The organism is Herbidospora sp. NBRC 101105 (assembly GCF_030269205.1).
Lineage (GTDB): Bacteria > Actinomycetota > Actinomycetes > Streptosporangiales > Streptosporangiaceae > Herbidospora > Herbidospora solisilvae.
Genome location: NZ_BSSX01000001.1, coordinates 57,672 through 173,014, shown reverse-complemented (window position 1 = coordinate 173,014; position 115,343 = coordinate 57,672). Strand labels below are relative to the sequence as shown.

The following is a 115,343-nucleotide window of genomic DNA, read 5'->3' as shown; positions in this document are numbered from 1 at the left end:
CGGCCCGGGGCGCCCAGGTCGCGGCCGTTCACGTTGAGCTGCACCGACCCCGCGTTGCCGAAGGTCAGGCGGGCCTTCTCCTTGACCCGGAAGCTGCGGCTGTCGCCGGTCGGGATCACGCCCATGAAGACGTTCTTGTTCTTGGCGTCGCGGACCTGGATCCAGGCCTCGCTGGTGGCGGTGATCTTCACGGTGACGTGGGTGGCCGCCTTGGCCGGGGCCGCCGGAGCGGCCGCCGGAGGCGCCGCCTTGGCCGCCGCCGGCGCCGAGTCGACCTTGACCGACTGCTTCTCGGGCGTCTTGATCGCGCTGCCCATGATGCGCCCGACGCCGAAGACGGCCACGATGGCGATCGCGACCGCCATCGCGAGCGTCCAGTTGGGCGTTCGGCGTTCGCGCAGCTTGATGCCCTTGTCGATCGGGTACATCGCGCCCACGCCGGGGCGCGGGCCGCCTGTGAGGGCGTCGTACTCGCGGACCAGGGCGTCGCCCTCCAGGCCCAGCTCGCGGGCCAGGGCCCGCAGGTGGCCCCGGGCGTAGAAGTCTCCGTTGCACGCGGAGAAGTCGTCGCGCTCGATCGCGGCGATGATCGCCTCGCGGATCCGGGTGCGCCGGCTCAGGTCGGCTACGGACAGCCCCCTGTGCTCGCGCGCATCCGAGATCGTTCCACCGATGGACATCTGCGGCCCCCCGCCCATCCCGACGCTGAGTAGTGAGTTACATTCAATCAGTAACATCACTATGTTGTAGCGCCGGGGTCACCACCCCGGAGATCTGCGAGCAATCCGGCGAGTTCGTCCGGCTTCACCATCACCTCACGGGCCTTGGAGCCCTCGCTCGGGCCGACGACGTTGCGCGATTCGAGCAGGTCCATCAGGCGGCCCGCCTTGGCGAACCCGACGCGCAGCTTGCGCTGCAACATCGAGGTCGAGCCGAACTGGGTCGTCACGATCAGCTCGGCGGCCTGGATCAGCAGGTCGAGGTCGTCGCCGATCTCCTCGTCGATCTCCTTCTTGGCGGTCGCCTGGGCGGCCACGTCCGAGCGGTATTCGACCTGCATCTGGGCCTTGCAGTGGCCGACGACCTCGGCGATCTCCTTCTCCGAGACGAACGCGTTCTGCAGGCGCATCGGCTTGCTGGCGCCCATCGGGAGGAACAGCGCGTCACCCTGGCCCACCAGCTTCTCGGCGCCGGGCTGGTCGAGGATGACCCGCGAGTCGGCGAGCGAGGAGGTGGCGAACGCCAGCCGCGAGGGCACGTTGGCCTTGATCAGGCCGGTGACGACGTCGACCGAGGGCCGCTGGGTGGCGATCACGAGGTGGATGCCGGCCGCGCGGGCGAGCTGGGTGATACGCACGATCGAGTCCTCGACGTCGCGGGGGGCGACCATCATCAGGTCGGCCAGCTCGTCGACGATCACCAGCAGGTAGGGGTAGGGCTGGTAGACCCGCTCGCTGCCTGGCGGGGCCACGAGGCTGCCGGCCCTGACGGCCTTGTTGAAGTCGTCGACGTGCCGGAAGCCGCTGGCGGCCAGGTCGTCGTAGCGGCGGTCCATCTCCCCCACGACCCATTCGAGGGCCTCGGCGGCCTTCTTCGGGTTGGTGATGATCGGGGTGATGAGGTGGGGGATGCCCTCGTACGCGGACAGCTCCACCCGCTTGGGGTCGACCAGGACCATCCGGACCTCGTCGGGGGTGGCCCGCATGAGCACCGAGGTGATCAGGCCGTTGATGCAGGTCGACTTGCCCGCGCCGGTGGCGCCCGCGATGAGGATGTGCGGCATCTTGGCCAGGTTGGCCACGATGGTGCGGCCCTCGACGTCCTTGCCGAGGCCGACGATCATCGGGTGGTGGTCGGCCTGGGCCACCTGCGAGCGCAGCACGTCGCCCAGCGACACCAGGTCCTTGTCGACGTTGGGGATCTCCACGCCGATCGCCGACTTGCCGGGGATCGGCGACAGGATGCGCACGTCGGCCGACTTGACGGCGTAGGCGATGTTCTTGGTGAGCGCGGTGACCTTCTCGACCTTCACCGAGGGGCCCAGCTCGATCTCGTAGCGGGTCACGGTCGGGCCACGCGTGAACCCGGTGACCTGGGCGTCGATGGCGAACTGCTCCAGCACGCTGGTCAGCGCGTTGACGACGGTCTTGTTGGCCTTGGTCTCGGCCTTCGGCGCGCTGCCGGGGCGGAGCATCTGGGTGTCGGGGAGCGTGTAGGGACCGGCCTGCGGCGAGAGCATGAGCTGCTCGACCTTGCGCGGCGCGGGGGTGGGCTCGGGCGGCAGCGTCTGCTGGGGCGCCGGCGGCTCGTCGGCCGGAGGCGGCAGCGGCACGTCGTCGACGAGGCCCGGCACGATCTCCGGCGAGTGGTCGGTCGGCTTCTCCCGCAGTATCGGCGTGTCGTAGGGCTTGACGTGCTCCCCCGGCTCGGGACGCGCCGGCTTCTTCTTCGGCTTCCTGTCGGAGGAGTTCTCGAAGGGCTTCTGGAACAGCAGCACCTTGATCTCACCCAGCCGCTCGGGCACCCGGTGGATCGGCGTCGCGGTGACCACCAGCGCGCCGAACCCGGCCAGCATCAGCAGCAGCGGGATCGTGATGAACGACGGCAGGATGCTGTCGGGCGGCGCGGCCACGATGAACCCGAGCATGCCCCCGGCGGCCGATACCTTCTCCATGCCGTCGTCGGCGGTGCCCGCCGGATAGGGGGTGCCGTGCGCGACGTGCACGATGCCGAGGATGCCGGCCGCCAGCGCGGTGAAGCCGATCAGCATGCGGCCCGTCTCGCCGTTCTGGTCGGGGTGGCGCAGCAGCCGCCAGGCGATCAGGCCCATGATCAGCGGCACCGACCAGAAGAGCGACCCGACCGTGCCCCGCACGACCGCGTCGACCACCGTGGCCACCGAGCCCTTGCTGGTCCGCCACGTCATCGCGGCCAGCACGATCGCGCCCGCCAGCACGGCCAGGCCGAGGCCGTCGCGCCGGTGGGCGGGGTCGAGGTCGCGGGCGCCGTTGCCGATGGCCCGCGCCGCGCCGCCGATCGCGTTCGCGATCAGGGTCCAGATGCCGACGACGAGCTTGCCGATCATCAGGAACACCCACGACAGCGGGTCGTTCCCGGTGCCGACCGGCCGCCTGGGCGGGGCCGGCTTCCGGCGGGGCGGTGGCGCCTTCTTCTTGACGGTCGGGCGGGGGGCGGGACGTGGCGTCTGCCGAGACGTCGGCCGCTTCCCACCGGAGGACGCACGGGTGGCCATGATGGTCACGGTATTGCGCAACCGCCACATAAACACGTAAGCGCGCCGCCCAACCGTGCATCGCCGTCGTGGGTCTCGAAGTTCCTTTCCGTTACGGCTTCGCGTGGCCGGCCATACGACCGGCTCTGGCCGCAGGCCCGCGCTGGTGCGCGCACGCGGGGATGTCCCCGTGGTGGAGCCCGAACCGCCGGCCCGGCGCAGGAGCTCAGGCCGCGGAGAGGCGCCGGCCCCCGTGAGGGCCGGCGCCTCCTGTTCCGTGTCGCCCGGTCAGGTCAGGGGACCGGGTGACGTGCTAGAGGTTGATCCGGCCCGCGCCCGCGCCGGAGGTCACGATGGACTTGACGCTGGAGGCGGTGTCGAGGGAGTAGGAGTACGGGATCGACGCGACGCTGCCGCCGGCCTGGCCCGTGCCCGAGTTGACGAAGTGGTTGTTGCGGGCCACCAGGGTGCCGGGGCCGGAGTCGCCCTCGCCCAGGTGGTAGGGGTCTTCGGTGTTCTCGAAGTAGTTGCCCTCGACGAGCACGCCCGCGCCCTCGGTCGAGGCCACGCCGTAGCTGGTCACGCCGCCGTAGTAGTTGTTGTAGACGTGGACCGGGTTGCCGAACCGGACGCGCGGGTGGCGCTGGCCGGTGCCGTCGAACCAGTTGTGGTGGTAGGTCACCCGCAGGTGGCCGCGGTCCTCGGAGCCGTTGCCGTCGTCGTGGCCGAGCAGCATCGACTTGTCGTGGTCGTAGATGCGGTTCCACGAGATCGTCACGTAGTCGCTGGCCCGCTTGACGTCGATGGCGCCGTCGTAGCCGTTGGACAGGGTGTTGTGGTCGATCCAGACCCGCGTGGAGTACTGGACGTTTATCGCATCGTCGTTCCAGTTCCGGAAGGTCAGGTTGCGGATGATCACGTTGGTGGCCTCCGCGACGTTCAGGCCGCAGCCCTGGATGACCGCCCCGGAGTTGCCGATGATCGTCTTGTTCGAGCCGACGCGGAGCATGCCGGAGCAGGAGATCGTCCCGGAGACCCGGATCACGGCCGCGTTGGTCCCGGACATCGCCGTGGTCAGCGCGCCCGAGCTGGTGACGGTGGTGGCCGAGGCGTTGCCGCCGCCGGTGGTGCCGCCGCCCTGGGTGGCCCAGCCGACCAGTCCGCCGGGCGGCGGGCCGACCGTCGGGGTGACCGTGGGGGTCGGGTTGGGGGTCGGGGTGACCGTCGGCGTGGGCTGCGGGCCGCTCGACGGGGTGAACGTCCAGTGCTTGGTCACCACGTTGTCGCAGGAGTTCTGCTGGATGACGGCGTTGGAGGCGGTGGAGTTGTCGCGTGTGTTCACGCACTTGCCGCCGTTGCCGTTGACGATCCGGGTGCCGCTGGAAGCGTCGGAGAACGTCCAGGTCTGCGAGGCGGACCCGTTGCAGGTCTGCTGGACGATCGCCTTGCCCGCCGAGCTGCTGTTGTCCTGGACGCCCAGGCACTTGCCGCTGTGCCCGGCGGTGATGCGGTAGCCGCCGTTCTGGGCGGTCAGGGTGAAACGCTGGTTGGTGGTGCCGGTGCAGGCGTACTGGATCAGCCCGGCGTTGTCGGCCGTGCTGAAGTTCAGCACGTCGAGGCAGAGGTTGCTGCCCCGGTTGACCACGGAGTACGTACCGGCGCCCGGGGCCGCGTGGGCGCTCGTGGTCAGCGGGACCACGACGCCGGCGACGGCCAGGACGGCGGCGCCGAAGACGGCGAGCAGCCGTCTTCTGACACTCAATCTGGACACGTGTGAAGCTCCCTTCTCAAGGTCGCTGCACAACATAAGCGCCTGTTTCATGTAGTGAAACGATGAGGTCAGATCGATCTTCGCGACATGGGCGTACACAAAAAAGGCCTTGAAAGTTTCATGTGGCGGAACGCTTTTCTATGTGTTGACACGCCGTTCTGTGTAGTGGAATCTCCAGGCATGTCTGCTCTCGATTGGTCGGTCCTGGCCGCCTACTTCGTCGTGATGATCGGCATCGGCGTCTGGTCCAAGGGCCGCGTCCACACCGTCGTCGACTTCTTCACCGCGCGCGGGCGCATTCCCTGGTGGCTCGCCGGGATCTCGCACCACATGTCCGGCTACAGCGCGATCATGTTCGTCGCGTTCGCGGCGGTCGCCTACAACTACGGCCTGGCCATGTACGTCTGGTGGGCCCTCACCATCGGCATCGGCGTCGGCATCGGGGCCTTCCTGTGGGCGGCGCGGTGGAACCGGCTGCGGGCCGCGCACGGCGTGGCCTCCCCGCTGGAATACCTGGCCCGGCGCTACAACCTGCCGGCCCAGCAGGTGCTCGCCTACAGCGGCGCGCTGCTCAAGGTGGTCGACATCGCGGCCAAGTGGGTGGCCATCGCGATCCTGCTGCGCGGGTTCGCGGGCATCCCGATCTTCTGGGGCATCCTGGTCACCGGGCTCGTCACGATGGTCTACATCACGGCCGGGGGCCTGTGGGCCGACGTGCTGACCGACTTCGGGCAGTTCGTCATCCAGGGCGTCGCCGGGATCGCGATGTTCTTCGCGGTGCTGAGCCACCTCGACGGGCTGCCCACGTTGTGGACGATGTGGGACCGGCTGCCCGAGGGCCACGGCGACCCGTTCGCCGGGCCGTACACGGTGACGTTCTTCCTGGCGCTGCTGTTCATCAAGACCTTCGAGTACAACGGCGGGATGTGGAACCTGGCGCAGCGCTACATGGCCGCGCCGAGCGGCAGCGAGGCGAAGCGGTCGGCGCTGCTGTCGAGCGCGCTCTGGCTGGTCTGGCCGCTGATCCTGTTCATCCCGATGTTCGCCGCGCCGCTCATCGTGCCGGGCCTGGCCAACGCCGAGGAGGCCTACGTGAAGCTGGCGCAGACCCTGCTGCCGCAGGGGGTCGTCGGCCTGGTGCTGGCGGGGTTCTTCTCCCACACGATGGCGATGGTCTCCTCCGACGCCAACGTGATCTCCTCGGTGATCACCCGCGACATCGCGCCCGTGCTGATGCCCCGGTTACGCCGCCTGGCCGACGCGGCGCAGCTCACCTTCGCCCGCGTGACCACCTTCGTGTTCGTGCTGATCAGCATGGTCATCGCGATCACCACCGAGGGCCAGGGGATGGTGCTGAAGATCGTGGTCGACCTGGTGGCGGCGACGATGGGCCCGATCTCGATCCCGCTGATGCTCGGCATGCTGCCCTGGTTCCGCCGCAGCGGCCCGCTGGCGGCCATCGTGTCGTGGGCGGCCGGCCTGTCGGTCTGGGCCTACGTGAAGTGGATCGCCGGCTCGACCGACCAGGCCGTGGTGGTCGGCGTGCCCCTGGTGACCTCTCTGGTCCTGTACGTCGCCGTCGGCCTCCTGCGGCCCGAGCGCACCCGCGACCGCGACGAACTGGTCGACTCCCTGAACGACGACCACGACCCCGCGCGTACCTGAGGAAGGAAGGCCCCCATGGCGCGGTGGGGGCCTTCGCACGTCTAGCGGTCGGACTCCAGGACGCCGCCGTTGGCGACGTCGGACTTCTCGATCTCCCAGTACACGATTCGCACCGCCTCGGGGCGGGCCTTCAGAATGTCGACGGCGGCCTCGGTGACGGCGGCGACGAAGTCCCTGCGCTGGTCCATGGTCCGGCCGGACAGCAGTTCCACGGTGATGTTGGGCATGACGTCCTCCCTAGGCGTTGCGTAAAATAAGACCATATTCCACTACATGGAACAACAGAAGAAGGTGCGCATGGATGTGGTCGTGGCAGGCGAACCGCTGGTCGAATTCTCCGCCGACCATCCGCTGACCGAGGCCGAGACCTTCCGCCTGTCCTTCTCCGGCGACGCCCTGAACGTGGCGGTCGCCGCGGCCGCCGCCGGGGCCCGCACCGCCCTGGTGTCCCGCCTGGGCGACGACGAGTTCGGCGAACGGCTGATCCGCTTCGCCGCCGGCCACGGCGTCGACACCCGCTGGCTGACCCCGGGCACCGGCCCGACGGGCGCCTACGTGGTGGGCGCCGACCCGTCGGGCGAACGTGCCTTCGCCTATCTGCGGCAGGGGTCGGCGGCCTCCCGCCTGACACCCGCCGACCTGGCCGACTCCCCCGCCGCCCTGGCCCGCGTGCTGGTGCTGAGCGGCATCACCGCCGCGTTGTCGGAGACCTGCGACCAGGCGGTCAGATCCGCCTCCGCGAACGCCACCGGCCAGGTCGTCTACGACGCGAACTTCCGGGCCCGCCTGACCGCCCCGGAAGCCGCCGCCGCGACCCTGCGCGCCGTCGCGCCCCACACCGCGATCGTGAAAATTTCATCCCCCGCCGACAGCGTGGCCCTCGTGGGCACCGCCGATCCGGTCGAGACGGTCCGCCGCGTGCGCGACCTGGGGGCCCCTTCTGTGGCCGTGACGATGGGGGCCGAGGGCGTGCTGCTGGCCGAGGGCGACCGGCTGCACGAGATCCCGGCGGTGCCCGCACGGCTGGTCGTCGACCAGACGGGGGCGGGCGACAACTTCACCGGCGCGATGGCGGCCTGGCTGGCCCGAGGGGCGTCGCTGCCGGACGCGGTGCGGGCGGGCACGGCGGCGGCGTCGCTCTCGCTGGCGGGCCGGGGCGGAACGGGCCGGGTCGCGGCGGCCGCCGAGATCGAAGACCTGCTGGGAGACCCGGTCAGCGGCGGGTGAGGGTCGTCGGGGCGCCGAGCGCCAGCGACACCTCGCGGGCCGCCGACACGATCTCGGGGGCCAGTTCCCGCAGCGCCTCGGGCTCCAGGTCCATCGCCAGCGTCGAGATGGAGATGCCGCCGAACACCTGGCCGGTGTGGTCGAAGACGGCCGCGCCGACGCAGCGGATGCCCGGCACGTTCTCCTCGTCGTCGACGGCGTAACCCGCCGCGCGGACGCCGACCAGGTGGGCGAGCAGTTCCTCCTCGCCCACGACGGTGTTGGGGGTCAGCTTGACCGGCTGGGTGCGGGCCACGATGGCGCGGACCTCGTCGTCGTCGAGCTGGGCCAGCACCGCCTTGCCGATGGCCGTCGAGTAGAGGCGCAGGCTCATGCCGACGCGCGAGGGCATCTGGTAGGGGCGGCGACCCTCCAGCTTCTCGACGTAGACGGCCTCGTCGCCGCTGCGGATGGCGAAGTGGGTGGTGAAGCCGGTGCGTTCGTGGAGGGCCCGCAGGGCCGTGGCGGCCTGGCGGGCCGGGTCGAAGCGGCTCATCACGCGCCCGGCCAGGGTGAGGATGCGGGGGCCCGGTTCGTAGCCGCCGTTGCCGTCGGTCCGGGCGAAGTCCCACTCCACCAGCGACTGGAGGATGCGGTGCACCGTCGACTTCGAGACGCCCGTGGCGGCCGCGATGTCGGTGATCCGGTGATGTTCGGCGATCGCCTCGAGGACCGCGAGCGCCTTGTCGATGGAACTGCCTTCCCTGACCACGCCCCGAGCCTACTAGCGGGCCAGCCAGCCGCCGTCCACGGCCAGAACGTGACCGTTGACGTAATTCGACGCGGGGCCGGCCAGGAACACGGCGGCCCCGGCGACGTCCTCGGGGGTGCCCCACCGCCCGGCGGGGATGCGTGCCCTGATCGCGGCCTCGCGTGAGGGGTCGGCCCGGAGGGGGGCGGTGTTGGCGGTGGCAACGTATCCGGGGGCGACGGCGTTGACCTGGACCCCGGCCGCCGCCCATTCGCAGGCCAGCGCCTTGGTGAGCCCGGCGACGCCGTGCTTGGCGGCGGTGTAGCCCGGGACGGTCACGCCGCCCTGGAACGACAACATCGAGGCCAGCATGACGATCTTGCCGCTGCCCCGGGCCAGCATGGGCGCCCCGAACGCCTGGCACAGCAGGAAGACGGCGTCGAGGTTCACCCCGAGCACCTCCCGCCAGTCCCGGTACGCGTGCCCCGCGGCCGGGGCCCGCCGGATGACGCCGGCGTTGTTGACCAGCACGTCCACCCGCGTGGAGGCGAGCAGTTCGGCGGCGGCCTCCGGGATCGCCTCGGGCGCGGACAGGTCGAGCACCCAGCGCCGGGCCGCGCGGCCGAGTGCCGCCACCTCGGCCTCCACCTCGTCGAGGTCGTCGTGGTGACCGTGCAGGACGAGATCGGCCCCGGCGCGGGCCAGCCCGACGGCGACGGCCCGGCCGATGCCGGTGCGCGCGCCGGTGACCAGGGCGGTCACGCCCTCCAGGGAGAAGGGGTTCACCGCAGGTCGCCGATCGCCACCGGCACCATGTCCTGGTAGTCCTGGTTCTCGCCGCCCATGGCCCAGACGAAGGCGTAGCCGCGGGTGCCGAAGCCGCAGTGCACCGACCACGGCGGCGAGACGACCGCCTCCCGATCGGCCACCACCAGGTTGCGCGTCTGCGCCGGCTCGCCCATCAGGTGGATCACGCGGTCGTCGGGACCGAGGTCGAAGTAGAGGTAGGCCTCGGTGCGGCGGTGGTGGGTGTGGCAGGGCATGGTGTTCCACATGCTGCCGGGGGCGAGCACCGTCACGCCCAGCACGAGCTGGCAGCTGCGGATCCCGCCCTCGTGGATGTGCTTGTGCACGACCCGCTCGTTGGCGCCCTCCCGGCCGCCGAGGGCGAGCCGTTCGGGGTCCGTCGACAGCGTGGTCGGGTGGCTCGTGTGGGCGGTGGTGGAGACCAGGTAGAAGGCGCCGCCCTCGAACGTCACGTCGCGAGCGCCCCGGCCGACGTAGAGGACGTCCCGGCCACCCAGCTCGAACGCCGAGCCGTCGACCGTCACCGTGCCGGGCGGGCCGACGTTGACCACGCCCAGCTCACGGCGTTCGAGGAAGGTCGCCGAACCCAGCGCCGACGGGTTCGGCAACGTCAGAGGCCCGGCGGCCGGGAGCGCGCCGCCGAGCACGAGCCGGTCCTCGTGGGAGTAGAGCAGCCGGACCACCCCCGGCCGGAACAGGCCGTCGGCCAGGAACCGCGCCCGGAGCTGCTCGGTCGTCATGCCGGGGATCTGGTCGGGGGCGGTGGCGTACCGGACGTCCATCTCTCAACCTTCCCGTAAGACGGAAGTGCGTACCGCTACATAGAACAGGCTAGCGCATGGGAAAGCGATACTCCGTCCACGACCGGAACTCCTCGCCCGGCCGGAGCACGACCGAGGGGAAGCCCGGCTGGTTGGGCGAATCGGGGAAGTGCTGGGTCTCCAGGCAGAGGCCGGCGTGGGGGCCGTAGGGCGTGAGCTCGGGTGAGAGCATGCCGCCGGCGTAGAACTGCACGCCCGGCTGGTCGGTGGCCACCTCCATGACCCGGTCGCCGCACTCGACCCGGATCAGCCCGCCGAGGTTGAGCACGTAGTTGTGGTCGTACACGCCGCCCATCCGCGCGCCGACGGCAGCGGGCGAGCGGAAGTCGAACGGGGTGCCCTCGACCGGGGCCAGCTCCCCCGTGGGGATCTTGTGCTCGTCGACCGGCGTGTAGGCGTCGGCGTCGATCGTCACCACGTGGCCGAGCACGTCGCCGCCCCCGGCCAGGTTGAAGTAGCTGTGGTTGGTCAGGTTGAGCACGGTCGGGGCGTCGGTGACGGCGGCGTAGTCGATGCGGAGGGCGCGGTCGGCCAGGGTGTAGGTGACCTGGACCGACAACGTGCCGGGGTAGCCCTCCTCGCCGTCGGGGCTCATGTGCCGCAGCACGATCGTGTCGGCCGCCGCCGAGGCCGACCAGACCCGTTTGTCGAACCCGCGCACGCCGCCGTGCAGGGCGGCCGTGCCGTTGTTGCGGGCCAGCCGGTAGGTCGTGCCGTCGAGGTCGAAGCGGCCGCCGGCGATGCGGTTGCCGTAGCGGCCGACGACCGCGCCGAAGTAGCGGCTGCGGGTCAGGTAGTCGCCGAGGGTGTCGCAGCCCAGCACGACGTCGACGCCGTCGACCTCCAGCGACTGGATCACGCAGCCGTAGGTGAGCACCGCGGCGGTCAGGCCGCCGCCGGTCAGGACATGCCGTTCGACCTTCTCGCCCTCAGGGGTCTGTCCGAAGTTCACGCCTCACCGGTCCCGTCGAGTCGCGGATGATCAGGTTGGTGGCCAGGGTGGCGAGCGCCGGAGTGGCCGTCTCCCCCGCGCCGACGAGCTGGAGCAGCAGGTCGACGGCGGTCCGCCCGGCGGCCTCGGCGGGCATGGCGACCGTGGTCAGCTTGGGCCGGCTGACGCGCCCGGCCACGATGTCGTCTATGCCGACCACGCTGACCCGGCCGGGCACCTCGACGCCGAGCGCGGTCAGGCCCTCGACCAGGCCGATCGCCATCAGGTCGTTGTAGGCCAGCACCCCCGTCACGTCGGCCGACGCGACCGCCTCGGCCAGCGCCAGGCCGCCGTGCTCGGTCGGGGAGTTGGGGCCGAAGACGGTCAGGTCGATGCCGGGCACCGCGTGGGCCGCGTCGGTGATCTCCCTGGACGTCCACGACCCGGCCGGGCCCGCCAGCAGGGCGATCCGGCGGTGGCCGAGCGACACCAGGTGGCCGATGGCCTCGCGGGCGCCGCTGCCGACGTCCATCAGCACGTTGGACATGCCCTTCATGCGCCGGTTGACCACGACGAACGGGACGTCCTCGCGCAGCTTCTCGATGACCCGGTTGGACAGACGCGGGGAGCACAGCAGCACACCGTCGACCTGTTTGGCCAGCGTCTGGATGAGCTCCTCCTCGACCTGCGGGTCCTCGTCGGTGTCAGCGACGAACACGTGGTAGTCGCGGGTCCGGGCGTGGGCCTGGGCGCCCTTGATCAAATGGGAGAAGAACGGGTTGGCGATGTCGGCCACGATCAGGCCGAGGTTGTGAGTGCGCCCCGTGGTCAGGGCGCGGGCGGCCCGGTTGGGCCGGTAGCCGAGATCCTCCGCCGCGGCCAGGACCCTGTTCCTGGTCTCGGTGTTGACCAGGTGCGGCGCCGAGAACGTGCGCGAGACGGTCGACACATGCACCCCGGACGCCTGCGCCACGTCACGGATCGTCGCTGCCACGGAGCTCCTCTCCTCCCTGTCTCCAGGGCAGGTCCCAGACGCGGACCACGGTCGCCCGCGTCCCGCTCTGCCGAGAATTAATGCAAACGGTTGCATCAGTGTCAAGGCGGAAAGGCCTTCTCCAAATTGACCCCTTGACGTTTCCGACGAGTGAAGGGAATGTTTCGTGCAACCGGTTGCAGTATCACGTGTCTCGCTCCCCCGGCCCCTCTTCTAAGGAGTCACGGCCATGCGTGTCGCACGGTCGCGCACCCCCTATGTCCTGATCGCCCCGGCGGTGATCGCGATGCTCGGGTTCCTCGTCTACCCGATGGGCAGCGTGATCTATTACAGCCTGCAGCACTACGACGTCACCCAGCCCTGGGACAACGGCTTCGCGGGCCTTGCGAACTTCCGCGTCCTGCTGTTCGAGGACCCGCTGTTCTGGCAGAGCCTCGGGTTCAGCGTGAAGTGGGTGGTCGTCGAGGTCGTGCTGCAGCTGCTCTTCGGGCTGGCGCTGGCCCTGATCGTCAATGAGACGTTCATCGGCCGCGCGATCTCGCGGGCCCTGGTGTTCTCGCCGTGGGCGGTGTCGGGGGTGCTCACGACCGGGATCTGGATCCTGCTCTACAACCCCTCGACCGGGATCTTCCGCTACCTCGCCGACATCGGCATCGGCGGCTACGACACCGCGCCGCTGGCCGACCCGTCGACGGTGTTCGCGGCCGCGGTGGTCGCCGAGTTGTGGCGCGGGGTGCCGTTCTTCGCGATCCTGCTGCTCGCCGACCTGCAAACGGTCTCAGGCGAGCTGTACGAGGCCGCGTCGGTCGACGGGGCCAGCCGGATCCGCCGGTTCGTGCACATCACGCTGCCGCACCTCAAGGACGCGATCATCCTGTCCACCCTGCTCCGCGCGGTGTGGGAGTTCAACAACGTCGACCTGCTCTACACGCTGACCGGCGGCGGTCCCGCCCACCAGACGACGACCCTGCCGCTCTACGTGGCCGCCAAGGCCGTCCAGTCGCACGACTTCGGCTACGGCTCGGCGCTGACCACGGCCGCGTTCCTGGTGCTGACCTTCTTCTCGATCGCCTATCTGAGGCTGAGCAAGTTCGGAGCCCGCTCGTGACCACGACCCTGATCCGGCCCGTCGCGCAAGCGGCGCCGCCGATCACCCGAAAACCCGCGAACCGGGTGAGCCGCTGGCAGATCTACCTGCCGCTGGGCCTCTACCTGCTGTTCACGCTGGTCCCCTTCTACTGGATGGTGGTCTTCGCGTTCCGGCCGCGCGGCTCGGACTCGCTGCTGCCGTGGCCCGTCACGCTCGACAACTTCGAGCACGTGTGGGCCGGCATGGGGTTCTCGGTCTTCTTCCAGAACTCGCTGCTGGTCGGCGTGGCCTCGCTGATCTCGACCACGGTGATCGCCCTGGCCGGCGGCTACGCCCTGGCCCGCTACGACTTCCGGGGCCGGCAGGCGTTCCTGGTCGGCATGCTCTGCACCCAGTTCATCCCGGGCGCGATGATGCTGATCCCGCTGTTCGAGATCTTCCGGACGCTCGGGCTGGTCAACTCGCTGTGGGCGCTGGTGATCGCCGAGACCGTCTTCCAGCTTCCGCTGTCGCTCATCCTGATCAGCGGGTTCGTCAAGAACATCCCGATCGAGCTGGAACAGGCGGCCTGGGTCGACGGCTGCTCGCGGCTGCGCGGCTTCTTCGCGGTCGTGCTGCCGATGTTGCGGCCCGCGCTCGTCGCGGTCGGGTCGTTCGCGTTCATCCACTCCTGGAACAACTTCCTCTTCGCGCTGATGTTCGTGAACGAGCAGGACAAGTTCACCCTGCCGGTCGGGCTGGCGTTCACGATCGGCGAGTTCAGCGCCGACTTCGGGGCGCTGGCGGCCGGCGGCGTGGTCGCGGCGGTGCCGGTCGTGCTCGTCTTCGCGGTCATCCAGCGCTATCTCGTGCAGGGCCTGTCGGCGGGGGCGGTGAAGGGCTGATGAGAGTTCTGGTCACGGGCAGCGCCGGCCGGTTCGGGCGCAGCGTGGTGACGGCGCTGGCCGACGCGGGCCACGAGGTGGTCGGCATCGACACGGTCGCGGGCACTCCCCCGCAGGCGCTGTGGTTGCCGGCCGACCTGACCGATCCCGGTGAGGCGTTCGGGGTGATGAGCCGGTTCCGGCCCGACGCCGTCGTCCACCTCGCCGCCGTCGCGACGCCGTTCTCGCGTACGGACGGGCTGACCTTCCGGGTCAACACGCAACTGGCCTTCAACGTGTGCGACGCGGCGACGGCGCTCGGGGTCGGCCGGGTGGTCGTGGCCTCCAGCCCGACCGTCATCGGCTACGGCGCGCCCGGAGGGTGGACGCCGTCCTACCTGCCGATCGACGAAGACCATCCGACCCGGCCGTGGAACGCCTACGCGGTGTCCAAGCTGGTGGCCGAGCAGGTCATGGCCTCGTTCGCGCGGTCGGGCGCCGACACCCGCTTCGCGGCGGTGCGGCCCTGTTTCGTGGTCGCGCCCGAGGAGTGGGAGGGCGCGCCGACGCAGTCGGGGCACACGATCAGGGAGCGGCTCGACCGGCCCGGCGTCGCCGGGGTGTCGCTGTTCAACTACGTCGACGCGCGCGACGCCGCAGGCCTGGTGCTGACCCTCGTCGACCGGATGCACGAGGTGCCCAGCGGCGAGGTGTTCTTCGCCGGGGCGTCCGACGCGCTGGCCAGGGAGCCGCTGGCCGACCTGCTCCCCCAGGTGATGCCGTCGACGGCCGGCCACGCCGCCGTGCTGACGGGCACCTCCCCCGCGTTCTCCGCGGCCAAGGCCGGGCGGCTGCTCGGCTGGCAGGCCAAGCGGAGCTGGCGTACCGAGATGGGAGACATCTGAATGGACCTCAGCGGGGTTCTCTTCTTCCCCGTCACCCCCTTCGACGCCGATGGCCGGGTGGCGGAGGGCGTGCTGGCCGAGCACCTGCGCGGCGGCCTGGCCCACGGACCGGGCGCGGTGTTCGCGGCCTGCGGCACCGGCGAGTTCTCCTCCCTGTCCGAGGAGGAGCACGCGCGGGTCGTCGCGGTCGCGGCCGAGCAGACGGCCGGGCGGGTGCCGCTCTTCGCCGGGGCCGGCGGGCCGCTCGGGGCCGCGCTCCGGCACGCCCGCACCGCGCGGGAGGCCGGGGCCGACGGGGTGCTGCTGCTGCCGCCCGCCGCCCGGGGCCCCCGCTACGCCGACTACGTGCGGGCGGTGGCGGCCGAGGGGGTGCCGGTCATCCTCTACGCCCGCGACCACCTGGTGCTCTCGCCCCAGGAGGTGCTCGACCTGGCCGCCGTCCCGGGCGTCGTCGGGCTGAAGGACGGCGTCGGGGACATCGACCGGATGCAGCGGATCGTGCGGGCGATGGACGGGCGCGACTTCACCTTCTTCAACGGGCTGCCGACGGCCGAGCTGACCATGCCGGCCTACCGGGCGATCGGGGTCGGCCTGTACTCCTCCGCGGTGTTCGCGTTCGCGCCGGAGATCGCGATGGCGTACCTCGCCGGGAACGAGCGGCTGCTCGGGGAGTTCTACGTGCCGCTCGTGGAGCTCAGGTCGAAGGTCGCCGGGTACGCCGTCTCGCTGGTCAAGGCCGGGGTGCGGCTGCGCGGGCTGGACGCCGGGCCGGTCCGGCCGCCGCTGGCCGACCTCGCGCCCGACCACCTGGCCGAGCTCGACCGCCTCATCAAGATCGGGCTTGAGCTGACATGACGCGGATCGCGGGCCTGCACACGCTCCCGCTGCGGGCGGACCTGCCCCGGCCGTGGGGGCCCGACGTGCCGTACAACCACGTGATCGCCTGCACGCTCGTCCTCGACGACGGGCGGACCGGCACCGGCTTCTCCTGGACCCCCTCGATCGGGGCGGCGGCGGTGACCGCCCTGCTCGACCACGACATCGCCGCGTTCGTGAAGGGGCTGCCGCCGCATCCCGAGGTCGTCTGGGACCACCTGTGGCGGCACCTGCGCGAAGCGGGCGGCGGCGGCGTCACGACCATCGCGATGGCGGCGGTGGACATCGCGTTGTGGGACCTGCGGGCGTCGGGCCAGGGGCTCGGGCTCGCCGACGCGATCGGCCGCCGCCGCGACACCGTGCCGGTCTACGCGAGCGGGGTGAACCGGCACCACCCGCTCGGCGAGCTCGTCGAGCAGGCCCGGCGCTGGATCGGCTACCCCGCCGTGAAGATCAAGGTGGGCCGCGACGACGACGTCGAGCGGGTGGCCGCCGTCCGGGAGGTGCTCGGGCCGGGCACCTCGCTGATGGTCGACGCCAACCAGCGCTGGGACCTCTTCCGGGCCCGGACGATGATCCGGGAGCTGGAGCCCTTCGGGCTCACCTGGGTCGAGGAGCCGCTGCCGGCCGACGACCTGCACGGGCTGCGGCGGCTGCGCGAGTCGGTGGACGTGCCGATCGCCGCCGGCGAGAGCCTCTCCACGGTCCACGAGTTCCGCGCCCTGCTGGAGGCGGTCGACGTCGTGCAGCCCAACGTCGTCAGGGTCGGCGGCGTCACCCCGCTGCTGCGCATCGCCGAACTGGCCCGCGTCCACGGCGTGCCCACCTTCCCGCACCTGCTGCCCGACCTGTCGGCGCAGCTCGCGCTGGCGCTCCCGCTGCCGTGCATGGTCGAGGACGTCGAGGACGCCTCCCTGGCCGCGCTCGGCCTGCTCGACGGGCCGCCGCCGGTCGAACTCGGCCCCGGCGGGGCCCGGGTCGGCGCCCACTTAGGTCATGGCCTGCGCTTCGTTTCCAGGCGGATTCCGAGCGCCTCGCTTCCCACCCTGGAGGGCCGATCATGAACGGCACCACCACACGAACCGTCCCGGTGGTCCTGGCCGGGGCCTACGGCCACGGCTGGTGGCACCTGGAGAACCTGCGGCGCCTGACCGGCGGCGGGCAGGTCCGGCTGGCGGGCGTCTGCGACGTACGGGAGATCGAGCCCGGCCTGCTGCGCGGGCTCGGCGACCCCGAGCAGTCGGCCGACCTCGGGCGGTTGATCGAACGGACCGGCGCCGAGGTGACCATCCTCGTCACGCCCATCCACACCCACCGCGACCTGGCGATCCGCGCGCTGGAGGCCGGGTCGCACCTGCTGCTGGAGAAGCCGCCCGCCGCGACCCTGGCCGGGTTCCACGAGATCGGGGCGGCCGTCCGGCGGACCGGCCTGGCCTGTCAGGTCGGGTTCCAGAGCCTCGGCTCGGCGGCGATACCCGCGATCCGCCGCCTGGCCGCCGAGGGCGTCATCGGCCGGGTGCGCGGCATCGGCGTCGCCGGCGCCTGGGAGCGCCCCTCGGCCTACTTCACCCGCTCGGCGTGGGCGGGCAGACGCCGCGCCGGGCGGGTCGACGTCATGGACGGCGCCCTCACCAACCCGTTCGCGCACGCCGTCGCGACCGCCCTGGCCGTGGCCGGGAAGGGCGCGGCCGACGACGTCGCCGGCATCGACGCGGAGTTGTTCCACGCCAACCCGATCGAGGCCGACGACACCTCCTGCCTGCGCATCCGCCTGTCGGACGGCCCGCCGATCACGATCGCGGTGACCCTCACGGCCGACCGCAGGCACGAGCCCTACGTGACCGTCCACGGCACCGAGGGGCGGATCACGCTGACGTACACCCTGGACCGGGTGCGGGTGGAGAGCCGGGCGCGCGGCGTGTCCACCACCACCTACGCCCGCGCCGACCTGCTGGAGAACCTCGTCTCCCACGTCCGCGACGGCGTGCCGCTGCTGGTGCCGCTGCACCGGACGGGCGCGTTCATGCGGGTGCTGGAGGAGATCCGGCTCGCGCCCGACCCGCTGCCGATCCCCGACGCCCACCAGGAGATCGAGCACGAGAACGGCGTCGTGGTCCGCCGCACCATCCCCGGCGTCGCCAACCTGACCGCGCGCAGCGCCGAGCACCTGGCGCTGTTCTCCGAGCTCGACGTGCCGTGGGCGGCCCCGCGCGCGGTGCTGAAGGCGGCCGGGCGGGTGGTCGCCGAGTACAACTGGCGGCCCGAACTGGCCACCACGCTCTCGCCCCGCCCCTACCTGCATCCGGTGCGGACGCTGGCGGGCGTCCCGGTGACCGAGGTCAACCCGGCCGACCACGTCCACCACCTGGGGGCCTCGATCGCGGTCGCCGACGTGTCGGGCCGCAACTTCTGGGGCGGCCGGACCTACGTCCGGGGCCGCGGCCCCACCTGGCTGAACAACCACGGCGTGCAGAACCACGTCGCGTTCACCCGCCGCGACGAGCACGGCTTCACCGAGACCCTGCGCTGGACCGGCGTCGACGGCCTGGACCTCATCGAGGAGACCCGCCGGGTCGAGGCCCGCCCGCTGCGCCGGGGCTGGGCCCTCGACGTGGAGTTCACGCTGGCCAACCTCACCCGCGAGCCGCTCACCATCGAGAGCTCGGCCACCAAGGGCCGCGCCGGCGCCGGGTACGGCGGCTTCTTCTGGCGGGCCCCCGGCGCGTCGGCCGACCGGACCGCGTTCACCGCGTGGGACGACGAGCCGCACGGCAGCCGCGCGCCGTGGCTGGCGATGTCGGCGGACGACTGGACGCTGATCTTCGTCCAGGACGCCGACCCGTGGTTCGTGCGCGTCGACGAGTATCCGGGCGCCGGACCGGCGCTGGCCTGGGAGGTCCCGCTCGTCGTCGAGCACGGGCTGACCCGCCGGATCGTCACCATCATCGCCGACGGCCGCCTCACCCCAGCCGAGGCCGCCGATCTGGTCACAGACATCGGGGACATCCAACGAGAAAGGTAGACACGATGGCCAGACGCCTGCTGTGTGCCCTGTTGATAGGCGCCGGTCTGACCATGACCGGATGCGGCGGCGACCCCGCCCCGTCCGGCGACGGCACGACCACCATCACCTTCTGGGACGACAACGGCGGCCCCGCCCGCACGCCGGTGTGGCAGCACATCATCGCCGAGTTCCAGAAGGCCAACCCGAAGATCAAGGTCGAGTACGTGGGCATCCCGATCGCCCAGGTCCAGCAGAAGTACGACACCGCCATCGCCGGCGGCGGCCTGCCCGACGTGGGCGGCGTGTCGACGGCAATGCTGGCCAACCTCGTGGCGCAGAAGGCGCTCGACCCGGTCGACCTGACCGGCCTGCCCCTGAACGAGCAGGTGGTGAACTCGGTCAAGTCGACGGTGCCCGACGGGAAGACGTACATGGTGCCGATGTCCACCAACATGGGGGTCTTCTGGTACCGCACCGACTGGTTCAAGGAGAAGGGCATCACCCCGCCCGAGACGTGGGACCAGTTCTTCGACGCGGTCGCCGCGCTCACCGACAAGCCGCAGAACCGCTACGGCTTCACCATCCGCGGCGGCGCGGGCTCGATCGCCCAGGCCATGGAGGTGCTGTACGGCCAGTCAGGCATCCCCGCGATGTTCGACGCGAACGGCGTCTCGACGGTGAACGACCCCAAAAACGTGGCCGCGCTGGAGCGGCTGGCCGGCCTGTTCAAGACCAGCACGCCCGAGGCCGACGCGACCAACGACTACGCCAAGATGGTCGCCCAGTTCGACGGCGGCTCGATCGCGGTCATGCAGCACAACCTGGGGTCCTACAACGACCACGTGAAAACGCTCGGCGCCGACAAGGTCGCCGCGCTGCCCGTCTTCCGCCCGGCCGACGGCGCCCCCCGCGCGGTGTTGTCGAACCCGATCGCCGGCATCGGCCTGTTCGCGAGCGGCGAGAAGAAGGACGCCGCGCTGGCGTTCGCCACGTTCGCCGCGAGCAAGGCGATGAACAGCTACTGGGCCGACAAGACGGGCGTGCTGCCCGCCAACACCGAGGTGAACTCCGAACCGTGGATCAAGGAACGCCAGCACGTCTCGGCGGCTCTGGACGTGCTGAACGACCCGGCCACGACGGTCGTGCAGATGCCCTACCACCTGCCGGAGTTCAACGCCATCACCAAGACCGACGCCGAGCCGAACTTCCAGAAGGTGCTCCTCGGGGAGCTCTCGGCCAAGGAGTTCCTCGACGGCATGGCGACCGCGCTGACCGAGGCCCAGGCCAAGTGGAAGCAGCGCAACGGCGGCTGACCCCGTTCTCCCGTACGTCTCCCGCCCCCTGACCTGGCGGGAGCCGTACGGGCTCTCTCTTTCCTTAGGAGACACCCGTATGCGCAGCATGCTCGTTTTCGCCCTGACGGCCGGCATTCTGGCCGGGCCCGGCCCCGATCCGGGCCGGCAGGTGCTGGGGCCCGGGGACGGCTGGGGCTCCCACGGCGCCGGCACCACCGGCGGTTCGGCGGCGCCCGCCGCGAACGTCCACACCGTCTCGACCCGCGACCAGCTCGTGGCGGCCCTTTCCGCGCCCAGCCCGAAGATCATCAAGATCAGGGGCACGATCGACGGCAACCTGCCCTGTTCGTCGTACACGACCGGCGGCTACTCCCTCGACGCCTACCTCCAGGCCTACGACCCCGCGACCTGGGGCCGCGTCGACCCCTCGGGACCGCTGGAGGAGGCCCGCGCGGCCTCGGCCGCCCGGCAGACCGCCCACATCAAGCTCAAGGTCGGCTCGAACACCACGATCGTCGGCGAGGGGAGGACCGCCCGCATCAAGGGCGTCAACCTGCACGTCGACAAGGCCGACAACGTCATCATCCGCAACATCACGTTCGAGGACGCCCACGACTGCTTCCCCCAGTGGGACCCGCTCGACGGCGCCGAGGGCAACTGGAACTCCCTCTACGACAACATCTCGCTGACCGGCTCGACCCACGTGTGGGTCGACCACAACACCTTCACCGACGGCGCCAACCCCGACAGCGCCCAGCCCGTCTATTTCGGCCGCCCGTGGCAGGTGCACGACGGCCAGCTCGACATCACCAGCGGCAGCGACCTGGTCACCGCGTCGTGGAACCGCTTCACCGGCCACGACAAGACGATGCTGATCGGCTCGACCAACAACCCGTCACAGGACCTCGGGAAACTGCGGGTGACCGTCCACCACAACCACTTCGAGAACACCCTCCAGCGGCTGCCCCGGGTCAGGTTCGGCCAGGTGCACGTCTACAACAACTACTACGAGGTGTACGACCCGGCGTCCTTCGTCTACGCGCTCGGCGTCGGCGTGCAGTCGCAGATCTACAGCGAGAACAACTTCTACCGCCTGGGCCGCGGCGTCGACCCGGCGAAGATCCTCTACAACTGGGGCGGCACCACGCTGACGGCCAGGGGCGACCTGCTGCGCGTCGGCGGCACGGTCACCCCGTTCGACCCGATCGCCGCCTACAACGCGGCCAACGACCCGGACCTGGGCGCCGACGCGGGCTGGACCCCGACGTTGCACACGGGCGTCGACCCGGCCTCGAAGGTGCACAAGGACGTGTCCCGGCACGCGGGCGCGGGCGAGATCGCCTAGACCGGCGGTTCCACGCCTCGACTTGCGGGAGGCGTGGAACCGTCACCGGCATGCCCTACCCGGCCGACAGAACCCCGTCGACCCGGCGCGGGACGCCCAGCGGGTTGTCCTCGCGCAGTTCGAGCGGCAGCAGCGCGTCGGGCAGATCCTGGTAGGCGACCGGGGTCTGCCAGCGCCGGATCGCCGTCGCGCCCACCGAGGTGTGCATCGGGGTGGTGCTGGCGGGCCACGGCCCGCCGTGGTGCATGGCCCACGTCACGGCGACGCCGGTCGGCCAGCCGTTCCAGATGACGCGGCCGGCCAGCCGGGCCAGCTCGGGCACCAGCGGGGCCGCCTCGACCGGGTCGGCCGAGTGGACGGTGGCGGTCAGCGAGCCGGGCAGGGCGCGGAGCACCTCGGGGAGGTCGGAGATCTCCTTGTACGTCACCACGATCGCCGACGGCCCGAACGTCTCCTCGGCGAACTCGGGCAGGCCCATCGAGAAGGTGGTCAGGTCGGCGGTGTGCACTCGCGGCGCGACGGCGCCCTCGGCCGGTCCGGCCAGACCGCGGGCCAGCTCGGTCAGGCGCCCGTCGAGCCGGGAGACGCCCGACTCGAAGCCCTCGCAGATGGCGGGGGTCAACATCGGGCCGCCGGTGGTGGCCGATACGGCGGCCGTGATGGCCTTCAGCAGTTCGGCGTCGTCGGGCACGAACAGCAGGCCCGGGTTGGTGCAGAACTGCCCGACCCCGAGGGTGAGGGAGGCGGCGAAGCCCTCGGCGAGGCGGACCGGGTCGGACAGGGCCGACGGCAGCACGACGACCGGGTTCACGCTGCCCAGCTCGCCGTAGAACGGGATCGGGTCGGGGCGCTCGTCGATCAGCGCCTGGATCGCCTTCCCGCCGCGCAGCGAGCCGGTGAACCCGACGGCCGACACGAGCGGGTGCTGCACGAGCTCCTTGCCGGCGTCGAACCCCTCGACCAGCCCGAGCAGGTCGGGGTCGGGCAGGGCGGCGCGGATCACCTCGGCGACCCGCCGCGACAACACCGGGTGCCCGGGGTGGGCCTTGACGACGACCGCGCAGCCCGCCGCCAGGGCGGAGGCGACGTCGCCGCCCGCGACCGAGAACGCGAAGGGGAAGTTGGAGGCGGCGAACACCCCGACCACACCCGGTACCGGCTGGAACATGCGCCGCACGTCGGGCCTGGGCGGGGTCGCCGACGGGTCGGCGTGGTCGATGATCGCCTCGACGTGCCCGCCGTCGCGCAGCACCCCGGCGAACAGCCGGAACTGGATCGCCGAGCGGGCGATCTCGCCGCGCAGCCGCACCTCGCCGAGCGAGGTCTCCTCGGCCGCGACCGGCCAGAGGTCGTCTTCGGCGGCCAGCAGCGCGTCGGCGACCCGGTCGAGCACGTCGGCCCGCTCGGCGGCCGGGCGGGTGCGCCAGACCTCCCCGGCACGGGCGGCTTCGTTGATCATCGAAATCCTCCGGTTTGTACTATGTAACATTTTTATACAGGGAGCCGGAAAAATCTTCGGGGCGGGTTGTCGATTTCGCGAACCTCCGGTCGTCGGATAGGCGAGGGTAGCGAAAAAACGATCAAGGAGATCCCCATGCCCCAGTACGCCGTCATCATCCACTCGCCCGCTCCGGCCGACCCGATGGACCTCACTCCCGACTACCTCGCCCTCCTCGAAGGCTACGGCCAGAAGGTGGCCGAACTGGGCGGCACCATCGTCACCGGCTTCGGCCTCCAGCCCAGCACCACCGCCACCTCGATCCGCGGCGACGTCGTCACCGACGGCCCGTTCACCGAGGCCAAGGAGGTCGTGGCCGGGTTCTTCATCCTGGAGGCCCCCGACCTCGACGTGGCCCTGGCCGTCGCCAAGGCCAACCCGGCGTGCATCGACGGCGGCGTGGAAGTCCGCCCGCTGTTCACGCCGCCCGCCGAGTGAACGGGTGAACGACGTCGAAGAGGCGGTCGCCGACGCGCACCGACGCGAGTGGGCCTTCGTGCTCGCCGCGACGGCGCGCGTCACCGGCGACCTCGACCTCGCCGAGGAATGCGTCCAGGACGCCTACATCGCCGCCCTGGACGCCTGGGCGCGCGACGGCGTCCCGAGGAAACCGGGCGCCTGGCTGACCCAGACGGCCAAACGCAAGGCGCTCGACCTGCTGCGCAGGGACAAGGTCTTCCGCGCGAAGATGCCCCTGCTCGTCGAACCGGACGCGGATATGAATGTGACGACCGACGAAACGGACGAGATCCCCGACGACCGGCTCCGCCTGATCTTCACCTGCTGCCACCCGGCGCTCGCCCGCGAGGCCCAGGTGGCGCTGACCCTGCGGCTGGTGTGCGGCGTCGCGACGCCCGACATCTCCCGCGCCTTCCTGGTGTCCGAACCCACCATGGCCGCCCGGCTCACCCGGGCCAAGAAGAAGATCGCCGCGGCCCGCATCCCCTACCGGGTGCCCGCCGCGGCCGACCTGCCCGAGCGGCTCGACGCCGTGTTGTCGGTGATCCACCTTCTCTACACGACCGGCCACACCGCCCCCTCGGGCGCCGACCTGGTCCGCGCCGACCTGGTCGAGCGTGCCGTCGCGCTGGCCCGCATGCTGCTGGCCCTCATGCCCGACGAGCCGGAGGTCCGCGGCCTGCTGGCGCTGCTGCTGCTCACCGACGCCCGGCGGGCGGCACGGACCGACGCCCGGGGAAGGCTGGTCGTCCTGGAGGACCAGGACCGCTCGTTGTGGGACCGGGCCGCCGTCGCCGAGGGCCGCGACCTCGCCGTGGCCGCCTTCCGCACCGGCCGGGTGGGACGGTACGCCGTCCAGGCGGCCATCGCCTCGCTGCACGCCGTCGCCCCGAGCACCGAGGCGACCGACTGGAGGCAGGTGGTCGGGCTGTACGACGTCCTGCTGAGAATCTGGCCCTCCCCCGTGGTGGCCCTGAACCGGGCGGTCGCGGTCGCCATGGTCGACGGCCCGGAGAAGGCGCTGGAGGAGGTCGACCTGCTCGCCACCGACGACCGGCTGGCCGGATACCACTACCTTCCGGCGGTCCGGGCCGACCTGCTGCGCCGCCTGTCGCGCTTCGGCCAGGCCGCCGACGCCTACCGCGCGGCCGTCGCGCTGGCCGACAACGACGCCGAAAGGGAATTCCTCGAAATCCGTCTCGCCGAGGTTGTCGATTCGGCGGAGGGGCGTTCGTCGGGAGGGTAGACGACACGAAGGAGACCCCCGATGAAGGCGACCCGCCGCGAATGGCTCGGCCTGACGGTCCTGGCCCTGCCGACCCTGCTGATGTCACTCGACGTCAGCGTGCTCTACCTGGCGCTCCCCCACCTCAGCCGCGACCTCGGGGTCAGCGGCACCGAGCAGCTCTGGATCCTGGACGTCTACTCGTTCATGCTCGCCGGGTTCCTGGTCACCATGGGCACCCTCGGCGACCGGATCGGCCGCCGGAGGCTGCTGCTGATCGGCGCGGCGGCCTTCGGGGTCTGCTCGGTGGCGGCGGCCTACGCGAGCAGCCCGGAGATGCTCATCGCGGCCCGCACGCTGCTCGGCGTGGCCGGGGCGACGCTGATGCCGTCGACGATGGCCCTGATCAGGAACATGTTCCGCGACCCGAAGGAGATGGCCGCCGCGATCGGCGTCTGGTTCTCCTGCTTCATGGGCGGCATGACCCTCGGCCCGCTCGTCGGCGGCGCGCTGCTCGACCACTTCTGGTGGGGGTCGGCGTTCCTGCTCGGCGTGCCGGTGATGGTGCTGCTGCTGGTGGTCGGCCCGGTCCTGCTGCCCGAACACCGCGCCCCGCAGGCCGGCCGCCTCGACCTGACCAGCGTCGCCCTGTCGCTGGCCGCGATCCTCCCGGTCGTCTTCGGCCTGAAGGAGATCGCCCGGACCGGCGTGAGCGCCGCCTCCCTCGCCGCGGTCGTCGCGGGGCTCCTCGCGGGGTTCGCCTTCGTCCGCCGACAGGGACGCCTCACCAGCCCGCTGCTCGACCTGAAACTCTTCCTCAACCGCTCGTTCGGCAGCGCGCTCGGCACCTCGCTCGCCCTGGGCGTGGTGATGGCCGGCATCACCCTCGTCACCTCGCTCTACCTGCAGAGCGTCGCGGGCCTGTCGCCGCTTGAGGCCGGGATGTGGATGATCCCGCAGGCCGTCGCGATGGCCGCCGGCATGACGATCGCGCCCCGCCTGGCGGCCCGCGTGCGGCCCGCCCACCTGATGACGGCCGGGCTGCTGGTGGCGGCCGCGGGCATGTTCGTCCAGACGCAGACCAGCGTGGCGACCGTGGTCGTCGGCCTGTCGCTGGCCGGGATCGGCATCGCCCCCACCATGGCCCTGACGATGAACCTGATCATGGCCTCGGCCCCGCCGGAGAAGGCCGGTTCGGCGGCGTCCCTGTCGGAGACCGGCGGCGAGTTCGGCGTCGCCATGGGCATCGCCACCCTGGGCAGCCTGGCCACCTACGTCTACCGCTCGTCGATCACCGTCTCCGACGAGCAGGCCCGCCAGGGCATCACCGAGGCCGCGCTCGCCGCGCAGCGCATCGGCGGGGCCGCCGGGGAGCAGGTGCTGGAGGCGGCCCGCGCGGCCTTCACCTCGGGCCTGGTCGTGGTGGCCGGGACGGGGACCGTGGTCTTCGCCGCCCTGGCCGTGCTGGTCGGCGTGGCCTTCCGGCACCTGCCCGCCATGAGCGCGCCGGCCGCCGAGGAGGAGCAGGCGCGGGAGCTCGTCAGCGTGTGACGAGCCCCTCCAGCTTGTCGAGCCAGCCCCGATGGACGCGCCCGAAAGGCTCCCGCCTCTCGGTGACCGCGTCCATCAGCCATTCGGCGGTGCGTTCGGCCTGCTCGACGACGTCGGGCGGGTAGCCGAACCGCACCTGGTGCTCCTGGAACTCGTCGGCGTCGTCGAGGAAGATGCGCCCGTCGGTCTTGCGGATCACGTCGAGGTCGAGGTCGACCATCGTGATGTCGACGTCGGAGACGACCGGGACGGTGGTCACGTCGACGTAGACCTCGGTCTGGTGGGGGTAGGCGTTGAACGAGGCCGTCCACCAGGCGTTCCGCGGGAACAGCATGACGAACGGGAAGTCGTAGACGAACTTCGGCTCGTGCCCCTTGCGGCCCACGATGCCCTTGCGGTGGCCGGTCCAGACGCCGTGCTCGTCTTCGCCGAGGAGGACGCCGGGGAAGTTCCAATGGAGGGATTCGTCGTACTTGCGGTAAACGATCGCCAGGTCCGTCACGCCATCCGACCCTAACGGAAGGTGCGACAGAATCGGAGGTATGCGTTTCGGCATTCTGGGCCCTCTCGACGTGCGCCGCGACGACGGCACCCCCGTCGAGCTCACCGGCCCGCGCGGACGCACCCTCCTCGCCACCCTCGCCCTCGACGCCGGCAAGGTCGTCCCCGCCTCCCGCCTCATCGACGTCCTCTACGGCGCCACGCCCCCCGCCGGGGCCGCCAACGCGCTCCAGGCCCAGGTCAGCCGGCTCCGCACCGCCTTGGGCGGCCACATCGCCCACACCCCCGCGGGCTACCGCCTCGACACCGACCCCGGCGACGTCGACGCCCTCCGCTTCGAGCGCCTGACGGCCGAACGCCGCTTCGCGGAGGCGCTGGCGCTCTGGCGCGGCCCGGCCCTCGACGGCCTGCCCGAGACGCTGCGCGGCGCCGCCGCCCGCCTGACCGAACTCCACCTGACCGCCTACCTGGGCCTGGTCGACACCGAGCCGGCCTCCCCCGCCCTGCTGACCGGGACCGGTTCCGTCCCGGGCCTGCCCGAGATGATCAGCCGCCACCCCCTGCACGAAGGGCTGCGGGCCCGCCACATCCGGCTCCTGGCCGCCGTGGGCCGCCCCGCCGAGGCGCTGGCCGCCTATGAGGAGGCCCGCCTCCTCCTCGACGAGGAACTCGGCACGATTCCGTCGGCGGAGCTGACGGCGGCCCACCTGTCGGTGCTGCGCGGTGACGACCCACCGGCGGCGCCGGGACCAGCGGCACGACCGGTCCGAGCGGCCCCCGGCCGCGACGCATCCGGCCGTTCCACCGCCGAGGAGCCGCGCCCGTCCCCACCTGGCGCGGCATCTCGTGACACCACGCCCGAGCGTGTCGGGGTGCCCGTGCAGTTCACCGCGCTGGTCGGCCGGGAGGCCGAGCTCGCCGCCATCCGCGAGACGATGTCCGCCGCCCGGCTGGTCACCCTGACCGGCCCCGGCGGCACCGGCAAGACGCGGCTGGCCGCCGAGGCGTGCGCCCATGCCCCCGGCCCCGTCTACTTCGTCGAGCTCGCCCCGCTGGCCGACGCCGCCGAGCTGCCGCAGGCCGTGCTCAGCACCCTCGGCCTGCGGGAGGGACGGCTGCTCAAGCAGGGCGCGCAGCCCGTCGCCGACCCGGTCGACCGCATCGTGGCCGGGATCGGCGACCGCCCGATGCTCATCGTGCTCGACAACTGCGAGCACCTCGTCGAGGCCGCCGCCGGGTTCGCCGGACGGCTGCTGGCCGCCTGCCCGGGGCTGCGCATCATGGCCACCAGCCGCGAGCCCCTCGCCATCGCCGCCGAGCGGCTCTGCCCGATCCCGCCGCTGGCCCTCCCGCCGTCGGGGGTCGATCCCGCCGACGCCCTCTCCTATCCCTCGGTACGCCTGTTCGCCGAGCGCGCCGCCGCCGTGCGACCGGGCTTCTGGGAGTCGGCCGACCCCGGCGAGCTCGACGCCGTCATCAGGATCTGCCGCGCCCTCGACGGGCTGCCGCTCGCGATCGAGCTCGCCGCGGCCCGGGTCCGCACCCTCCCCGTGACCGACATCGCCGACGCCACCGACCCGTTCGCGGTGCTGGCGCGCGGGAGCCGTACCGCCGAACCCCGGCACCGCACCCTGCGCGCCGTGATCGCCTGGAGCTGGGACCTGCTCGACGACGACGAACGCACCCTCGCCCGCCGCCTGACCGTCTTCCGGGGCGGCGCGACCCTCAAGGCGGCGCAGGAGGTCTGCGGGCTGCCCCGGCACGACGTGCTCGACCTGCTCGCGGGCCTGACCGACAAGTCGCTCATCGAGGTCGCCGGCACCCACTACCGGATGCTCGACACCATCCGGGCGTTCTGCGCCGAACAGCTCGCCGAAGCGGGTGAGGAGGAGCGGTTCCGGCAGGCCCACGCCGCCTGGTTCCGCGACTTCGCCCTCGCCGCCGACCCCCACCTGCGCACCGGCGACCAGCTCGAATGGCTGCGCCGCATGGACGCCGACCACGAGAACATGCTGGCCGCCCTCCGCCACGCCCCTCCGGCCGACGCGCTGCTGCTCTACTCCGGCCTGACCGGCTACTGGTGGCTGCGCGGCCTGCGCAGTGAGTCGATCGCCTCCGCCCTCGAACTCCTGGCCCGGCTCGGCCCGCGGCCCGAGATGTCCGAGGAGTTCGCGGTGTGCGTGCTGAGCGCCGTCGTCGGCGGCGTCGCCGACCCCGTGCTGCGCGCCCACCTCGACCGTGTCGGCGACTGGCTCGACGGCTTCCGGGCGCCGCACCGGCAGCCGCTGCTCTGGGTGCTCTGGTCACAGGCCGTCGGCCCGCCCGACCCGGCGGCGGCCGACGACCTGATCGCCGTCCAGGCCACCTTCGAGCTCGACCCGTGGACCCGCTCCCTGTCGCGGTTCGGCTGGGGCCTGCTGGCCCTGTTCGAGGGCGACCACATGCGGGCCGAGGAGAACCTCCTCCCGGCCCTGGCCGGGTTCACCACGATCGGCGACCGCTGGGGCATGTCGATGACGACGACCGGCCTGGCCGAGATCGCCGAGTGGACCGGCCGCCGCGCCGAGGCCCTCGACCTCATCGAGCGGTCCCTCGACCTCCTCCAGACGCTCGGCACCACCGTCGACATCGCCGAACTGCTGTGCCGCCGGGCCCAGAACCGGCTCGTGTTGTCCGAACGCTCGGACCCGGCCCAGTACGCCGCCATCCACGCCGACTTCACCCGCGCCGCCGACCTGGCCCGCGAGGCCGGCGCGGTCGAGATGATCGGCCGGGCCCGCATCGGCCTGGCCGACCTGGCCCGCCTCCACGGCTCCCTCGACGAGGCCCGCGAACTGGCCGAACAGGTCCTGGCCGAATGCGGCGGCGACTGGTTCAGCCTCGACGAGATCCGCGTCGCCGCCAACCTCACCCTGGGCTGGATCTCCTACGCCGAAGGCGACCCCGACCGCACCGAACACCACCACCGCCAGGCCCTGTCGTCGGTGTACGTCCAGCGCAACCGCCTCCAGGCCGCCCGGGTGACCGCGGGCCTGGCCGGCGCGGTCTTCCTCCGCGACGACCCGGCGGGCGCGGCGGCCCTCCTCGGCATCAGCACCGCTCTGCGCGAGGGCCTGCCCAGCGACGAACCCGACCCGATCCGCCTGGCCGCCCGCTGCCGCGCCGTCCTCGGCGAGGCCACCTACGCCGCCGCCCACGCGCGGGGCCTGGCGATGCCGAAGGACCGGCTCATCCCGGTCGTGCTGGAACTCGCCCCGCCCGGCTGAGCGGTCGTCAGCGACCGGTCAGCGTGCCGTCAGCGTTGTCAGCGGGTGGTCAGCCGCAGGTCAGCGGCCCGGCCCACCCTGATGTCATGACTTCCACCACCCCCGCCGCCGGGAAGAAGTGGGGCACGCTGGTCATCTCGTGCCTCGCCATGCTGCTGCTCGCCCTTGACGTCACCGTTCTCCACCTGGCCACGCCCAAGCTGGTCGAGGACATGACCCCGTCCGCGACCCAACTGCTCTGGATCCTGGACGTCTACGGCTTCGCCCTGGCCGGCCTGCTGATCACCTTCGGCAACATCGGCGACCGCATAGGACGCAAGAAGCTCCTGCTGATCGGCACGGTCGCGTTCGGCGCCGCCTCCGCGCTGACCGCCTACGCGCCCACCCCGGAGTTGCTGATCGCCGCACGGGCGCTGCTGGGCGTGGCCGGGGCGACCATCATGCCGTCGACCTTGTCGATCATCCGGAACGTCTTCACCGACCCGAAGGAGCGCACCGCCGCCGTCGGCATCTGGAGCAGCGTCTCGGCCCTCGGTTTCGCCATCGGCCCGGTGGTCGGCGGCGCCCTGCTCGACCACTTCTGGTGGGGCTCGGTGTTCCTGATCAACGTCCCCATCACGGTCGTGCTGGTCGTGGTCGGCGCCGTCGTCCTGCCGGAGTCGCGCAACCCGAACCCCGGCCGCCTCGACGTCGTCAGCGTCCCCCTGTCGATCGTCGGCGTCATCTCCTTCGTGTACGCCTTCAAGGTCGCCGCCCACGACGGCATCGCCGAGCCCGCCGTCTGGATCTCCGCCGCGCTCAGCCTGATCACCATGATCGTGTTCGTCCGCCGCCAGACCCGGCTGGCCGAGCCCCTGATCGACGTGCGGCTGTTCAAGGTGCGCGCGTTCTCCGGTGCCGTCGGCGCCAACGTCGCGGTCATCTTCGGCACGTTGTCGATCTCGGTGGCCTTCGCCCAGTACTTCCAGCTCGTGCGCGGCTGGTCTCCCCTGATCGCGGGCCTGGCGGGCCTGCCCGGCGGCATCGGCGCGGCCATCGCCGGCGGCCTGGCCGGCACCCTGATCATGGCGGTCGGCCGGGCCAAAACGGTCGCGCTGGGCCTGTTCCTGACCTCGGTCGGCTTCTTCCTCTACGGCCTGATCGACGTCGACACCAGCTACGGCTTCATGCTGCTCCCGATGATCATCGCCGGTCTCGGCATGGGCTTCACCTTCGCCGTGACCAACGACACGATCATCGCCTCGGTCCCCCGCGAACGCGCCGGAGCCGCCTCGGCGATCTCCGAGACCGCGACCGAGGTCGGCGGCGCGCTGGGCATCGCCGTTTTGGGCAGCGTCCTGGGCGGCCTCTACACCGGAAACCTGACCGTCCCGGCAGGGATCCCCGCCGAGGCGGCCGACGTGGCCGGCGAGTCCCTGGGCGGCGCCGTCCACGTGGCCTCCCAGCTCCCCGCCCCACTGGGCACCCAGCTCCTGGACGCCGCCCAGCGCACCTTCGTCGACTCGATGCACACGACCCTCGTGGTCGGCGCGGTCTCGATGATCGTCCTGGCCGGAGCGTGCCTGTGGGCCCTGCGCGGCACCCCGAAGGAGATCCCCGAGGTCATCCTCGACGACACCGGCCGCGTCGAGGAACCGGTCGCCTGACCCACCACCCGAGAACGGCCCTCCCACGGGGGAAGGGCCGTTTTCGTGTACGCCCAACTTTTTGAGATCTGGCCGAGTCGACTTGCCCATGGGGACCGGCCCTCGCTGAGTCACCTGCCCTCGCGGTCGGCCCGTTCGAATCGGACCGGCTACGGCTGAGCCACCTTGCCCTCTCCGGCCCAAGTCGGGCCAGAGTTCGGTCGTCGCGAGGTCGGGCGGTAGCGGCCGAGGAGCGCCGGTTGCGGGGCGAGGCGGGGCGGCGGGCGGTGCCGGGGTGGGCGGAGCCGTAACGGAGCAGAAGAAAGGCCCTTCCCGGGCGGGAAGGGCCTTGCGCGCGTCAGGCTTCGACGACCACCGGGATGATCATCGGCCGGCGGCGGTAGGTGTCGCTGACCCAGCGGCCGACCGTTCGGCGGACGACGCGGCGGATCTGCAGCACGTCGGCCACCCCGGCCGCGGCCGACTCCTGGAGCGCCTTCTCGATCTGGGGGATCACCGCGTCGAGCGAGTCGGGGTCGATGCCCGATCCGCGCGCGGTGATCTCGGGGCCGCCCGTGAGGCGGCCGGTGGTCGAGTCGACGACCACCACGATCGAGATGAAGCCCTCGTCGCCGAGGATGCGCCGGTCTTTCAGCGCCACCTCGGTGATGTCGCCGACCGAGGTGCCGTCGACGAAGACATAGCCGGCCGGGACCGCGCCGACCACCTTCGCCTGCCCGTCGACCAGGTCGACCACGACCCCGTCTTCGGCGATGACGACGTTCTCCTCGGGCACCCCCGTGAGCCGCGCGAGCCGCGCGTGCGCCCGCAGGTGCCGCCATTCACCGTGAACAGGCATGAAGTTCGACGGCTTGGTGGCGTTGAGGACGTAGAGCAGCTCCCCGGCGGCGGCGTGACCCGACACGTGGACCAGCGCGTTGCCCTTGTGGACGACCTTCGCGCCCCACCGGGTCAGCCCGTTGATGACCTTGTTGACGGCCGTCTCGTTGCCCGGGACCAGCGACGACGCCAGCAGCACCGTGTCGCCCTCGGCGATGCGGATCGGGTGGTCGCGGTTGGCCATGCGCGACAGCGCCGCCATCGGCTCACCCTGGGAACCGGTGCAGATGAGCACCACGTCTTCCGGCGGCCACTCCTCGATCTCGCGTGAGTCGACCAGGATCCCGGCCGGCACCTTGAGATAGCCGAGCTCACGCGCCACGCCCATGTTGCGCACCATCGACCGCCCGATCAGGGCGATCTTGCGGCCGTGTTTCTGGGCCGAGTCGACGACCTGCTGAACACGGTGGATGTGGGACGCGAAGCACGCCACGATGATGCGCTTGTCGGCCACCCGGATCACGTCGTCGATCACCGGCGCGATGTCACGCTCGCTGGTGACGAACCCGGGCACCTCGGCGTTGGTCGAGTCGGACATCAGCAGGTCGACGCCCTCGGCGCCGAGCCGGGCGAACCCGCCCAGGTCGGTCAGCCGGCCGTCCATCGGCAGCTGGTCCATCTTGAAGTCGCCGGTGTGCAGCACGATGCCGGCGTGGGTCCGCACGGCGACCGCGAGCGCGTCGGGGATCGAGTGGTTGACCGCGAAGAACTCGAGCTCGAACGGCCCGAACCGGCGCCGCTCCCCCTCGACGACCTCGACCGTGATCGGCTGGATGCGGTGCTCGGTGAGCTTGGCCTCGATCAGCCCGAGGGTCAGCTTCGCCCCGACGAGCGGGATGTCGCGCCGCTCGCGCAGCAGGTAGGGCACCGCGCCGATGTGGTCTTCATGGGCGTGGGTCAGCACGACGGCCTCGACCTGGTCGAGGCGGTCGCGGATGTATTCGAAGTCGGGCAGGATCAGGTCGACTCCGGGCTGGTCGACCTCGGGGAACAGCACCCCGCAGTCGACGATCAGCAGGCGGCCTTCGTGTTCGAAGACCGCCATGTTGCGGCCGATCTCCCCGAGCCCGCCCAGGGCGACGATCCGCAACCCTCCTTCGGGTAGCGGCGGAGGCGGGCCGAGTTCCGGATGGGGATGACTCATGCACGCACCCCGTGATCATGGGGTGTAGCCAGCAGCACTCAATCTCCTATGACCTTCAGGCCGCCCGCGACGAGGTCGGCGCGGAGCAGCGCGATCTGTTCAGGTGTTGCCTCGACCAGCGGCAGCCGGCTCGGACCGGCTTCCTGGCCGACAAGTCTCAGTGCGGCCTTCGCCATGATCGCCCCACCGGCCTGGTTCATGATCCCCGAGATGACGGGGGTCAGGCGCAGGTGGATCTCGCGGGCCCCCGCGACGTCACCCTGGCGATACCGCTTGATCATCTCCGCGAGGTCGGCCCCCGCGACGTGACCGATCACGCTCACGAACCCGGCCGCCCCGATCGACAACCACGGCAGGTTGACCGCGTCGTCGCCCGAGTAGAAGACCAGGTCGGTCGCGAGCATGACCTCGGACGTGGTGTGGAAGTCGGCCTTGGCGTCCTTCACCGCGACGATCCGCGGATGCTGGGCCAGCCGGATCAGCGTCTCACGCCCGATGGGGATGACCGACCGCCCGGGGATGTCGTAGAGCATCACCGGCAGCTCGGTCGCGTCGGCGATCGCCGTGAAATGGCGGTAGACCCCCTCCTGCGGCGGACGGCTGTAATAAGGCGTCACCGCCAGCAGCCCGTGGGCGCCGGCCCGCTCGGCCGCCTTCGCCGCCTTCACGCTGTGGGCGGTGTCGTAGGTGCCGACGCCCGCGACCACGAAGGCCCGGTCTCCGACGGCCTCGACCACGGCCCGGACGAGGAGCTCTTTCTCCTCGTCGGTGGTCGTGGGGCTCTCGCCCGTGGTTCCGCTCACGACGAGGCCGTCATTGCGCTGCTCGTCGACGAGGAAGCCGGCCAGGCGCTGCGCCGCGTCGTAGTCGACGGCTCCGTCGACGGTGAAAGGGGTCACCATCGCGGTCAGCATGCGGCCGAAGGGGGCGTCAGAGGTTCCAGTTGGCGATGCCATAGACCGAACGGTACCCGGATCCGCCCAAACGGTGGACCCCGCCACCCCGCCTGTGGATAACGGCGTGGGCCTCCGGGCACGAAAGAGGCCGCCGATATGTGCTCGGGGGTACACACATCAGCGGCCTCTATCCCTCAATCGAGCCGTCTTACGGCCGCGTTACAGACTCTTGGAACTTATTTTCCCGCGTTGACATGCAGCCATTTGGCTGCCTATCGTGCGATGGCGTGGACGACGAGGTTTTCCGGGCGCTGGCCGACCCCAGCCGCCGCCTGCTGCTCGACCGGCTCAACACCGCCAACGGCCAGACCCTGCGTCAGCTGTGTGACGGCCTGACGATGGCCCGGCAGTCGGTGAGCAAACATCTGGCCGTCCTGGAGTCGGCCGGACTGATCACCACGACCCGGCGCGGCCGCGAAAAACTCCACTACCTGAACGCCGAACCGATCAACGCCATCGCCGACCGCTGGCTCGGCCGATACACCAGGGCAAGGGCGAGCGCCCTGGCCGACCTCAAGACCGCATTGGAGCACCGGCCCATGACCACGACCGAGTTCGCCTACACGACCTACATCAAGACCACCCCCGAACGCCTCTGGGAGGCTCTGACCACGCCGGAGTTCACCCGCCGCTACTGGGGCGTGTCGCTGGAGTCGACATGGGAGGTCGGGGCGCCGGTGACGTGGGGCATGGGCGAGGTCCGCATGGACGACCCGACGCAGCAGGTGGTGCTGGAGTCCAAGCCCTACGAGCGGCTCTCCTACACCTGGCACACCCTGACCGACGAGTTCGCGGCGGCCGTCGACCTGACCGGGGAGAAACTGGCGGCATGGCGGGCCGAACCCCGATCGAAGGTGACGTTCAGCCTGGAGCCGATGGGCGAGCTGGTGAAGCTGACGGTGATCCACGACGACTTCATGGAGGGCTCGGCGATCCTGCCGGAGATCGGAAAGGGATGGCCGGCGATCCTGTCGAACCTGAAGACCTACCTGGAGACGGGCGAGACGTTGCCCACCCTGAGCTGAGTCTCCGACCCCGGGGTGCACGAAGAGCGAACGTCGTCCCGATTCAGCGCACCCGAGCCGAGTCCCCCTGGGATGCACGAAAGCCCAGCGCCGCCCCGAATCGGCGCACACCCTGCCCACCCCGAGCCGAGCCACCGGCCCAGCCCATGAAGGCCGAGCGTTGTCCCGAATGAACGTGGCAGAAGGTCCGAAAATCCGTCTCATCTACCCTTCTCGCGGCGGGAGCCCGCGCAGCAGGTCGCCCGGGGAGAGCGGCCCCACCGCGGTCAGCGGCAGGTCGCGCACGGGCGTCGATGGGGACGGCCACCAGCCAGGCCCGATCTCCGGGAGGAGACGGAGCCGGGCCCCGGGGTCGTCGAGCTGGGCCCACGAGGTGACGTACACATCCGCCAGCCCTTCATGTCCCCACGCCGTGGCCATCGTGCGGACGATCCCCAGGCCCCGGCCGTGTTCGTCGCCGGGCGACGGGCGTTTCTCGCGGGGCACCGTGACCCCGCCTCCAGAATCCGTCACTTCTATACGAATGGAGCGTTCCATCTTAATAACGCATACGCGGACAATACCGCCATTAGGGCTTCTGCTATAGCGAATGGCATTCGAGAAGAACTCGGAAACGACGACCTCGGCATCATGGACAAGCGGGTGCCCATCGAGGTAGCGGCGGACGAATAGCCTGGCCACGGCGGCCATCGAAGCTCGTCCAGGCAGGGACAAAGCATGACGATCCACGACAGGATCCTCCACAGGTCAAGAGTAAAGTTGGAATCACAACTGATGGCCATTACTCTGGGTTGTGCATCGGATACGGGAGGATCGGAATTAACGCTTTACAGTCCAAGGATGGATAAGTGGCCAACTCCGATCCGGTTTACCTGCGTGTTGTCGAAGACCTCCGCCGTCAGATAACGGAGGGCCTGTTGCAACCCGGAGCGCCGATTCCCTCACGGCACCAGATCACCCGGAAGTACGGCGTCGGCGAAACCGCCGCTCGCCACGCGCTTCGAGTGCTGGCCCAAGAAGGGTTGATCATCGGCCGCGTCGGGTCGGGCCATCGGGTCCGTCAACGGCCGGACCTGCTCCCGCTCCACCGTGCACAGGCCCACTTCTCGACCGACATGCACGCCGTCGGGCGCCGCCCGACGTGTGACGTCAAGACCGATTCCGCCGAGGCCAGGCCCGACATCGCCGTACGCCTGCGCATCGCCGCCCAATCCCCCGTCACGAGAACGCGCATCGTCTATCGCAGCGACGGCAAACCCGTGCAGCTCGCGGTGTCGTACGAACCCATCGTCTACAACGACGGCACCGACGACATCACCCAGGTCGCCCACCGCCTCGGCGGCAACGGCCTGAAGCTGACCGAGGTGACCGAACACGTGTACGCGCGGGTGCCTCAGCCCGTGGAAAGCGACGTCCTGGACCTTCCGGCCGGCGTTCACGTGCTTCACGTGGAACGCACTCACTGGGCCGGGGACAAACCCGTGGAGACCAGCGATGTGATCATTCCATGCGACCAGTTCCGGCTGGTTTACACCCTCCCTGCTCCTTACGGGGAGCAGACCAACCGCTGAGGCCCTCCCTCCAACGGGCTTCTCTGTTATCTGTACGAACGGGTCGCGGGAACCTTCCTTCTGGTGGGTTCCCGCGGCTTGTTGTATGCGGGGGTTGGGCGGTTCGGGGAGTCGGCATGTGCCGGCTTCGGGATGGCGGTTGTCGCCGGCCGCTTGATGTCCGAGGCGAGGTGCTATCTGTCCTGTCCTTGAGGTCACTCCGCTTCTGCTGGCCGCCCTCCTGGCGTAACTCGGCGCATGTTCTGACCTTGAAGCCAAGCTCCCCTCCTGTCACCGGACCACCGAGCGCAAGTCGGCACATGTCCCGACGTCGATGCCATGCTCCCCACCTGCCACCGGACCACCGAGCGCAAGTCGACGCATGTCCCGACGTCGATGCCATGCTCCCCACCTGCCACCGGACCACCGAACGCAAGTCGACGCATGTCCTGACCTTGCAATGAGGTTCCACGCTGGCTGCTCACCGTCAGAGGGCAGCTACCGCTCGAGCCTTCCCTCGGAACCTGTTCGCGAGATGGCGAATGGCCCGCTTGCGGGAGCCTTCGGAGGGCGACCAATTGCGGCTCAAGCACTGCGGCAGGCCGCCAACGATGGAGGCGAGCACCTACGCCAGTCTTTTCACATCGTTCAGAGCGCCTGTTCGTCGCATGCATGGCGAGGCTCTACCGAGCAAGTTCAACCCGACGGCAGTCCGACGCGCGCTCGTGCGCGTTCAAAGGGTTCTACTGGGCTTTCGGGCGAATCTACGCATTCCTCACTTGGGTGGATTCGCATGCGAAGTCGTAAGCTGCCCATCACTCAGCAGGACTGGAACGCTAAACTACGCGCGATGACCGAGAACTCCTGCGACGAACTCCGGCCTCGCTGCGCTCTGCAATACAAGCCAACGAAACTTCACTGTGACCGGCTCAGCCCTTCTGTCACGCATGCACGGAAACGCAGCCATCCAATGGCACGTACCGAGCCTTGGTAGGCAACCGTTCCGTGCCGGTACCTCACGCCTTCAAGCACCTACTCGATTCGTCTCGCCCGAGTTCTTGAACGACCAAACAACCCAGCCAGCTTAAGCCGACGTGCTGGGTGTGGCCGGTCGCCGGAGCCGCCCGATAGGCACCAGCGACCGGCCCCCTCGCCGCTCAAGCGAACCGATCGCGAACAGCGAGAGATCAATGGGGCATCGGGGCCCCTTTATCAGCGCCCAGCAAGCCCGGCAAACCGGGCGCAGGTCCGTGGGGTGGCCGGAGTCTCAGTGACGCGTTCGCATCCAGCCCGCCAACTTGGGCCAAACTCCTCTTCGATCAGATCACGAAGCCTTCGTCTCGAAACAAGACCGCACATCAGGCCAGACGTGAACTGAACCGGCGAATACCCACGCGAGGCGCCTACCTCGATGCCGCGCTCGCGCCGTACAGCCCGCGTCGCGGCGAAGCTGAGATTTGCCCTCCACCAGTTGTGCGCCGCGTTTTCCACTCCACCAGATTCAAGCTCAAAGAACTCGCAGCCACTGCAATCCACCGACCGGCAGACGAAGCACCGACGCCTCGAAATGGAGGTCAACCGGCCGCTGGAAGCTGCCGCGCGTTCCAGCGGCCGGCCCCTCACCACCTGGCAAGGCAAGGCAGGTGGTGAGTGCCTGTGGGACCTCGTCTTCAAGTACCGCCGAACAACTCGACGACACCAGAAAGCCCGCGCCGACGGCGCGAGAGGTGTGCCGGTCGCTGGAACTCTCCCTCGTTCGTTCCAGCGACCGGCCGCTCGCCGCTCCACTAGTGGGGGCGATGTGGGGCGGCGAGTGTATTGGGGGCGATTCGACGCAGGCGGTTGACCGCCTTGTCGAGGAGCTGGGAAGGCGCTTGCTGTGCCGTCGTTCAATCATCCGAAGCGGGCCGGGGAACCCAAGGCGGCGACCATTCTCTGTAGTCAAGCGGAACCCGTCGCTCGAGACCCAGCCACATCCCCACATAGCAGGATGGCGGTCAATTCAGCCCTGCGGAAAGCATCCACATGCTCTCAACGCCGGCGCACAACAGGCTCCCCGGCCTGGCAGCCAGGTCGTACAGGAACAACCAGAGAACAGCGCATACACGCCCAGACGGTAGCGACGCAGACATACTCTCGCGAACGAGGCAACAGGACATCCCGATGGGACAATTACATCCCAATCAGGGAAATCGCGTCACAACCATGCCTGGGACATAAACCACTTCCAGCCCCAAATCGGATGGACAAATGCGGGCACCGAAAGAACGTCGGTGGGTGATGGTAAAACGTGGCCCATGGGGTTGCGGGTCAAGGACATGGCGGCTGGCGATCAGCCTCGTGAGCGTTTGCTGGAGAAAGGAGGAAACGCCCTGGCCGATCGGGAATTACTGGCCATACTCCTCGGATCGGGCAGCCGCGGCATGAGTGCCGTCGAGCTCGCCTCGCGGGTGATCTCCCACTGCGGTGATCTCGGCGAACTCGCGCGTTCCGAGCCGCATCGGCTGCTCAGCGTTCCGGGGGTCGGGCCCGCCAAGGCCGCCCGCGTCGCCGCCGCCTTTCATCTTGTACGTCGCTCGCAAAGCGGCCCCGGTCCATTGCGCATCACCTCCTCGGCCGACCTGGCCGCCCTGGTGGCCCCGCTCCTGCGGGAGCAGACGAAGGAGCGCCTGGTCCTGGTGGTGTGCGACGCCGGCGGCGGGGTGGTGCGCCAGCTCGTGCTCACCGAGGGCGGCAGCGACCACACCTCACTGCCGGTCCGCGATGTGATCACGGCGGTGCTGACCTCGGGAGGGGCGGCGTTCGGGGTCGCACACAACCACCCCAGCGGCTCCACCGAGCCCAGCCCCGCCGACCTGGCCTCGACCGACCACTTGCGACACGCTTCCGACATCGTTGGCCTCACCTTCCTCGATCACCTTGTCGTCACCGACACCAAGTGGCGCCGCATTTCTTGATGGTCAATCTACCTATAGGTCTAGTCGCCGTCTATAGAGACTTAGTAAGTGTCTGGTTTCTGGGTATACGTACTGTTTGGTCTAGGATACGAAGATGCTCGACCGAGAGGGACCCGTGCCGGTCTACAAGCAGATAGCCGAGGAGCTCCGGCAGAAGATCGCCGACGGCGAGCTGAGCCCCGGCGACGCCATCCCCAGCGAGGCGGAACTCGAAGCCGAATACAACGTCGCCCGCATGACCGCCCGCCGGGTGGCCCGCGAACTGCGCGACCAGGGCCTCGCCTACACGATCCAGGGAGAGGGCACCTTCGTGGGCACGCCCGACACCCCGCGATCGGAGCTCCCCGTCTACCAGCAGATCGCCAAGCTCCTGGCGGAGAAGATCCGCTCAGGCGAGTTCCCCGCCAACCGCGCCCTGCCGAGCGAGAAGGTCCTTATGGCCGAACACGGCGTGGCCAAGGCGACCGTCCGCCAGGCGATCGCGACCTTGCGCAAACAGGGCTACGTGTTCACGGTCCCCTACCGGGGGACGTATGCGACGGCCCGCGAGAAGTGGCCCAAGTCGAAGCGCTCGACTCCGGCATCCCGCCAGAACGGTCTGTGACGAGGAGGCGCTTCGAGACGCCGCGCGGCCACCCGCCATCAGCCTGACACGCCTGGGCAGACGCATCCGCGCGTGCCCAGGCTGAGCGGATGGCGACGCCGCGCGGCCGGGCTGGTCGCCGCATGCACCGCCCGACGGCCAGGTGCGTGACCACGCCGGCTACCCGCTGAAGATGTGACCACACAGCCCGACCGGGTGAGTGGGTATCCAACCGCACCGCCTCACTGGCCAGAACGTGACCCGACCGCCTCACTGCCCGAGTCCGGGACCACACCGCCAACCGAACCAGCAAGCGACCGCACCGCCTCAGTGGACCAGAAACTGACCGCACCGCCTCATTGTGCGAAGACGTGACCCGACCGCCTCACTGCCCGAATGCGTGACCACACCGCCAACCGAACCAGTAAGCGACCGCACCGCCTCACTGGCCCAGAACGTGACCCGACCGCCTCACTGGCCCAGAACGTGACCCGACCGCCTCACTGCCCGAGTCCGTCACCACACCGCCAACCGAACCAGCAAGCAACCGCACCGCCTCAGTGGACCAGAAACTGACCACACCGCCGCACTGTGCGAAGACGTGACCACGCTGTCTGACGGAACGCATGGGTGACCGATTCAGGTGGGACTTCCCTTCTCCGGCGTCGGGTTCGAGCACGGCGTGAGGCGGCGCGGTACAGGACGGCATCGCCGCGCATGACGGCCAGTGTCAACTTGTCCGGCACCCCCGGCTCCCACCCGACGACGACCCCGACGGTCCTCACGTCGGGCGACACCGGTACGACCTCCTGGTCGACCTTGGCCTCGGGCAGCAACTGGTAGGTCCCGGCGCTGGTCATCGCCGACCTGTAGACGCAGTCGGTGTCATGGAACTCCGATGGCAACTCCCACCGCTTCGAGGTTGTGGGACAGCGCGTCGTCCAAGGGCGACGGCCGCGACCGCGCCGGGGACATCCAGCGCGCCCTCTCCGTATCGGCCACCACCGCAATGCCGATCAGCAGTGCAGTGGGCCGCAGATCGCCATGGTCAAGGCGATGTCACCGGCTTTCTCGTCGCCAAATCCGGCAGACGTATAACCGCCGAGACGTGGACGCGTCTTCGTCGGCGAATCCTCACGGCATACGTGAGTCAGCAGATAACACCATTCGTCTGCCCGTGAGGCCTGACCCGGAAAGTTTCAGGGCCACGCCACCCCGCACCTGCGCCGACACCCCGCCCCGTTGACAGCCGCGACCCCCCGGGTTAGCCATGAGATCCCAATGTTAGCGATAACAGATGGACCTCCCATGCTCCGAAGGTCGTTGCTCCCCCTCGTCGTCCTCATCGCCGCCCTCCTCCACCCCACCCCCGCCGACGCCGCCGGTCCCGCCCCGCACTACCTCATGACCGCGTTCACCAACGCCAGCGAGTCGAACATGTACGTCTACGACTCCAGCAACGCCACGAACTTCAACCTCATCAGGTCGAACGCCTACACACCCCCGTCAGGCCTGATCCGCGACCCCAGCGTCATCAAGCACACCGACGGCTACTACCACCTCGTCTACACGACCGGCTGGACCGGCAACACGATCGGGTTCGCCCGCAGCGCCGACGCCGTCACCTGGACGTTCCAGCGCAACGTCACCGTCGGGCTGAACGGCTCCACGGGCAGCACCTGGGCGCCCGAGTGGTTCCGCGACTCCGACGGCAGCGTGCACGTCGTCTTCTCGGCGTCCACGACCGGGACCGCGGGGCAGTTCCGGCCCTATCGGATCACGGCCACCAACTCCGCGTTGTCGGCGTGGTCGGCCCCGACCGCGCTCGGGATCCCGGCCAACTACATCGACAGTTTCCTGGTCAAGGTCGACGGGACGTACCACAACTTCCTGAAGAACGAGACGACCAAGTACATCGAGCATGCGACCGCCACGAGCCTGAACGGGCCCTGGACGTTCGTCGGCACGGGCAACTGGGCCGGGTGGGGGTCGGGGCTCGAAGGGCCCGCGCTCGTGCGGCTGCCCGACAACCGGTGGCGCATCTACTTCGACAACTACTCGGGCGGGCGGTACTACTACGCCGACAGCTCCAACCTGTCGAGCTTCTCGGGGCGGACCGAGCTCTCGGGGCTGTCCGGCACGGCGCGGCACTTCACCGTGATCCGGGAGGACTCCGGTGACACCACCGCGCTGCCGACGGGCAACCGGTCGTTGCGGGCCGGGTCCCTCTACGTGCGGCACCGCGACTACCAGGCCTATCTGGAGAACGTGAGCTCCACCAGCCCGCTGCTGCAGCGGCAGGACTCGACCTTCACGATCGGCGTGGGGCTGGCCCACTCCGGGTGCTACTCGTTCCAGGCGATCAACTTCCCCGGCTACTACCTGCGCCACTACAACATGCAGCTCGTCCTGCAGCGGAACGACGGGTCGGCGATCTTCCGGGGCGACGCCACCTTCTGCGCGCGGGGGGCGCTGCTGGAGTCGTACAACCTGCCTGGGAAGTTCCTCAACGGCAGCCTGCGTCTCGATCCGACCGGCACGGCCTTCACCGTGACCGCACCGCTCGCCTGAGAGGACCTCCGATGCGCCTGTTACGCCTGGTCGTCGTCGTGGCGACGCTGCTCCTGCTGACGCCGCTGCCGGCGCAGGCCAGTCCGGCCGTGCAGTACACCAACCCGATCGCGGCGCAGCGCGCCGACCCGCACATCTTCCGGCACACCGACGGCTACTACTACTTCACCGCCACGGTGCCCGAGTACGACCGCATCGTGCTGCGCCGCGCGACCACGATCTCGGGCCTGGCCACCGCGCCCGAGACCGTCATCTGGCGCAGGCACACCTCGGGCGAGATGGGCGCGCACATCTGGGCGCCCGAGATCCACTTCATCAACGGCCGCTGGTACGTCTACTTCGCCGCCGGCCGCGCCGACGACGTGTGGCGCATCCGCATGTACGTCCTGGAGAGCAGCGCGGCCAACCCCCTGACCGGCACGTGGACCGAGCGCGGGCGCATCGTCACCCCCTGGGACACCTTTTCGCTGGACGCCTCGACCTTCACGCACAACGGTGTCCGCTACCTGATCTGGGCGCAGCAGGAACCGGGCATCTCGACCAACTCCAACCTGTACATCGCCCGCATGGGCGCCAATCCGTGGCAGATCACGGGGGCCACCACCCGCCTGACGATCCCCACCCTGGCCTGGGAGACCAGGGGCTACCGGGTCGCCGAGGGGCCGTCGGTGATCCAGCGCAACGGGCGGTTGTTCATGACCTACTCGGCCAGCGCCACCGACGCGAACTACTGCCTCGGGCTGCTGACCGCCTCGGCGTCGGCCGATCCGCTCAACGCCGCGTCGTGGACCAAGAGCCCCAACCCGGTCTTCGCCTCCAGCGCCGCGACCAGCCAGTTCGGGCCCGGCCACAACTCCTTCACGGTCTCGGAGGACGGCCAGAGCGACCTGCTCGTCTACCACGACCGGTCGTACCAGAACATCTCGGGCGACCCGCTCAACGACCCGAACCGGCGGACGCGGGTCCAGAAGATCTACTGGCGGGCCGACGGCACGCCCGACTTCGGGCTTCCCGTCCCGGACGGCGCCACCCCGGTGCGGCTCATGTCCGGGAGTCTGGCCGTCCGTCACTGGGAGTACCGGGTCCGGCTCGAAGCCAACGTCACGCCGCTGGCCGACAGCCAGTTCCGGCAGGTCGCCGGGCTGACCGGATCGGGCACGGTGTCACTGGAGTCGACCAACTTCCCCGGCTACTTCCTGCGGCACCGCAACCACGAGGCCTGGGTCGAGCGCAACGACAACTCGGCCCTGTTCCGCTCGGACGCCTCGTTCCACCGCCGCACCGGGCTGACGGGCAGCGGCGTCTCGTACGAGTCGGTCAACTTCCCCGGCTACTACCTGCGCCACCGGTCGGGCCTGGTCTGGGTCGAGCAGAACGACGGCACCGCCGCCTTCCACGGCAGCGCCACCTTCACGCTCGAATAGCGCCGGCCCTGGTGCGCTGCGTGGCGGCCACGCAGACCAGGACCGCCATGGCCGCCACGATCGTCCAGGGGTCGAACGGCTCGCCGAGGAGCAGGACGGCCCAGGCCAGCGTCAGCAGCGGCTGCGCGAGCTGGGTCTGCCCGGCTCGCGCGATGCCGCCCCGGGCGAGGCCGGCGTACCAGGGGATGAAGCCCAGGTACATGGACACCAGGCTGGTGTAGAGGAATCCCGAGACCGACTCGGCCGTGAACACCGGCTCGGTCGTCAGGGCGAGCCACACGGTCAGCGGAACGGTCAGCGGGGCGGCCACGACGAGCGCGTAGGAGATGACGCGCCAGCCGGGGGTGGTCCGGGTCAGCCGGGCCCCCTCGGTGTAGCCGACGGCGGCGGAGGCGAGGGCCAGGACGAGCAGCAGGTCGGCCGTGGTCACGTGCCCGCCGCCGCGCGACAGGGTGAAGACGGTGATCGACAGCGCCCCCAGGGCGGACGCGGTCCAGAAGGCCGCCCGGGGGCGCTCGCCCGCGCGCAGCACGGCGAAGACCGCGGTGGCGGCCGGGAGCAGGCCGATGACCACCGCGGAGTGGGAGGTGGACGCGCCGCCGTACAGGGCCAGGCCGCTGAAGACGGGGAAGCCGAAGACCACGCCGAGGGCGATGACGGCGTACGACCCGAGGTCGCGGCGGGGCGGCAGCAGCGGGGCGCGGGCGGCCAGCAGGAAGACCACGGCCACGACCAGGGCGAGCACGGCACGGCCGATGGCGACCAGGAAGGGGTCGAGGCCGCGCATGGCGTACACGGTGGCCGGCATCGAGCCGGAGAAGGCGAGGACGCCGACGGCGGCGAGCGCCGTGCCGAGACGGGCCGGTGTGACAGCGCTACCAGGGCGATGAACTGACGCGCTACTCACTACCCGATCGGCGATGATAGCGCTACTCTGGTCTCTCATGAACGACGATAGCAGTATCGCTCGTCTCACCGACAGCCTGAAGGCCCAGGCGGCCTCGCTGCGGCCGGGCGACCGGCTTCCCTCCAGCCGGGAGATCGTCCGGGCCCACGGCGTCTCGCCCGTCACCGTCTCCAAGGCCGTGGCGCGGCTGGTCGCCGAAGGGGTGGTCACCACCCGGCCGGGCGCGGGCGCGTTCGTTGCCGCGCCGCCCCGTCCCCGGGAGACCGACCCCTCCTGGCAGACGGTCGCCCTGGGCGAGCGGGTCGTCGACGAGGCGCCGCTGACGTCGATCCTCCAGCAGCCCGCCGAGGGGGTCATCCCGCTGACGGGCGGTTACCTCAACCCGGTGCTGCGGCCGACCAAGGAGCTCGGCGCCGCCGCGATCAGGGCGGTGAAGCGGCCCGACGCCTGGTCGATGCCGCCGCGCGCGGGCGTGCCCGAGCTGCGCAGCTGGTTCGCCGGCGAGACGGAGACGACCCAGAACGACGTGCTGATCGTCAGCGGCGGGCAGGCCGCGCTGACCCACGCCTTCCGGGGGCTGGCCGCCCCAGGCGATCCGGTGCTGGTCGAGACGCCGACCTATCCGGGGGCGCTGGCGACCGCGCGGGCGGCGGGGCTGCGGGTGGTGCCGGTGCCGGCCGACGGCGGCGGGGTGCGGCCCGACCAGCTCGCGGAGGCGTTCGCGCGGACCAGGGCCAGGGTCTTCTACTGCCAGCCGACGCTGCAGAACCCGACCGGGGCGACGTTGTCACTGGAGCGGCGGCGGCAGGTGCTCGCCGTCGCGCGGGCGGCGGGCGCCTTCGTCGTCGAGGACGACTTCGCCCGCTATCTCACCACCACTCCCCCGCCGCCCCCGCTGGTGGCGCTCGACACGCACGGCACGGTCGTGCACGTGTTGTCGCTCAGCAAGATCACCGCGCCCAGCCTCCGGGTGGCCGGGCTCGTCGCCCGTGGACCGGCCGCCGCCCGGCTGCGGGCCGCGCAGATCGTCGAGTCGTTCTTCGTCGCCCGGCCGCTCCAGGAGACGGCGCTGGAGTTCGTGTCGGCCCCGGCCTGGCGGCGGCACCGGGCCGCCGTCGCCGGGGAGCTGGAGGAACGGCGGGCGATCCTGCTGGAGAGCCTGCGGCGGCACCTGCCCGGCGTGCGCGTGGAGCTGGTGCCGAAGGGAGGGCTGCACGTGTGGGTCCGCCTCCCGCCCGCCCTCGACGAGGCGGCGCTCGTCGAACGCGCCCAGCGGGCCGGTGTGCTGGTCAGCCCGGGGCGGATCTACCACGCCGCCGAGCCGCCGGGGCCCTGGTTGCGGCTCACCCACACGGCCGCGTCCCATCGGGCCGAACTGGCCGAGGGGGTCATTCGGCTCGCGACGGCTTACGGGGAACTCGCGGCTGACGCTCACGGCGCTTCTTCTGCTGGAAGGCCAGGTAGGCGAGGTAGCTGACGTGCATGGTGATCCCTCCAAGGAATGTTCAACACCGGCTAAAGCGTTTCGGGGGTGTCTGGTTATTCCCGGCTAGAGTGCCTCGGAAGGGGTGATCAACCTGTCCGGCCCGGCTGAACTGCTGCGCGACTTCGTCAACACCTACGACGTCGAGACCGATACCGACGACCTGACCTCTCCGCAGGTGTTGCGCGACTGGCTGGAGGCCCGCGGCCTCGAACCGGCCGCCGATCTCGTGCTCGCCAGAGAGCTGCGGGAAGGTCTCAGGGCCGGCCTGCGGCACAACCACGACGGGGTGGCGTACGCCGCCCCCGAACCCCTGGAGACGGCGCTGGCGGCGCTCTCGCTGCGCGTCACCGTCGACGGCGGGACGCCCCGGCTCGTGCCGGCCGACGGCGCGCCGCATCGCGGTCTCGCACAACTCGCCGCCATGATCGCTGCGGCGCACGCCGACGGGACGTGGCCACGCCTTAAGGTGTGCGTCGAGAGCACCTGCCAGGCCGCCTTCATCGACGCGTCGAAGAACCGGTCGCGGGCGTGGTGCTCGATGCGCGTGTGTGGAAATCGCACGAAAACTCGGACATATAGGGCACGACGTCAGGCTGAAGGTCCGGGGATGCCCGCCTGACCAGTACGGTGTCATAGGCACAGAAAGGAGCCGGCCAAATGGGTGTCAGACCTGCCCGTCTCGAAGATGTCGACGCGGTGACGAGCACCCAGATCAGGGCGTGGAAGCACGGCTACCGCGATTTCCTGCCCCCCGGCCCGCTACAGCAGATGACCGGCCCCGCCGCCGAGAAGATGTGGCGGCGCCAGTGGGACGAGGCGATCCTCTCGCCGCCCTCCCCGCGCCACCGGGTGCTCGTCGCCGTGGAACGTGTCGTCCCCGACACCGAAGAGTGGCACGCGCTGGGCCCCGGCGGGGTGCTCGCGGCGCTGCCGACGGCGGCCGAGCGGGCCAGCGACCGGGTCGTGGGGCTCGCCTCTCACGGGCCCGCCGAAGACCCTGATCTGCATCCCGGGTTCACGGCCGAGCTGCTCACGCTGCTGGTCGACCCCAACCACATCCGGCGCGGCCACGGCAGCCGACTGCTCAACGCGACCGTCGACCACCTGCGCGACGACGGCTACAGCTCCGTCGTGACCTGGGTGTTCGCCGAGAACTACGCGATGCTCGGGTTCCTCGAGTCGGCCGGGTGGGGCGAGGACATGGCCGAACGGGTGCTCGACATGGGCCGTCCGATCCGGATGGTCCGCATGACGACGGACATCTCACGCGCGTGACCACCATGGCTCAATGGGTCGCCGGCGCGCGGCCCCGCACTCTCCCCGCGGCCGTCGTCCCGGTCGCCGCCGGCACCGGCGTCGCGATCGGCGAGGGCGGCTTCGTCTGGTGGGCGGCGCTCGCCGCCCTGTTCGTCGCGCTGGTCCTGCAGATCGGTGTCAACTACGCCAACGACTACAGCGACGGCGTCAAGGGCACCGACGACGGCCGCGTCGGCCCGATGCGGCTCGTCGGCTCGAAGGCGGCCACGCCCAAGGCGGTGCTCACCGCCGCGCTCGGCTGCTTCGCCGCCGCCGCCGTGGTCGGCCTCGCCCTGGTCGTGGCGACGTCGGCCTGGTGGATGCTGGCCTTCGGGGCGCTGTCGATCCTGGCCGCCTGGTTCTACACCGGCGGCTCCCGCCCCTACGGCTACCGGGCGCTCGGCGAGTTGTCGGTGTTCTTCTTCTTCGGCCTGGTGGCGGTCATCGGCACCGCCTACGTCCAGGTCGGCTGGTCGTGGACGTCGGTGTGGGTGGCGGTGCCGGTCGGCCTGCTGGCCATGGCCCTGCTCGTGGTCAACAACCTGCGCGACCGCCAGACCGACGAACCGGCCGGCAAGCGCACCCTCGCGGTGGTCCTCGGCGACCGCCGCACCCGCTTCCTCTACGCGGCCTGCCTGCTGGTGCCGTTCGCCTGCCTGGTGCCGCTGGTGTTCTCCCACCCGTTCGCGGCGTTGGGGCTGCTGGCGCTCCCGCTGGCGGTCCGGCCGGTGCGCGAGGTCATGAACGGCCTCCAGGGCCGGGCGCTGATCGCCACGCTCCAGCAGACCGGCCGCCTGCAGATCGTCTTCGGGCTCCTCTTCGCCATCGGCCTCTCCGTCAACCTGGCCTGAGAAGCGGATTTTTCCGTTACGGCTCCGCCCACCCCGGCACCGACCACCGCACCGAGCGGGCCACCGCAACCGGCGCCAACCGGCCGCGCCGGCCCGGCCCTCGACGAGCGAAGGCCCACCCGCCCGGGGGTGCCATCATGCCCCGGGCGACCGACGTTTTCGCGGTGGGCGTCTAGAGATCGAGCAGCGCGTCCAGACCGACGGTCAGACCGGCGGGCAGGTCGCGGACCTTGCGGACGCCCAGCAGCACTCCTGGCGTGAACGACGCCCGGTTCATGGTGTCGTGGCGGATGGTGAGGATCTCGCCGTCGCCGCCCAGGATGACCTCCTGGTGGGCGATCAGCCCGGCCAGCCGGACCGCGTGGACGCGTACCCCGTCGACGTCGGCCCCACGGGCGCCGGGGAGCTCCTGGGAGGTCGCGTCGGGCATCGGGCCGAGCCCGGCCTCGGCGCGGGCGGCGGCGATCAGCTCGGCGGTCCGGCGGGCGGTGCCCGAGGGCGCGTCGGCCTTGTTCGGGTGGTGCAGCTCGACGATCTCGGCGGAGTCGAAGAAGCGGGCCGCCTGCCGGGCGAAGTGCATCATCAGCACGGCCGCGATGCCGAAGTTGGGGGCGATCAGGGCGTTGGTGCCGGGGTTGGCCGCCAGCAGGGCCCTGACCTCGTCGAGGCGGGCGGGGTCGAAGCCGGTCGTGCCGACGACCGGGTGCACCCCCCGCTCGATGCACCAGCGGAGGTTGCCCATCACCACGTCGGGGTGGGTGAAGTCGACCACCACCTCGGCCTCGGCGATCGGGTCGAGGGCGTCGTCCTTGTCGACGGCCGCCACCAGTTCCAGATCGTCGGCCGCGTGGACGGCCTTGCACACTTCCACCCCGACGCGGCCACGCGCGCCCAGCACACCTACTTTGATCACGTGCTAAGGCTAGCGGTCAGCCCACCGCGGCCGAGAAGTCCTTCCCGGCGAACGGGCCGATGACGGCCAGCGTGAGCGGCCGGGTCAGCACGTCGGAGGCGACCTCGGCGATGTCGGCCGCGGTCACGGCGTCGATGCGCTCCAGGACCTCGTCGACCGACATGAGCCGGTCGTAGACCAGCTCGCTCTTGCCGATCCGCGACATGCGCGAGCCGGTGTCCTCCAGGCCGAGCACGAGACCGCCGCGCATCTGGCCCTTGCCGCGCAGGATCTCCTCCTCGGTGAAGCCCTCGGTGACCACCCGCGCGATCTCGTCGCGGCAGATCTTGAGGACGTCGTCGATCTTGGAGGGGAGGCAGCCGACGTACACCCCGAACTGGCCGGTGTCGGCGTACTGCGAGGTGTAGCTGTAGGCGCTGTAGGCCAGGCCGCGCTTCTCCCGGATCTCCTGGAACAGGCGGGAGGACATGCCGCCGCCGAGCGCCGCGTTGAGCACCCCGAGGGCGAACCTCCGGTCGTCGGTGCGGCTGACGCCGGTCGTGCCCAGCACGAGGTTGGCCTGCTCGGTCGGCCGGTCGACCACCTTCACGCCGCGGTGGGCCGGCAGGCCCTCGCCGCCCACACGGGGCGGGATCGGCGCGGCGTCGCCGCCCAGGGCCCCCGCGCGCTCGTAGGCGCGGGCGACGAGCTCCACCACGTGTTCGTGGGAGACGTTGCCGGCCACCGAGACCACGGTGTGGGTGGGCAGGTAGAAGCGCTGGTAGTACTCGTCGATGCGGTCGCGCGTCAGGGCGTTGATCGTCTCCTCGTTGCCGAGGATCGGGCGCCCGATCGGGGTGTCGCCGTAGAGCTGCTCGGAGAACGCCTCGTGGACCACGTCGGAGGGGTCGTCGTCGTGCATGGCGATCTCCTCCAGGATCACGCCCCGCTCCGACTCGACGTCGTCGGGGGTGATCAGGGACGAGGTGACCACGTCGGCCAGCACGTCGATCGCCAGCGGCAGGTCCTCGTCGAGGACCCGCGCGTAGTAGCAGGTGTACTCCTTGGCGGTGAACGCGTTGATCTCGCCGCCGATGCCCTCGATCGACGCGGAGATCTCCATCGCGTCGCGTGTGGGCGTGCCCTTGAACAGCAGGTGCTCAAGGAAGTGGGTGGCTCCGGTGTGCTCCGGGTCCTCGTCGCGCGAGCCGATGCCGACCCACGCGCCGACCGCGACGGAACGCACGGTCGGCATGGTCTCGGTCACCACGCGGAGCCCACCGGGCAGGACGGTGCGGCGGATGACCCCCGCACCGTCCTTTCCGTCGTACAGGGTCGTCGTGATCACGAGTTGCGGTCGTCCCGTCCGGAACGGCTGCGGGTGCGGCGGCGGCGGGGCTCCCCACCGTCGTCGCCACGGGCTTCGCCACGGGCCTCGGACTGCTCGGCGGCCGGGGCCTCCTCGGGCTCGCCGGCCTCGGCGCGGGCCGCCTTCTCGGCGGCCTCCTTCTCCACGACCTCGACCGGGACCAGGGAGAGCTTGCCGCGCGAGTCGATCTCGGCGATCTCCACCTGGATCTTCTCGCCGACGCCCATCACGTCTTCCACGTTCTCGATGCGCTTGCCGCCGTGCAGCTTGCGGATCTGGGAGACGTGGAGGAGGCCGTCCTTGCCGGGCATCAGGCTGATGAACGCGCCGAAGGCGGCGATCTTGACGACCGTGCCCAGGTAGCGCTCGCCGACCTCCGGCATGTGCGGGTTGGCGATGGCGTTGATCGCGCTCCGGGCCGCCTCGGCCGAGGGGCCGTCGGTGGCGCCGATGTAGATCGTGCCGTCGTCCTCGATGGTGATCTCGGCGCCCGTGTCGTCCTGGATCTGGTTGATCATCTTGCCCTTCGGGCCGATGACCTCGCCGATCTTGTCTACGGGGACCTTGATCGTGATGATGCGCGGCGCGGTCGGGTTCATCTCCGCCGGGGAGTCGATCGCCTCCTGCATCACGTCGAGGATGGCCAGGCGGGCGCCGCGCGCCTGCTTGAGCGCGGCGGCCAGGACCGAGGCGGGGATGCCGTCGAGCTTGGTGTCGAGCTGCAGGGCGGTGATGACGTCCTTGGTGCCGGCGACCTTGAAGTCCATGTCGCCCATGGCGTCTTCGGCGCCCAGGATGTCGGTCAGGGTGACGTAGGTGTCGCCCTCGCCGATCAGGCCCATCGCGATGCCGGCCACCATCTCCTTGAGCGGCACACCGGCGTCGAGCAGCGCCATCGTGGACGCGCAGACCGAGCCCATCGAGGTCGAGCCGTTGGAGCCCAGGGCCTCGGAGACCTGGCGGATGGCGTAGGGGAACTCCTCGCGGCTCGGGAGAACCGGGATGAGCGCCCGCTCGGCCAGCGCGCCGTGGCCGATCTCGCGGCGCTTGGGCGAGCCCACGCGGCCGGTCTCACCGGTCGAGTAGGGCGGGAAGTTGTAGTTGTGCATGTAGCGCTTGGTGCGCTCGGGGTTCAGCGTGTCGATCATCTGCTCCATGCGGAGCATGTTCAGCGTGGTGATGCCCAGGATCTGGGTCTCGCCGCGCTCGAACAGGGCCGAGCCGTGCACCCGCGGGATCACGTGGACCTCGGCGTTGAGCTGCCGGATGTCCTTGGTGCCGCGGCCGTCGATGCGGATGCCCTCGTTGATGACGCGCTCGCGCATCAGCTTCTTGGTCAGGCTGCGGTAGGCGGCCGACAGTTCCTTCTCGCGGCCCTCGAAGTCGGCCAGCAGCTTCTCACCGACCAGGCCCTTGACCCGGTCGATCTCGGCCTCGCGCTCCTGCTTGCCGGCGATGGTCAGCGCGGCGGCCAGCTCGGCGCGCACGGCGCCCTCGACGGCCTGCAGGGCGTCTTCCTGGTAGTCGAGGAAGATCGGGAACTCGGCGGTCTCCTTGGCGGCGACCTGGGCGAGCTTCGACTGGGCCTCGCACAGGACCTTGATGAACGGCTTGGCCGCCTCGAGGCCCTGGGCCACGGTCTCCTCGGTCGGCGCGACCGCGCCCTCGGCGACCAGCTTCAGCGTGTCCTTGGTCGACTCGGCCTCGACCATCATGATCGCGACGTCGCCGTCGGCGAGCACGCGGCCGGCCACCACCATGTCGAAGGTCGCGCCCTCAAGCTCGGTGTGGGTCGGGAACGCCACCCACTGGCCGCTGATCAGCGCGACCCGGACGCCGCCGATGGGGCCCGAGAAGGGCAGCCCGGCGAGCTGGGTCGAGAGGCTGGCGGCGTTGATCGCGACGACGTCGTAGAGGTGCTCGGGGTTGAGCGCCATGACGGTGGCGACGATCTGGATCTCGTTGCGCAGGCCCTTGACGAACGAGGGGCGCAGCGGCCGGTCGATCAGACGGCAGGTCAGGACCGCGTCTTCGGACGGGCGGCCCTCACGGCGGAAGAACGAGCCGGGGATGCGGCCCGCGGCGTACATGCGCTCTTCGACGTCGACCGTGAGGGGGAAGAAGTCGAGGTTCTCTTTGGGGTTCTTCGAGGCGGTGGTCGCGGACAGGACCATCGTCTCGTCGTCGAGGTAGACGACGGCGGACCCCGCCGCCTGGCGGGCGAGACGGCCGGTCTCGAACCGGATCGTCCGCGTGCCGAAGGAGCCGTTGTCGATGACGGCTTCCGTGCTGTGGACACCCTCCACGGGGGACCTCCTTTTTCGGGTCGGTCACCCCACGTCGCCGGCTCCCGGAGGTGCGGCGCCGGTCTTCGATCGAAGCGCCCGGTCGCGTCGACCGGGGGCCACTACCGAGGACCGGCCCTCTTTTTCCGCGGAATGACGCGGGGCACTGGTTTCACGGGTGGTGTGTGGTTTGTTCAGTTGTGGGGTTATACGGAAGGGAGCGGCATGAGTGATCGCCGCTCCCTTCCTGACGCGTTATCGGCGCAGACCCAGCCGCTCGATCAGCGAGCGGTAGCGCGTGATGTCCTTCGCCTGCAGGTACTTGAGCAGACGGCGGCGGCGGCCGACCAGCAGGAGCAGGCCGCGGCGGCTGTGGTGGTCGTGCTTGTGGGTCTTGAGGTGCTCGGTCAGGTCGCTGATGCGCTTGCTCAGCAGCGCGATCTGCACCTCGGGGGACCCGGTGTCGCCCTCGCTGGCGCCGTATTCGGCGACGATGGCCTTGGTCGTGGCGGTGTCGAGCGACACTGCTTCTCCTTTGTTCCATGGGCACGCGTAGCCATTGCGATCCCGCGAACGACCGTGCGTGCCTACAGTCGCCGTGACGAGAAGCCGGTGATTACTCAGCCGACATACAAGGCTACCACCGCCCGTTAACCAGCCGAGACGGTCAGTCTCCGGGCCTCGTCGACGTCGGCGCGCATCTGTTCGACCAGAGCGTCGACCGAGTCGAACTTCAGGGTGTCGCGCAGCCGGGCCAGGAAGTCGACCGAGACGTGGAGGCCGTAGAGGTCGAGATCGTCGCGGTCGAGGGCGTAGGCCTCGACGGTCCGGACGACGCCCTCGAAGGTCGGGTTGGTGCCGATGGAGATCGCCGCGGGCCAGCGCTCGTCGGGCGACTCGAGCCAGCCGGCGTAGACGCCGTCGGCCGGGATGGCGGTGTGGGGCGCCGACTCGACGTTGGCGGTCGGGAACCCGAGCGCCTTGCCGCGCTGGTGGCCCCGGACCACCACGCCCTCGACCCGGTGGAGGCGGCCCAGCTCGTCGGCGGCGGCGGCCACGTCGCCGTCGGACAGGTGCTGACGGATCAGCGAGGAGGTGATGTCTTCGAGACTGCTCACCAGGGGGACGCCGACGGCGACGAAGTCGTACTTCTCGCCGAGTTCGCGCAGGGTGTCCAGGTTGCCGGCGGCCTTGTGGCCGAACCGGAAGTTCTCCCCCACCACGACCCCGGCGGCGTGGAGCCGGTCGACCAGCGCGATCTGCACGAACTCCTCGGGCGAGGTGCGCGAGAACTCCAGCGTGAACGGCAGGATCAGCACCGCGTCGACCCCGAGGGCGCCGAGCAGCTCGATGCGCCGGTGCGGGGTGGACAGCTGGGAGGGGTGGCTGCCGGGCCGCACGACCTCGTCGGGGTGGGGGTCGAAGGTCACCGCGACCGAGGCGACCCCGAGCTCATGGGCGAGGTCGACGGCCTTGCGCACCAGCGTCTGGTGACCCCGGTGGACGCCGTCGAACACCCCGATCGTGACGACGGACCGGCCCCAGTCCGCGGGCACGTCGTCAAGTCCGAGCCAGCCACGCACGTCGACCCCCAACAGGCAAGAAGCTAAGTCGTCCTAAGCGTCCCACACCCCCCGGCACCCGAGGACGCCGAGGGGCGGCCCTGTGGCCCGCCCGCCCGGGGCCCGGCCGTTCTCCTCGCCACGACCGGCGTTTCCGTGCCACACGTCACCCCGGCGGGCGGGAGCGACCGGGAGGCGCCGGATGCGGCGCGCACCGGAGGCGGCGGGCGGCGCCGGGGTGGGCGGAGCCGTAACGGAAAGAAAGGACATCAGCCGTTGAAGAACGGCCAGAGGACATCGGCCGACGAAGACGGCCGAACCGAGACGGCGCCGTGGCGGAGAGTAAGAGATCAGCCGGCGAAGACGGCCAGGGGTCTGGCCGCGCCGCCCTTCTCCTCGACCAGGGCCAGCAGTTCGCCGTCGGGCGCGAAGACGCCGATCGGCCCCTCCCCCAGCCCGGCCGCCTTCAGCCGGCCGCCGTGGGAGACCAGGCGGGCCTCCTCCTCGGTGACGTCGCGGCGCGGGAAGGCCTGGGAGACGGCGTCGGCGATGGGCAGGATGACGCACCCCTGCTGGAGCGCCTCGATGCTCAGCGCGTTCTCGACCGCATAGGGCCCCACGCGGGTGCGGCGGAGCGCCGTCAGGTGGCCCCCGACGCCCAGCCCGTCGCCCAGATCCCTGGCCAGCGAGCGGATGTAGGTGCCGGAGGAGCAGGTGATGGTGGCCGTGACGTCGACGGACTCCCCCAGGACCACGGAGGTCACCTCGAAGGCGTGGACCGTGATCGGCCGGGCCTGGAGCGCCACCTCCTCGCCCTGGCGGGCCAGCTTGTAGGCCCGCTCGCCGTTCACCTTGATCGCGCTGACCTGCGGCGGGACCTGCATGATCCGCCCGGTCAGCGCCGCCACGCCCTTGTGGACGTCGTCGGCGGTCACCGCGGCGGCGGAGGTCCGGCCGGTCTCCTCGCCCTCGGCGTCGTCGGTGTTGGTCGAGACGCCGAGGCGCATCGTGGCCTCGTACACCTTCTCGGTCAGCGCCAGGTGGCCCAGCAGGCGGGTCGCCTTCTCGACCCCGACGACCAGCACGCCGGTCGCCATCGGGTCGAGGGTGCCGGCGTGGCCGACCTTGCGGGTGCCGGCGATGCCGCGCATCTTGCCGACGACGTCGTGGGAGGTCCAGCCCGAGGGCTTGTCGACGATGATGATCCCGCTCGGCGGCGGGGGGCGTCTGGTCACGCGAGCAGCTCCGTGAGGCGGGCGACGGTCTCCTGCGGGGTCTCGCGGGAGGAGAACCCGGCCGCGCCGGGGTGCCCGCCACCCCCCAGGACGGTGCAGGCACGGCCCACGTCGGCCGTGCCCTTCGCGCGGGTCGACACGTTCCAGGCGCCTTCGTCGTCTTCCTTGAAGACCACGGCCACCTCGGCGTCGTCGACCTTGCGCAGGACGTCGATGATCCCTTCGACCTCGTCGTAGGGCAACGCGTTCAGGGCGCGGTCCTCCCTGGTCACGGTCGTCCAGACCAGCCCGGCGCCGCCGACGGCCGACCGGTCGAGCTGGGCCCGCGACAGGGCGGCGCCGAGAACCCGCAGGTATCCGAAGGGTGAGCGGTCCCACAACTCCCGCGCGATCGCGTCGGGGTTGAGGCCCGCGCCGAGCAGCCGCCCGGCCAGGGCGTGGACGGCGGGGGTGGTCGAGCTGTAGCGGAACGACCCGGTGTCGGTCACCAGGGCCGTGTAGAGGCAGGTCGCGATGTCCCGGTCAATCTGGAGCCCCAGCCGCTGGATCAGCTCCTCGGTCAGCACGGCCGTGGCCGCCGCCTTGGGATCGACGAGCTGGACGGTCCCGAAACCGGTGTTGGACGCGTGGTGGTCGAGCACCACCAGCTCCCGCGCGGCCTTGGCCGCAGGGACGAGCAGGCCCAGCCGCTCGATCGTGGCGGCGTCGAAGGTGATCATCAGGTCCGGCTCGGCCGGGAAGCGCGCGGATTCGACCAGGAGGTCCTGGCCGGGCAGGAAGCGCAGCAGCCGCGGCACGGTCAGCCCGTCGTCGCCGAAGGAGGCGACCACGTGCCGGCCGGCCCGCCGCAACGCCTGGCCGAAGGCCAGCATCGAGCCCAGGGCGTCGCCGTCGGGGGTGACGTGACAGGCCAGGGCGATCGAGTCGTGCGAACCGATGAGCGCGACCGCGCGCGCCCATTCGGCCTCGGGAGGGAGCGTCACTTCGTGCTTCGCTCGGACACCTCGTCGGTGTCGTCCTCGAACTCGTCGTCGAGCTCGTCGTCGTCCTTCTTGTACGGATCGGCGTCGCCCGCGTAGGCCGCGCCCTCGGCCTTGCGCGCGATCTCGGCGTCGCGCGCCCTGGCCTCGGCGAGCAGGCCGTCCAGGTGCCGGGCCGAGTCGGGCAGGGGGTCGTGGGTGAACGTGAGCGTGGGCGTGTGCCGCAGCCCGGTCTGCCGGCCGACCTCCGAGCGGATGATGCCCCTGGCGCTCTCCAGCGCCGCGGCGGTGTCCTTGCGCTCGGCGTCCGACCCGAAGACGGTGTAGAAGACCGTCGCCTCACTCAGGTCGTTGGTGACCCGGGTGTCGGTGACGGTGACGAACCCGAGCCGCGGATCCTTGATCCGCCGTTCCAGCATCTCGGCGACGATCTGCTGGATTCGGTCCGCCAGTTTCCTGGCTCGCGCGGCGTCCATGGGCGCGCTCCCCCTTCTTCCGGATGTACGGCTGACGCTGCGACCTGGCGGTCTATTCCTCGTCGTTGAACAAACGATGCCGAGCCGACAGCAGCTCGATCTCGGGGCGGAAGGCGACGGCCCGCTCGCACGCGTTCAGGACCTCATCGACGTTCCCGGCCGAGCCGGAGACGACGGCGACGCCGATCTCGGCTCTTCGGTGCAGCTCGTGATGGCCGGTCTCGGCCACCGCGACCGCGGGGAACCGCCGGCGCAGCTCGGCGATGAGGGGACGGACAACGGACCGCTTCTCCTTCAGCGAGTGAACGTCGCCGAGGAGGATGTCCAACGTCAGAGCACCGACATACATGTGTTGTTGTGGCGCCAATAGACCCTGGCGCGTGGGTCGTGTTCCTACCGGAACCGGTTCCCGGCCGCGTCGGCCGGGAACCGGATGGTCAGCACCCGCTAGTCGCGGGGCTTCTCCCGCATCTCGAACGTCTCGATGACGTCGTCGATCTTGATGTCGTTGTAACCGACGCCGATACCGCACTCGAAGCCCTCGCGGACCTCGGTCGCGTCGTCCTTGAACCGGCGCAGCGACGAGACGGTGAGGTTGTCGGCGATGACGACACCCTCGCGGATGATCCGCGCCTTGCTGTTGCGGGTGATGATGCCCGAACGGACCAGCGCACCGGCGATGTTGCCGATCTTCGGCACCTTGAAGACCTCGCGGACCTCGGCGGTACCGGTCTGGATCTCCTCGAACTCCGGCTTGAGCATGCCCTTGAGGGCCGCCTCGATCTCCTCGATCGCCTGGTAGATGACCGAGTAGTAGCGGATGTCGACGCCCTCGCGCTCGGCCAGGTCGCGCGCCCGGACCTCCGGCCGCACGTTGAAGCCGATGATCACCGCGTTGTCGTCGGCGATCGCCAGGTTGACGTCGTACTCCGTGATCGCACCGACGGCGCGGTGCAGCACGCGGAGGTTGACCTCCTCGCCCACATCGATCTTGAGCAGCGCGTCTTCCAGTGCTTCCACCGAACCGGACACGTCACCCTTGATGATGAGCTTGAGCTCGTCGATCTTGCCCTTCTCGTAGTCGCTGAACAGCTCTTCGAGCGTACGGCGGCGACCGGCCTTGGCCATCTCCGCGATGCGCTGACGAGCCGCCCGCTCCTGGGCGATCTGGCGGGCCATCCGGTCGTCGCTGACGACCAGGAAGTTGTCACCCGCGCGGGGCACGGCCGTCAGACCGAGCACCCGGACCGGACGCGACGGGTCGGCCTCTTCGACCGGCTGCATGTTGTCGTCGAGCATCGCCCGGACGCGGCCGAAGGCCTCGCCACAGACGATCGACTCGCCGACCCGCAGGGTGCCGCGCTGGACCAGCACGGTCGCCACCGGGCCGCGGCCCTTGTCGAGGTGGGCCTCGATCGCCAGGCCCTGGGCGTCCATGTCGGGGTTGGCGCGAAGGTCGAGCTCCGCGTCGGCCGTCAGGATGATCGCCTCGAGCAGGTTGTCGATGCCCAGGCCCTGCTTCGCCGAGATGTCGACGAACAGGGTCGAGCCACCGAACTCCTCGGCCACCAGGCCGTATTCGGTCAGCTGGGCCCGGACCTTGGTGGGGTCGGCGCCCTCCTTGTCGATCTTGTTGACCGCGACCACGATCGGCACCTCGGCCGCCTGGGCGTGGTTCAGCGCCTCGATCGTCTGCGGCTTCACACCGTCGTCGGCCGCGACCACCAGGACGGCGATGTCGGTGGCCTGCGCACCACGGGCACGCATGGCGGTGAACGCCTCGTGACCCGGGGTGTCGATGAAGGTGATCTTCCGGTCTTCGCCCTCGTGGGTCGCGTGGACCTGGTAGGCGCCGATGTGCTGGGTGATGCCACCGGCCTCCCGCGCCACCACGTTGGTGTTCCGGATGGCGTCGAGGAGCTTGGTCTTACCGTGGTCGACGTGACCCATGACGGTCACGACCGGCGGACGCGGCGCGAGGTCGGCCTCGTCGCCCTCGTCCTCACCGAACTCGATCTTGAAGGACTCGAGCAGCTCGCGGTCCTCCTCCTCGGGCGAGACGACCTGCACGACGTAGTCGAGCTCGGCGCCGAGGAGCTGCAGCGTCTCCTCGTTCACCGACTGGGTCGCGGTCACCATCTCACCGAGGTGGAGCATGATCTGGACCAGCGCCGCCGGGTTCGCGCCGATGCGGTCGGCGAAGTCGGACAGCGAGGCGCCGCGCGGGAGACGGATCGTCTGACCGCCGCCACGGGGAGCCTGCACGCCGCCGATCGCCGGCGCCGACATGTTGTCGAACTCCTGGCGCCTCTGGCGCTTGGACTTGCGGCCACGCGTCGGACGGCCACCCGGACGCCCGAAGGCGCCCGCCGTGCCGCCGCCACGGCCACGGCCACCCGGACCGGGACGACCGCCGCCGAAGCCGCCGCCGCCACCACCGGGACCGCCGCCACCCGGACGACCGCCGCCACCGCCACCGGCGGCACCGGCACGCGGCGCGAAACCGCCGCCACCCGGACGACCGCCACCGCCACCGGGACGGCCACCGCCGCCACCGGGACGACCGCCGCCACCACCGGGACGGCCACCGCCGCCGGGCCCGCCACCGGGACCGGCAGGACGACCCTGCGGCATCATCGACGGGTTCGGCCGGGGACCACCCGGACGAGGACCACCGGCACCGGCCGGCGGACGCGGGCCACCCGCACCGGGCGGACCCGGACGAGGACCGGCGCCGGCGGGACGGGGACCGCCCGCACCGGCGGGGCCGGGACGCGGACCGCCGGGACCCGGACGCGGACCGCCCTCACGGCGCGGCTCGCGGGGCCCGCGGTCGCCACGGTCCTCACGAGGACCGCGGTCGGGCCGGTCACCGCGGTGACCGGCGTGGTCGCCCCGCGGACCGGCGTGGTCGCCCCGGTCGGGACGGTCACCGCGGTCGGGACGGTCGCCGGGACGCGCGGGCCGCTGGCCCATGCCGCTGGCGTTGGAAGAGAACGGGTTGTTGCCCGGACGCGGGCCGCGCGGACCCGGCTTGGGACCGCGGTCGCCACCCGGACGCGGCGCACCGCCGCCGGCCGCGGGGCCGGAGGCCGGGCGAGGACCGGGGGTCGGGCGCGGACCCGGCTTGGGACCGGGCGTCGGCCGGGGGCCGGACGGCGCCGACGGGCCACCGGCCGCGGGCGCGTTGGAAGAAGAAGCCGCCGGACGGGGCGCCTCGGGGCGCGGAGCCGGGGCGGGCGGAGCCGCGGGACGCGGGGCGGCCTCGCTCTGGGGAGCGGGCTGCGGCGCCGGATGCGGCATGGGAACGGGACGCGGCGCCGGCCGCGGTCCCGGCTTCGGAATCGGCCGGTTGCCGAAGTCCGAAGGCGATGCGGGCGCCGGAGCGCCGTTGCCGGCCTGGTCGTTGCCGACCGGCCGGGGTGCCGGCCGTGGGGCCGGACGGGGGGACTTGCCCCCCTTGGAGTCGCCCTTACCGAACGCCTCCGTCAGTTTGCGGACAACCGGCGCCTCAATCGTTGAGGACGCCGATCGAACGAACTCGCCCATCTCGGTGAGCTTGGCCATGACGACCTTGCTCTCAACACCGAACTCCTTGGCGAGCTCGTATACCCGGACCTTCGCCACTGCACTCCCTAACTCGGCCCGGGAGGCTGTGCCGCCGGACCGTCGCTACCTGGACGTACTCATTGCCGCGTGCTCATCAGGCGCTCATAGCAATCTGACTCCGCCCATCAACTCGGCGTCCTACGAAACAGTTGGTAACCATTCACCCGGCGGCTTTCCTCGTCAAGTCCTCCAAGTAGGCCCGCAAGCGCGTCTGATCGAGCGTTCCCTCCGCGCGGAAAGCGCGGGTGAACGCCCGGCGACGATCTGCGAGCTGCAGGCAGGCCAGGGAGGGGTGCAGTGAAGCACCGCGTCCCGGGAGCCGTTTCTGCAGGTCAGGGATGATCACATCCCCGGCCACCACCAGTCGGAGTAGCTCGGACTTGGCCGTGCGAACCCGGCAGCCCACGCACGTTCTCAGCGGGGCGGCCTGGTCACCGTATTCCAGCTTACCTTGCCGACGCATCTGCGGGATCGGCCGGTGCCTCATGAGTATCCGGCTTGATGTCGATGCGCCACCCGGTCAGCCGCGCGGCCAGCCGGGCGTTCTGCCCTTCCTTCCCGATCGCCAGCGAGAGCTGGTAGTCGGGGACGGTCACCCGGGCGACCCGGCCGTCGGCGTCGACGACCTCGACCCGTGAAACCCGCGCCGGCGACAGCGCATTCCCGACGAAGTCGGCAGGTTCCTCCGACCAGTCGATGATGTCGATCTTCTCGCCGTGCAGCTCGGTCATCACGTTGCGCACCCGGGAGCCCATCGGGCCGATGCAGGCGCCCTTGGCGTTGACGCCGGGCTTGCGGGAGCGGACCGCGATCTTGGTGCGGTGGCCGGCCTCGCGGGCGATGGCGGCGATCTCGACGGTGCCGTCGGCGATCTCCGGGACCTCCAGCGCGAACAGCTTCTTCACCAGGTTCGGGTGGGTGCGGCTCAGGGTCACCGAAGGGCCCTTGTTGCCCTTCTTGACTTGGACCACGTAGCAGCGGATGCGCTCCCCGTGGACGTACTCCTCCCCCGGGACCTGCTCGTTGTGGGGCAGGATGGCCTCGATCTTGCCGAGGTCGACCAGCACGACGCGGGGATCCTTGCCCTGCTGGATCACGCCCGCCACCAGCTCGCCCTCGCGGCTCGCGAACTCGCCGAAGTTGATCTCGTCTTCGGCGTCGCGGAGCTGCTGCAGGATGACCTGCTTGGCGGTGGTCGCCGCGATGCGGCTGAAGTTGCCCGGGGTGTCGTCGTACTCCCGGAGGATCTCGCCGTCTTCGCCGATCTCCGCGGCCAGGATCGACACGTGCCCGGAGACGCGGTCGAGCTGGGCGCGGGCCTTCTGCGCGGCGCCCTCGGTGCGGAAGTAGGCGATCAGCAGCGCGTCCTCGATGGCCTTGACGACCAGGTCGAACGAGATGTCCTTCTCCCGCTCCAGGCTGCGCAGGACGCTCATGTCAATGTCCACAAGGCTCCCCCTCAGCCCTCATCGCCGTCTGCGATGTCTTCTTCATCTTCGTCCTCGTCGTCCAGATGACGGAACTCCACCTGGACCTTGCCCTTTGCCAGATCCGCGTACGCGAAACGGCCGGCGGTCTCGATCTCGACGCCGTCGTCGTCGGCTTCCAGGATCCGGCCCTCGACTCCGGTGCCGTCGGTCAGCGCCGCCTTGACCAGCCTGCCTCTCGCACGGCGCCAGTGGCGCGGCTCGGTCAGCGGGCGGTCGACGCCGGGGGAGGTGACCTCCAGCACGTAGGGACCGCCGCCGAGCGCGTCGGTCGCGTCGAGCCGGTCGGAGACCGAGCGGCTGACCTCGGAGACGTCGTCGAGGCTGATGCCGCCGTCACGGTCGACGACCACCCGCACCAGCCGGCGCTTGCCGGCGGGGGTGACCGTCACGTCTTCGAGGTCGAGACCTTCGGCCTCGACGACCGGGGCGAGCAGCGCCACGAGGCGGTCGCGTCGGGCGGATTCACCCATGGTGACCTCCTTACCAATGGCCATCGGGGGCGTACCTCGCCCAACGTGCCCACAGCCTATCGACAGACCGGCACCGCTCGCCGCGCCGCGCGAACGCGAACCCACCGGCGCGGCCGACTCTGAAGCGCTTTCCACACCCCGGGGGCCCGAACCTGACGCGAGAGCGCGAACCCGTCCGTGGGGCGCGGGTTGGGTGGAGTCGGGAGCGCTCTACGCCACGCGAGAGCGCGAACCCGTCCGTGTGACGCGGGTTGGGTGGAGTCGGGAGCGCTCTACGCCACGCGAGAGCGCGAACCCGTCCGTGTGACGCGGGTTGGGTGGAGTCTGGAGCGCTCTACGCCACGCGAGAGCGCGAACCCGTCCGTGTGGCGCGGGTTGGGTGGAGTCTGGAGCGCTCTACCATGGGCGGGTGCCTGTGGGAGAGTCCGGTATGAACCTGTCCCGGCGTGCCCTGCTGGGTGCCGGGGCCGGCCTGGTGCTGGTGGGTTGCGCGAAGGGCCAGGAGGCCGCGCCACCGGCGGCTTCGCCCTCACCCGATCCACACGCGGCGCTGCTGGCCGGGCTCATCGGCGGCAAGGAGAAGCTGGTCGCGCTCTACCAGCAGGCCGCCCTGTCCGACGCGAAGCTGGCGCCCGCGCTGCAGCCGTTCCAGCAGCGCCACCTGGCCCACCTGGCGGCCCTGCGCAAGCATCTGCCCGAACCCGGTTCCCCCGCCGCGACCCCGACCCCTGTGGTCAACCCGGAGGTGACCGTGGAAGCGCTGAAGGAGGCCGAGCGGGCCGCGGCCGCCGCGCGCCCCGAGCAGGCCGCCGCCGCCAAGCCCGTCGTGGCGCAGCTGGTGGCGAGCATGGGGGCCTGCGAGGCCGTCCACGCCCAAGCCCTCGGGCGGCTGAAGTGAGCGCCTCGGTCGGGCTCTCGAAGGCCCTGGCCGCCGAACACGCCGCCGTGTACGCCTACGGCGTCATCGGCGCCAAGACGACCGGCGCGCTCAGGACCCGCGCGACGACCGGGTTCGACGCCCACCGGGCCCGCCGCGACCAGCTCCGCGCCCTGATGCGCCGCCGCGGCGAGACCCCGGCCGAGCCGGGCACCTACCAGCTCCCCTTCGAGGTGACCACGGCCGCCCAGGCCGCCCGCCTGGCGGCCTACATCGAGGAGCGGGTCTGCGCGGCCTACGTGGAGCTGTCGGCCGACACCGATCCGGGCTTGCGGCGGCTGGCGGTGCTGGCGACGCAGGAGGCCGCCGTACGGGGCTTCGGCTGGCAGCCGCAGATTCCGGCCTTCCCGGGCATGCCGGGCCAGGAACTCGCCGTCTCCAGCCCCGCCGTGACCGAACCGACGCCCCTGCCGCCGAACTCGGGCCGGCCCGTCGCGCCGCCGCCGTCCCAGGAACCGTCCACGCTGCCGGCGCCCGAAGCGGGCGCGACGCCGTAGTCCGGGCGGACCCTGATTCAGGACGGCTCCCGTTTATTCCCGATTTCTCGGGTAGTTCAGGACGTCATGAGTTGGGGCTTCCGAAAAACGATCAAGATCGGTCCGTTCCGGATCAACTTCTCGCGCGGCGGAGTCGGCCACAGCGTCGGCAAGGGTGGCGTGCGGTACACGAAGCGCGCCGACGGTGGAAAGCAGGTCAGCGTCGACCTGCCCGGTGGGTTCTCGTGGCGGCGTTCGCTGAGACGCCGCTAGATCGGATAGCTCCCCTCCGCAGAGGCGGAGGGGGCGTGAGCGGGCGGTTCGTCACACTCCCCCCATGGTGCCGAACCGCCCCTCGCTGTGTCTGATGGCCGCGCCTCCGGCGCGGCGGGCGTGGCCGCCTTCAGTCCGCGCCTTCCCTCGTCGCTCCGGCTCGCTTCGCTCTCCTGCGCTCCTCAGTCCAGGCACGGACGCGGCCCCGCCGCACCGGGCACGCGCCCCATTACGGCGGATCCTCTACAAGCTCTTAGGCGCAGGCCTCGAGGACCTTCTGGACGGCCTCGTCGAGCGGGATCTCGGCGCGGTCGCCCGTGGCGCGGTCGCGGAGTTCGGCCACGCCGTTCGTCACGCCTCGGCCGACGATCAGGACGGTCGGGAGGCCGAGGAGTTCGCTGTCCTTGAACTTCACGCCCGGTGAGACCTGGGGGCGGTCGTCGAGGAGGACGCGCAGGCCCTTGGCCTCGAGCTCTTCGGCGATCTTCGTGGCGATCTCGATCTGGTTCTCCTTGCCGGTGCCGACGATGTGCACGTCGGCGGGCGCGACCTCGCGGGGCCAGGCCAGGCCGAGGGCGTCGTGGCGCTGCTCGGCCATGACGGCCACGGCGCGGGAGACGCCGATGCCGTAGGAGCCCATGGTGATGCGGATGGGTTTGCCGTCGGGGCCGAGGGCGTCGAGCTGGGCGGCGTCGGCGTACTTGCGGCCGAGCTGGAAGATGTGGCCGATCTCGATGCCGCGGTCGATCGACAGGTCGCTGCCGCAGACCGGGCAGGCGTCGCCGGCGCGGATCTCGGCGGCCTCGATGGTGCCGTCGGCGATGAAGTCGCGGCCCGCGACCACGTGGGCGGCGTGCTTGCCGGGCTCGTTGGCGCCGGTCACCCACTCGCTGCCGTCGACCACGCGGGGGTCGACGAGGTAGCGGATGCCGAGCTCCTTGAGGATCTGCGGGCCGATGTAGCCGCGGACCAGCCCCGGGTGCCTGGCGAAGTCGCCCGCCTCGAAGATGGCCGGCTCGCCGGGGGCCAGCGCGGCCTCCAGGCGCTTGAAGTCGACCTCGCGGTCGCCGGGCACGCCGATGACCAGGGTCTCGGCCTCTTTCACGCCGGGCGTGACGACCTTGACGACCACGTTCTTGAGCGTGTCGGCCGCGGTGATCTTCAGGCCGTGGTGCTCGTTCATGTAGGAGACGAGCGTCTCGATGGTCGGGGTGTCGGGGGTGTCGAGCACCGTCAGGGCCTCGCGCTCGCCCGCTACCGGGTCGGGGGCGGGGGTGGTGACGGCCTCGGCGTTGGCGGCGTAGCCGCAGGTGCGGCAGGCCACGAAGGTGTCCTCGCCGGTGGGGGCGGGGGCGAGGAACTCCTCGGAGGCCGAGCCGCCCATGGCGCCGGAGGTCGCGAAGCAGATCTTCACGTCGATGCCGAGCCGCTCGAAGATCCGGATGTACGCCGCCCGGTGGTTCTCGTAACTGCGCTTGAGACCCTCGTCGTCGAGGTCGAAGGAGTAGGAGTCCTTCATCACGAACTCGCGGCCACGCAGGATGCCAGCGCGGGGACGGGCCTCGTCGCGGTATTTGGTCTGGATCTGGTAGAGCGTGACGGGATAGTCCTTGTAGGAGGAGTATTCGCCCTTCACCATGTCGGTGAACATCTCCTCGTGGGTGGGCCCGAGGAGGTAGTCGTTGCCCTTGCGGTCCTTCAGCCGGAACAGGGTGTCGCCGTATTCGGTCCAGCGGCCGGTGGCCTCGTAGAAGTCGCGGGGCAGCAGGGCGGGGAAGAGCACCTCCTGGCCGCCCATCGCGTTCATCTCCTCGCGGACGACCCTGGCGACGTTCTCCAGGACGATCTTGCCGAGCGGCAGCCACGAGTAGATGCCGGGGGCGACGCGGCGGACGTAACCGGCCCTGACCAGGAGCTTGTGGCTCGGGACTTCGGCGTCCGCCGGATCCTCACGCAGGGTGCGCAGGAACAGGGTCGACATCCGCAGAAGCACGGCTACTCCTCTATAGGGCTGCTGTAGTCGTCAAAGGCTACCGAGTATCACAGCGATTGAAGCACCATCCCGTACCCGACGCTGTAGGCGAGTCCGATGGCGACGCCGAAGAGGCGGTCGGCGAGGCGGCGGCGGAACAGCAGCAGGAAACCGATGCCCAGGACGGCCGACGTGGCCAGGGCGTAGGGCCACTCCTCGGTCAGGGTCAGCATCTCCTCGGCGGCCATCGACAGCAGCAGGCCCGAGGCGAAGCCGTAACAGACGCCCCCGACCCGGTCGCACCGGGTCGCGCCGTAGCTCAGCGGGCCCAGTACGGCGATGATGGTCAGGCCGGCGACCAGGCCCCCAGGGGCGGAGCCGAGGCCGGAGAAGGGCGCGTCGTGGTGGATCGCCGCGCCGGCCGTGATCTGGCCGACCAGCGCCCCGAACGCGGCCATGCAGCCGTTGAGCAGCGCCCAGCCGAAGCCGGCCGCGCCGGCTCCGACGACCACGGCCAGCACCATGATCAGGTAGGGGTCGTAGACGGCCATGAGCCAGGAGGGCGCGGCGCCCGAGAGGCCGGCGCCCACGAAGCCCACCACGGCGCCGCCGAGCAGCGCCGCCAGCAGGTACCACTGGCTGCGCCGATCTCGCCGGTCGAGTGCGATGAAGTCCTGTTCAGGGCCTAGCGGGCCGTGTCTGCTCCAACTGAAAGCCCAGACCATCGATTCCCCCGAGCGATGTCCGCGTACAGCGCTTTCAGTCTATAAGCGGACAAAAAGGATCACCCACCCAGGAGCTCCTCCCACGGCTGGCGCGACCCCGTGCGCCGGGCCGGGTCGAGCGCCTCCGACAGGCGCCACACGCCGGGCCGGGCCCGCATGCGGTCGAGCCCGAGGGGGTCGATGGCCCGCAGGTCGAAGCTGACGCCCATCACGTCGAGCCGGGCGCACAGCGGGGTCACGGGGGCGAGCGGGCCGACCAGCGGGCCGGGGAAACCGGGCTCGCGCACCCGCTCGATGAGCAGGTCGGCGACCTCGGTGGCATAGGGGCCCTCGCGCCACTCGATCTCCCAGCCGTCGGTGCCGGGCCACCAGCCCAGGTCGCGGCAGGTCTCCATCATCTCGGGCTCGGTGGCGAAGGCCGCCATCACGCGGCCGAACGCCTCGTAGCGCCGCGCGCCGATCTCGTCGCGGTGGAATCTCATGTCGGGGAGCGTTTCATCTCCCGTGCCATTCGCACCCGGATTTACGCCGGTGCGCCGTCGCCGTTTCCCCGCTCCGCCCACGAGGTCCAACTGTGATCGCGGAACAGATGTGGCGCAACCCCCAATATCGCACTGGCTACCGGGCCCCCGATGGGTAAAGAATCCGGAGAGCGGCTTCTTTGCAAGGAGGCATCCCCGTGGCGCTGCGTGTCGCTGTGGTGGGCTCCGGCCCGGCCGGGATCTACACCGCCGAAGCTCTGACCAAGCAGTCCCCCGGCCCCGTCGAGGTCGACGTCCTGGAGCGCCTGCCCACGCCCTACGGGCTGGTCCGGTACGGGGTGGCGCCCGACCACACCTCGATCAAGTCGATCGCGACCTACCTGCGCCGGGTTCTGGAGGCTCCGGGGGTGCGGTTCCTCGGCGGCGTCGAGCTCGGCCTCGACCTGTCCGTCGACGACCTGCTGACCTGCTACGACGCGGTGGTCTACTGCACCGGGGCCATGGTCGACCGCAGGCTGGGCGTACCGGGGGAGGATCTGCCCGGGAGCGTGGCGGCCACCGACTTCGTGAACTGGTACTGCGGCCACCCCGACGCCCCCGACTTCACCCTCGACGCCGAGGACGTCGTGGTGATCGGGGTGGGGAACGTCGCGGTCGACGTGGTGCGCATCCTGGCCAAGACCGCCGACGAGCTGCGCTCCACCGACGTGCCCCACAACGTGCTGACCGCGCTGGCCGAGTCGAAGGTCAGGCGGGTCCACATGGTGGGCCGCCGGGGCGCCCAGCACGCCAAGTTCACCCTCAAGGAGCTGCGCGAGCTCGGCGACCTGCTGAACGCCGACATCCTGACCTTCCCCGACGAGGTGGCCTGCGACGACCTGACGGAACTCACCCGCCAGATCAGGGGCAACCTCGACGTGCTCCAGTCGTGGTCGGCGCGGGTGCCGGAGAACCGGCCGCGCCGCCTGGAGGTGCGCTTCTGGTTGCGGCCCGTCGAGATCCTCGGCGTCAGCCACGTCGAGGGGGTACGCCTGGAGCGCACCCGCCTCGACGGCAGGCGCGTCGTGGGGACGGGCGAGTTCGAGACGATCCCCGCCGACATGGTGCTGCGCTCGGTCGGCTACCAGAGCGTGGCCCTGCCCAGCGTGCCGTTCTCCGAGGAGACCATGACCGTGCCCAACGTGGCCGGGAGGGTCCGCGACCGCGAGTTCGTGGCGGGCTGGCTGAAGCGCGGCCCGACCGGGGTGATCGGCACCAACAAGTCCGACGCGGCCGAGACCGTCCGCACCCTGCTGGCCTCGGTGACCGAGGGCCCCCGGGAGCGCCGGGTCGACGACCTGCTGCGGGAGCGCGGCGTGCGGCCGGTCACCTATCCCGACTGGCTGGCGATCGAGCAGGCCGAGGAGAAGCTGGCCCGCACCCTCGACCGGGGCGAACGGGTCAAGCTTGTGGGGCGGGCGGCCATGCTGGAGGCGATCGGCCGGGGTTAGGGTCGGTTCGTGGAGATCAACGTCGCGGGCTTCGACAACGTCTACCGGACCCAGCAGGCACGTTTCCCGGCCCGGGAGATCGCCTGGCAACCCGTCCACACCGTCTACGTGCCGGCGAACCTGCTGACCGCCTCCACGGTCGCCGACTGGGGCGCCGAGGCGGCCGGGCTGCTGAGCCTGACCACGCCCGGCGAGTTCGCCGCCCTGTTCGGCGGCGACGTCCACGACCGCGTGGCCCGGACGCTGGCCCGCGAGCCGGTCCAGGACCTCCGGATCGACTTCGAGGACGGCTACACCGGCGCCGACGAGGACGCCGACATGGTGCGGGCCGCCGAGGCGGTGGCCGCGATGCCGGCGCTCCCCCGGCGCTGGGGCCTGCGGGTGAAGTCGTTCGCCGACGGCGACCCCGGGCGGTCGCTGCGCACCCTGCGCGGGTTCCTCGAACGCCTCGTCGAGCTCAAGGGCGGCCTCCCGGACGGCTTCGTGATCACCTTCCCCAAGGTGCTGATGGAGTCCTACCTGGGGATGTTCGCCCGCTCGCTGGCCGAGCTCGAACACGACCTGGGCCTGCCGACGCTGGGCTTCGAGATGCAGGTCGAGGCCCCCCAGACGATCCTGTTCCTCCAGCGCTCCCCCGACCTGGTCGCCAATCTGCGCGGGCGGCTGAAGGCGGCCCACTTCGGCGTCTTCGACTACACCGCCGCCTGCGGCCTGCCGCCGCACGAGCAGCGGCTCGACCATCCGGCCTGCGACCACGCCCGCCACGTCATGCAGACCGTGCTCCACCCCGAGGGCGTCGAGCTCTCCGACGGCTCGCTGGCCGCCGCGCCCGCCTCCGCGTCCAGAGACGACGTGCTGGCGCTGTGGCGGCGGCACGCCGAGACGGTCCGCCACTCGCTGGCCCACGGCTTCTACCAGGGCTGGGACATGCACCCGTCCCACCTGGTCAGCCGCTTCGCCGTGGTCTACGCCCACCACCTGGCGACCTACGCCGAATACCGGGCCAGGGTCGACGCCTGGCAGGCCAGACGTCAGGAGGGCGGGGTGCTCGACGAGCCCGCCACGATCAAAACCCTGGTCGCCGCGCTGCGCCGGGCCGATTTCGCCCTCGGACTTGACACGCCTCCGACAGGAAACCTATAACTGGAGTTGTAGGTTATCTCTCAGACAGGAGACAGGTTGACGGGAGCCGCAGAGGTCTCCCGGATCTTCGGAGGTGATGCACGATGCTGCTGACGTCGATCGACCCGTTCGTGCAGGAGTTCGAGCGGCAGTTCAACCAGCTGACCCGGCAGTTCGCGAAGGACGAGACCAGCGCCGTCATGCCGATGGACGGCATCCGCCGCGCCGACGACGTCGTCCTCCGCTTCGACCTTCCCGGCATCGACCCGGGCTCGGTCGAGGTCACCGTCGACCGGGGCGTGCTGACCGTCTCGGCCCGCCGCTCCGAGGAGTACGCCGAGGGTGAGCGGGCGTTCGTGCGGGAGCGGGTCATGGGAACCTTCACCCGGAGGGTCTACCTCTCCGAGCACCTCGACGCCGACGCCATCGAGGCCGCGTACGACAACGGCGTCCTGGCCGTCCGCATCCCGGTCCTGGAGAAGGCCAAGCCGCGGAAGATCGCCATCCACACCGGCGGCGAGGGCCACCGGGCCATCGACGGCTGAAGCGGAAAGGGGGCGGATGAGCGCCGAACCATCGGGGGGCTACCCCGTCGGCCTGTCGGCCATGGACGACGAGTTCGCCCCCATGTTCAGTGTGGGGCAGGTCGCCTCGATGCTGGAGGTGCAGCAGGCGTTCCTGCGCCGCATCGACCAGCAGCAGGTGGTCTCCCCCCAGCGCTCGGCCGGCGGCCAGCGCCGCTACAGCCGGCACGACATCGGTCAGATCCGGCAGGTGGTCGTCCTGATGGGCGAGGGCATGACCCTGGCGGCCATCCGCCGGATCATCGAGCTCGAATTCGAGGTCATCCGGCTCCGTCGCGAACGCGACGAGCTGCTGGCCCGCCTGCGGGAGCTAGGCGTCGAGTAGCGCCCGCCAGCGGGCCACCCGCCGGGGGTCGACCGCCGAGAGCCACGACTCACGGGCCGCGCTGCCGATGTGGAAGGCCTTGACGCCGTAGTCGAGCAGCACCGGGACGTGGTCGAACGACAACCCTCCCCCGGCCATGATCAGCGCCGCGTCGCCCGCCTCGGCCCGCGTGCGCAGCACCGGCAGTCCCTCGCCGACGCCGCGCGGGGAACCCGAGGTCAGGATCGTGGCCAGGTTGGGCAGCAGCCGCACGGCCCGCCAGGCCGCCTGGACGTCGGCCGCGTGGTCGACCGCGCGGTGGAAGGTCCACGGCAGCGGGGCCGCCGCGTGGATCAGCGCCTCGGTGGCCGCCAGGTCGACGGCCCCCTCGGCGGTGAGGAAACCGAACACGAAACCGGCCGCGCCCGCCTCGGCCATCTCGCGCACCTGGGCGCGCAGCCGGGCCAGCTCCTCGTCGCCCGCGGTGAAACCGGCGTCGAGCCGGACCATCACCATCTGCGGCAACGTGCACTTCTCGGCGATGGCGGCGACCGTCTCCGCCGGCGGGGTGAGCCCGCCGGCGGACATGTCGGCCACGACCTCAAGGCGATCCGCGCCGCCCTCTTCTGCGGCCACGGCGTCGCGCACGTCGAGAGCGATGACTTCAAGCAACGGTCCGGTCATGGGGGAACAGTAGCGGGTCCTGTTGCGCCTCTTCAGTGGGTCAGCAGGACCTTTCCGGCCGCGGTGAGGTCGCGCACCTTCACCTCGGTCCGGCCGCCGCGCAGCCCCGCCGGCCGTTCGAACAACGCCCCCGAGGCGCGGTGCGGGAGGTCGACCGTGCGGACGTGCCGGAACCGCTGTCCCAGGTAGTAGCCCTGGAGGCGGCGGTTCTCCTTGGAGCAGTCGAGCCGCACGTGCCGCCGCCCGGCCGCCAGGGCGCGCAGGCCCGCCCAGTCGAGCAGCACCTCGCCGAGCCCCCGGCCCGAGTGGGCCCGGCTCACCGCGAGCTTGTGGACGTAGAACGCCGATTCCGGACGGTCGGACGGTGTCCAGAACTCGGCGTCGGCGTGGTCGTCCAGCGCCATCACGGCGGCCGTTTCGTCACCCACGGTCAGGACGTAGAGCACGCCCTCGTCGATGAGCGGGGTGATGCGCGCGGCCGGGAAACCGCCGCTCGGCCACTGGCGCACGCCGAGCTCCTCTAGCCACCGCGCCGCGTCCGCGAGAAGAGTGAGCACGTCGGGGAGGTCGGTGCCGTCCGCCCGGCGAAGCACAAGTTCTGCGGAGAGGTTAAGGGTGTCGATGCGCATGGGGGATCCCTTCGTTGCTGCGGGTTTACCTGTGATTACTGAGAGTGACCAATTAGGTGCGCACGGCAGCCGTCGCCCCTAAAGCGCGACCTGATTGGACGAAATGGGGGACTAACCGTCCGTAATTAACGGCCCAGCGCGAGAAGGCAGGCCTGATACCTGCGGTGGCGGCGTTTGACGCACAGGCTGGCGCCACCCCGAGCGCGGCCCGGGGGGCGCTCGCGGCGCGACCACAGGTGAGGCGGTCCTAGACGGACGGCCTGAGTTCGGTCAATGACGTTCCAGCTCGTACCTGATCAGATGCTTGTCGGCGGGGAGCACCGACACGGCGACCCGGACGGGTGCTTCGTCAGGGTCGTACCCAACACGGACATAGACGACAACTGGTGTACCGGGTTCTAGCTGTAGACGTGTCGATTCATCCGGAGTTGGCATACGTGCCGAAATATCGTCGACAAAGCGGACCTGAGGGTGTCCCAGTTCCTCCAGGACCCGGTTGGCCCCGCGGGTGATGTTGCCGGGACGCACGATCTCGGAGCCGGCGACCAGCTTGAGCGGGTAGTACGAGTCGTTCGTGTTGTACGGCTGGCCGTCCACGTAACGCAGCCGGCGGCGCACCACCGTGTGGGCGTCCTCCTCGACCAGTTCGAGGCGGGTGGCGACGTCGGGGGGCGGCTGCACGATCTGCACTTCTATGTTCTGCTCGGCCACCCGCCCCTCGGAGGTGACGGCGTGCACGAAGGCGTCGAAGCGCGGCAGGTCGCCGCCGAGGGGTAACAGCTCGTCCTGCGGGCGCATGAGAAGCGGCCGGCGTTCCCGGACGAAGGTGCCGCGCCGGCGCATGCGGAGGATGAGGCCCTCGTTCTCCAGCTCACCCAGGGCCAGGCGGACCGTGTTGCGGCTGACCTGATGGCCGTCCATGAGCTCGGTCTCGGTGGGGATCTGATCACCCGGGCGGAACTCACCCGAGTAGATGGCCTTCCGGAGTTCGGCGGCCACCTGCTGGTAGAGCGACGATCGTGCCATCTTTCCTCAATCCACCCTTTTGTGCCAACAAATCTAGACGATCTCGGTCTAACTTGGAACAACCACTTGACCCCACGGCGTGAGCGCCGCATTATCCAAACGTTGGTACAAATCCATCCAATGGGGGTGGGCCGGTGTTGGCGGTCCGTACGGGTAGGCCCTACCTGCCCTGGCGCGATCCCTGTGAGGCGACGCGACTCCTGAGGTACGCGCTGCATCGCCAGGGCTTCACCCACACCTACCAGAGCAACGGAAATGGGATGTCCGTTCTGTCGGTATCGGCCGATCTGACTGTTTGGTGCAAGCACGGGTCGTTCGTCTGGAATGAGGATGGTCACGAGATGACGCATCCGTCCGACGACCCGGTGGGCGCGGCCCGGTTGATCGAACGCCACTACCGCGCACCGCTCGAAGAGGACGACGGTGCCCCAGTGACTCCGCGCGATTAGCGGCGCCTACGACCCCATCCCTCGCCGGGGTCGTCGGCATCCTCGCCGCGCCGCGCGGAGCGGTGCGTGTCCTGGCGGGTCCCCCACGCCCGCCAGGACACGCCACCGTTAATCCACACCTTGACTCCACCGGCCGACGAAGGCCCGTCCTGACCTGCCGGGACCGTTCCAAGACGGGAATTCGGCCTACACGCCATTGTCATTTGGCGTGGTCAGAAGTTCATATACTTAACTTCTCTACAGAAGTTCTCGCTAGCTATAGTTCACGCTGCGATAACGCCACTCTTCCGCGCATGTCATGAAACTTCATGACGCTTGGCACGTACCAATCCGCGATCACCAGGCACAAGCCGTGGGGGACGAGTGGCGATTGTTCCGGATTATCACTTACGTGTGGTGCGATTTCTCCTGGTGGGTGGTTTCTGCTTCGGAGTCCAGTACCTCGCGATGACCGCAATGGCATCGGCCGGCGTCCCATGGACCCCCGCCGATGCCATCGGTTTTCTCCTGTCAGCCCAGCTCAACTTCGTGTTGAGCTCGAAGTTCACCTGGGGGGACCGCCGCTTCCCGCTGACCGTCAGGCGATGGTCGGGCTACAACGGCACGGCGCTCCTGTCGCTCGCCGTCAATACCGGCGTTTTCGCCCTGGTTCACCCATATCTGCCCACTGTCATTTCCGCTGCGACCGGTGTCCTGATCGGCACGATTGTCACCTATCTCATATGTGACAAGTTCGTATTCGCCACCCGTGAGAAGGCCCGAGAGAAGGCCGAGGCCCTCGCGTGACCCTCGAGATTCCCAGCGCGCCGCCCCGGGCCGCGCGCCTGTACACCGAGGGCGTGACCGTCGTCATGCCCGCGTACAACGAAGAAGAGAACCTCCGGACAACGGTCGAGGACTTCCTCGGCACGCTGGCCGGCATGGAGCACCGGATCGTCGTCGTCAACGACGGCTCCCCCGACGGGACCGGACGGGTGCTCGACGAGCTCGCCGAGCTCTACCCCGGACGGGTGCTCGCCGTCCACCACCAGTTCAACCAGGGATACGGCGCGGCGGTCCGCACCGGCATCGCGACCGCCCTCGACCAGACCGACATGCGGCGCATCCTGCTCACCGACTCCGACGGCCAGTTCCGGGCCGACGACCTGCTGACCTTCCTCCAGGTGCAGCGCGACGAGCGCGCCGACGGAGTGATCGGCTACCGCAAGCACCGCGCCGACCCCGCCATGCGGAAGGTCAACGCCTGGATCTGGACCCAGCTGAGCCGGGTGCTGCTGCGCACCCGCAGCCGTGACGTCGACTGCGCCTACAAACTGCTCGACCGCAAGCTCCTCGACGACCTGACGCTGACCGGCGAGGCCGCGGCGATCTCGCCGGAGCTGCTCGCCAAGATCGGCGCGGGCCACACGCGCATCGTCGAACACCCGGTCAACCACTACCCGCGCCAGCACGGCCACCAGACCGGCGCGTCGATCAGGGTCATCCTGCGCTCGCTCACCAGCCTCGCCGGCGTCTACCGCGACCTGGTCAGGGACGGCCTGAAGTGGCGCCGCACCCGCCGGGCGCTCACCCCCGCCGACCCGCTGCTGGCCGTGGTGACCGGCCTCGCGGCCGTCCTGTCGGTCGTGGCGGCGGTCTACTACTTCAACCAGGGCGTCGTCCTCAGCTACAAGGACGCGGTCTCGCACGTCCTGATCGCGGCGCGCGTGGTCGACAGCCCGACCGCCGGCGTCGCCCAGCTCGGTGGCGTGTGGCTTCCGTTGCCGCACGTCCTCGCGGTGCCGCTGGTGTGGATCGAGTTCTTCTACACGACCGGCCTCGCCTCCAGCATCGGCTCGATGATCTCGTTCGTCATCACGGTGCGGTACCTGTACAAGATCGCCGACGGCATGGCGGGCACCCGCTGGGCCGGCGTGGCGGCGGCCGCGGTGTTCGCGCTGAACACCAACGCCCTGTACCTGCAGGCCACCCCGATGACCGAGTCGCTGCTGTTCGCCTGCATCGCGGGCGCGGTCTACCACCTCCAGGAGTGGTGCCGGACCGGCCGCTACGGCCAGATCGCCCTCTCCTCGATGTGGACCGTTCTCGCGACGCTCACCCGGTACGAGGGCTGGGTGCTGTGCCTGGCGGTCACCTGCGTCGTGGGCTACACGGCGCTGCGCCGGTGGCGCGGCTACACCCACATCGAGGCGAACCTGATCTTCTTCTCGGTGATCGCCTACAGCGGCATCGCCGCCTGGTGCGGGTGGAACTGGATCATCTTCGGCCACCCGCTCTACTGGCAGGTCGGCGAGTACGCCAAGCCGTCTCTCTGGGTCACCGACGGCGACCAGACGGTCGGCGACCTCGTCGTCTCGGCCCAGACCTACCTGATCGCGATGGCCGACGACATCGGCTACGTGACGCTGGGCCTGGCCGCGCTGGGCGTGGTCCTCTACTTCGCCCGCCACCGGATCCACGCGGCCACGCTGGCGCCGTACGCCCTGCTCGGGTTCCTGCCGTTCTACGTCTTCACCCTGTACGCCGGGCAGCGCCCGCTGCACGTCGCCGAGATCCACGGCGACCTCTACAACGTGCGGTTCGGCATGGTCATGGCGCTGGGCGCGGCGGTGTTCGCGGGGTTCCTGGTGGCGTACGTCAAGCAGGCGCGGCCGTTCCTGGCGGTCGCCGTGGCGGCCACGGTGCTGGCGGTGCCGGGCACCAAGACCCTGGAGGAACCGGTGGCCTACCTGAACTCCCCCGGCGGCCGGATCGACGTCGGCTCGGCCACCTGGCTGAAGGAGAACTACGACGGCGGGCGGGTGCTGATGCAGAACTTCGGCAACGAGCTCGTCACCTTCCAGTCGCAGCTGCCCCTCGGGGAGATCATCTACGAGGGCTCGTTCCGGATGTGGGAACCGGCGCTCGAAGACCCCGTCACGAGCAAGGTGCGCTGGATCTACATGCGCTCGTCCAAGGGCGCCGAGGACGGCGTCTACAAGTCCCTGCACGGCACCCCGGTCCTCAACGAGAACTACCAGCTCCTCTACCAGGACGCCGACCGCCTGATCTACCGCGCCATCCGAACGGAGCCCGTGCGATGACCCCCACCGCCGTCATTCCCGACGAACTGAGCGCGCGCCGCCTGCTCAGCCGGGGCCAGGCGGTCACCGGCACACTGGTGATCGCCCTGCTGGCCGGCGCGCTCGCGCTGCACGTGTTCACCGGCTGGGGCCCCGGCCCGGTCTGGTACGGCCAGGCCGCCGTCGCGCTCGTCACCGCGGTCTACGTCGCCGTCATCGCCTTCAAGCTGGCCATGGTGCTGGGCGCGTGGGGCTCGCCGGTGCTCCGCTTCGAGCCCTCCGACATCGACACCATCCCCCGGGAGATGCTGCCGGTCTACACCGTCCTGGTGCCGCTGCACCGGGAGGCGGAGGTGCTGCCGTTCCTGCTGGAGCGGCTGTCCCAGATGGACTACCCGCCGGAGAAGCTGCAGATCCTGCTGCTGATCGAGGAGGACGACGACGCCACCCGCGGCGCCCTGGCCACCATCGACCTGCTGCCGCAGTTCGAGGTCGTGATCATTCCTCACTCCAACCCGAAGACGAAGCCGAAGGCGTGCAACGTCGGGCTGGAGAAGGCACGCGGGGAGTTCTGCGTCATCTACGACGCCGAGGACCGGCCCGACCCCGACCAGCTCCGCAAGTCGGTGCTGGCGTTCCGGCTGCTGGCCGACCGCGTGGTCTGCGTGCAGGCCGAGCTGCAGTACTGGAACCCGTGGACGAACTGGCTCACCCGGTGCTTCGCGGCCGAGTACGCCACCAACTTCTCCCTGTCGCTGCGCGGCCTCGACCGGCACCGCCTGGCCATCCCGCTCGGCGGCACGTCCAACCACTTCCGCACCGACGCGCTGCGCGCGCTGGGCGGCTGGGACGCCTACAACGTCACCGAGGACGCCGACCTCGGCATCCGCATCGCCCGGCGCGGCTGGGACGTGCGCATGATGGTGTCGGTCACCGAGGAGGAGGCCAACAGCCACCTGGGCAACTGGGTGCGGCAGCGGTCGCGGTGGATCAAGGGCTACATCCAGACGTGGCTGGTGCACACCCGCCACCCGGTCAAGTTGTGGCGGGAGCTCGGCACCCGCCGCTGGATCGCCTTCCACCTGACCCTCGGGTTCTCCACGTTCACGACGCTGGTCAACCCGTTCTTCTGGCTGATGACGCTGGTCTACGTCTTCACCGGCACGCAGTACATCGAGGCGCTGTTCCCCGCCGTGGTGCTCTACCTCGGCGTGCTGACGATGATCCTCGGCAACTTCCTGATGATGTACTGCCTGATGACCGGCTGCATGGAGCGGGGGCTCCACCGCGCGGTCCGGGCGATGCTCACCGTCCCCCTCTACTGGGGCCTGATGAGCGTCGCGGCGTACAAGGCCTTCTTCCAGCTCCTGCGCCCGTCGCGGCGGCACTACTGGGAGCTCACCGAGCACGGGCTCGTCGACCACGCGTCGGCGCACGAGGAAGAGACCGCCGGCCGCCCCGCCAAGGCCCCGTTGCCTGCCCTCACCGACTAGGTACCACCATGCGCACCCTCACCGCCTTACTGCTCCTCCTCGTGCTCGTCGTCGTTCCCGCGCCGGCGGCCCAGGCCGCGCCGCCGGTGGAGTTCGACAAGACCCTGCTCGCCGACGGCCTGGACATGCCGACGGCCTTCCGGTTCGCGCCGGACGGCCGCATCCTCATCGGCGAGAAGAACGGCGCCATCCGCCTCATCAAGAACGGCGTGCTCCAGACGGCGCCGATGATCACCCTGCCCACCGCGAACGCCGACGAGCGCGGCCTGCTCGGGCTGGAGCTCGACCCCGACTTCGCCACCAACCACCACGTCTACGTCGCCTACACCCGCAGCGACAACTTCAACCGGCTGAGCCGCTTCACCGTCACCGGCGACACCATCGCGGCGGCCTCGGAGCTGGTGCTCATCCAGTCGAACCAGCAGTCGAACGTGTTCCACCACGGCGGCGAGCTGCGCTTCCTCCCGGACGGCAAGTTGTACTGGTCGCTCGGGATGAACACCTACAACCCCAACTCGCAGAACCTCGGCACGCCCCACGGCAAGATCCTGCGCGTCAACAAGGACGGCACGATCCCGCCCGACAACCCGTTCGCGGCCACCCCGGGAGCCGAGCGCTCCATCTGGGCCTACGGCCTGCGCAACCCGTTCCGCTGGGACGTGGTGCCGGACGGCCCCAACGCCGGGAAGATCCTCACCGGCGACGTCGGCGGCTCGGAGTGGGAGGAGATCAACCTCATCGAGAAGGGCGCCAACTACGGCTGGCCCCTCGCGGAGGGCTTCTGCGCCGGATGCGGCTACGCCAACCCCGTCCACACCTACCCGCACACCGCTCCCCCGGCCGCGGCCGGGTCGGTGACCTCGCTGGAGATCTACACCGGAGGGACGTTCCCGGACGAGTACGACAACGCGGTCTTCTTCGCCGACTACACGCTCGGGTTCATCAAGTACCTGAAGATGGACGAGGAGTTCAAGAGCGTCATCTCGGTCAACGACTTCGACCTGAACGCCGGCACGCCGGTGCAGCTCTCCACCGGCCCCGACGGGAACCTCTACCAGCTCAACATCTACCCGGGCGCCTTCTACAGGATCGCCCCCTCGGGCGGCAACCGCGCGCCGGTGGCCAAGGCGGCCGCGACGCCCTCCGACGGCCTCGGGCCGCTGGAGGTGCACTTCTCGTCGCTCGGGTCGGGCGACCCCGACGAGGGCGACGACGTGACGTACCTGTGGGACTTCAAAGACGGCACCACCTCGACCGAGCCGAGCCCGACGCACACGTACACGGCCAACGGCGTCTACGACGTCACGCTGACCGTCAGCGACGGCGCGAAGTCGACGCAGGCGACGGTCAAGGTCACCGTCGGCAACCGGCGGCCGACGGGCACGATCACCGCCCCGGTCTCGCTGTCCACGTATGACGCCGGCGACGTCATCACCTACGCGGCCACCGGCACCGACCCCGAAGACGGCACGCTCCCGGCCTCGGCGTTCTCGTGGTCGGTGGTCTTCCACCACGCCGACCACGTGCACCCGTTCCTCGGGCCGGTCAACGGCGTGCGCGGCGGCACGTTCACGATCCCGCGCGTCGCCGACAACGTGGCCACGACGTGGTACCGCGTGCAGCTCACGGTGACCGACGCGGGCGGGCTCCAGCACACGTCGTTCGTCGACGTGAAGCCCAACCTGGTCGAGCTGACCTTCACCTCCGATCCGCTCGGGCCGACGTACACGGTGGACGGCGTGCCGTTCACCGGGACCAAGGTCGAGCAGGCGGTCGTGGGGGTCGAGCGGGTGCTGAGCGCCCCGGCGACCCAGTTCCACAACGGGAAGCAGTACGCCTGGCAGGGCTGGTCCGACGAGGGCGAGCTCACCCACACGATCGTCACGCCCGGCGAGGACACCGTCTACGCGGCCGACTTCCTCGAACTCACCCAGCCGCCCGCACCGTGGGCCAGCGCCGACATCGGCCCGCGCACCGTCGCCGGGACGACCTACTACGACGCCGGCTCGTTCACGATCAAGGGCGGCGGCAACGACGTCTGGGACCAGACCGACGAGTTCCGGTACGTCTTCCAGCCGCTCCAGGGCGACGGCACGATCATCGCCAGGCTGACCGAGCAGACCGACACCCATCCGTGGGCCAAGGCCGGCGTCATGATCAAGGAGTCGGCCACCCCGATGGCGAAGTACGCCGCCGTGGCGCTGACCCCCCAGAACGGCATGCACTTCCAGTACGACTTCCAGGGCGACGGCGGCGGTTACCCGTCGCTGGGCGGCTGGATGAAGCTGACCAGGACCGGCGACGTCTTCACCGCCTTCCGCTCCGCGGACGGCGTCGTGTGGACGGCGATCGGCACCACCACCCTGCCCATGGCCGCCCAGGCGACCATCGGCCTGTGGGTCAGCTCCCACGACATGACCGCCCTGAGCGCGGCGACGTTCGAGAACGTCCAGGTCACGCAGGGCTCGACGGTCGGCCCGGTGCCCGCGCCGTGGACCCGCGCGGACGTCGACGGCGCCACCCCGGCCGGTTCGGCGACCTACGACTCGGCGAACGGGACCTTCACCGTCAACGGCGGCGGCACCGACGTGTGGGCCGACACCGAGGAGCACTCGTTCCTCAACCGCCCGCTGACCGGCGACGGCTCGATCACCGCCCGCATAACCTCGCAGTCGGAGACCGCGCCGTGGGCCAAGGCGGGCCTGATGATCAAGGGCCCGGAGTCGTACGCCGACCTGTTCGTCACCCCCGAGAACGGCATGCACTTCCAGACCTCCGACCCGTCGTCGGTGGTCGGCGGCCCGTTCACCTTCCCCGACGCGTGGGCCCGCCTGACCCGCGAAGGCGACGTGATCAAGGCGTACCGCTCGCCCGACGGGGAGAACTGGACCCTGGTCGGCCAGCACACCCTGCCCGGCCTGCCGGAGACGGTGGCGGCGGGCATGTTCGTCACCGCTCACCGCGACGGCACCGTCCTGGGCACGGCCACCTTCGACCACGTGACGTTCGAGTCGGCCGACGACCCGGGCCTCCCGGCGTTGTGGACCGGCGGCGACGTGGGCAACCCGGTGCTGCCCGGCTCCTCCGGCGAACTCGGCGGCGTGTTCAGCATCACGGCGGGTGGCGACGACGTCTGGGGCACCACCGACCAGATGCACTTCGTGCGCCGCCCGCTCACCGGCGACGGCACCATCGTCGCCCGGGTGAACTCGCTGACCCGGGCCGAGGCGTGGACGAAGGCCGGAGTCATGTTCAAGGAGACCTCGGTCTCCGGTTCCTCGTACGCCGCCCTGCTGCTGAGCGCCGACCACGGCGTCCACCTGCAGACGACCGGGGAACAGGACGTCACCGGGACCGACCTCGACCCTCCGGGCGTGTGGCTGAAGCTGGTCCGCGCCGGGAACACGTTCACCGCCTTCGACTCCGGCGACGGCGTGACGTGGACCCGCGTCGGCGCCCGCACGGTGACGATGGCCGCCGCCGCCCAGGTCGGCCTGTTCGCCGTCTCCCACGACGGCAGCCAGACGACCACGGCGACGTTCTCGGACGTGACGGTGACCCCCGCCAACACCACCGGCCTGCCCGCCGGATGGAACTCCGTCGACGTCGGCGGTCCCGCCCTGGCGGGCACGGCCAGCGTCAACGGCCGGACCTTCACGATCTCCGGCGCGGGCGGCGACGTGTGGGGCACGGCCGACCAGATGCACTACGTCTACCGCGACCTCCCGGCGAACGGCACCATCGTGGCCCGCGTGATCAGCCAGGAGAACACCGACGACTGGGCGAAGTCGGGCCTGATGATCAAGTCCGCCGCGACGGCGCTCTCCCCCTACAGCGGGGTGTTCCTGACCCCGGCGCACGGCATCCACCAGCAGGCGAACTTCAATTCCGATGCGGACGGCGGAGCCGCCACGGCACCCGTGTGGTTGCGGGTGTCCCGGGTGGGGTCGACGGTGACCACCTACCGGTCGGCGAACGGCGAGGACTGGACGGCGATCGGCACGGCGACCCTCGCCGGGCCGGCGACGATCGGGCTCTTCGTCTGCTCCCATGAGGCGGGACAGCTCAACACGACGGTCTTCGACCAGGTGCTGGTGAGCTGAACCGCTCGCTATATGGCCGGGCGTCTCCCCACGGGAGGCGCCCGGCCCCTTTCGCGACGGCGCGGGAACACGGCGCTGACCTGCGGATTCCGTAGTTTTCTGGCATGCGAGTTCTCGTCACTGGAGGAGCCGGGTTCATCGGCTCGCACATCGTCGCCGCCCTCAATGCCGCCGGTCACGAACCGGTCGTGTACGACGCCCTGCTGCCCGCCGCCCATCCCCGTGAGCCGGAGATCCCGGACGCCGAGTTCGTCCGGGGAGACGTGCGCGACGCCGCGGCGCTGGAGACGGCCCTGCGCGGGGTCGGCGCGGTCTGCCACCAGGCCGCGATGGTCGGGCTCGGCGCCGACTTCGGCGACGCGCCCGACTACGTGTCGTGCAACGACCACGGCACCGCGGTGCTCCTGGCGGCCATGGCGCGGCAGGGGGTGTCGCGGCTGGTCCAGGCCGGGTCGATGGTCGTCTACGGCGAGGGCCGCTACGTCTGCCCCGGCCACGGCGTCGTGCGGCCCGGGCCCCGGGACGTCGCCGACCTCGACGCGGGGCGGTTCGAGCCGCGCTGCCCGCTCTGCGGCGCGGAGATGGCGCCCGGCCTGGTCACCGAGGACGCCCCGGTCGACCCCCGCAACGTCTACGCCACCACGAAGCTCGCCCAGGAGCATCTGGCCGCCTCGTGGGCGCGGGCGACCGGCGGGCGGGCGGTGTCGCTGCGCTACCACAACGTCTACGGGCCCGGCATGCCGCGCGACACCCCCTACGCGGGGGTGGCGTCGTTCTTCCGGTCGGCGCTGGAGCGCGGCGAGGCGCCCCGGGTGTTCGAGGACGGCGGGCAGCGCCGTGACTTCGTGCACGTCAGAGACGTCGCCATGGCGAACCTGGCCGCGCTGGACGCGGTCGGGGACCTGCCCGGGGGGCGGCACACCGCCTACAACGCCGGGAGCGGCCACCCCCACACCGTCGGCGAGATGGCGACCGCGCTGGCGACCGCGTTCGGCGGCCCGATGCCGGTCGTGACCGGCGAATACCGGCTGGGCGACGTGCGGCACATCACGGCCGACTCCGCGCGGCTCCGCCGTGACCTGGGGTGGAAGCCCTCGGTGGAGTTCGGCGACGGGGTGGTGGAGTTCGCGCACGCCCCCCTCAGGTCATGAGCGCGCATAACCCGCGTTGCGCGGAGATCCACCGGGGCCGGTCCTTCCTACGGTGGCAGGGTGATCGAAACAACCGTGGACGTCGTGCTGCCCTGCCTGAACGAGGCCGAAGCCCTGCCGTGGGTGCTGGAGCGCGTCCCGCCGGGCTGGCGGGCGCTGGTCGTGGACAACGGCTCGACCGACGGGTCGGCGGAGCTCGCCCGCTCGCTCGGCGCGACCGTGGTGCACGAGTCCCGGCGCGGGTTCGGGGCGGCCTGCCACGCCGGGCTGCTGGCGGCCGAGGCCGACGTCGTCTGCTTCTGCGACTGTGACGCCTCGCTCGATCCGGGGCTGCTGACGGAGTTCGTCCAGCTGCTGCGCGGCGGAGACGACCTGGTGCTGGGGCGGCGGCGGCCGCGGTCGCGCGGGGCGTGGCCGGTGCACGCGCGGGCCGGGAACTGGGCGTTGTCGAAGATGGTGCGGCGGCGGACCGGCCTGCGCCTGCACGACCTCGGGCCGCTGCGCGCCGCGCGGCGGGAGGCGCTGCTCAAGCTCGACCTCACCGACCGGCGCAGCGGCTACCCGCTGGAGATGGTGGTGCGCGCCGCCGACGAGGGCTGGCGCATCCGCGAGATCGACGTGCCCTACCTGCCCCGCAGCGGGAAGTCCAAGGTCACCGGCACCTGGCGGGGAACGTTCCAGGCCGTCATGGACATGCGGAAGGTGCTGGCCCGATGACGACCCTGCTCGTGATCGCCAAGGAGCCGGTGCCCGGCCGGGTCAAGACCCGGCTCACCCCGCCGTTCACGCTGGGGGAGGCCGCCGCGCTGGCCGAGGCGGCGCTCGCCGACACGTTGACGGCGGCCCTGGCCACCCCCGCCGACCGGCACGTGCTGGTGCTCGACGGCTCCCCCGGCCCGTGGACGCCGCCCGGCTTCGAGATCCGGCCCCAGTGCGGCGGCGGCCTGGACGAGCGCCTGGCCGCCGCGTTCGCCGCCTGCGCCGGCCCGGCCCTGCTGATCGGTATGGACACCCCGCAGGTCACCCCTGACCTGCTCGAACCGGCACTGAACTTCGGCCGGCACGACGCCTGGTTCGGCCCGGCCGACGACGGCGGCTTCTGGGCGCTCGGCCTCGGAGATCCCGATCCGGCGCTGCTGCTCGGCGTGCCCATGTCGGTCGCCGAGACCGGCGCCGTCCAGCTCGCCCGCCTGCGTGACAAGGGCCTGCGGGTCGGCGGGCTGCCGGCCCTGCGCGACGTCGACACGGCGGCCGACGCCCGCGTGGTGGCCGAGCAGGCGCCGTGCACCCTCTTCGCCGATCTGCACGCCCGGCTCCGGACGCCCGCCCGATGACGGCAACGCCACCTGACGAGACGTCGGGGCCCGGCCCGGCGAGGCGCACCGTCGCCCTGCTGGCCGCCCTGGTCGCCGCGCTGGCCGTCACCGTCACCCGGACCGGGCAACTGGCCGACCCCGCCGGGCTGATCGGCTGGTACGCGGTCTGCTGGGCGCTGTTCGCGGCGGCGGCGTGGTCGCTGCGGCGGGTGCCGCCGAAGAAGGCGGCCGTGCTGGTGGTGGCGGGCGGCCTCGCGGTCGGCGCGGTGGGGCTGCTGGAGCCGCCGCGCACCAGCACCGACTCCTACCGCTACGCCTGGGACGGGCGGGTGCAGGCCGCCGGGATCTCCCCGTACGACCACCCGCCGATCGCCGAGGAACTGGCCGGGCTGCGTGACGACTGGTTGTTCACCGACGGGCCGATCTGCCGGACGGCCTACATGTCGTGGTTGTGGGGCGGCGGCTGCACCCGCATCAACCGGCCGCGGGTGCCGACCATCTATCCCCCGGTGTCGGAGGCCTGGTTCCTGGCCGTGCACACCCTGTCTCCGCCGGAGTCGCGTCACAAGCCGTTGCAGGTGGGCGGCCTGCTGCTGGCCACGGCGACGACCCTGCTGCTGGTGCGGCGGGCCGGCGCCAGGGCCTGCCTGTGGGCGTGGTGCCCGGCGGTGCCGGTCGAGGCGGTCAACAACGCCCACGCCGACGTGCTGGCGGTCTTCCTGGCGGTGGCGGCGCTGGGCCTGGTGGCGCGGCGGCGCCTCGCCGGAGGGGCGCTGCTCGGCGGGGCCGTCGCCGCGAAGTTCTTCCCCGCCGTCCTGCTGCCCGGCGCGCTGTCGGGGGTACGCCGCCCGCGCGACGCCATGGCCGTCCTGGTGCCGGCCGGTCTCGTGGTGGTCCTCGCCTATCTGCCGTACGTGCTGGCCTCGGAGGCGTCGGTGTTCGGCTACCTGGGCGGGTACGCGTCCGAGGAGGGCTACTCGACCGGGTCCGACGGGCGGTACGGGCTGATCCGGCTGCTGGTGCCCGACGCCTGGGCGCTGCCGGTGGTCGTGCTGGCGATGGGGGCCGTGGCGGCGTACACGATCAGGAAGGGGGATCCGGCGCGGCCCTGGCAGGGTGGGCTGGTCGTGACCGGGACCGCGTTCCTGCTGCTCACGCCCGGCTACTCCTGGTATGCCCTGCTGCTCGTCGCCCTGGTCGCCCTCGACGGGCGCTGGGAGTGGCTCGGCGTGGCCGCCGCCGGGGCGGTCGCCTACGTGACCGGGCTGGGCACGATCGCCTACGCGCTGGCCGGGCTCGGAGTGCTGGCGGGCTGGGCGGCGCGGACGTCGGCCCGCACCGCCCCGGCCCTCGCCTACTGAGCCAACGCCTCGCGCAGCGTGACGGGCGGGCGGCCGATGAGCTTCGCCAGGTCGTCGCCCGACGTCGCCAGGTTGCCCCCGGCGATCCCGAGGTCGATGCCGACCACGAAGTCGGCGACCTGGCCGGGCAGCCCGGCGCCCGTGAGGACCTCGCGGTACTGCTCGCCGGTCAGCGGCGTGTACCCGACCGGTTTCCCGGAGACCTCGGTGACCAGCTCGGCCAGGCCGGCCAGCGTGAACACCTCGGCGGCCAGTTCGTAGACGCCCTTGTCCGGCTCGCCGGTGAGCACCGCCGCGGCGGCGTCGGCGAGGTCGGCGCGGGCCGCCGCGCCGATCGGCCCGTCACCGGCCGCCCCCGCGACCCCGTGTTCCAGGTAGGCGGGCAGCTGGGCGGTGTAGACCTCGTAGTAGAACCCGTTGCGCAGGAAGACCGGCCGCAGCCCCGAGTCGGTCAGCAGCTTCTCGGTGGCCCGGTGGTCTTCGGCCAGGTCCATCGTGGAGGTGGCGGCGTTCAGGATGCTCGTGTACGCCACCAGCTCCACCCCCGCGTCGACGGCGGCGGCCACGACGTTGGCGTGCTGCGCCTGCCGCCGTCCCGGCTCCGATCCCGACACGAACAGCAGCCGCGACGCCCCGGCGAAGGCCTCGCGCAATGCGCCGGCGTCCTCGTAGTCGGCCCTGCGGATCTCCACGCCCAGGTCGGCGGCCTTCTCGATCTGGCGTCCGGTGCCCCGGATCTCCCCGGCGGGCACCCCGCGGCGCAGCAGGCTCTCGATGGCGAGCCGCCCGAAGGGTCCGGTGGCGCCGGTGACGACGTAGGTCATCTCGTTCCCTCTCATTACGATGTAACGGGGGCAACAGGGCAGGTCAGGTCATGCTTCCCGATCGATAGAGGGCACCTTGAAGTGCAGTACTCACCTGGAGGATAGTTAGCAGGTGGACAGCCTGAGAGACTGCGCGAGCCGCCAGGTGCTCGACCGGATCGGCGACGCGTGGAGCGTGCTGATCGTGACCCAGTTGCGGACCGGCCCGCTGCGCTTCACCGAACTGGCCCGGAAAATGGACGGCGTCACCCCGAAGATGCTCACCCAGACGCTGCGCGGCCTCGAACGCGACGGCCTGGTGACCCGGACCGTCTACGCGGTGGTGCCGCCCCGGGTCGACTACGAACTGACCCCGCTCGGGCGCAGCCTCGAAGGCGTGGTCGACGCCATCACCGCGTGGGCCGACTCGCACATCGGCGACGTCCTGGCCGCCCGCGGCTCCTACGACTCGAAGCTGTCGACGGCGAAGAACTGATCGTGACCGCCACATCCTGAGGAGATGTCGGCGCCCGCGAGCCACGAACCGCCCTGCTTGAAGGTGTCGCCGTCGAGGATCTCGCCCTTGCCCGGGACGCGCACACCGCGCCGTCCGTCTGAGGCGCGGACGGGCGTGGTGTCCTTCGGCCAGACCGGGACGACGGTCGTGTCACGGGTGACGGCGACGAGGCACGACTCCTTCTCCAGCCACGTCAGCCGGGCCTTCAGCGAACCCAGATTCGACGATTCCAGGTCGTGGACGACAATCGCCGGATCAGCGCCGACATGACAGAAGAACGACGTACACGAAAGCGCTGAATTCGGGCGCTGCACCGGCACTTCAACGGCGGAATCAGCGGCACTACAGGCCGAAACGCCCATTACACCGGCGAATGCCGCGATTAGTGTCGGCCTCATTGGTAGCGCCTCCCGCTGCTCGATTAGCGCCACCTTAACGGGCGGTCCGCCGAATGCGGCCGAATTCGAAACTGTCATTGGCGAAGAATCCGTCATGCCGGCCTCGACGTCCGGCAGAGCCCTCGTCGCCGCCCGCGCCAAAGGTCTCAATTCCATCATTCAGCGTCAAACCGACGCGGGCCCTGCTTACGCTCTGTCCGCAGCTGATGGAGCTCACGGCGAGGGGCGACGGAGTCCATGAGTCCTTCGGGGGACGCAGAGCCCGGCACCAGAGAGGGCGCACGCGACGGCTCCGACGCCCGGATCGCCGCCGTGATCGCCCTGCTCGGCATCCTCCCCGAGATAGCGCTGGCGGTGACCGGCGCCGAACTCGCGGCCCGCTGGTTCGTCCGGATCGCCATCGGCGTCATCCTGGTCGCGGCGGTCTACCGTCCGGTGCGCGACCGGTGGCGGCGCAGGGCCGCCCGGCTTCCGCGCTGGTGGCCGCGCGGAGAGGGATCCCGCAGGTCGCGGCGGCTGATCGCCCGGGTGTGGCCGTCGGTGCGGATGGGCGCGGCGGGGGTCGTGGCCGGGGGCATGGTGCTGGCGGTGGCGCAGACGGCGCCCGCCGGCGGGCGGCTCTTCCAGGCCTACTTCGGGTCGTGTCCGATGCCGCGCGAGCTCGTGCTGAGCGTGCCGTCGTACGACGTCCCGGCGTTCGGCCTGCTCGCGCGGGAGTTCACCGACGACCGGGCCGTGAACCGGTGCGCCGAGACCCGGCTGAAGGTCGTCGCCTCACCACCGGTCACCGGTCTCCTGGCCGCGCTGCGCAACGGCTGGCGCAGCCCCGACGGCGTCCGGCTGATCGGCCCCCGCCCCGACCTGGTCGTCGTCGAGAGCCGGGACATCGCCACCCTGCTGGTCGCAGGCGGCGTGGCCGCCGAGGACGTCGGCCAGGTCGGTCACGCGGAGATCGCGGTGGGCATTCCTGAGACGCTGCGCAATCAGGTCGAGCGCGAGACCGGCGGCGTCTCGCTCGATTCGGTGCTCCGGTTCTACGCCGGGCCGGGCCGGAACTTCGCCCGGCCCGATCCGCTCATCACCGGAATCGGGCTGACGGCCACGGCCGGGCTGAACGCGCGCCGCGTCTTCCCGAATGCCGAGGCGGCCGAGGACAGGATGCGGGAACTGCCGGAGGAGATGGGCGACGCCTTCTGGAAGGACCAGTCGGATCCCGTTTCCCTGCTGTGCAATCTGCAGCGCGAATACGAATCTCGGCGCAACAGCCTGCTGCGCCGATCCGCATTCCTGCTGCCGCGCCACATCATGGAGGACTACAACAACCGGACCGGCCAGATCTGCCCGGGCGGCGACCAGAATCGCGGCCGGTTGTGGATTCCCGACATTCCGTCCTTGGCCGTGCTCGACTACCGGGCGATCCGGCCGGCCTGGCCCGACCGCGAGGGCGCCGGGAGGAACGCGGCCGTCCGCGAACTGGCCGCGTGGTTGCGGTCGCGCGTGGCCACGCCCAGTCCCGGGGCGGGTCCCGCGCCGGGCGGCGGCGCGCTGGCCGCGACGATGGCGGCGATCGGGCGACGGGAGCAGCGGCTCGACCTGGCCCTGGTGCTCGACGGGTCGGGCTCGATGCAGCGGCACCTGCCGGTGACGGTGCGGTCGGTCGGCGAGATCGTCGACGCCCTCCGCCCCACCGACCGGATCTCGGTGGACATCGCACGCCGGCCGTCCAGAGACGGCCGCCCGCAGATCTACAACGCCTACCCCTCCGACCTCGCCGGCTCACAGGGCGACCAGATCGTCGGCTACCTGGGACAGTGGACGCCGCGCGACTGGGACCTCGACGCGGCCGCGACCATCGCCGCCATGGGGAACCGGCCCATGGACGTCATGGTGATCGTGACCGACACCAGCCCCGGGAAGCAGGCCGACCTCCGCCGCATCACCGCCGAGGTCGTCGAGCAGGCGACCGGCAAACCGAGCGACGCCCCGGTCTACATCGTCAACGTCGGCGACACCGCCTGCCCGCCCGCCCTGCGGTCCGGCGACGGCGCCGTCTTCTGCGTGGACGCCGCCGCCTTCGACGTCACCACGGCCCTCGACCGCCTCAGGGAGCCCCGATGACCCGCCGCAGGCATCCCGTGTGGCCGTTCGTCATCGGCTTCACGCTGACCGTCGCCTTCAGCGCGGCGACGTCGCTCGTGAACCAGGCCCCGGCCACCGGCTGCCCGGGGAACGCCGACGAGATCACCGTGGCCGCGGGCTACGACGACAGCATGGACCGCACCCAGCGCGGCGTGGTCAACGCGTGGAACGACCAGGGCCACACGGCCCGGTATGTCGAGATCTCCCGCATCCCCGACGAGGCCCGCGCCGAGATGGCCGCCACCGACCAGGACGGCGCGTGCCCCTACGACGTCCTGATCCTCGACGTCGCGCACCTCGCCGAGTTCGTCGCCAACGGCTACGCCTCCCCCGTCGAACTGCCCCACCAGGCCTTCATGGCCAAGTCCGTCGCCGCCGGCCGGATCGACGGGACGCAGTACGGCGTCCCGTTCGCCGCCGACGTGCCGCTCGCCTACTCGATCGGCGCGACCGACACGCTGGTGTCGCGGATCTGGGGCGACGGGACGACCGGCGGGAAACCGCCGGGCAGGGCGCTGACCCAGCTCGCCGACTACGAGGGCGCGATGGTCAACCTCGTGGAGGCGATCGGCCCCGGGGTCGTGCCGCTGCTGTCCGACCCCGGCGACATGCCCGGCGGCGCCGACCTGCGTGAGGTCGTGGGCCCCCGCCTGGAGGCCTGGCGGGAGGCGCTGAAGACCGGCCTGATCGACGGCGGCTCGCTGGACCATTCCGAGAGCGACACCCTGCGCGCCTTCCGCAGCGCCCGCCCGTCGGCCCCGATGGTCATGCGCCACTGGCCGTCGGTGTTCCGTTCGCTCTGGCTCGACGGCCGGTTCCGCGACGCCGACGGCAAGCTCACCTTCTCCTACCGGCCGCTGCCCCGGGGCGGCGTGCTCGGCGGTTCGGTGCTGGTCATCTCCCCCAAGACGCGCAACCGGGCCGCCGCGGAGCGCCTGGTCGAACACCTGACGACCCCGGCGGTCCAGGCGAGGCTGTTCGCCTGCGGCAGCTACGCGCCCGTGCTCGCCGCCGCCTACGAGGTGCGCGAGTACGAGACCCGCCAGTTCACCGAGGCCCTCACGTGCCTGCGCGGCGACGCCGAGCAGCCGGAGAGTCTCGTCGCGGAGTTCGGCGACTTCGCCCTGACCGTCCGCCGCGCGATGGACGGCGCGCTGCTGCGCCCCCAGGTCCCCTACTACAGCCGCCTGAGCGAGGTGTTCCGCGCCTGCGCGCTGACCGTTCTGCGCTCGGCCGCCCCGCGTGAGGCCGCCTTCTACGACGAGTTCGCCGACCGCCTCCGGGCCGCGGCGGCGGGCCGGCTGCCCGGCGGGGACTCCAACTGCGGCTGATTCGCCGTCAGTAGGAGCGGGGCAATCCGAGGACGTGCTGTCCGAGGAAGGCCAAGATCAGATTGTTGTTGACGGGGGCGACCTGGTAGAGCCGGGTCTCGCGGAACTTCCGCTCGACGTCCCAGGTGTCCACGAACCCGTTGCCGCCGTGAATGTCCAGGCAGACGTTGGCCGCCTGCCAACTGGCCTCGCTCGCCAGGAACTTGGCCGTGTTCGCCTCGGCTCCACTGTGCTGCCCGCCGTCGAAGAGGTTGGCCGCGCGGGTGCGCATCTGGTCCGCCGCGGCGACCTGGGTGTAGGCGCGGGCCAACGGGAACTGCACCCCCTGGTCGGCCCCGATGGGATGACCGAAGACGTCACGCTCCCTGGCGTAGGCGACCGCCCGGTCGAGGAACCAGTACCCGTCGCCGATGGCCTCGGAGGCCAGGAGGATGCGTTCGGCGTTCCAACCGTCGATGACGTAGCGGAACCCGTGCCCCTCCTCGCCGATCAGGCTGTCGGCGGGAATCCGCATGCCCTTGTACCAGACCTGGTTGGTGGCGTAGTTGAACATGGTGCGGACCGGTTCGACGACCAGCGTGCCGGGCTGCTCCGCACGAACCCGCCGCAGATTGACGAGGAAGAGACTGATGCCCTCGGTCCGTTCGGCGGGGTCCTCCGCCGGTGGACGGGTGCGGGCCAGCAGCATCAGCAGGTCTGACTGGGCGATCCGGCTGGTCCAGTTCTTGTGGCCGGTCACCACGTAGTCGTCGCCGTCGCGCACCGCCATGGTGTGGATCTGGGTGGTGTTGGACCCGGCCTCCGGCTCGGTGATGGAGAACGCCTGCAGCCGTAGCCGGCCCGTCGCGATCTCGGGCAGATAGCGCCGTCTCTGCTCCTCGCTGCCGTGCCGTAGCAACGGGGCCATGGTGTACATCTGGGCGTGGCAGGCGGCGGAGTGCCCGCCGGAACGGTTGATCTCCTGCAGGATGATGCTTCCCTCGGTGACCCCCATGCCCAGCCCCCCGTACTTCTCCGGGATGAGGACCGACAGGTACCCGCCCTCGGTGAGGGCGCGGACGAACTCCTCCGGATAGGCGCGCTCGCGATCCCGGGCACGCCAGTATTCGTCGCCGAAACGCTCACAGAGTTCGTGAACCTCCGCGGACAACCGCTGGTGGGCCGTGTCGGTGTCGTGAATGGCGATATCGGTCATGCCCGGTCCCTTCTCCGCTGTGGACGCGTTCAGTGCAGCAGCCCGGCGTGGCGGGCCTCGTAGGCGAGCCGGTCTCGGTGATCGGGGTGGGCTATGGCGATCAGCGCGGCGGCGCGCTGGGAGATGCTGCGGCCCCTCAGCTCGGCGATGCCGTACTCGGTGACGACGTGGTCGACGGTGTTCTTCAGCGTGGTGACCGGGGTGGCGTGACCGAGCTGGACCTTGATTCTGCTGGTGCCGTCACCGGTGGCGGCGTGAGTGACGAGGAACGCCTGCCCTCCGTCGGAGTACATGGCGCCGCGGGCGAAGTCGGCCTGCCCTCCCGACCCTGACCAGTAACGACCCGCGATGGTCTCGCTGGCCGCCTGGCCCAGGAGGTCGACCTCACTGGTGGCGTTGATCGAGATCATCGCGGGTTCGCGGGCCACCACTCGTGGGTCGTTGACCCAGTCGACCGGCAGCATGGCCACGGACGCGTTGCCGTCGAGCCAGTCGAAGAAACGCCGGGTGCCGACGCAGAAGGCGGCGACGTGTTTGTTGCGCTGGTGCTTCTTGCGCGTGCCGGTGACCACGCCCTGTTCCGCGAGGTGCATGACACCGTCGGACATCGCCTCGGTGTGCACACCCAGATCACGGTGTCCCGACAACTCGGCCAGCAGCGCGTTGGGGATGCGGCCGACCCCGATCTGCAGGCACGCCCCGTCCGGCACCCGCTCGACCACCAGTTCCGCGATGCGCTTGTCCCGGACGTCGGGTGCGGCCGGCATCGTCTCCTGCAGCGGGTAGTCGGCAGAACACCAGCCGGCGACCTGGCTGACGTGGATCTGGTTCTGTCCGGACGTGCGCGGCATCCGCGGATTGGCCTCCAGGAAGAACGGCACCTCACCGATGAACGTGGCCGCGTAGTCGGCATTGGTGCCCAGGCTGAAGTAGCCGTGCTCGTCGGGCATGGTCGAAGCGGCCAGGACGAGGGAGTGCCGGGTGTACTCGCGCAGCAGCCGGGGCACCTCGCTGAAGTGCGCCGGAACGAGCTCACACGTGCCGTTCCAATACGCCTGCCGGCTTCCCGGTCCCAGGTAGTAGCTGACGTGGCTCAGCCGCCCCGGGTATTGGCCGTTGATGTAGGCGCGTTCGCGGGCGGGATCCATCTGATGGATCCGGACGTCGGTCAAGCGGTCGGCATGGGCTTCCAGAGCGTCGATGACGGTGTGCGGTTCGCCGTGGTGGATCGGCACGATCAGGTCCGCGCCGTCCCGTACCAGGTCCAGCACATCGGCCGGTGCGTTCATGACACCTCCTGTTGGACGACGCCGGAGCGCCGCGATCCGGCGGTCAGGCGTCCTGCCGGCTTCCCGACTTCAGCAAGCGGCGCGCGGCCTCCAGCCTCGGCTTGTCGATCATCTGCCCGTCCACGCGCACGGCCCCTCCATCGGCGGCGGCCGCCACCACGCGCCGGGCCCACGCCAACTCTCCCTCTGTGGGGGAGAACGCGTCGTTGACCGGGCCGACCTGCCGAGGATGCAGGCACATCTTGCCGGCGAAGCCGAGCGCCCGTCCCCTGCGAGCGTCTCGCGACGTGCGGTCGGAGTCGTCGAGCGCCGTGGTCACCCCGTCCACGGGAGCGCCGATGCCCTGTGCTCTGGAGACCACCACCAGACGCGAGCGCGCGTAGAGGAAGTCATCGTCGGTCGCGCCGACGTCCAGGGCGAAGTCCACGCTGCCGAAGGCGAGCCGGACGACATTGGGCCGGGCGGCGATGAGTGCGGCGTTCTCCACCCCTGCGGCCGACTCGACGAGCGCGACCACCGGCACGCCGATGCCGTCGACCATGTCGGGAGTCTCTGTCTTGGGCAGCATCACGCCCAGCAGGCCCGGTCGTCCGGCGACCGCGCAGAGGTCCTCGTCGTGCCAAGGAGTATCCACTCCGTTGACGCGCACGTAGCCCTTCACCTCGCCCAGCGCCCCGGCGACGGCGGTCCGGGCACGGATCTTGTCGGCGGGCGCGACGGCGTCTTCGAGATCGAGTACGGCGACGTCCGCCCCGGCGACCGCCGCCTTGCCGAACCGATCGGGACGGTCACCAGGCGTGAAGAGCCACGACCTGGCCCTCACGGCCCCTGCACCGCCCGCCGGGCCCGCTCGTCCCACACCGGCCGCACGGCGGTCACGTCGGGCCCGTGGCCTCGCCGGTAGACCATCATGGTGCGCTCGAAGACGATGACGATCTCACCGTGCTGGTTGAAGCCGATGGTGCGGACCGCCACGATGCCCACGTTGCGCCGCGAGTGCGACTCCCGGACGGACAGCACCTCCGACTGTGAGTAGATCGTGTCGCCCTCGAACACCGGGTTCGGCAGCCGCACCTTGTCCCAGCCCAGGTTCGCCATCACGTGTTGTGAGACGTCCGTGACACTCTGGCCGGTGACCAGCGCCAACGTGAACGTCGAGTCCACCAGACGCCGGCCGAACTCGGTCTGGGCCGCATAGTGCGCGTCGAAGTGCACCGGCATGGTGTTCTGCGTGAGAAGTGCCTGCCATACGTTGTCCGTGGCGGTCACTGTTCGTCCGAGTGGATGCCGGTACGTGTCACCCGCCGAGAAGTCCTCGAAATAGCGGCCCGACCACGAAACCCGCTCTACCGATTCGGTGGTCATCTGACCTCCCCCTCGGGTCGGCTTAGATCTCGTCTCCCTCTACCCGATGGGTTTCGGGCGACACATAAACCATCTTTTACCGCTTGTCTCCGGTCAGTGGTGGAAGCCCATCGCCTTCATGTCCCGGTGCATCGGATGCGGCTGCGCCTCCAGCTCCGGCAGCACCCGCTCCAGGTCGGCCAGCAGCAGATCGGCCAGGTCGTGGGTGAACCCGTTGCGCACCACGATCCGCAGCACCGCAAGGTCCTCCCGGTCCTTCGGGAACGTGTACGCCGGCACCAGCCACCCCCGCTCCCGCAACCGCCGAGACACGTCGAACACGTCGAAGGCGGTCACCGAGTCGGCGGTCGTGAACGCGAACACCGGCAGCTGGTCGCCCCGCGAGATCAGCCGGAACACCCCCATCTCGCCGATCTTCCGCGACAGGTGGGTGGCCACCGCCCGTGAGATGCCCTGGACCTCCTGGTAGCCCCTCCGTCCGAGCCGCAGGAAGTTGTAGTACTGCGCCACGACCTCGGCCCCGGGCCGGGAGAAGTTCAGCGCGAAGGTCGGCATGTCCCCGCCGAGGTAGTTGACCCGGAAGATCAGCTCCTCCGGCAGGCAGGAGGTGTGCCGCCACAACACCCAGCCGACCCCCGGGTAGACCAGCCCGTACTTGTGCCCCGAGGTGTTGATGGACGCCACCCGCGGCAGCCGGAAGTCCCACACCAGCCCGCTGTCGAGGAAGGGCGCGACCATCGCGCCGGAGGCGCCGTCGACGTGCACGGGGATGTCCCACCCCCGGGCCTCCTGCAGGGCGTCGAGGGCGCCGCAGATGTCCGCGACCGGTTCGTAGGACCCGTCGAAGGTCGAGCCGAGGACGGCCACCACGCCGATGGTGTTCTCGTCGCAGTACGTGACGGCCTCCTCGGCCGTGAGGTGGAAACGCTCCCCCGACAGGGGCACCAGCCGGGGCTCGACCTCCCAGTAGCGGCAGAACTTCTCCCAGCACACCTGGACGTTGGCCCCCATGACCAGGTTGGGCCGCCCCGGGCCGGACCAGCGGCGCTTCAACGCCATCCCGGCCAGCATGCAGGCCTCGCTCGACCCGGTCGTGGAGGTGCCGATCACGTCGGACGGCGAGGGGGCGTTCCACAGGTCGGCCAGGATGCAGACGCAGCGCCGCTCGAACTCCGCCGTCTGCGGGTATTCGTCCTTGTCGATCATGTTCTTGTCGGCGCACTCGGCCATCAGCCGGGCGGCCTGCGGCTCCATCCACGTCGTCACGAACGTGGCCAGGTTGAGCCGGGCGTTCCCGTCGAGCATCAGCTCGTCGTGGACGAACTGCCACGCCGCGTCGGCGGGCACCGGCGTGTCGAAGAGCCGGTGGGTGGGGGCGGTCAGGTCGAGACCCAGCGCCGGGACCGGGTTGACCGATCGCGACGCCGGGTGTTTGTGGTGCGCGTGTCCGGAGTGCAACGCCATGCTCGATGTCTATCAGTCATCGAGCGCTCACTTCCGGTAAGGCGCGCTCAGGCGCGCTCGGCCGCCACCAGCCGCACGCAGACGGCCAGGCCGCTGATCGCCGCTTCGAGCTCCGCCAGGTCGGGGAACGTCGGGGCGATGCGGATGACCGAGTCGGACGGGTCCTGCCCGTAGGGGTGGGTGGCCCCGGCCGGGGTCAGCGCGATGCCGGCCTCGGCGGCCCGGCGCACGACCTCCTTGGCCGTGCCCTCGGGCACCGAGAGCGAGATGAAGTAGCCGCCGAGCGGCGACGACCAGGTCGCCAGGCCCGACAGCTCCTTCGACAGGATCCGGTCGACGGTCTCGAACTTGGGCCGGATCAGGTCGGCGTGGGCGCGCATGTGGGCCCGCACGCCGTCTTCGTCGCGCAGGAACTCGACGTGGCGGAGCTGGTTGACCTTGTCGGCGCCGATCGTGCCCTTGCCCATGTAGCCGAGGAACCAGGCGATCGTCTCGGGCGAGCCGCCGAAGAACGAGACGCCCGAACCGGCCAGAGTCACCTTGGACGTCGACCCGAACACGAACACCCGGTTCGCGTTGCCGGCCTCGGTGGCCAGCGCCAGCAGGTCGGCGAGCTCGGCCTCCTCGTCGAAGAGGTGGTGGATGGCGTAGGCGTTGTCCCAGAAGATCCGGAAGTCGGGCGCGGCCGTGGTCATGGTGGCCAGCCGCGCGACGGTCTCGGCCGAGTAGGTCGTGCCGTCGGGGTTGGAGTACTTCGGCACGCACCAGATGCCCTTGATCGCCGGGTCGGCGGCGACGAGGCGCTCGACCTCGTCCATGTCGGGACCGGCGGGGGTCATCGCCACCGGGATGAGCTCGATGCCGAAGCGCTCGCAGAGCGCGAAGTGCCGGTCGTATCCCGGGACGGGGGCCAGGAAGGCCACCCGCTCCTCGTCGGCCCACCGGCGGGCGGCGCCGAGCGGCACCCCCAGCAGGCAGTGGACGATCGCGTCGTGCATCAGGGCGAGGCTGGAGTTGCCGCCCACGATGAGCTGCGATGCCGGGACCTGGAGGAACCCGCTGAACAGCGCCCGGAGCTCGGCCAGGCCGTTGAGGCCGCCGTAGTTGCGGGTGTCGGTGCCGTCGGCGGAGCGGTAGGACGTCCCAGGCAGCGAGAGCATCGGGGTGGACAGATCGAGCTGGGCCGAGGCGGGCTTGCCCCGGGTCAGGTCGAGCTTCAGTCCCCTGGCCTTCAGCTCCTCGTACTCGGCACGCACGTCGCTCATCGCGGGTTCCCTCGGTAGTAATGGGCGGTCATCGAAAGCTTAGTCACCACAACCCGGTCTCCCGCCGCGAGGTGATCTCCGCGATCCTCCCGAGCGCCTCGGCCACCGGCAGGGCGGCGAGCTTGCGCCCGTCGCGGAGCCGGACCGACACCTCGCCGGCCGCGACCTCCCGGGACCCGACGATCAGCTGGTACGGCACCAGCCGCGCCTCCCGGATGCGCGCCCCCAGGCTGCCCTTCTCCGGCCCCGAGAGCTCGGCGCGCAGCCCGAGGCCGGCACAGCGCGAGACCACCGAGTCGGCGAACGCCGCCTCGTCCTCCCCGAGCGGCAGCACCACCACCTGCACCGGCGCGAGCCAGGCCGGGAACGCGCCGCCATGCACCTCGATCAGGTGGGCGACGGCCCGCTCCACGCTGCCGACGATGCTCCGGTGCACCATGACCGGCCGGTGCCTGGCCCCGTCGGGGCCGGTGTACTCCAGGTCGAACCGGGCGGGCTGGTAAAGGTCGATCTGGACGGTCGACAGGGTCGACTCCCGCCCGAGGTTGTCGGCGATCTGGATGTCGATCTTCGGCCCGTAGAAGGCGGCCTCGCCCTCGACGGCCTCGTACTCGACGTCGTGCAGCACCTCCCGCAACATCTCGCCCGCGCGCTCCCAGAGGCCGGGGACGGCGACGTACTTTCCCGAGGACCCCGGCAGCGACAGGCGGTGGCGCACCGGCCTGATCCCCATGGCCGCGTGGGCGGCCGCGATCAGTTCGAGGGCTCCGCGGGCCTCCTCGACGGCCTGGTCGGCGGTGCAGAAGATGTGCGCGTCGTTGAGCTGGATGGCCCGGACGCGGGTCAGCCCGCCCAGCACGCCCGACAACTCCGACCGGTACATGCCGCCGAGTTCGGCCAGCCGGAGCGGCAGGTCGCGGTAGCTGCGCCCGCGTGAGCGGTAGATCAGCGCGTGGTGCGGGCACAGGCTGGGCCGCAGGACCACCTGCTCCTCGCCGATCGACATGGGCGGGTACATGTCGTCGCGGTAGTGGTCCCAGTGGCCGGAGATCTCGTAGAGCTCGCGCTTGCCCATGATCGGCGAATAGACGTGCCGGTAGCCGTTGCGTCTCTCGACGTCGCGGACGTAGTCCTCCAGCGCCATCCGGACCGCCGCGCCGTCGGGCAGCCAGAAGGGCAACCCCGCGCCTATCAGCGGATCGCCGTCGAACAGGTCGAGTTCGCGGCCGAGCTTGCGGTGGTCGTACACGATGCGTCTCCCTTGGTGAGAAAGGGACGCACACACACCGAAGCCCGGGGCGATGCGCCCCGGGCTTCGAAGTAAGGCAGTGATCAGCGCGCCGGGACGGAGTCCGGCGTCGTCGTCAGATGGGCGCGCTGCATACCCGAACGCTAACACGAAGGGCACGCGGAGATCTCCCGGAAATCCGGCCGCCCGGCTCATGGAGGGGGTCACGCACTCTATGGGAGACGGCCCCCGTTCCCTACAGACCGACCGGTCGGTACCCTCGGCCCCATGACTCTCTTCTCGGTCGAAGGAAAGATCGTCGTGGTGACCGGCGGGTCCCGGGGGATCGGGCGGATGATCGCCCAGGGGTTCGTGGACGGCGGCGCGACCGTCTACGTCACCGCCCGCAAGAAGGACCAGCTGGAGGAGACCGCCGCGGCGCTGGGGTGCGGGTCGGTCCAGGCCGACCTGTCCACGCGTGAGGGGGTCGAGGCCGTGCACGACCTGGTCGCCGCCCGGCACGACCGGCTCGACGTCCTGGTCAACAACGCCGGCGCGGCCTGGGGCGCGCCCCTCGACGACTATCCCGAGTCGGCCTTCGACAAGCTCTGGAACATCAACGTCAAGGGCGTCTTCGCGCTGACGCAGCGGTTCCTGCCCCTGCTCAGGAAGGCCGCGACCCCCGACGACCCGGCCCGGGTCATCAACATCGGCTCGGTCGACGGGCTGCGGACCCCGGCGATGGAGAGCTACGCCTACTCGGCCACCAAGTCGGCCGTGCACATGCTGACCCGGCACCTGGCCGACCGCCTGGCGAAGGAGTCGATCACCGTCAACGCCATCGCCCCCGGGCCGTTCGACTCGAAGATGATGTCGTTCGTGCTCGACGACCCGCAGGCCCGCCGGATGGTCGCCGACAGCGTCCCGCTCGGCCGGATCGGCCGTCCCGACGACATGGCCGGGACGGCGATCTTCCTGGCCTCACGGGCCGGTTCCTACCTCACGGGGACCGTCATCCCCGTGGACGGCGGCATCACCGCCCACGGTTAGGCGAGCATCTCCTTCAGCGCGCGGGCGAAGAAGCCCGGCGCCTCCAGCTCGGTGTCGAGGTAGAGGAACGGCTCGGTCAGCTCCAGCTCGATGAGCACCGGCTCACCGTCCGGCATCCGGACGAGGTCGATCCGGGCGTAGAGGAGCGGCTCGGCCACCTTGCCGAGGATCTCTTCGGCCAGGTCGAACTGGTCGTCGTCGGGGTCGCGGAGGGTCGCCTTGGCGCCCGCGTCGTTGAGGTCGCCGATGCCGGGGATCAGCAGCGGGGTGCGCCGGACGGCGTGGCTGAACTGGCCGTTGAAGTAGTGGAGCGACATTTCGCCCTCGTGCTCGACGCTCTCGACGTAGGGCTGCACCATGATCGGGCGGCCCTGCGCCTCGAGGGAGGCGGCGAACGCCGCGGCCTCCTCGGCGGAGGCGGTGCGGATGGTGTCGCGGGCGCCGGCGGAGACGGTCGGCTTGACGACGTATTCCGGCCAGTCGGGCAGCGCGAGCGAGCTCCAGTGGGTCGGCACGGTCGGCACGCCCAGGTGCTTCAGATAGGTCTTGTCGGTGTTCCACGCCAGCACCGACGCCGGGTTGAGCAGCCGGGTGTGCTGTTCGGCCCGCCAGGCCCAGTCGATGAACTCGTCGCGCCGGCCGACGTAGTCCCACGGTGAGCGGACCACGGCCGCGTCGAACTCCGACCAGTCGGCCTCGGGGTCGTCCCACCGGACGGGTGCGCCCTCGATCCCCTCGGCGAGCCACGCCGAGAGCACGGTCTCGCGTTCCGGATCAGGGCCGTCCCAGGTGACATACGCGGCCTTCATCGATGTTTCCCCTTGCATGTGCGGCAGACGTACAGAAACCCATCATGGCCGCAACGCGCGACGGCGCGCGCCGGGCCCGGAAGGAGAGCCCGGCGCGCGCCGGAGTCGACGACTAGTCGTCGAAGCGGTAGGCGAGGCCCGCCACGCTGTTGCGGGCGGTGACCGAGACACCGTTGATGGTGTTCGAGTTGGTCGAGGAACCGCCGCCGATGTTGGTGGCGGCCACGTTGCCGAACACGTTGCCCGACTGGGCGGAGCCGCGGTTCACGCTGCCGTTGCTGATCCAGGTGTCGGCGTGGGCGGGCGCGGCGATCAGGCTCGCGCCACAGGCGGCGGCGAGGACGGCACCGGTCATGGCAAGCTTCTTGAACATGATCTCTCCTTCGGGTGGGGTGAGTGCTGGGGACGTGACCGGCGGTCTACTTGAAGATGTAGACCACGGTCACGCTGCCGCCGGTGGCGGTAGCGGAGATGCCGTTGATGGTGTTGACGTTGGTCGAACGGCCGGAGCCGGCGTTGCGCGCCGCGACCCAGCCGAAGTTGTTGCCCGACTGAGCCGAACCGATGTTCGCGCTCCAGTTGTCGGACCACGTGTCGGCGTGGGCCGGGGTGGCGATGAGGCTCGCACCGGCGGCGGCCGCGAGCATCGCACTGGTCACGCAGATCTTCTTGATCACTACGGCTCCTTCTCGCGCTTTCCTTGACGGTCTGTTTGACTGGCCGGTCAAAGCACTGCCGAGCATATAGCTCTGCGTAGTCGATTGATAGCACTCTGTGATCAGAATTTTGGTCTGGAAATGGAAACGGCCCCGCGGCTGCGCCCGCGAGGCCGTTGCTTATGGGGATTTCACGGCAAACGGCCGGTCAACGTCTCGGCCGCCGCCTGGCCGCAGACCCGCGACGCGCCGTGTGTCGCGATGTGCACGGAGCCCAGGTCGGTGCGTCCCGGCAGGCCCATCTCGACCACCACGCCGTCGGGGCGGGCGGCGAGCATGTGGCCGAGGGCGTCCATCTGCCAGGCGTGGCGGTGGGCGTCGCGCACGACCACGACCAGCGGCCGGTCGGCGGCCCGGTCGAGGAGGTCGGCGGGCACCCCGTCGGCCAGTTCGGCCTCGCCGAGGCGGGTGACCGTGGTGCCCGGGAGGAGCGCTCCCAACGGGTCGGCGACGCCCCACGGCTGGTGCTTGTCGATGGCCAGGTTGGTGTCCGGCGCGAGCTCGACGACGTGCGGGGCCGCGCTGAGCGGCAGGCGGGCGCCGTCGTGGTGGCTGACCCTGATCGCGCGGCGGGCGGCGGCCAGGCCGACCGGGACGCCGTTGAGCACGCGGTCGCCGGGCGTGAAGCGCCAGGCGGCCAGCTTGGCCACCCGGGCGCACGCCTCGTGCAGCCTGGCCTCCGGCAACTGCCCGTTGGCGACGGCGTCGGCGATCGACTCGCGGATGTGGTCGAAGGTCGCCTCGTCGGCGTGCTCGCCGCCGACGCAGATGGAGTCGGCCCCGGCCGCGACCGCGCGGGCGGCGGCGCCGCCGATGCCGTAGACCGCCGCGACGGCGGCCATCTCGATGGCGTCGGTGATCACCACGCCGTCGAAGCCGAGCTCGCCCCGCAGCAGGTCGGTGAGGATGCGCGAGCTCAGGGTGGCCGGCATCGTCTCGTCGTACGCCGGCACGACCAGGTGCCCCGTCATGATCGCCCGCACGCCCTCCTGGATGGCGGCGCGGAACGGCCACAACTCCACCTCGTGGAGCTCCTCGCGGCTGACCTGGACGACCGGGAGGCCGTGGTGGGAGTCGACGGCGGTGTCGCCGTGTCCCGGGAAGTGCTTGGCGCAGGCCGCCACGCCGGCCGACTGCAACCCCCTGATCCACGCCGCCGTGTGGCGGGCGACCAGGCCCGGATCGGCGCCGAAGGAGCGCAGCCCGATCACCGGGTTGTCGGGGTTGGAGTTGACGTCGGCGGCGGGCGCGAAGTTGATCGTCACCCCGGCGGCGGCCAGGTCGTGTCCGACGTCTCTGGCCACCTCCTCGGTGAGATGCACGTCGTCGACCACGCCGAGGGCGTAGTTCCCGGGGCGGGAGCTGCCCGTACGGGCCTCCAGCCGGGTGACGTCGCCCGCCTCCTCGTCGATGCCGACCAGGAGCGCGGGGTTCTCCGCGCGCAGCGCGGCCGTGAGGGCCGCGAGCTGGTCCGGCGTGTCGACGTTCCGGGAGAACAAGACCACCCCGGCGAGTCCGTCGGCGAGACGCCGGCGGAGCCAGTCGGGGGGCGAGGTCCCGATGAAGCCGGGGAGGATGACCGAATCAGCCAGACGCAGCAGCTCCGTGCTTCGCGTCATGCGGCACCGCACTTGGGCATGCCCGAAATCTAATAGGAAAGTTTCCTATTCGCTAGAGGTCTTACCTGCAATTTCACAAGTCGATTCGTTCGAGCTTGTTACCGATGGCGCGGAAGGAGGCTGCCGTGGACACCGGGGCGCCGGGGCGGTCGACGTACGCGACGGCCCGGTAGTCGGCCGTGAACTCCTCCATCGAGACGTTGGCGACCAGGTAGCCGCGCCGTCCGTCGAAGAACGCGAGGTGCGGGTTGCGCTCCAGGGCGTCGTCGCGCACGGCGGGCGGCGCGCTGCTGATCGCGGTCGCGACGAATTCCACGCCCCTGTCAAGGCGGGCCGCCCAGGCGTTGTGGACGTCGCCGCTCAGCACCACGAAGTTCTCCGGCGCGGCGTCGAGGACCTTCCGGCGGCTCTGCGGGTAGGCGTCCCAGGCGTCGGTGCTCGGGGGGTTGCGGGGCGCGAAGAACAGCGCCTGGGCGAGCACGGTCCAGCGGGCGGTGGAGGCCTTGAGCCGGTCGAGCAGCCACGTCGTCTGGGCCGGGCCGAGGATGTCGCCCGCCACGCGGTACTGCCGCGCGTCGGCCACCAGCAGGTCGAGCACCTTGCCGAACGGGCGCCAGCGGTAGTACTGCATCGCGTCGCCGGACGGCTTGACGCGGTAGGGCAGGTGTTCGGCGTTGGCCTGGTAGGCGGCCTTCCTCCGCTTCGGGTCGCCGGTGCGGCCCCCGTAGTTGTTCACCACCTCGTGGTCGTCGGGGATGGTGATCCAGGGCGCGGCGGCGTGGGCGGCCTGCAGGTCGGGGTCGAGGCGGTAGAGGGCGTACCGCTCGCGGTAGGCGTTGAGGGTGGTGCAGGCGGCGGTCGAGTCCTTCAGCGGCCGCACGTAACGGCCCGGCTCGGGGACCGCGGGTTTGCCGTACTCGTAGATGTAGTCGCCGAGATGAAGGATGACGTCGGGCTCGTCGGCGACCACGTGCCGGTAGGCGGTGAAGTGGCCGTGCTCGTAGCGCTGGCAGCTCGCCACCGCGATGCGCAGCGGCGCCGTCGAGGTGGATGCGGGCGCGGTCTTGGTACGGCCCACGCGCGAGGTGTGGCCGTCGGCGCGGAACCGGTAGAAGTAGACCGACGCCGGGCGTAACCCGGTGACCTTGACGTGCACGCTGTGCGCGCCGGAGGGCTGGGCCTTGGCCGTGCCCGACGCCGTGAGCTTCGCGAACGTGTCGTCCTCGGCCACCTCCCACCGCACGTCGAACGTGCTGGCGGGCATGCCGCCGCCGTTCAGGGGGTCGGGGGCGAGCCGGGTCCAGATGATGACGCCGTCGGGCGCGGGCTCCCCCGAGGCGACGCCCAGCGTGAACGGGAATTTGATTTTCGCCATCCTCGATCATCGCCGATTCCGCGCTCTGAATGGCCCGTCGGCGCCAACAGCCCATAATGGGTGGGTGAACCAGCGCAAGAGCACCGCGACGGCGCGCAGAAACCATGGGGTGACCGCCTCGGAGCGCCGCGACCACCTGGTCAAACTGGCGGCTGAACTGTTCGCGCGCAAGGGCTTTCAGGCCACCACCGTCCGGAACATCGCCGACGAGGCCGGGATCCTGTCCGGCAGCCTCTACCACCACTTCGACTCCAAGGAGTCGATCGTCGACGAGGTCCTGCGCACCTTCCTCGACGACCTGACCGCGCGCTACCGGGTCATCCTCGACTCCGGGAAGGGCCCGGCCGAGGTGCTCGCCCAGATGGTCCGCACCGGCTTCGCCACGCTCGAACCCCACCGGGCCGCGATCACCGTCATGCAGAACGACTGGAACTACCTGCGCTCGCTGGAGCACCACCGCTTCGACTACCTCGTGAAGGCCGAAGAGGAGATCGAGCGCATGTGGATGGAGCAGATCAAGAAGGGCCAGGCCACCGGTGAGCTGCGGGCCGACGTCGACCCCAAGCTGACCTACCGCATGCTCCGCGACTCGATCTGGGTGGCGGTGCGCTGGTTCCGCCCGGGCGGGCGGCTCAACACCACCGCGCTCGCCGACCACTACATCACGGTCCTGTTCGACGGCCTGGCGACCGGAGAGCGGACCAGCCAGCCGAAATGAGCCTCGTCGACGCGGTGCGGGCCGCTCTGGGCGACCTCGCCGACCCCGAGAAGGCGCCGGTGATGCGGGCTTACATGAAGTCCGAGATGCCGTTCCTGGGCGTGCAGAGCGGGCCGCGGCGGCTGGCGCTGAAGAAGGTGTTCGCCGACCACCGGCTCGACTCCGCGCCGGTGTGGCGCCGGGCCGTGCTCGAACTGTGGCGCGAGGCGAAGTACCGCGAGGAGCGCTACGCGGCGGTCGACCTGACGGGCTTCCGCTTCTACCGCCCGTGGCAGACCCTCTACACCCTGCCCATGTACGAGGAGATGATCGTCACCGGCGCCTGGTGGGACCTGGTCGACGAACTGGCCGTCCACCGGGTGGGCGGCCTGCTGCGCCAGTTCCCCGAGACGATGCGCCCGACGATGCTCGACTGGGCCCACAGCCCCGACCTGTGGAAACGCCGCACCGCGATCCTGTCGCAGAACACCTTCAAGGAACACACCGACAGCGCGCTCCTCTACGCCTGCATCGAGCCGAGCCTGTCCGACACCGACTTCTTCGCCCGCAAGGCCATCGGCTGGGCGCTGCGCGAATACGCCAAGACCGACCCGCGCGAGGTCGTGCGCTACGTCGAGCACCAGGGGCTCAGCGGGTTGTCGCGGCGCGAGGCCCTGAAGAACGTGCCCGGAGGCGGCTGAACGGCTCGCGCGCCCCGAATGCGCGCGAGCCGCCGGTCAGTCTGCGAGCGTCAGCTCGCCGGGACGGTGTCGACCCAGCTCGTGCCCGCGGTGCGGTAGTTGTTCACGCGCTGGATGACGGTGGCGGGCGCGACCACCTCGTTCTTGGCGTGGTAGAACCAGTCGACCTGCTGGATCCACTGACGCTGGGTGCTGCTGCCGACGAGGCCGCCGCTGATGAACCACAGGTTGAAGTTCACCGACTGCACGGTCTCGGGGTAGTAGTCGCCGCCGTGGGTGGCGAACAGCTGGCCGTCGATGTAGTACTTGATCTCGCCGCCGGAGACCTGGAGAACCAGGTCGTGCCAGCCCGCGTAGCTGATGCGGTTGGCGGTGTGGGTGTTGACCGCCAGCCACGGCTCGTTGCGGTAGGTCTCCCACGAGGTGGCGTACATGATGTTCGCGGGCTCGCCCCAGCCGCCGTTGGGGAGGTACTCGAAGTCCTGCTCGCTGTAGTTGGGGTCGAGGTCCTGGTTGAGCGGGGTGATCGTGAAGAAGGTCTGCACGATGTGGTCGCCGTCGGGGCCGGTCGTCGGGGTGTCGGTGAAGAAGACCCGCGCGGCGTAGGTGCCCTCCAGGAACTTGCGCTGGTGCAGCACCTCCGACTGCTGGGTGCCGGCCGAGGTGCCGTCGGTGACCGACTTGAGCTGGAGGGCCTTGTTGGCGCCGCTCACGGTCGGGAAGGTGATGTTGGACGCGGGCCAGGTCGCGCCGGGGATGCCGGGGCCGCCCTGGTTGGTGCGGATCGTCCAGTTGTGCGCGTTGATGTTCGGGTCGGTGTGCGAGGTGTAGCTGAAGTCGTCGAACACGACGCCGTTGTTGCCGCCCGGGTTGTTCGGCGAACCCGACGGGCTGGGCGAGGGCGACGGGGACGGGCTGGGGTTGCCGCCCGCCGGGGCGTTGCCCCACAACAGGACGCCCGACTGGTAGACGGTGATCTTGTTCCAGTCGGCGTACGAGGTCTGCGCGCCGAACGAGTAGTCGTCGCTCTGCGTGATGCGCTGCCAGTCGGCCCGGTAGAACCGCAGCTGCATGTCGCTGGTGGAGGCGCCCGGGGCGAGCGAGCCGCCGGTGAAGCCGATCTCCAGGTAGCGGTCGGCGGTGGCCGTGCCGGGCGAGATCGTGCCGAAGGTGCCGGTGATCGTCGAGCAGCCGACGACCGCCCACGAGCAGGCGAAGCGGTACTGCTGCGACGCCGAGTCGGCCTTGAAGTAGTAGCGGATCTTGACGGTGTTGAGCGCCACGGCGGTGGTGCCGGTGTTGACCAGGTTCAGCCACGGCTCGACCTGGTCGGCCTGGGCCCCGGAGGCGCTGGTCTTGTACTGGACCTTGACGGCGGTCGCGGCCTCGGCCGGCAGCGCCACCAGTCCGATGGCGGCGAGGGCGGACATCAGTCCGCCGGCTAACCACTTCTTGCTGGACACATCTGTCCTTTCTGTTACGGGATGAGCGGACCCACCGAGACGCCTTGCGCGGCCAGGCGGGACAGGTGGGGGTCGAGACGGCGCAGGAAGTCGGAGTAGTCGCCCGCCGAACCCCAGGCGACCTCGGCGAAGGCCAGCAGCCGGGGGAAGGCCTGGCGTTCGACGTCGGCCGGGGTCGGCATGTACTCGGTCCAGAGCTGGGCCTGGACGCCGATGATCCCCGGCGCCGACGGGGGCGTGAAGTGGTAGGTGTTCGACAACGACAGGACCCGGTCGGGAAAGAACGGACCGGCCTCCTGCTCGGGCGGGTAGTCGAGGTAGGTGCGCAGGTGCGGGGCCAGCACGACGTCGCGGCCCTCAAGAGCGGCCAGCTCGCCGCTCTCCTCGTCGAGCCAGGTCATGGTGGTGGCGCCGGGGGGACCGTCGGGCTTCTCGTACCAATAGACGAGTTTTCTGTCCTTCTTCGCCAGGTGCTCGGCCATCCGGGCGGTGATCCAGGCCCGGCACGCGTGCGCGCCGGGCAGGCCCAGCTCGCGGATGCGCTCCTGGGCGCGCGGGGTGCGCTCCCACTCGGTGTTGCGGCACTCGTCGCCGCCGACGTGGACGTACTCGCCGGGGAACAGCTCGCAGACCTCGTCGAGCACGTGGTGGAAGAAGGTGATGGTCTCCTCTTCCAGGTTGAGGGTGTGGTCGCTGATGCCCCAGTCGGCCCAGACCTCGTAGGTCCGGGACGGGTCGTTGCCCAGCTGCGGGTAGGCCGCCAGCGCCGCCTGCACGTGCCCCGGCAGGCCGATCTCCGGGACGACGCGGACGAACCGCTCCTGCGCGTACCGGACGATCTCCCGGATGTCCTCCTGGGTGTAGTGGTCGCCCGAAACCTCGGTGAGACGCGGGTAGCGCCGGATCTCCAGCCGCCAGCCCTGGTCGTCGGTGAGGTGCAGGTGCAGCACGTTCAGCTTCAGCTCGGCGATCAGGTCGATCAGCCGCAGGATGAACGCCTTCGGCATGAAGTGCCGCGCCACGTCGAGCATCACCCCGCGCCACCCGAACCGGGGCGCGTCCTCGATCACCCCCTCCGGGAGCCGCTCGCCGAGCTGGCGGAGCGTCTGCCGCCCGTAGTAGGCCCCGGCGGGCCCCCCGGACGCCAGCTCGATGCCGCCCTCGCCGAGCGTCAGGCGGTAGCCCTCCTCCGGCAGGCCCGGATCGGGTCGGTGCCGGACGAGATCCTCGGAGAACGTGACGGAGCCCCCGAGGACGGCCAGGTCACGTGGCCGCGGAATGATCACGTTGGGTTTCCTTTCTCAGCCCTTGACCGCGCCGGCGATGATCCCGGAGGTCACCCGGCGCTGGAGGATCAGGAAGATCAGCAGAACCGGCAGCATGAAGAGCGTGGCGGCGGCCATGGTGGCGCCCCAGTCGGTGCCGAAGACGTTGGAGAAGGACGAGAGCCAGACGGGGAGCGTGCGGTCGTCCTGGTTCTTGATGATGAGCGCGTTGGCGAACGCGAACTCGTTCCACGCGGTGATGAACCCGAACAGCGACGTCGACATCAGCCCCGGCGCGAGCAGCGGGAGCACGACCTTCCGGAACGCGGCGGCCCGGCCGGCGCCGTCCATCTGGGCGGCCTCCTCCAGTTCCTCCGGGATCGCCGCGAGGAACCCGCGCAAGGTGACGATCGTGAAGGGCAGCGTGCTCATGAAGTAGATGAGCGTCAGCATGGAGAGCTTGTCGAGCATGCCGGTGTCGCGGGCGATGATGAACATCGGGATCAGCAGCGCCTCCCACGGGGCCATCTGCGCGATGAACACCATGAGGATGAACGCCTTGCGCCCCCGCCACCGCATCCGGGCGACCGCGAACGCGGCCAGCAGCGCCACGACCAGGCTGAGCAGGACCGCCCCGAGCGACACCAGCAGCGAGTTGCGCCAGAACAGCACGAAGCCCTCGGCGTTGATGGCGGTCTCGAAGTGTTCGAGCGTGGGGTGGAGCGGGAGGAACTGGGGGGTGTCGGCCTGGATGTCGCGGGTGGGCTTGAACGCGGTGACGACCATCCAGTAGACGGGGAACACCGAGACGACCAGCACCGACAGGGCGGCCAGCGTGATGGGCAGGCGCTTGATCACTGGTCGGCTCCCTCGTGCTTGTACATGCGGCGCAGGTGCGGGACCAGCACGACCAGGAGGATCAGCACGGTCAGGGTGGAGATGGCCGAGCCGAGGTCGTATTTGTGCAGCGACTGGGCGACCTGGTAGGCGTACACCGGCAGGGTCGTGGTCGCGCCGTCCGGGCCGCCCTGGCTGATCGCCCAGATCTGGGCGAAACACTTGAAGACCCAGATGATCTCCAGCGACGTGATCAGCCCGAACAGCGGCCGGAGCATGGGGAAGGTGACGTCGCGGAACACCTGCCAGGCGGTCGCCCCGTCGATGCGGGCCGCCTCGAACAGCTCCTGCGGGATGGTGGTCAGGCCGGCGTACAGGGTCAGCGCCGCGAACGGCACCGACTGCCAGACGACGAGCAGCACCATGATGACGAACGTGGCGGTGCCGTCGGCGAACCACGTGTAGCCGTCGAACCGGGTGAGACCGATGCTGGTGAGCAGCCAGTTCACGACGCCGAGCTTCGACTGGAACAGCCACTGGAAGATCGTGGTCGCCGCCAGGACCGGCGTGGCCCAGGTCAGCACCAGCCCGAGCAGGACCGCGAGCCGCAGCCTCTTCCCCAGTCGGGCGACCATCAGCGCGATCAGCGTGGAGATGACCATGATCAGGACGACGTTGATCCCCGTCCAGGCCAGCGTCCGGCGCACCACCGCCCAGAACTCCGCCGAGCCCAGCGCCTCGTGGTAGTTCTCCAGCCCCACGAACGCGGCCCCGCCCCTGATGAGCTCACCGGTCCTGAAGTGCTGAAACGAGATGATCACACTGCGGATCAGCGGATAGAACAGCAGGTAGGCGGCACCCGCGACGGTCGGGATCACCAGCAGGTACGGCCACAGGGCCGGGAGGCCGCGCCGCCGCCTCGGTGGAGGCGGGGCCGCCGCGGCGACGGGCCGCTCGGGAGCCTGCGTGACCACAGAAGTCCTTCCTTCTCTGTACGAACTGAGCGAGACGCGAGGCCTGCGCATCCGGCCTGGGGACGGGCCCGTCCGCGCGGCCCCGGGAATTGGGAGACGCGGCCGACGCGGACGGGTCCGAGACTGGGTGGGAGGGGCGGCCGGTCGGGCGCCGCCGATCGGGCGTCCGGCCGGCCGGGCTTCGGGCAGCGACCGTCAGGACTTGGTGTTGAGGATGTCCGCGATGACGTGGGAGGCCTTGGCCGCCTCCGCGGGGCCGTCGGTGCCGGTCAGGTAGGTCGTCATGTATTCCTTGATGACGTTCTTGGCCTCGACCGCCGCCCAGTTCGGGGAGTTCGGCGTCGCGTGGCCGTTGGCGGCGCCCTTGGCCATCGCGGCCGCGCCCTCGCTGGTCAGCACGCCGCCGAGCGAGACCCGGTTCGGCACGTAGGACATCTCCTTGGCCATCTCCGTCTGGAACTTCTCCCCGGCGAGGGCCTTGATGACCTCGTACGCGAGATCGGGGTTCTTCGACGCCTCGGGGATGATCAGGTCGCTGCCGCCGGTGAAGACGGCGCCGGGCTTGTCGGCGGTCTTTCCGGGGATCGGGAAGAAGCCGAGCTTGCCGGCCAGGTCGGGGTTGGCCTTCTCGATGGCCACCGAGCCGCCGGGCGAGGAGATGAGCTGCGCCACGTTGCCCTTGGCGAACACGTCGGCCTGCGGCGGGTTGGCCTCGTCGGAGTCCTTCGGCCCCTCGCCCAGCGCCTGGAGCTTCTTGTAGAAGTCGATGCCGGCCAGCGCCTGCGGACTGTCGAGGCCGCCCTTCCAGGTGCCGCCCTCGTTGACGGCCAGGTCGCCGCCCTCGTCCCAGATGAACCCGGCCAGGGTGTACCAGTTCTGGCCCGGCAGGTAGATGCCCTGGTTGCCGTCGGCGTTGAGCTTGGTGGTCACGTCGATCCACTCGTCCCGCGTCGTGGGCGGGGCCGTCACGCCGGCCTTCTCGAACAGGTCCTTGTTGTAGATGACGACGCGGTTGGCGGCGTACCAGGGAATGCCGAACTGCTTCCCGTCGATCTTGCCCGGGTCGGCCAGACCGGGCAGCCAGTCGGCGCCCTGGAGCTCGGTCACCTTGTCGGTGAGGTCCTTCACGCCGCCGCTGGCGGCGTACTCGGCGACCTGGGTGTTGCCCACCTCGATGACGTCGGGGGCGTCGTTGCTGGCCAGGGCGCTGGTGACCTTCTGGCCGATGCCGTCCCACTCCTGGATCTGGATGTCGAGGGTGACCCCTTGGTGCGCGGCCTCGAAGTCGCGCTCGAAGGTGCTGAGCAGGGTGTCGGACATGCTGTCGCGCATGATCCAGACGGTGAGCGCGGTCGCGGCGGGCGCTTCCGGAGTGGTGCTTTCTGTGGGCGAAGAGCCGCATGCGGTGAGCCCGGCGGCGAGCGCCAGAACCGCGGCCGCGGCGAGGAACCGGGGGGCCATGGGTACTCCCAGTGGTCAGATATTGGTAAGCAATCTGCCTGCTGGCGCTAGAGTGGTCTTAACCAGTAGACCCGTCAAGACCCGTTATTCAGTGTTTACATTCGACAACTGGTAAGACGCTGGTAAGGTCGGGGACGTGACTGTCAACATGCGGGCGGGGCTGAAGCGCGACCGGGTACGCGACTTCCTGCTCGACTACGTGGCCGACAAGAAACCCGGCGAGGCCATCCCGTCGGAACGCGACCTGTGCAAGGAACTGGGCGTCTCCCGCCCGACACTGCGCGCGGCCATAGACGACCTGGTGCGCTCGGGCGTCCTGGTCCGCGAACACGGCCGCGGCACCTTCACGGGCCCCCAGCGTGTCACCCAGGCGCTGTCGGCGACCCAGACTGGATCGTTCTACGCGCCGCCGGCCGAGGGAAAATGGCTGAGCGCGATCCTGGAGTTCGCCTCCTCCCCAGCAGGCCCCCAGCTGACCAGCCGCCTGCAATTGGCCCCCGCCACCCCCGTTCTCCGGGTGGTCCGGCTCCGCGTCGTCGACGACGCGCCGATGGCGATCGAACGCCTCCACCTGCCACACGAACTGGTGGCCGGGCTGCAACCGGCCGACATGGAGACGGGGTCGTTCTACAAGGTCCTGCGGGAACGGTTCGGGGTCGACGTGCGCAGCGCGGTGCAGACCATCGAGGCGACCGTCACCGACGAGACGGAGGCGGAACTGCTGGGGGTGCCGGAACACTTTCCGGCGCTGCTGGTGGAGCGCACGACGCGTGACGTGAACGGGCGGATCGTGGAGTTCACGCGGTCGATCTACCGGGGGGACCGCTATCGGGTGACGTCGGAGCTCTACTTCGACGCCGAGTCGGGCTGACCTGGCGATCAGAAGCCGACGAACCTCCGGGCCAGCGCCCGCATCCGGGACCTCTCTGGGGTCGCGTGCCGCAACCACTCGTGCGCGGGAGCGATGATGTCCTGGGTCCGCTCGTACACGTCACCGGCCGCGTCCGAGTAGCGGATGGTGACCACCAGAGAGTCCAGCTCGCGGAGGAGCTCCCAACGGTAGGCGATGAGCGCCACGCACTTCTCCGTCGATGCTGGAAGGGTCACCCCGGGACCGATGTTGGCCAAGTGGTAGTGCGTACCCAGGCGTAACCCGCGCTTGCCGAAGAATTCGACGACCTCCAGCCAGCCGATCGCGGTTTGGGATCGGCCGTCGGAGGTCGTGTATTCGTATCGGACACTCTCCACGACACAACGGCCAGGGCCGCGATTGCTCACGCTCTCGGTCCACACCGAATCGAGGTATCTGCTCCGCTCCGCCGGATCGCCGACGAAGACGAGCGCGGCCGACGTCGACTTGGCGAACTGCTCCCGGGCGATGATGAAACCGGCGATCAGGACAACGAGATTCGCACTCACCGTCGAGTCCACCACGCTGAACCTCCACGGCCATTGCGTGTTCAACCCTGGATCAAGGTTCCTCCGGACCACCTCCCAAACGAGATTGCCGACAATCAACACGAGCGCGGACACGGGAATGGCGAAGTTGATGAAATTCCGTTTGATCCGTTTGAGCGATGAGGTGTTCCGGCTGTTCACGAGCACTCCCGAGACATGCGGCCAGACTTTCGTGAGGAAACTTCATCCCTGCAACGAAAGGAACTGCCGGATTTCTCCTATCTAGGTAGTTGTCGCTCTAAGCCGGGCGGAAGGAGTCGCGTTCTGCGGGGGCGGCGTGTTTGATCATCAGGTGTCTCGTCACCGAGTACTCCCCGACCGCCTCCTGGCTCATGTCCTTGCCGAACCCGCTTCCCTTCACCCCGCCATGAGGCGCCTCCGACGCGATCGGCAGGTGGTCGTTGACCCAGGTCACCCCCACGTCGAGCCGGTGCGACACCCGCAGCGCCCGCGCCACGTCGGTCGACCACACCGAGGACGCCAGACCGTAGGGCGTGTCGTTGGCCAGCCGTACCGCCTCGTCCTCCCCGTCGAACGGCAGCGCGACCAGGACCGGCCCGAACACCTCCCCCTGCACGATCTCGGA

104 protein-coding genes (2 of these 104 cut by a window edge) are annotated in these 115,343 nt (G+C 70.5%); 49 read left to right on the top strand and 55 right to left on the bottom strand.

Annotated elements, in window-relative coordinates:
- The 3 genes from QSK34_RS00765 to QSK34_RS00755 form a co-directional block, all read right to left on the bottom strand.
- A protein-coding gene (locus tag QSK34_RS00765; protein ID WP_285578777.1) for a helix-turn-helix domain-containing protein crosses the window boundary here: on the bottom strand, positions 1-680 show its 5' portion. It extends 55 nt beyond the left edge of the window; 680 of the gene's 735 nt are visible here — the first part of the coding sequence; it begins with the start codon at positions 678-680; its stop codon lies off the left edge, out of view.
- A 59-nt stretch (positions 681-739) separates the two neighbouring features.
- Positions 740-3,253: an FtsK/SpoIIIE family DNA translocase gene (locus QSK34_RS00760; protein WP_285578773.1), complete on the bottom strand. Its 2,514-nt coding sequence runs from the start codon at positions 3,251-3,253 to the stop codon at positions 740-742.
- Positions 3,254-3,545: 292 nt separating this feature from the next.
- A complete protein-coding gene (locus QSK34_RS00755) occupies positions 3,546-5,003 on the bottom strand; it encodes a pectate lyase family protein (RefSeq protein WP_285578769.1) in 1,458 nt (485 codons plus the stop codon).
- 180 nt (positions 5,004-5,183) lie between these two features.
- Between QSK34_RS00755 and QSK34_RS00750 the strand changes: the two genes are divergently transcribed.
- Complete coding sequence (locus QSK34_RS00750) at positions 5,184-6,668, top strand: sodium:solute symporter family protein (protein ID WP_285578766.1); 1,485 nt, start codon at positions 5,184-5,186, stop codon at positions 6,666-6,668.
- A gap of 41 nt (positions 6,669-6,709) precedes the next feature.
- Here QSK34_RS00750 and QSK34_RS00745 read toward each other — a convergent pair whose 3' ends face one another.
- Complete coding sequence (locus QSK34_RS00745) at positions 6,710-6,895, bottom strand: tautomerase family protein (protein WP_030450844.1); 186 nt, start codon at positions 6,893-6,895, stop codon at positions 6,710-6,712.
- 46 nt (positions 6,896-6,941) lie between these two features.
- Here QSK34_RS00745 and QSK34_RS00740 point away from each other — a divergent pair, with 46 nt between their 5' ends.
- Entirely contained in the window at positions 6,942-7,895 is a 954-nt protein-coding gene (locus QSK34_RS00740) for a sugar kinase (protein ID WP_285578761.1), read from the top strand.
- Here QSK34_RS00740 and QSK34_RS00735 read toward each other — a convergent pair.
- From QSK34_RS00735 to QSK34_RS00715, 5 genes are read right to left on the bottom strand one after another with little or no spacing between them, the layout of a single operon-like run.
- Positions 7,882-8,646, bottom strand: a complete 765-nt coding sequence (locus tag QSK34_RS00735) for an IclR family transcriptional regulator (RefSeq protein WP_161480498.1) — start codon at positions 8,644-8,646, stop codon at positions 7,882-7,884. The two genes, QSK34_RS00740 and QSK34_RS00735, sit on opposite strands and share 14 nt — an antisense overlap.
- Positions 8,647-8,658: 12 nt before the next feature.
- A complete protein-coding gene (locus QSK34_RS00730; protein WP_285578758.1) occupies positions 8,659-9,411 on the bottom strand; it encodes an SDR family oxidoreductase in 753 nt (250 codons plus the stop codon).
- Positions 9,408-10,214, bottom strand: coding sequence for a 5-dehydro-4-deoxy-D-glucuronate isomerase (gene kduI, locus QSK34_RS00725; RefSeq protein ID WP_285578756.1), 807 nt, complete (start codon positions 10,212-10,214; stop codon positions 9,408-9,410). The genes QSK34_RS00730 and kduI overlap by 4 nt, the downstream gene beginning before the upstream one ends.
- Before the next feature lie 49 nt (positions 10,215-10,263).
- Positions 10,264-11,205 carry an aldose epimerase family protein gene (locus QSK34_RS00720; RefSeq protein WP_285578754.1) on the bottom strand — a complete coding sequence of 314 codons (942 nt, stop codon included), beginning with the start codon at positions 11,203-11,205 and terminating at the stop codon, positions 10,264-10,266.
- The gene (locus QSK34_RS00715) at positions 11,183-12,178 is read right to left on the bottom strand and encodes a LacI family DNA-binding transcriptional regulator (protein WP_137251968.1); all 996 of its coding nucleotides are present in this window, start codon (positions 12,176-12,178) and stop codon (positions 11,183-11,185) included. Before QSK34_RS00715 ends, QSK34_RS00720 begins: the two co-directional genes overlap by 23 nt.
- 229 nt (positions 12,179-12,407) lie before the next feature.
- Here QSK34_RS00715 and QSK34_RS00710 point away from each other — a divergent pair, with 229 nt between their 5' ends.
- The 8 genes from QSK34_RS00710 to QSK34_RS00670 all read left to right on the top strand — a co-directional run bounded on the left by QSK34_RS00710 (position 12,408) and on the right by QSK34_RS00670 (position 21,556).
- A complete protein-coding gene (locus tag QSK34_RS00710) occupies positions 12,408-13,286 on the top strand; it encodes a carbohydrate ABC transporter permease (RefSeq protein ID WP_285578747.1) in 879 nt (292 codons plus the stop codon).
- On the top strand, positions 13,283-14,152 hold the full coding sequence (locus QSK34_RS00705) for a carbohydrate ABC transporter permease (RefSeq protein ID WP_285578745.1): 870 nt from the start codon (positions 13,283-13,285) through the stop codon (positions 14,150-14,152). The genes QSK34_RS00710 and QSK34_RS00705 overlap by 4 nt, the downstream gene beginning before the upstream one ends.
- Positions 14,152-15,036 (top strand): NAD-dependent epimerase/dehydratase family protein, encoded by an 885-nt coding sequence (locus QSK34_RS00700; protein WP_285578743.1) that lies wholly within the window; start codon positions 14,152-14,154, stop codon positions 15,034-15,036. Before QSK34_RS00705 ends, QSK34_RS00700 begins: the two co-directional genes overlap by 1 nt.
- Positions 15,037-15,891 carry a 5-dehydro-4-deoxyglucarate dehydratase gene (locus QSK34_RS00695; RefSeq protein ID WP_285578741.1) on the top strand — a complete coding sequence of 285 codons (855 nt, stop codon included), beginning with the start codon at positions 15,037-15,039 and terminating at the stop codon, positions 15,889-15,891. It begins immediately after the preceding gene.
- Positions 15,888-16,976 (top strand): mandelate racemase/muconate lactonizing enzyme family protein, encoded by a 1,089-nt coding sequence (locus QSK34_RS00690; RefSeq protein WP_285578739.1) that lies wholly within the window; start codon positions 15,888-15,890, stop codon positions 16,974-16,976. The genes QSK34_RS00695 and QSK34_RS00690 overlap by 4 nt, the downstream gene beginning before the upstream one ends.
- On the top strand, positions 16,973-18,934 hold the full coding sequence (locus QSK34_RS37715; protein ID WP_353051358.1) for a DUF6807 family protein: 1,962 nt from the start codon (positions 16,973-16,975) through the stop codon (positions 18,932-18,934). The genes QSK34_RS00690 and QSK34_RS37715 overlap by 4 nt, the downstream gene beginning before the upstream one ends.
- Positions 18,935-18,939: 5 nt before the next feature.
- Positions 18,940-20,229 carry an ABC transporter substrate-binding protein gene (locus QSK34_RS00675; protein ID WP_161480508.1) on the top strand — a complete coding sequence of 430 codons (1,290 nt, stop codon included), beginning with the start codon at positions 18,940-18,942 and terminating at the stop codon, positions 20,227-20,229.
- Positions 20,230-20,308: 79 nt separating this feature from the next.
- Positions 20,309-21,556, top strand: a complete 1,248-nt coding sequence (locus QSK34_RS00670; RefSeq protein WP_285578737.1) for a pectate lyase family protein — start codon at positions 20,309-20,311, stop codon at positions 21,554-21,556.
- 55 nt (positions 21,557-21,611) lie between these two features.
- Here the strand turns inward: QSK34_RS00670 and QSK34_RS00665 are convergent, their stop codons facing one another.
- Positions 21,612-23,015 carry an aldehyde dehydrogenase (NADP(+)) gene (locus QSK34_RS00665; protein ID WP_285578734.1) on the bottom strand — a complete coding sequence of 468 codons (1,404 nt, stop codon included), beginning with the start codon at positions 23,013-23,015 and terminating at the stop codon, positions 21,612-21,614.
- A gap of 135 nt (positions 23,016-23,150) precedes the next feature.
- On the opposite strand from QSK34_RS00665, the gene QSK34_RS00660 reads away from it, so the two are divergent.
- The 3 genes from QSK34_RS00660 to QSK34_RS00650 are packed head-to-tail and all read left to right on the top strand — an operon-like array spanning position 23,151 to position 26,289.
- The gene (locus tag QSK34_RS00660) at positions 23,151-23,492 is read left to right on the top strand and encodes a YciI family protein (protein WP_161480511.1); all 342 of its coding nucleotides are present in this window, start codon (positions 23,151-23,153) and stop codon (positions 23,490-23,492) included.
- Between the two features lie 4 nt (positions 23,493-23,496).
- Complete coding sequence (locus QSK34_RS00655) at positions 23,497-24,759, top strand: RNA polymerase sigma factor (RefSeq protein ID WP_285578732.1); 1,263 nt, start codon at positions 23,497-23,499, stop codon at positions 24,757-24,759.
- A gap of 21 nt (positions 24,760-24,780) precedes the next feature.
- Positions 24,781-26,289, top strand: a complete 1,509-nt coding sequence (locus tag QSK34_RS00650; protein ID WP_285578730.1) for an MFS transporter — start codon at positions 24,781-24,783, stop codon at positions 26,287-26,289.
- Here QSK34_RS00650 and QSK34_RS00645 read toward each other — a convergent pair.
- A complete protein-coding gene (locus tag QSK34_RS00645; RefSeq protein WP_285578728.1) occupies positions 26,279-26,791 on the bottom strand; it encodes a DUF402 domain-containing protein in 513 nt (170 codons plus the stop codon). The two genes, QSK34_RS00650 and QSK34_RS00645, sit on opposite strands and share 11 nt — an antisense overlap.
- Before the next feature lie 40 nt (positions 26,792-26,831).
- Here QSK34_RS00645 and QSK34_RS00640 point away from each other — a divergent pair, with 40 nt between their 5' ends.
- Both QSK34_RS00640 and QSK34_RS00635 read left to right on the top strand, forming a co-directional pair.
- Positions 26,832-30,056: an AfsR/SARP family transcriptional regulator gene (locus QSK34_RS00640; protein ID WP_285578725.1), complete on the top strand. Its 3,225-nt coding sequence runs from the start codon at positions 26,832-26,834 to the stop codon at positions 30,054-30,056.
- Positions 30,057-30,142: 86 nt separating this feature from the next.
- The gene (locus QSK34_RS00635; protein WP_285578723.1) at positions 30,143-31,702 is read left to right on the top strand and encodes a DHA2 family efflux MFS transporter permease subunit; all 1,560 of its coding nucleotides are present in this window, start codon (positions 30,143-30,145) and stop codon (positions 31,700-31,702) included.
- 337 nt (positions 31,703-32,039) lie between these two features.
- On the opposite strand, the gene QSK34_RS00630 is transcribed toward QSK34_RS00635, so the two are convergent.
- Positions 32,040-33,725: a ribonuclease J gene (locus QSK34_RS00630; protein WP_161480516.1), complete on the bottom strand. Its 1,686-nt coding sequence runs from the start codon at positions 33,723-33,725 to the stop codon at positions 32,040-32,042.
- Between the two features lie 38 nt (positions 33,726-33,763).
- Positions 33,764-34,681, bottom strand: a complete 918-nt coding sequence (dapA, locus tag QSK34_RS00625) for a 4-hydroxy-tetrahydrodipicolinate synthase (protein ID WP_285578718.1) — start codon at positions 34,679-34,681, stop codon at positions 33,764-33,766.
- Positions 34,682-34,908: 227 nt separating this feature from the next.
- Here dapA and QSK34_RS00620 point away from each other — a divergent pair, with 227 nt between their 5' ends.
- Positions 34,909-35,706: an ArsR/SmtB family transcription factor gene (locus QSK34_RS00620; RefSeq protein ID WP_285578717.1), complete on the top strand. Its 798-nt coding sequence runs from the start codon at positions 34,909-34,911 to the stop codon at positions 35,704-35,706.
- Positions 35,707-35,910: 204 nt separating this feature from the next.
- Here the strand turns inward: QSK34_RS00620 and QSK34_RS00615 are convergent, their stop codons facing one another.
- Entirely contained in the window at positions 35,911-36,396 is a 486-nt protein-coding gene (locus QSK34_RS00615; RefSeq protein WP_285578715.1) for an ATP-binding protein, read from the bottom strand.
- 158 nt (positions 36,397-36,554) lie between these two features.
- On the opposite strand from QSK34_RS00615, the gene QSK34_RS00610 reads away from it, so the two are divergent.
- The 6 genes from QSK34_RS00610 to QSK34_RS00585 all read left to right on the top strand — a co-directional run bounded on the left by QSK34_RS00610 (position 36,555) and on the right by QSK34_RS00585 (position 44,791).
- Positions 36,555-37,277, top strand: a complete 723-nt coding sequence (locus QSK34_RS00610; protein WP_030450869.1) for a GntR family transcriptional regulator — start codon at positions 36,555-36,557, stop codon at positions 37,275-37,277.
- Positions 37,278-39,553: 2,276 nt separating this feature from the next.
- Positions 39,554-40,213 carry a JAB domain-containing protein gene (locus tag QSK34_RS00605; RefSeq protein WP_285578712.1) on the top strand — a complete coding sequence of 220 codons (660 nt, stop codon included), beginning with the start codon at positions 39,554-39,556 and terminating at the stop codon, positions 40,211-40,213.
- 94 nt (positions 40,214-40,307) lie between these two features.
- Entirely contained in the window at positions 40,308-40,817 is a 510-nt protein-coding gene (locus QSK34_RS00600; protein ID WP_161480520.1) for a GntR family transcriptional regulator, read from the top strand.
- A gap of 696 nt (positions 40,818-41,513) precedes the next feature.
- Entirely contained in the window at positions 41,514-41,639 is a 126-nt protein-coding gene (locus tag QSK34_RS00595) for a hypothetical protein (RefSeq protein WP_285578710.1), read from the top strand.
- 465 nt (positions 41,640-42,104) lie between these two features.
- Positions 42,105-43,367: an AbfB domain-containing protein gene (locus QSK34_RS00590; RefSeq protein WP_285578708.1), complete on the top strand. Its 1,263-nt coding sequence runs from the start codon at positions 42,105-42,107 to the stop codon at positions 43,365-43,367.
- An 11-nt stretch (positions 43,368-43,378) separates the two neighbouring features.
- Positions 43,379-44,791, top strand: a complete 1,413-nt coding sequence (locus QSK34_RS00585) for a family 43 glycosylhydrolase (RefSeq protein WP_285578707.1) — start codon at positions 43,379-43,381, stop codon at positions 44,789-44,791.
- Here QSK34_RS00585 and QSK34_RS00580 read toward each other — a convergent pair.
- Complete coding sequence (locus QSK34_RS00580; RefSeq protein ID WP_285578705.1) at positions 44,778-45,737, bottom strand: DMT family transporter; 960 nt, start codon at positions 45,735-45,737, stop codon at positions 44,778-44,780. The two genes, QSK34_RS00585 and QSK34_RS00580, sit on opposite strands and share 14 nt — an antisense overlap.
- Here QSK34_RS00580 and QSK34_RS00575 point away from each other — a divergent pair.
- The 4 genes from QSK34_RS00575 (at position 45,736) to QSK34_RS00560 (ending at position 49,331) form a co-directional block, all read left to right on the top strand.
- Entirely contained in the window at positions 45,736-47,175 is a 1,440-nt protein-coding gene (locus QSK34_RS00575; protein WP_285578703.1) for an aminotransferase-like domain-containing protein, read from the top strand. The genes QSK34_RS00580 and QSK34_RS00575 overlap by 2 nt on opposite strands.
- A 91-nt stretch (positions 47,176-47,266) precedes the next feature.
- Positions 47,267-47,803 carry a CGNR zinc finger domain-containing protein gene (locus QSK34_RS00570; RefSeq protein WP_285578701.1) on the top strand — a complete coding sequence of 179 codons (537 nt, stop codon included), beginning with the start codon at positions 47,267-47,269 and terminating at the stop codon, positions 47,801-47,803.
- A gap of 38 nt (positions 47,804-47,841) precedes the next feature.
- A complete protein-coding gene (locus QSK34_RS00565; protein WP_030450877.1) occupies positions 47,842-48,459 on the top strand; it encodes a GNAT family N-acetyltransferase in 618 nt (205 codons plus the stop codon).
- Positions 48,456-49,331, top strand: a complete 876-nt coding sequence (locus tag QSK34_RS00560) for a 1,4-dihydroxy-2-naphthoate polyprenyltransferase (RefSeq protein WP_285578698.1) — start codon at positions 48,456-48,458, stop codon at positions 49,329-49,331. Before QSK34_RS00565 ends, QSK34_RS00560 begins: the two co-directional genes overlap by 4 nt.
- 172 nt (positions 49,332-49,503) lie before the next feature.
- On the opposite strand, the gene dapB is transcribed toward QSK34_RS00560, so the two are convergent.
- The 13 genes from dapB to rimP all read right to left on the bottom strand — a co-directional run bounded on the left by dapB (position 49,504) and on the right by rimP (position 63,699).
- Positions 49,504-50,244: a 4-hydroxy-tetrahydrodipicolinate reductase gene (gene dapB / locus QSK34_RS00555; RefSeq protein WP_161480526.1), complete on the bottom strand. Its 741-nt coding sequence runs from the start codon at positions 50,242-50,244 to the stop codon at positions 49,504-49,506.
- Between the two features lie 16 nt (positions 50,245-50,260).
- The gene (locus tag QSK34_RS00550) at positions 50,261-51,568 is read right to left on the bottom strand and encodes a M16 family metallopeptidase (RefSeq protein ID WP_285581989.1); all 1,308 of its coding nucleotides are present in this window, start codon (positions 51,566-51,568) and stop codon (positions 50,261-50,263) included.
- Positions 51,568-53,898 (bottom strand): polyribonucleotide nucleotidyltransferase, encoded by a 2,331-nt coding sequence (locus QSK34_RS00545; protein WP_285578696.1) that lies wholly within the window; start codon positions 53,896-53,898, stop codon positions 51,568-51,570. The genes QSK34_RS00550 and QSK34_RS00545 overlap by 1 nt, the downstream gene beginning before the upstream one ends.
- Before the next feature lie 234 nt (positions 53,899-54,132).
- Entirely contained in the window at positions 54,133-54,402 is a 270-nt protein-coding gene (rpsO, locus tag QSK34_RS00540; RefSeq protein ID WP_030450882.1) for a 30S ribosomal protein S15, read from the bottom strand.
- Positions 54,403-54,527: 125 nt separating this feature from the next.
- On the bottom strand, positions 54,528-55,460 hold the full coding sequence (locus tag QSK34_RS00535) for a bifunctional riboflavin kinase/FAD synthetase (RefSeq protein ID WP_285578693.1): 933 nt from the start codon (positions 55,458-55,460) through the stop codon (positions 54,528-54,530).
- 329 nt (positions 55,461-55,789) lie between these two features.
- The gene (gene truB, locus QSK34_RS00530) at positions 55,790-56,674 is read right to left on the bottom strand and encodes a tRNA pseudouridine(55) synthase TruB (protein WP_285578690.1); all 885 of its coding nucleotides are present in this window, start codon (positions 56,672-56,674) and stop codon (positions 55,790-55,792) included.
- Positions 56,671-57,657: a DHH family phosphoesterase gene (locus tag QSK34_RS00525; protein ID WP_285578688.1), complete on the bottom strand. Its 987-nt coding sequence runs from the start codon at positions 57,655-57,657 to the stop codon at positions 56,671-56,673. The genes truB and QSK34_RS00525 overlap by 4 nt, the downstream gene beginning before the upstream one ends.
- Positions 57,654-58,130 (bottom strand): 30S ribosome-binding factor RbfA, encoded by a 477-nt coding sequence (gene rbfA, locus QSK34_RS00520; protein ID WP_030450886.1) that lies wholly within the window; start codon positions 58,128-58,130, stop codon positions 57,654-57,656. The genes QSK34_RS00525 and rbfA overlap by 4 nt, the downstream gene beginning before the upstream one ends.
- Positions 58,131-58,182: 52 nt before the next feature.
- Positions 58,183-58,479 (bottom strand): DUF503 domain-containing protein, encoded by a 297-nt coding sequence (locus QSK34_RS00515; protein ID WP_030450887.1) that lies wholly within the window; start codon positions 58,477-58,479, stop codon positions 58,183-58,185.
- Between the two features lie 98 nt (positions 58,480-58,577).
- Positions 58,578-61,757, bottom strand: coding sequence for a translation initiation factor IF-2 (gene infB / locus QSK34_RS00510; RefSeq protein WP_030450888.1), 3,180 nt, complete (start codon positions 61,755-61,757; stop codon positions 58,578-58,580).
- Positions 61,758-61,899: 142 nt separating this feature from the next.
- A complete protein-coding gene (locus QSK34_RS00505) occupies positions 61,900-62,202 on the bottom strand; it encodes a YlxR family protein (RefSeq protein WP_161480533.1) in 303 nt (100 codons plus the stop codon).
- Complete coding sequence (gene nusA / locus QSK34_RS00500) at positions 62,186-63,175, bottom strand: transcription termination factor NusA (RefSeq protein ID WP_202610055.1); 990 nt, start codon at positions 63,173-63,175, stop codon at positions 62,186-62,188. Before nusA ends, QSK34_RS00505 begins: the two co-directional genes overlap by 17 nt.
- 23 nt (positions 63,176-63,198) lie before the next feature.
- A complete protein-coding gene (gene rimP, locus QSK34_RS00495) occupies positions 63,199-63,699 on the bottom strand; it encodes a ribosome maturation factor RimP (RefSeq protein WP_030450891.1) in 501 nt (166 codons plus the stop codon).
- A gap of 430 nt (positions 63,700-64,129) precedes the next feature.
- Between rimP and QSK34_RS00490 the strand changes: the two genes are divergently transcribed.
- The 3 genes from QSK34_RS00490 to QSK34_RS00480 all read left to right on the top strand — a co-directional run bounded on the left by QSK34_RS00490 (position 64,130) and on the right by QSK34_RS00480 (position 65,385).
- Positions 64,130-64,597 (top strand): hypothetical protein, encoded by a 468-nt coding sequence (locus QSK34_RS00490; RefSeq protein ID WP_285578681.1) that lies wholly within the window; start codon positions 64,130-64,132, stop codon positions 64,595-64,597.
- On the top strand, positions 64,594-65,133 hold the full coding sequence (locus tag QSK34_RS00485; RefSeq protein WP_285578679.1) for a ferritin-like domain-containing protein: 540 nt from the start codon (positions 64,594-64,596) through the stop codon (positions 65,131-65,133). The genes QSK34_RS00490 and QSK34_RS00485 overlap by 4 nt, the downstream gene beginning before the upstream one ends.
- Before the next feature lie 66 nt (positions 65,134-65,199).
- Positions 65,200-65,385, top strand: coding sequence for a DUF4236 domain-containing protein (locus tag QSK34_RS00480; RefSeq protein WP_030450894.1), 186 nt, complete (start codon positions 65,200-65,202; stop codon positions 65,383-65,385).
- 253 nt (positions 65,386-65,638) lie between these two features.
- On the opposite strand, the gene QSK34_RS00475 is transcribed toward QSK34_RS00480, so the two are convergent.
- From QSK34_RS00475 to QSK34_RS00465, 3 genes are read right to left on the bottom strand one after another with little or no spacing between them, the layout of a single operon-like run.
- The gene (locus tag QSK34_RS00475) at positions 65,639-67,378 is read right to left on the bottom strand and encodes a proline--tRNA ligase (RefSeq protein ID WP_285578676.1); all 1,740 of its coding nucleotides are present in this window, start codon (positions 67,376-67,378) and stop codon (positions 65,639-65,641) included.
- A 47-nt stretch (positions 67,379-67,425) separates the two neighbouring features.
- Entirely contained in the window at positions 67,426-68,082 is a 657-nt protein-coding gene (locus QSK34_RS00470; protein WP_285578674.1) for a hypothetical protein, read from the bottom strand.
- Positions 68,083-68,141: 59 nt separating this feature from the next.
- Positions 68,142-68,564 carry a hypothetical protein gene (locus QSK34_RS00465; protein ID WP_231515305.1) on the bottom strand — a complete coding sequence of 141 codons (423 nt, stop codon included), beginning with the start codon at positions 68,562-68,564 and terminating at the stop codon, positions 68,142-68,144.
- A 197-nt stretch (positions 68,565-68,761) separates the two neighbouring features.
- Here QSK34_RS00465 and QSK34_RS00460 point away from each other — a divergent pair, with 197 nt between their 5' ends.
- The 4 genes from QSK34_RS00460 to QSK34_RS00445 all read left to right on the top strand — a co-directional run bounded on the left by QSK34_RS00460 (position 68,762) and on the right by QSK34_RS00445 (position 72,085).
- Positions 68,762-70,054 (top strand): FAD-dependent oxidoreductase, encoded by a 1,293-nt coding sequence (locus tag QSK34_RS00460; RefSeq protein ID WP_161480538.1) that lies wholly within the window; start codon positions 68,762-68,764, stop codon positions 70,052-70,054.
- Positions 70,055-70,063: 9 nt separating this feature from the next.
- Positions 70,064-71,197: a DUF6986 family protein gene (locus QSK34_RS00455; protein ID WP_285578671.1), complete on the top strand. Its 1,134-nt coding sequence runs from the start codon at positions 70,064-70,066 to the stop codon at positions 71,195-71,197.
- 83 nt (positions 71,198-71,280) lie between these two features.
- Positions 71,281-71,721: an Hsp20/alpha crystallin family protein gene (locus tag QSK34_RS00450; RefSeq protein ID WP_161480540.1), complete on the top strand. Its 441-nt coding sequence runs from the start codon at positions 71,281-71,283 to the stop codon at positions 71,719-71,721.
- 16 nt (positions 71,722-71,737) lie between these two features.
- The gene (locus QSK34_RS00445; RefSeq protein ID WP_285578668.1) at positions 71,738-72,085 is read left to right on the top strand and encodes a MerR family transcriptional regulator; all 348 of its coding nucleotides are present in this window, start codon (positions 71,738-71,740) and stop codon (positions 72,083-72,085) included.
- Here QSK34_RS00445 and QSK34_RS00440 read toward each other — a convergent pair.
- The 3 genes from QSK34_RS00440 to QSK34_RS00430 all read right to left on the bottom strand — a co-directional run bounded on the left by QSK34_RS00440 (position 72,071) and on the right by QSK34_RS00430 (position 74,403).
- Positions 72,071-72,748 (bottom strand): copper homeostasis protein CutC, encoded by a 678-nt coding sequence (locus QSK34_RS00440; RefSeq protein ID WP_285578666.1) that lies wholly within the window; start codon positions 72,746-72,748, stop codon positions 72,071-72,073. The genes QSK34_RS00445 and QSK34_RS00440 overlap by 15 nt on opposite strands.
- A gap of 32 nt (positions 72,749-72,780) precedes the next feature.
- Positions 72,781-73,377, bottom strand: a complete 597-nt coding sequence (locus QSK34_RS00435) for a GNAT family N-acetyltransferase (RefSeq protein WP_285578664.1) — start codon at positions 73,375-73,377, stop codon at positions 72,781-72,783.
- 270 nt (positions 73,378-73,647) lie between these two features.
- Entirely contained in the window at positions 73,648-74,403 is a 756-nt protein-coding gene (locus QSK34_RS00430; protein WP_285578662.1) for a GntR family transcriptional regulator, read from the bottom strand.
- 260 nt (positions 74,404-74,663) lie between these two features.
- Between QSK34_RS00430 and QSK34_RS00425 the strand changes: the two genes are divergently transcribed.
- From QSK34_RS00425 to QSK34_RS00385, 9 genes are all read left to right on the top strand, one after another.
- Positions 74,664-74,852, top strand: coding sequence for a hypothetical protein (locus QSK34_RS00425; protein WP_156045185.1), 189 nt, complete (start codon positions 74,664-74,666; stop codon positions 74,850-74,852).
- 363 nt (positions 74,853-75,215) lie between these two features.
- Complete coding sequence (locus QSK34_RS00420; RefSeq protein ID WP_161480543.1) at positions 75,216-75,638, top strand: GtrA family protein; 423 nt, start codon at positions 75,216-75,218, stop codon at positions 75,636-75,638.
- Positions 75,635-77,935: a glycosyltransferase family 2 protein gene (locus QSK34_RS00415; RefSeq protein ID WP_285578657.1), complete on the top strand. Its 2,301-nt coding sequence runs from the start codon at positions 75,635-75,637 to the stop codon at positions 77,933-77,935. The genes QSK34_RS00420 and QSK34_RS00415 overlap by 4 nt, the downstream gene beginning before the upstream one ends.
- The gene (locus QSK34_RS00410) at positions 77,932-79,407 is read left to right on the top strand and encodes a glycosyltransferase (protein WP_081898235.1); all 1,476 of its coding nucleotides are present in this window, start codon (positions 77,932-77,934) and stop codon (positions 79,405-79,407) included. Before QSK34_RS00415 ends, QSK34_RS00410 begins: the two co-directional genes overlap by 4 nt.
- Positions 79,408-79,415: 8 nt before the next feature.
- Positions 79,416-83,510 (top strand): PQQ-dependent sugar dehydrogenase, encoded by a 4,095-nt coding sequence (locus QSK34_RS00405; protein WP_285578653.1) that lies wholly within the window; start codon positions 79,416-79,418, stop codon positions 83,508-83,510.
- Positions 83,511-83,614: 104 nt separating this feature from the next.
- Entirely contained in the window at positions 83,615-84,661 is a 1,047-nt protein-coding gene (locus QSK34_RS00400) for an NAD-dependent epimerase/dehydratase family protein (protein WP_285578651.1), read from the top strand.
- A gap of 60 nt (positions 84,662-84,721) precedes the next feature.
- A complete protein-coding gene (locus QSK34_RS00395) occupies positions 84,722-85,378 on the top strand; it encodes a glycosyltransferase family 2 protein (RefSeq protein ID WP_285578649.1) in 657 nt (218 codons plus the stop codon).
- Positions 85,375-85,995, top strand: a complete 621-nt coding sequence (locus tag QSK34_RS00390; RefSeq protein WP_285578647.1) for a TIGR04282 family arsenosugar biosynthesis glycosyltransferase — start codon at positions 85,375-85,377, stop codon at positions 85,993-85,995. The genes QSK34_RS00395 and QSK34_RS00390 overlap by 4 nt, the downstream gene beginning before the upstream one ends.
- Positions 85,992-87,338, top strand: a complete 1,347-nt coding sequence (locus QSK34_RS00385) for a glycosyltransferase 87 family protein (RefSeq protein ID WP_285578645.1) — start codon at positions 85,992-85,994, stop codon at positions 87,336-87,338. The genes QSK34_RS00390 and QSK34_RS00385 overlap by 4 nt, the downstream gene beginning before the upstream one ends.
- On the opposite strand, the gene QSK34_RS00380 is transcribed toward QSK34_RS00385, so the two are convergent.
- Positions 87,332-88,162, bottom strand: a complete 831-nt coding sequence (locus QSK34_RS00380; RefSeq protein ID WP_285578643.1) for an NAD(P)H-binding protein — start codon at positions 88,160-88,162, stop codon at positions 87,332-87,334. The two genes, QSK34_RS00385 and QSK34_RS00380, sit on opposite strands and share 7 nt — an antisense overlap.
- Before the next feature lie 112 nt (positions 88,163-88,274).
- Between QSK34_RS00380 and QSK34_RS00375 the strand changes: the two genes are divergently transcribed.
- Positions 88,275-88,637, top strand: a complete 363-nt coding sequence (locus tag QSK34_RS00375) for a winged helix-turn-helix transcriptional regulator (RefSeq protein ID WP_285578641.1) — start codon at positions 88,275-88,277, stop codon at positions 88,635-88,637.
- On the opposite strand, the gene QSK34_RS00370 is transcribed toward QSK34_RS00375, so the two are convergent.
- A complete protein-coding gene (locus tag QSK34_RS00370) occupies positions 88,604-89,020 on the bottom strand; it encodes a hypothetical protein (protein WP_285578639.1) in 417 nt (138 codons plus the stop codon). The two genes, QSK34_RS00375 and QSK34_RS00370, sit on opposite strands and share 34 nt — an antisense overlap.
- A gap of 273 nt (positions 89,021-89,293) precedes the next feature.
- Here QSK34_RS00370 and QSK34_RS00365 point away from each other — a divergent pair, with 273 nt between their 5' ends.
- Together QSK34_RS00365 and QSK34_RS00360 are read left to right on the top strand one after the other, a co-directional pair.
- Positions 89,294-91,174, top strand: a complete 1,881-nt coding sequence (locus QSK34_RS00365; protein ID WP_285578636.1) for a vWA domain-containing protein — start codon at positions 89,294-89,296, stop codon at positions 91,172-91,174.
- Positions 91,171-92,526 carry an extracellular solute-binding protein gene (locus QSK34_RS00360; protein ID WP_285578634.1) on the top strand — a complete coding sequence of 452 codons (1,356 nt, stop codon included), beginning with the start codon at positions 91,171-91,173 and terminating at the stop codon, positions 92,524-92,526. The genes QSK34_RS00365 and QSK34_RS00360 overlap by 4 nt, the downstream gene beginning before the upstream one ends.
- A gap of 7 nt (positions 92,527-92,533) precedes the next feature.
- On the opposite strand, the gene QSK34_RS00355 is transcribed toward QSK34_RS00360, so the two are convergent.
- From QSK34_RS00355 to thrS, 7 genes are all read right to left on the bottom strand, one after another.
- A complete protein-coding gene (locus QSK34_RS00355; protein WP_285578632.1) occupies positions 92,534-93,721 on the bottom strand; it encodes an acyl-CoA dehydrogenase family protein in 1,188 nt (395 codons plus the stop codon).
- Between the two features lie 29 nt (positions 93,722-93,750).
- Positions 93,751-95,010, bottom strand: coding sequence for an acetyl-CoA hydrolase/transferase family protein (locus QSK34_RS00350; RefSeq protein ID WP_285578630.1), 1,260 nt, complete (start codon positions 95,008-95,010; stop codon positions 93,751-93,753).
- A gap of 43 nt (positions 95,011-95,053) precedes the next feature.
- Positions 95,054-95,833: an HpcH/HpaI aldolase/citrate lyase family protein gene (locus QSK34_RS00345; protein ID WP_285578629.1), complete on the bottom strand. Its 780-nt coding sequence runs from the start codon at positions 95,831-95,833 to the stop codon at positions 95,054-95,056.
- Entirely contained in the window at positions 95,830-96,375 is a 546-nt protein-coding gene (locus tag QSK34_RS00340; RefSeq protein WP_285578627.1) for a MaoC family dehydratase, read from the bottom strand. The genes QSK34_RS00345 and QSK34_RS00340 overlap by 4 nt, the downstream gene beginning before the upstream one ends.
- A 93-nt stretch (positions 96,376-96,468) precedes the next feature.
- Positions 96,469-97,839 (bottom strand): glutamate decarboxylase, encoded by a 1,371-nt coding sequence (gad, locus tag QSK34_RS00335; RefSeq protein ID WP_285578624.1) that lies wholly within the window; start codon positions 97,837-97,839, stop codon positions 96,469-96,471.
- A 47-nt stretch (positions 97,840-97,886) separates the two neighbouring features.
- Positions 97,887-99,104, bottom strand: coding sequence for an aspartate aminotransferase type Ic (locus QSK34_RS00330; RefSeq protein WP_161480556.1), 1,218 nt, complete (start codon positions 99,102-99,104; stop codon positions 97,887-97,889).
- A 43-nt stretch (positions 99,105-99,147) separates the two neighbouring features.
- The gene (gene thrS / locus QSK34_RS00325; RefSeq protein ID WP_285578621.1) at positions 99,148-100,353 is read right to left on the bottom strand and encodes a threonine--tRNA ligase; all 1,206 of its coding nucleotides are present in this window, start codon (positions 100,351-100,353) and stop codon (positions 99,148-99,150) included.
- Positions 100,354-100,620: 267 nt separating this feature from the next.
- Here thrS and QSK34_RS00320 point away from each other — a divergent pair, with 267 nt between their 5' ends.
- A complete protein-coding gene (locus QSK34_RS00320) occupies positions 100,621-101,382 on the top strand; it encodes an SDR family oxidoreductase (RefSeq protein WP_285578620.1) in 762 nt (253 codons plus the stop codon).
- Here QSK34_RS00320 and QSK34_RS00315 read toward each other — a convergent pair.
- The 5 genes from QSK34_RS00315 to QSK34_RS00295 all read right to left on the bottom strand — a co-directional run bounded on the left by QSK34_RS00315 (position 101,379) and on the right by QSK34_RS00295 (position 105,901).
- Entirely contained in the window at positions 101,379-102,191 is an 813-nt protein-coding gene (locus QSK34_RS00315) for an ATP-grasp domain-containing protein (protein ID WP_285578618.1), read from the bottom strand. The genes QSK34_RS00320 and QSK34_RS00315 overlap by 4 nt on opposite strands.
- Positions 102,192-102,303: 112 nt before the next feature.
- Complete coding sequence (locus QSK34_RS00310; protein ID WP_030450923.1) at positions 102,304-102,564, bottom strand: hypothetical protein; 261 nt, start codon at positions 102,562-102,564, stop codon at positions 102,304-102,306.
- A gap of 46 nt (positions 102,565-102,610) precedes the next feature.
- Entirely contained in the window at positions 102,611-102,868 is a 258-nt protein-coding gene (locus tag QSK34_RS00305; protein WP_030450924.1) for a hypothetical protein, read from the bottom strand.
- A gap of 170 nt (positions 102,869-103,038) precedes the next feature.
- On the bottom strand, positions 103,039-104,526 hold the full coding sequence (locus QSK34_RS00300) for a glycoside hydrolase family 3 protein (RefSeq protein ID WP_285578615.1): 1,488 nt from the start codon (positions 104,524-104,526) through the stop codon (positions 103,039-103,041).
- 73 nt (positions 104,527-104,599) lie between these two features.
- Entirely contained in the window at positions 104,600-105,901 is a 1,302-nt protein-coding gene (locus QSK34_RS00295) for an alkaline phosphatase D family protein (RefSeq protein WP_285578613.1), read from the bottom strand.
- Positions 105,902-105,965: 64 nt separating this feature from the next.
- Between QSK34_RS00295 and QSK34_RS00290 the strand changes: the two genes are divergently transcribed.
- Both QSK34_RS00290 and QSK34_RS00285 read left to right on the top strand, forming a co-directional pair.
- Positions 105,966-106,619 (top strand): TetR/AcrR family transcriptional regulator, encoded by a 654-nt coding sequence (locus QSK34_RS00290; protein ID WP_285578611.1) that lies wholly within the window; start codon positions 105,966-105,968, stop codon positions 106,617-106,619.
- Entirely contained in the window at positions 106,616-107,299 is a 684-nt protein-coding gene (locus QSK34_RS00285) for a DNA alkylation repair protein (protein ID WP_161480562.1), read from the top strand. Before QSK34_RS00290 ends, QSK34_RS00285 begins: the two co-directional genes overlap by 4 nt.
- 50 nt (positions 107,300-107,349) lie before the next feature.
- Here QSK34_RS00285 and QSK34_RS00280 read toward each other — a convergent pair whose 3' ends face one another.
- The 5 genes from QSK34_RS00280 to QSK34_RS00260 all read right to left on the bottom strand — a co-directional run bounded on the left by QSK34_RS00280 (position 107,350) and on the right by QSK34_RS00260 (position 113,299).
- Entirely contained in the window at positions 107,350-108,762 is a 1,413-nt protein-coding gene (locus tag QSK34_RS00280; RefSeq protein ID WP_285578608.1) for a cellulose binding domain-containing protein, read from the bottom strand.
- A gap of 14 nt (positions 108,763-108,776) precedes the next feature.
- The gene (locus tag QSK34_RS00275; protein WP_285578606.1) at positions 108,777-110,048 is read right to left on the bottom strand and encodes a beta-N-acetylhexosaminidase; all 1,272 of its coding nucleotides are present in this window, start codon (positions 110,046-110,048) and stop codon (positions 108,777-108,779) included.
- 15 nt (positions 110,049-110,063) lie between these two features.
- A complete protein-coding gene (locus tag QSK34_RS00270; RefSeq protein ID WP_285578604.1) occupies positions 110,064-110,885 on the bottom strand; it encodes a carbohydrate ABC transporter permease in 822 nt (273 codons plus the stop codon).
- Entirely contained in the window at positions 110,882-111,838 is a 957-nt protein-coding gene (locus tag QSK34_RS00265) for a carbohydrate ABC transporter permease (protein WP_285578602.1), read from the bottom strand. The genes QSK34_RS00270 and QSK34_RS00265 overlap by 4 nt, the downstream gene beginning before the upstream one ends.
- Before the next feature lie 195 nt (positions 111,839-112,033).
- Complete coding sequence (locus tag QSK34_RS00260; protein WP_285578600.1) at positions 112,034-113,299, bottom strand: extracellular solute-binding protein; 1,266 nt, start codon at positions 113,297-113,299, stop codon at positions 112,034-112,036.
- 136 nt (positions 113,300-113,435) lie between these two features.
- Here QSK34_RS00260 and QSK34_RS00255 point away from each other — a divergent pair, with 136 nt between their 5' ends.
- Positions 113,436-114,170, top strand: coding sequence for a GntR family transcriptional regulator (locus tag QSK34_RS00255; RefSeq protein WP_246060191.1), 735 nt, complete (start codon positions 113,436-113,438; stop codon positions 114,168-114,170).
- An 8-nt stretch (positions 114,171-114,178) separates the two neighbouring features.
- Here QSK34_RS00255 and QSK34_RS00250 read toward each other — a convergent pair whose 3' ends face one another.
- On the bottom strand, positions 114,179-114,898 hold the full coding sequence (locus QSK34_RS00250; RefSeq protein ID WP_285578594.1) for a hypothetical protein: 720 nt from the start codon (positions 114,896-114,898) through the stop codon (positions 114,179-114,181).
- 97 nt (positions 114,899-114,995) lie between these two features.
- On the bottom strand, positions 114,996-115,343 hold the 3' end of the coding sequence (locus QSK34_RS00245) for an aminobutyraldehyde dehydrogenase (RefSeq protein ID WP_285578592.1). The gene runs 1,044 nt beyond the window's last position; only the last 348 of its 1,392 coding nucleotides appear in the window; the start codon falls outside the window, past its right edge — the gene reads right to left on this strand; the stop codon is at positions 114,996-114,998.

Coding starts and splice junctions, on each gene's coding strand:
- QSK34_RS00490 (WP_285578681.1), top strand. CDS start 64,130: ATGAACCTGTCCCGGCGTGCCCTGCTGGGTGCCGGGGCCGGCCTGGTG.
- QSK34_RS00310 (WP_030450923.1), bottom strand. CDS start 102,564: ATGTTCAAGAAGCTTGCCATGACCGGTGCCGTCCTCGCCGCCGCCTGT.
- QSK34_RS00365 (WP_285578636.1), top strand. CDS start 89,294: ATGAGTCCTTCGGGGGACGCAGAGCCCGGCACCAGAGAGGGCGCACGC.
- QSK34_RS00410 (WP_081898235.1), top strand. CDS start 77,932: ATGACCCCCACCGCCGTCATTCCCGACGAACTGAGCGCGCGCCGCCTG.
- QSK34_RS00760 (WP_285578773.1), bottom strand. CDS start 3,253: ATGGCCACCCGTGCGTCCTCCGGTGGGAAGCGGCCGACGTCTCGGCAG.
- QSK34_RS00480 (WP_030450894.1), top strand. CDS start 65,200: ATGAGTTGGGGCTTCCGAAAAACGATCAAGATCGGTCCGTTCCGGATC.
- QSK34_RS00340 (WP_285578627.1), bottom strand. CDS start 96,375: ATGACCACCGAATCGGTAGAGCGGGTTTCGTGGTCGGGCCGCTATTTC.
- QSK34_RS00435 (WP_285578664.1), bottom strand. CDS start 73,377: ATGCGCATCGACACCCTTAACCTCTCCGCAGAACTTGTGCTTCGCCGG.
- QSK34_RS00370 (WP_285578639.1), bottom strand. CDS start 89,020: ATGGGCGTTTCGGCCTGTAGTGCCGCTGATTCCGCCGTTGAAGTGCCG.
- QSK34_RS00750 (WP_285578766.1), top strand. CDS start 5,184: ATGTCTGCTCTCGATTGGTCGGTCCTGGCCGCCTACTTCGTCGTGATG.
- QSK34_RS00450 (WP_161480540.1), top strand. CDS start 71,281: ATGCTGCTGACGTCGATCGACCCGTTCGTGCAGGAGTTCGAGCGGCAG.
- QSK34_RS00605 (WP_285578712.1), top strand. CDS start 39,554: ATGGGGTTGCGGGTCAAGGACATGGCGGCTGGCGATCAGCCTCGTGAG.
- QSK34_RS00690 (WP_285578739.1), top strand. CDS start 15,888: ATGACGCGGATCGCGGGCCTGCACACGCTCCCGCTGCGGGCGGACCTG.
- QSK34_RS00430 (WP_285578662.1), bottom strand. CDS start 74,403: ATGGCACGATCGTCGCTCTACCAGCAGGTGGCCGCCGAACTCCGGAAG.
- gad (WP_285578624.1), bottom strand. CDS start 97,839: ATGGCGTTGCACTCCGGACACGCGCACCACAAACACCCGGCGTCGCGA.
- QSK34_RS00660 (WP_161480511.1), top strand. CDS start 23,151: ATGCCCCAGTACGCCGTCATCATCCACTCGCCCGCTCCGGCCGACCCG.
- QSK34_RS00425 (WP_156045185.1), top strand. CDS start 74,664: ATGTCCGTTCTGTCGGTATCGGCCGATCTGACTGTTTGGTGCAAGCAC.
- QSK34_RS00575 (WP_285578703.1), top strand. CDS start 45,736: ATGAACGACGATAGCAGTATCGCTCGTCTCACCGACAGCCTGAAGGCC.
- QSK34_RS00515 (WP_030450887.1), bottom strand. CDS start 58,479: ATGTATGTCGGTGCTCTGACGTTGGACATCCTCCTCGGCGACGTTCAC.
- QSK34_RS00565 (WP_030450877.1), top strand. CDS start 47,842: ATGGGTGTCAGACCTGCCCGTCTCGAAGATGTCGACGCGGTGACGAGC.
- QSK34_RS00665 (WP_285578734.1), bottom strand. CDS start 23,015: ATGATCAACGAAGCCGCCCGTGCCGGGGAGGTCTGGCGCACCCGCCCG.
- QSK34_RS00650 (WP_285578730.1), top strand. CDS start 24,781: ATGAAGGCGACCCGCCGCGAATGGCTCGGCCTGACGGTCCTGGCCCTG.
- QSK34_RS00640 (WP_285578725.1), top strand. CDS start 26,832: ATGCGTTTCGGCATTCTGGGCCCTCTCGACGTGCGCCGCGACGACGGC.
- QSK34_RS00615 (WP_285578715.1), bottom strand. CDS start 36,396: ATGGCCGCCGTGGCCAGGCTATTCGTCCGCCGCTACCTCGATGGGCAC.
- QSK34_RS00400 (WP_285578651.1), top strand. CDS start 83,615: ATGCGAGTTCTCGTCACTGGAGGAGCCGGGTTCATCGGCTCGCACATC.
- QSK34_RS00595 (WP_285578710.1), top strand. CDS start 41,514: ATGACGGCCAGTGTCAACTTGTCCGGCACCCCCGGCTCCCACCCGACG.
- QSK34_RS00505 (WP_161480533.1), bottom strand. CDS start 62,202: ATGCGTCGGCAAGGTAAGCTGGAATACGGTGACCAGGCCGCCCCGCTG.
- QSK34_RS00470 (WP_285578674.1), bottom strand. CDS start 68,082: ATGGTCTGGGCTTTCAGTTGGAGCAGACACGGCCCGCTAGGCCCTGAA.
- QSK34_RS00380 (WP_285578643.1), bottom strand. CDS start 88,162: ATGACCTACGTCGTCACCGGCGCCACCGGACCCTTCGGGCGGCTCGCC.
- QSK34_RS00385 (WP_285578645.1), top strand. CDS start 85,992: ATGACGGCAACGCCACCTGACGAGACGTCGGGGCCCGGCCCGGCGAGG.
- QSK34_RS00745 (WP_030450844.1), bottom strand. CDS start 6,895: ATGCCCAACATCACCGTGGAACTGCTGTCCGGCCGGACCATGGACCAG.
- QSK34_RS00320 (WP_285578620.1), top strand. CDS start 100,621: ATGACTCTCTTCTCGGTCGAAGGAAAGATCGTCGTGGTGACCGGCGGG.
- QSK34_RS00440 (WP_285578666.1), bottom strand. CDS start 72,748: ATGACCGGACCGTTGCTTGAAGTCATCGCTCTCGACGTGCGCGACGCC.
- QSK34_RS00330 (WP_161480556.1), bottom strand. CDS start 99,104: ATGAGCGACGTGCGTGCCGAGTACGAGGAGCTGAAGGCCAGGGGACTG.
- QSK34_RS00670 (WP_285578737.1), top strand. CDS start 20,309: ATGCGCAGCATGCTCGTTTTCGCCCTGACGGCCGGCATTCTGGCCGGG.
- kduI (WP_285578756.1), bottom strand. CDS start 10,214: ATGGACGTCCGGTACGCCACCGCCCCCGACCAGATCCCCGGCATGACG.
- QSK34_RS00740 (WP_285578761.1), top strand. CDS start 6,942: ATGGAACAACAGAAGAAGGTGCGCATGGATGTGGTCGTGGCAGGCGAA.
- QSK34_RS00355 (WP_285578632.1), bottom strand. CDS start 93,721: ATGACCGATATCGCCATTCACGACACCGACACGGCCCACCAGCGGTTG.
- QSK34_RS37715 (WP_353051358.1), top strand. CDS start 16,973: ATGAACGGCACCACCACACGAACCGTCCCGGTGGTCCTGGCCGGGGCC.
- QSK34_RS00285 (WP_161480562.1), top strand. CDS start 106,616: ATGAGCCTCGTCGACGCGGTGCGGGCCGCTCTGGGCGACCTCGCCGAC.
- QSK34_RS00360 (WP_285578634.1), top strand. CDS start 91,171: ATGACCCGCCGCAGGCATCCCGTGTGGCCGTTCGTCATCGGCTTCACG.
- QSK34_RS00635 (WP_285578723.1), top strand. CDS start 30,143: ATGACTTCCACCACCCCCGCCGCCGGGAAGAAGTGGGGCACGCTGGTC.
- QSK34_RS00405 (WP_285578653.1), top strand. CDS start 79,416: ATGCGCACCCTCACCGCCTTACTGCTCCTCCTCGTGCTCGTCGTCGTT.
- QSK34_RS00695 (WP_285578741.1), top strand. CDS start 15,037: ATGGACCTCAGCGGGGTTCTCTTCTTCCCCGTCACCCCCTTCGACGCC.
- rimP (WP_030450891.1), bottom strand. CDS start 63,699: ATGGGTGAATCCGCCCGACGCGACCGCCTCGTGGCGCTGCTCGCCCCG.
- rbfA (WP_030450886.1), bottom strand. CDS start 58,130: ATGGACGCCGCGCGAGCCAGGAAACTGGCGGACCGAATCCAGCAGATC.
- QSK34_RS00300 (WP_285578615.1), bottom strand. CDS start 104,526: ATGACGCGAAGCACGGAGCTGCTGCGTCTGGCTGATTCGGTCATCCTC.
- QSK34_RS00710 (WP_285578747.1), top strand. CDS start 12,408: ATGCGTGTCGCACGGTCGCGCACCCCCTATGTCCTGATCGCCCCGGCG.
- QSK34_RS00700 (WP_285578743.1), top strand. CDS start 14,152: ATGAGAGTTCTGGTCACGGGCAGCGCCGGCCGGTTCGGGCGCAGCGTG.
- QSK34_RS00295 (WP_285578613.1), bottom strand. CDS start 105,901: ATGGCGAAAATCAAATTCCCGTTCACGCTGGGCGTCGCCTCGGGGGAG.
- QSK34_RS00675 (WP_161480508.1), top strand. CDS start 18,940: ATGGCCAGACGCCTGCTGTGTGCCCTGTTGATAGGCGCCGGTCTGACC.
- QSK34_RS00585 (WP_285578707.1), top strand. CDS start 43,379: ATGCGCCTGTTACGCCTGGTCGTCGTCGTGGCGACGCTGCTCCTGCTG.
- QSK34_RS00315 (WP_285578618.1), bottom strand. CDS start 102,191: ATGAAGGCCGCGTATGTCACCTGGGACGGCCCTGATCCGGAACGCGAG.
- nusA (WP_202610055.1), bottom strand. CDS start 63,175: ATGAGCGTCCTGCGCAGCCTGGAGCGGGAGAAGGACATCTCGTTCGAC.
- QSK34_RS00590 (WP_285578708.1), top strand. CDS start 42,105: ATGCTCCGAAGGTCGTTGCTCCCCCTCGTCGTCCTCATCGCCGCCCTC.
- QSK34_RS00445 (WP_285578668.1), top strand. CDS start 71,738: ATGAGCGCCGAACCATCGGGGGGCTACCCCGTCGGCCTGTCGGCCATG.
- QSK34_RS00630 (WP_161480516.1), bottom strand. CDS start 33,725: ATGAGTCATCCCCATCCGGAACTCGGCCCGCCTCCGCCGCTACCCGAA.
- QSK34_RS00580 (WP_285578705.1), bottom strand. CDS start 45,737: ATGAGAGACCAGAGTAGCGCTATCATCGCCGATCGGGTAGTGAGTAGC.
- QSK34_RS00465 (WP_231515305.1), bottom strand. CDS start 68,564: ATGAGATTCCACCGCGACGAGATCGGCGCGCGGCGCTACGAGGCGTTC.
- QSK34_RS00260 (WP_285578600.1), bottom strand. CDS start 113,299: ATGGCCCCCCGGTTCCTCGCCGCGGCCGCGGTTCTGGCGCTCGCCGCC.
- dapA (WP_285578718.1), bottom strand. CDS start 34,681: ATGGCATCGCCAACTGGAACCTCTGACGCCCCCTTCGGCCGCATGCTG.
- QSK34_RS00350 (WP_285578630.1), bottom strand. CDS start 95,010: ATGAACGCACCGGCCGATGTGCTGGACCTGGTACGGGACGGCGCGGAC.
- QSK34_RS00600 (WP_161480520.1), top strand. CDS start 40,308: ATGCTCGACCGAGAGGGACCCGTGCCGGTCTACAAGCAGATAGCCGAG.
- QSK34_RS00390 (WP_285578647.1), top strand. CDS start 85,375: ATGACGACCCTGCTCGTGATCGCCAAGGAGCCGGTGCCCGGCCGGGTC.